Source organism: Pedobacter sp. JCM 36344 (assembly GCF_046546555.1).
In the GTDB taxonomy this organism is placed as follows: Bacteria; Bacteroidota; Bacteroidia; order Sphingobacteriales; family Sphingobacteriaceae; genus Pedobacter.
This window is the reverse complement of sequence record NZ_JBKHKK010000003.1, coordinates 1-115,343: the sequence shown is the minus strand read 5'-3', so window position 1 is coordinate 115,343 and position 115,343 is coordinate 1. Positions and strand designations below refer to the sequence as shown.

Genomic DNA, 115,343 nt, shown 5'->3' with positions numbered 1-115,343 from the left:
CATAACCTGAACGCCTTCAAAGCAACCTTTAGGAGGCTGTTTAATGTGTTTATCGCAGAGTCGGCGATCGAGGGCCGTAAAATACTCGAAACTCAGAACATTCAGATTGTCATTACAGATCAGCGCATGCCTGTAACTACTGGTATAGAATTTCTAGAGTCTATCATTCCTGATTTCCCTGAACCTATACGAATTCTTCTCACAGGATATGCGGATATAAATGCAGTAATAGACGCTATAAATAGGGGTCAGGTCTACAAATACATTCAAAAGCCCTGGATGGATGAGGATCTTCGGATCAACATTGAAAAAGCCTTTGAAATTTATTCTTTGAGGAAAGAAAATAAAGAGCTTACCGAACGCTTACTGCTGGCGAACAACCATTTAGAATCTCTTTTGAAACAAGATACACCCGACGAGTAATTTTACCGTATATAGTACGATGGTATGAAGAAGTGGGGATTGCTTTTCTTGTTATTTTGTAGCTATGCCTTTACTAATTGCGCGACGGGACAGAATATATCCAATGAGGGAACTGATTTTTGGGCCGTCTTCCCAACTCATGATCCATCGGGTAGCCAATTGGCAAAGATTAGGCTTTATATCACTTCAAAATCTTCATCAGAAGTAAGCGTTTTTGTAGGGAATACGCGGATTTTGACGCAGTCAGTTCAGCCTAACGTTGCAGTCCCAATTGATGTCCCAAGAAATGCCGCGTACATCAATGCTGTAGAAGGCAACACGCTACTCCCTGGAAGGGGAATTCATATTGTGGTTACAGAAGGTATGCCCAAGGTCGCTGTTTACGCCCACATCTACGCGGGATTTCGGTCTGCCGCCACCCTGATATTGCCTGTTGAATCTTTAGGGCAGAACTATTATTCAATGAATTATACGCAGTCACAGAACACGAATTCAACGAATAAGAATTTTATAGTACTTGCTGCTACAGAAGACAATACTCGTTTGTTGATACACATAAAGGGAAGCTCTCAAAAAATCTCCATCTACCTCCCAAAAGCTGGAGACATCTATGAATATTTGCCCAACGGTTTAGAGGATCTGACTGGTACTTTTGTTGAAATTGATAAAGCATATACTAATAACTGCGATAAACGGTTTGCGATGTTTTCCGGTAGTACCTCTGTAAGGATAGGAGGAGCGTGCGCACGGTCTCTCGATCCGCTCTACCAGCAACTTTACCCTACAACAAGTTGGGGAAAAACTTATGGCGTAATACCATTTATCGGAAGATATTATGGTCTTCGCATTGTAGCGGAGCAGGATGGCACGATTGTTAATTTCAACAACCAATCCATTACGCTAAACAAAGGTGATTTTTACAATACAGATGAATTTCTTAGTACGCCGATGTTCGTAAAAGCCAATAAGAATGTAAGCGTTGCACAGTATGCCTTGTCTCAAGATTGCGGAAACGTCTTCGGAACCCCATTAGGTGATCCAGACATGGTGATACTCAATCCAATCGAGTTCAATATAAAATCAGTGACTTTGTTCTCCTCTGGCTTGGAGAGAATAAGCGAAAAATTCCTCAATGTTTTCATAAAAACAGCTGCAGCTAAGTCATTTCGAATTGATGGTCGAGCAGTTGCTGGATGGCAGCAAATGCCTTCAGATCCCGAATATTCTTATATACAATTTCAGGTAATAGACAGCACATTCAAAATAACCGCAAATGACGGTTTTAACGCTATGGCGTATGGCTTTGGCCCAACGGAATCTTACGCCTATTCGGCGGGTACAAACCTTGCCGCTAACAATTCCTTGCTAATTAACAATGCGACTACAAAGATCGATGCACCCAATGCCTGTGTTAATCAAGAGTCTAGCTTTAAGATTACCCTTGATTACAAAGCAATTAATATCAAATGGAAACTGGATGATCTGCCTGCAAGGGATTATACACCAGTACCAATTGAAGTGCCAACTTCCAGAGGAAAAAGCTATCTCTACGAATACGATCAAAAATTCACTTTTACAGAAATAAAGAAGCATCAAATGGTAGTCAATGTTCTGAAACCTGATGATGGTAATTGTTTCTCAGGAGCTATCGATTACGAATTCAGCTTCGATGTATACCCGCTTCCGATAGCTAAATTTATCGTAGATACCAATCCCTGTCCGGATACCGACATTCAGTTCATGGATAATAATAGTAATTCGCAGATTCCTGAAAAGCCGGTAAATAAATGGCTTTGGGATTTCGGGGATGGGGGAACTTCAACCGAACAGAACCCTGTACATGTTTACAACAAATCGGGGGTATTTAAACTAAAGTACTTTGCGGGGGTTGATGATGGGTGTCTCTCAGATGTTCTTGAGCAAACAATAACTGTAAAACCTAAAATGACCCCAAAGTTTACCGTGAGTCAAACTGGGTGTGTTAACACACCTCTAATCTTCACTAATAACTCAAAGATAGAAGCTGGGTCAATCCAAGAATACCATTGGGACTTTGGTGATGGAGAAATTTCTCTGCTGACGAACCCAACTCACCTTTATAAAACTTTCGGAACTTTTATTGTAAAAATGTATACCGTTTCGAATTTAGCTTGTAAAAGCTTGGTATTCTTGGACACAATCATTGTAAACAAGACTCCATTACCAAATTTTAAACTTCCTGACGCCTGTATAGATGATAAGGCCGTTTTTCAAAATATAAGCACAGATGCAGATAGCAGCTCTGGGCCACTAACTTATCTTTGGGATTTTGGCGACAGCACCGTACCCACCGCAAGCAACAGATCAACCGAAATAAACGGATCGCATCAATATAATACAGTAGGGACCTACACCGTAATCTTAACCGCTACCAATGTCAACGGTTGTTCATTTGTTAAAGAACAAGTCTTTACAGTTAACGGTTCCGTAATCACACCAAAACTTATAGTCAAGAATGAGGGGAATCTGTGTAGTAATCAGGAAATTGTAGTCATCAATTCCTCAACTGTAAATTCTGGAAAAATTACCAGACTGGAGTTTTACATGGGTGCAGATGGAGCTCCAACAGGCATTCCAGACATTATTGATACGAGTCCTAACATTACAAAAGAATACTCAACTTATAAATACCCTGCATTCGTTTCCACAACAACACGAACATTTACTATTAGAATGATTGCCTATTCTGGGACCGAGTGTTTTGCACAAATAACTAAAACCATCACCGTAAAACCTTCACCTGCAGTCGTATTTGATGCAGTTTCAGCAATATGCTTTAATGCGGGCCTGACGAAAATTACTCAGGCAAGAGAAACTTTGGGTGTCGCAGGTGTCGGACAGTTTTCAGGTAAGGGAATAACATCTGATGGTTTGTTTGATCCTGCTTTGGCTGGGGTAGGAACCCATCAGATCACTTATACCTTTAGTGGGCAAAACGCTTGTTCGGAGTCCATTACGCAAAATGTAGTCGTATATCCTTCGCCTACTGTAAATCTCGATAAAGAGATATTTATTCTGATAGGTGGGCAAAAAAAGGTGGAGGCTACAGCAACTGGTAATGGCCTAACTTACAAGTGGACACCAGCTTTAGGTCTTGACCGTGATGATATTTTAAACCCAACAATGCAAGGTGATGATGATCGTTTATATACACTTACTGCGACATCTGATCAAGGCTGTTCTACCACTCAAACCATAATGCTTAACATACTGAGGGTAGTAAAGCCGTACAGTGCTTTTAGCCCAAATGGTGATACGATAAATGATACTTGGGGCATAAAATACATCGACTCCTATCCAGATGTTGAAGTGGAAATTTTTAATCGTTACGGGCAGAAGGTGTTCTATAGTAGGGGCTACAAAACTCCGTTCGACGGAAATTTCAATAATCAACAGTTACCTGTCGGAGTTTATTACTATATTATCAATCCAAATATAGGAACGAGAAAAATTACTGGTTCTCTAACCATTATAAGATAAGTGAAACTACGGGCATCGATATTTACAATCTTGGTACTGCTGTCTGCGGGTTCTTCTGCCCAGCAAAGACCTCAGTATACACAGTATATTTTCAACAACTATCTCCTGAATCCAGCCCTCAGCGGCATGGAAAACTACACAGATCTTCGCTTTGGGTATAGGAAACAATGGACCGGCATTCAAGATGCTCCACAAACCTCCTTTGTTTCGGCAAATTTTAGTCTCGGAGATCAATATTTATGGAGGAATGCACTGTCACTTCCTGACAAAGGTGATGATCCCATGAGCAGGAACTATATGCAAAATTATACTTCTTCACCATCACATCATGGTTTAGGGGTAATTGCAGTGTTGGATGATGTTGGTCCGCTTTCAAGATTGGATGCAAGCCTAACTTATGCATACCACTTGCAGCTTAACAATTCGCTAAATTTTTCTGTAGGAATAGCCGCAGGGATTTCAAGGATCGGGTTAGACAGAAGTCAATTAAGTTTCGAAAGTGGGGGAGATGATCCGGCGATTTCTAGAACAATTATTGGTCAGGTGAAGCCTGATCTAGGGCTCGGGGTATGGTTATATGGAGCCAACTTTTTTGCTGGAGCCTCAGTTCAGCAGATCCTGCCACAAAAATTAGTGTTCACAGCTAGTCCAACCGAGTTTAGCACGGGAAAAGAAGTTCCCCATCTATTTCTTACCGCTGGATATCGGTTTTTCGTTGCTGAAGACATAGCTATGACCCCGTCCGTTATGGTCAAGCAGGTGAATCCGACCCCAGTTTCCATAGACGCTAACTTAAAAGTTGCATTTAGAGACAGATTTTGGTTAGGTGGCAGCTACCGTAAAAGTGATTCGTTTTCAGCTATTGCGGGGGTTAACATCAATAAGACATTCAATTTAACTTACTCTTACGATTTTACTACATCACAACTTAACACCGTTAGCAACGGCAGTCACGAAATCGTTCTAGGCATACAGTTAAATAATGTATATGAGGTGATGAGCAGCATGAAAATGTGGTAGCTTATTTAGAAGGCAGGAAGTTTTATTACAACTCTTTACGCAAACGTGCAACAGGAATATTCATTTGTTCCCTATACTTGGCAACGGTCCTTCTAGCGATGTTATAACCCCTTTCCTTAAGGATATCAGTTAGCTTTTCATCAGCCAAAGGTTTACGTTTGTCTTCGCTTCCAATGCAATCTTCCAGAATTTTTTTAACCTCCTTGTTGGATACCTCTTCACCACTTTCAGTTTGAATTGCCTCAGAGAAGAAAGATTTCAATAAGAAGGTTCCGAATTCAGTTTGTACGTACTTAGAGTTTGCAACCCTGGAAACCGTAGAGATATCCATATCAATCTTATCAGCAATATCTTTTAAGATCATTGGGCGCATTTTGCGTTCATCACCTGTAAGCAAATACTCGTATTGGTATTGCATGATCGCATTCATTGTTTTAAGCAATGTCTGCTGTCTCTGTTTGATAGCATCGATAAACCATTTCGCGGAGTCTAATTTTTGCTTTACAAACTGTACTGCCTCTTTTAGTTTTTTGTCTTTTGTAGCAGCTTTATCGTAGTGATCAAACATATCAATGTAAGACCTGCTTACCCGCAACTCTGGTGCATTTTTGGAGTTAAGTGTAAGAATAAGTACCCCATCATTGTTCGAAACATGAAAGTCTGGTATGATCTGTAGCTGTTTAGTCGTTACTTGATTAGAATCTCCTGGTTTAGGGTTCAATCTCAAAATTTCTCCGATGATTTCCTTGAGATCCTCGCTATTTAATCCTAAAGACCGTTCTAATTTATCGTAATGCTTACGGGTGAACTCATCTAAATGATGCTCAACAATTTCAATGGCTTTTTGGATAGTCAGGTTATTTGGATCTTTTCTCTTTAATTGAAGTGTTAAGCATTCTTGTAAATCTCTTGCAGCAATCCCCGGAGGGTCGAAGCTTTGAATTACCTTTAACATTTCCAAAACATCTTCTTCTTCAACCATCACATTTTGAGAAAATGCAAGGTCGTCGATCATAGAGGTGATTGGTCTGCGCAGATAACCATCATCATCTAAACTGCCTATGATTTGTTTGCCAATAATGAAATCAGGATTTGACAGTGGTACAAGGTCTAATTGTTCTTGCAGACTTTCAAAAAAAGTACTCTCGATGGCTATTGGAGTTTCCTTTTTTTCTTCATCATCATCACTATTATTATACGATGTGCTGTAATCGTTAGTATTGTCATCCTGCAAATAGTCGTCTACATTAAACTCATCCGTATTTTCCTCTTTGCTGCCGGAATCATGGTCTTCAGGTGTATCGTTTAAATCGTCATATTCGCTTTTCGGCTCTTCCGCAATCATAAGGCTGGGATCTTCTAGCGCTGGATTTTCTTCTAATTCTTCTTTAATACGAGTATCTAGTGCAACAGTGGGTACCTGCAACAATTTGATGAATTGAATTTGCTGCGGAGATAACTTTTGAAGTAATTTTTGTTGTAGATGTTGTTTAAGCATAAGAAGATTAATCGGTATTAATATACCAGTTTCAAAAATAGGCATTTTCAAGAACATAAAGCAATTTCGTATGTATTATGTTATTGTCGGATAAAGACTAGTTTGAGTGAAAGACTTGTCTGGGTTGGGTTATCATCAGGGTCGGGTTGTGGTTTGGGCGAAACCGCCATGTTTTCGCCATGAGCTCGGGGTGAGGCCGCCTTTTGCCTAGAGAAAAGGCGGCATAACCGCGGCCTCACTGCGGCCGGAGGGCGGCTTCATCCAAACCACAACCCGACTGATCTCAAACTTAAGTATACGGTAAGTTGAACTAAATCGGGAGTCGCCTCATAAACATTTCAAACACGAAATTAAAATATTCTAAAGTAGTGAATCCTTTTTTAACTACAGCTAATAACTTTTTTTCACAAAAAATACTAAATATTTATACTACAAAACCTATATACTTTATATATTTGCTTCGTGAAGATAGTTAAATCCATCCATTATTTCATGTTCACTTACTTAGGGGAACATGAAAATCAGGAACTGTTTCAAACAATACTTCGAGCTTCACCAGTCGCCTGGAAGAGGAGCTTTTTTATACATAATACCAAACTTAGATGCAAAGCTTTAGAACAGAGTTAGAGAATCCTATTGTCGAAAAAGACATCATTGATCTTGAGAAAAAGATCAGGTTATTTCGCGAGGGTAATATTCATGATGAGAAATTTAGAAGCCTTAGATTAGCCCGTGGTATATATGGCCAACGCCAGCCTGGGGTCCAAATGGTACGTATTAAGCTCCCATTTGGTAAAGTAACGTTTAAGCAACTGCTTCGCATTGCAGACGTTTCTGATGAATATGCGAGTGGAAATCTTCACCTAACAACAAGACAGGATATTCAAATTCATTACGTGAGTCTGGATAGGACGCCTCAACTTTGGGAAGATTTGGAACGCGATGACATTACGTTGAGAGAAGCTTGCGGAAACACTGTTCGGAATGTTACTTCTTCACCAGATTCGGGTATCAATCCGAATGAAGTATTCGATGTTTCGCCATATGCACATGCTTTCTTTAGCTATTTCTTGAGAAATCCGATTTGTCAGGAAATGGGCAGGAAGATCAAATTTTCCTTCTCTTCTGATGAAAGAGATACTGCTTACAGTTATATTCATGACCTTGGTTTTATCCCAAAGATCAATGAACAGGGTGAGCGTGGTTTCAAGGTAATGATCGCTGGTGGATTGGGTGCACAGCCTTTTCTGGCGGCTCCAATCTTTGATTTCCTTCATGAAGATCAAATCATCCCGTATGCCGAATCGCTCTTAAGAGTGTTCGACCGTTACGGCGAAAGAACCAATAGAAATAAAGCAAGATTAAAATATTTAGTACAGAAATTAGGTCTTGACGAAGTGTTGAGATTGGTGGAGGAAGAAAGGATCGCCAATAAATCGAAGTCGTTTAAGATTGATAGAAATACTGTTCCTGCGCCTAAATTGCCTGAAGCGATAACGCTTCCAGTTTTGGATGAGGTGATCCATTCTTTGGATTATAAGCATTGGCGTGCTACGAACGCAGTTCCTCAAAAGCAGGAAGGTTTCTTTGGCGTTTACATCAAGGTATCCAAAGGCGACATTAAAACGGAGCTTGCCCGTGAGCTGGTAAAAGCAATCAGACCATTTGCTGCTGATGAAATTCGCATTACGCAGAATCAAGGCCTGCTATTGAAATTTGTTCGGGAAGATGCTTTGCCATCGTTATACGCAGTTTTGAAACCATTGGGGTTTGCGGTGCCAGGGTTTGATAGTATTGCAGATGTGACCACTTGTCCGGGTACAGATACGTGTAACCTTGGGATCTCGAACAGCATGACGCTTTCTGTAGCATTAGAGGAGGTGATCTATGAAGAATATCCGGAGTTGATCTACGATAAAGACCTGAAAATTAAGATTAGTGGCTGTATGAATTCATGTGGACAACATGGATTGGCTCATATTGGCTTCCACGGTAGTTCTGTGAAAGCAAACGGTAAAGTAGTTCCGGCTGTACAAGTGTTGCTTGGCGGTGGAACGGTTGGAAATGGGGAAGGCAGGGTAGCAGAGCGTGTGATTAAAGCGCCTTCGAAGCGTGCTACTGATATTTTAAGGACATTGCTCAATGATTACGCCGGTGTTGCGGAAGAAAAGGAAAGCTTCCATAGTTATTACGACAGACAAGGAAAGGATTATTTTTATCAATTGTTAAAGCCATTGGCGGATTTAACCAATCTGAAAGATGAGGAATATGTGGATTGGGGACATGAGGAAACTTTTGCAACCGCAATCGGGGTAGGTGAGTGTGCTGGTGTAGTAATCGATTTAGTGGCCACTTTATTACTGGAAGGGTTTGAGAAACTGGAATGGGCAGAGGCTTCGTACGAAGCAGGCGCATGGTCGGACGCCATTTATCACAGTTACGCCGTATTTGTGAGCAGTGCGAAGGCGATGCTATTGGATAAAGGGGTGAGCAGCAGCACTCAAATCGGTGTGATCCGTGAGTTTGATATCAATTATGTTGAGACTGGCGAATTCACTTTGCCGGGCACTTTCAACGAAGTGGTATTACAGATCAATAAAAATGAGCCGACTGAAGAATTTGCTACGGCTTATTTAGGGCAGGTAAGAGATTTTATCGCCCAGATCAAAACAAAAAAGGCGCTTTAACGGAATAGGGAGAAGATTAACATGAGTACAAAAAATATAAATAACAAGGAGCCAAGGATTACCTTAGTTGGTGCTGGTCCGGGTGATCCTGAGTTGATCACCATGAGGGGGGCAAATGCCTTGAAGACCGCTGATGTTGTGCTTTACGATGCCCTTGTAAATGATGGGGTATTGGATTACGCAAATCCTGACGCGATAAAAGTTTACGTTGGTAAGCGGTCTGGAGAGCATTCGTTCGGACAGGAAGCCATAAATAAATTGATGGTAGACTATGCCTTGAATTTCGGCCATGTGGTTCGCTTAAAAGGCGGAGATCCGTTTGTATTCGGAAGGGGATACGAGGAATTGGATTTCGCTGCCGGTTATAGCATACCTGTTACGGTTGTTCCTGGGTTATCAAGTTCGATTTCTGTACCTGGTTTACAACAAATACCGGTTACCCACAGGGGATTGAGTGAAAGTTTTTGGGTAGTTACGGGTACAACTGCTAGCGGACAAATCTCTAACGACTTGTATGAAGCTGCTCGCTCAAAGGCCACTGTAGTGGTGCTTATGGGTTTGGGTAAGCTGAAAGAGATCGTAAAGTTGTTCCAGAATGAAGGAAAAGGATTACTTCCGGTAGCTGCGATTCAAAGCGGTTCAACTGAAAGCGAGAAACTTGGGATAGGTTTGGTGGATACTATTGTTGAGGTGGTTGCGGAAAAAGGAATTCAAGCACCGGCCTTACTGATATTTGGAGAAGTGGTTTCTTTACATCCATCTTTCCAACCTATCAAGGACTTTTATCAGTCATTGAAAGAAGAGATTTAGTATCAATGATAGGCAATCAATTATTTCCTGTCTTCATAAAGCTTGATACCATTCATACTTTGCTCATTGGGGCAGGGCCAATTGGTTTAGAGAAGTTAACGGCTATATTGGACAATAGTCCGAATGCCCGGGTGACTGTAGTAGCCTTAGAGATTTGTTCTGAGTTGACAGAAATGGCTGCTGATTTTGAACATGTTAATCTGGTACAGAAGGGTTTCGAACCTGCTGATCTGGATGGTATTGACCTAATAGTTGCTGCAACCAATAATGCTATTCTAAATGAAGAAGTGAGGGTATTGGCGCAGTCGCGCCACTTGCTGGCTAACTTTGCCGATAAGCCTGAATTGTGTGATTTTTACCTTGGAGCTGTAGTAAGAAAAGGTGATTTAAAGATCGCTATATCTACCAATGGTAAATCGCCAACGATTGCAAAGCGGTTAAAGGAAGTTTTGAACGATAGTTTGCCGAACGAGCTGAATGACACCCTGCAGCAAATGCAGGCGCTTAGAAATACACTGAATGGCGATTTTGCTGCTAAAGTGAAGAGGTTGAACGAAGTTACTGCCACTTTGGTGGAAGATGCCTCTTTGGAAGAAACGTCTGTTGAAGCGGGTGTTGAAGTTCTGAAAAGTGACGCTAAATCGGTTTTTACAGACACTCGGGTGAGCTTGAAATGGCTGATCTGGCTGGCGATTGTGTTTTCTTTTGCTATCGTGATCACTGCATTTTGGAATAAGGAACCCCAGTTTCAAGCTTTTGTAGCCAATATAAATCCTATATTTTACTGGTTTTTGCTTGGAGGCTTCATCTTCTCGATGATTGATGGGGCAATTGGAATGTCGTACGGCGTGACGTCGACCTCGTTTTCATTGGCTATGGGTGTGCCGCCGGCTTCGGCGAGTATGGGTGTCCATTTATCAGAGATTTTAAGTAACGGTATTGCGGGTTGGATGCATTACCGTTTTGGCAATATAAACTGGAAGCTTTTTAAGCTTTTGCTGATTCCGGGGATCCTGGGAGCTGTTTCTGGAGCCTATTTACTCTCCTCGTTAGAGCATTATAGCAATTATACCAAGCCTTTTGTATCGTTATATACCCTGATTTTGGGAGGTGTAATTCTATCAAAAGCAATAAAAATAAATGTTAAAGGACGGCATAAAGGTGGGAAGATCAAGAAGATCTCTTTGCTGGGTGCTTTTGGTGGTTTCATTGACGCCGTTGGTGGCGGAGGATGGGGCTCTATTGTACTTTCCAGTTTGATTGCAGGCGGCCGGAGCCCTCGATTTTCTTTAGGTACTGTAAAGATCACCAGGTTTTTCATCGCTTTGATGAGTTCACTTACTTTTATCACCATGCTAAACGGAAAGCATTGGGAAGCGGTAGCAGGACTAGTAATTGGGAGCGCTCTGGCATCTCCGATTGCGGCGAAAGTGTCTAATAAAATTTCTGCGAAAGCGATCATGTTCTCTGTTGGTATCATCGTAATTTTAGTCAGCTTACGCAGCATCATAAACTTTATACTTAAATTGGTCTGATCATGAGGGAGCATTTTACGGCTATTGCAGAAAAGATAAAAAATCTTGATCCGGTGGAGGCATTAAGATATTTTGCGGAACATTATGCGGGAAAGATCGTTTTCTCCACTAGTTTTGGCTGGGAAGATCAAGTGATCACACATATGATTTTTGCGAATGATATTCCGATAAAAGTTTTTACCCTGGAAACAGGGAGGTTATTTCCAGAAACTTACTACGTTTGGAATAGAACCCTGGATATTTATAAAAAGCCCATCGTTGCTTATCATCCTAACGCAGAATTGCTGCAAGATATGGTAAGTGCCAAGGGACCAAATAGCTTTTATGAGTCGGTAGACAATAGAAAGCACTGCTGTTACATCCGTAAAATGGAGCCTTTGAAACGGGCTTTAACGGGTAATACTTTATGGGTTACTGGCATCAGGTCTGAGCAATCTCTCAACAGGCATGACATGTCAAACTTGGAATGGGATGAGCAAAACCAGATGATAAAGTTTCATCCGATCTTTGATTGGTCGTTGGATGATTTGAAGGAATATATTAAGATAAACAATATAGTTTACAATACTTTGCACGATAAGGGATTTCCAAGTATAGGATGCGCGCCTTGTACCAGAGCTGTTGCTCCAGGAGAAGACTTTAGGGCCGGAAGGTGGTGGTGGGAAGACCAATCTAAGAAAGAATGTGGCTTACATGCCACAACGTAATTGCGAAAATGAAACATGAGTAAGTATAATTTAGATTATTTAGATGAATTAGAGGCCGAGGCTATTCACATTTTACGTGAAGTGGCGGGGCAATTTGAGAAACCTGCACTGCTATTTTCTGGTGGTAAAGATTCTATTACCCTGGTTAGGTTAGCTGAAAAAGCATTCAGACCGGGTAAGTTCCCTTTCCCATTGGTACACATTGACACTGGTCACAACTTTGAAGAAACGATTACGTATAGAGATGAGATGATTGAGCGAATTGGTGAGAAACTCATCATTGGTCACGTTCAAGAGTCTATTGATCAGGGAAAAGTGGTGGAGCAGACGGGAAAAAATGCGAGTAGAAATGCGTTGCAGACGGTTACTTTATTGGATACCATCGCCTTGCATGGTTTTGATGCCTGTATTGGTGGTGCCCGAAGAGATGAAGAAAAAGCTAGGGCTAAAGAAAGGATCTTTTCGGTGCGTGATGAGTTTGGTCAGTGGGATCCAAAAAGGCAACGTCCTGAGCTTTGGAACATTTACAATGGCAAGATCCATAAGGGAGAAAATGTACGTGTTTTCCCCATTAGCAACTGGACTGAGCTGGATGTTTGGAACTATATAAAGAGAGAGAAAATTGAGTTGCCTAGTATTTATTTCGCGCATGACAGAGATGTGATTACTCGAAATGGACAGCTGATGGCTGCTTCTCCATTCTTAAATATGGATTCTGATGATGTAGTAGAACATAAAAGAGTGCGATTCCGTACAGTCGGCGATATGAGCTGTACTGCTGCGGTAGCATCTGATGCTGATCAGTTGGATGACATCATCGCCGAGATTAGTGCTTCAAAAATAAGTGAACGTGGTGCCCGCATGGACGATAAAGTATCTGAAGCTGCTATGGAAGACCGCAAAAAAGGAGGATATTTTTAATGAATTTATTAAAGTTTTTTACAGCCGGCAGTGTTGATGACGGAAAAAGCACATTGATTGGCAGGCTTTTATATGATACAGATTCTATACTTGCAGACCAGCTGGAAGCTTTGCAGCAGTCTAACAGGAAGAATGACGATGGCACGATTGACCTCGCTATTTTAACAGACGGATTGAGGGCTGAGCGGGAGCAGGGAATCACGATTGATGTGGCTTACAAATACTTTCAAACTGCTAAGCGTAAGTTCATTATCGCCGATACGCCGGGTCATATTCAATATACCCGTAACATGGTTACGGGTGCGTCGACCGCTAAACTAGCGATCATTTTGATTGATTCGAGAAATGGCGTTGTAGAGCAGACAATCAGACATTCTTATCTGGTTTCGTTGTTGGGAATAGAGCACGTGGTGGTTTGTTTGAATAAGATGGATATGGTGGAGTATAGCGAAACTGTGTTCAATACCATCGTTGAAAGGTATAAAAAACTAGCTGTGGATTTAGGGTTAAAGGATGTTTCGTTCATTCCTGTTAGTGCTTTGAAAGGCGACAATGTGGTGAATGAGTCTGAGAATATGCCTTGGTATCAGGGAGCAAGTCTGCTTCATTTCCTGGAGACGGTAGATGTGGAAGTTGGTCCGGAATATAACCTGGCCCGCATGCCAGTGCAATGGGTGGTTAGGCCGCAAACAGATGAGTTACACGATTACAGGGGATATGCAGGTCGCGTGTTAAGCGGTGCTTTTAGCGTAAACGATAAGGTGACTGTGTTGCCATCAGGCAATACTTCAGTTATTGAACGCATCGAGATATTTGATCAAAGACCAGTGGAAGCCGTTGCGGGTCAGTCGGTAACCCTTCATTTGCGTGACAACATCGATATTAGCAGGGGTGATGTGCTTGTGAATTCAGATCACTTGCCGCAAAATTCACAATTAATAGAAGCAGATGTATGCTGGATGGATGCGCGACCACTTGATGAAAGCATCACTTATTTGCTTCAGCACAACAGTAAAATAACAAAATGTAAGATCCGTGAGATTGTTTATAAGGTTGACATTAACACGTTAGAGAAAGAGGATGCTTATGATTTTAAGCTGAATGATATAGGCAGGGTGATCATCAAGACAGCAGATTCACTACCGTTTGATTTTTATACAGATAACAAAGCGAATGGTGCCGCTATTTTGATCGATAATCGCACAAACTTAACAGCAGCAGCCTTGATGTTTAGGGCAGTGGCGGATTAGTTGGTTAGGCTCATTTTTTGCAAACTCTGCGAACAAGCAGAACACAGCAGTGGATCTTCCACTGCTGTGTTCTTTTTTAATAGGTCGTGTCTTTTTTATATTTGGTATTTATATACAAACCCAACCAAAGGATTGATTAATTAGCATCTTATAAGTCTAAACAAACTCTAAATTATGGAAAACAAAGATTACATTACTGTTGGAGCTATACTTGCGACACTTATTGCGTCAGGAATTGGTGCATTCTTAGGTTTTATCTATCAAAAAATATCAGAAAATAAAAGAGATAAAAAGAATATTTTAGCCATTCTTATGGCTTACCGTGGTATTAAGGCATATGAAGATGATTTTGTAAAAGCTCTTAATATGATTGATGTTTATTTTTACGACTCATCATCTGTTAGGAAACTTTGCCATCAGTATTTTGACAGTCTTGATGTTCCAATTTTTGCGACTGGTCAACATGAACGTATTCTTCGTGCATTAATCCTTGCCATGGCAAAAGACTGCGGTTATAGCGGGATTGTAGAAAGCGATATAGCACACTATTACTTGCCCGAAGCATATATCCAACGATATGGAGGCAAACCCGATAAAACCGAGCCTTAACAGTTTTTTCTTTCTTTTTAAGAATATGAAAGTTTTTGTATTTCAGGGCGACATTAGCAAGCGTGCCAAAATCTTTTTTTAAGGTTTTCATAAGTTAGAAGATGCCACCTTGCACACTGTATCTGGTTACGGAGGTAGTTATGTCTTTACAACTCCTTAGAATAAGATATGAGGACGATATTTAACATATTTAGAGCAATTGCGTACGTAATTGTTTGCTCCTTATCTGTGGCAGTCATATTTTTGGTTTTTGGTTGGGTGATGGGAAAAATACTTAATGGATTAGGTTACTTAAACTTGAAACTGAATGTATTTCTATTTTGGTTCTTATTTATAATGGTCGGTACAATAATCATAAAAATGATGATCTCGATATTTAGTTCGTTATCGACACTATTAACGGCATTGATAACGTTTATTTGTCCTTACGAAGGTTTTGCTGTGTGGGTTTGCCCAATAGTATCTGTAATAAACCTGATAGGATTTTTATACTATTTTTGGACAATGAATACTATAGATTCTTTTATGATTGGATTAACATTTACGATTATAACATTCCTATCTATAATGTTGACATATGATATTGTAAATACAACCATTAATGTTTTCAGAATCAAAAAAAGGGACAATGGAATACTAGATATTGACTAGGTTTTAGGCTTTCCCTTCTTTATAGCTTTATTTAATTTAGCATCGAATTCGGAATCACCGCTACTTTCCTTTTTAGGAGGAAGGGTACCAAGATTGGTTAAAGGCGGTATAAGAGGATTTTTATTACCAATATCTTTTATCAAATTTTTAGATTTAAGTGCTTTAACTGATATTTTATCAAAATCAGATTCAAAGTTTTTATCCTGAATTATTCTGAATTTTTCGAATTGTTTCTCTGCAAAAATCTTTGCAACCTTAGCAGTGATAGACCCAGAGTTTCTTAGTAAGTCATATTCATTGAATTTCAAGAATGCATCCATTTTATCAATCCAATCACTCATTTTCATTGTTTTGTTTCTGTTAGCTTGCAACTCAGCATAGTCTAAATACATATTTACTACAGCATTTAGCTCGGATAGCTCTTCTTTTGTTAAGTAGTTCTTAGCTATTGAAATATCAGACCTAGATATTTTACCGCTAGGAGCATTTTTCCATGTACTTAATCCCATCGTTGGGTGTAGGTAATTAGCTCTTGATTTTACTATTTCTCCTGCTGTCTTATGAGTTATTGCATACTCTAATTTATTCTGAACAGTTGCAAAGAAAGTTTGTGATATAGGTGAATTTGCATCATAATCAATACTACACTGTGCGTATATGTCGGTAATCTTTTGGTAAAAGCGCCTTTCAGATGCCCTTATTTCTCGAATTCGTTCTAATAATTCTTGAAAATAATCAACTCCAAATATTTTAGTTCCTTGTTTTAACCTTTCGTCATCCAAAGTAAATCCTTTGATTAAATATTCGTTTAAAATATTGGTTGCCCACTTTCTAAATTGAGTTGCCTGAAAAGAATTTATTCTATATCCAACAGATATTATAGCGTCTAAATTGTAAAATCTTGTTTTATATTTCTTTCCATCATTGGCAGTATGTAAAATTTCTTTACATACTGAACTTTCAAGCAACTCACTGTCATTGAATATGTTATTAAGATGGATAGTGATATTTTCTCTTACTGTCCCAAAAATATCACTCATTCCTTTTTGGGAAGCCCAAACTGTCATACCGTCTGAAATCACCTGAACTTTTACTTTACCTTCGTTAGAAGTGTAGAATAAAAAATCAGAATTGGTTGTTAATTCTTCACTCATGCTATTAAGTCTTTATATTTCAATCTACAAACCATTCTATCTACAATTACTTCCATTTGATTTTGCACACCTAAATTACAATAGTTGTAACGGAACGCAAATTCATAGAAGTATTTTTGAAGATGTTTACGTGTTGGTCTAACATAGGTAGCATGAACTGAAAGTTTACACTGTGTCCAAAACCCTTCCAATGCGTTGCTTGTATATCCACCTTCATTTACATACTGTTTACTAGCATGGTCAACTCCAGGTCGTTTTTATTAGGGCGTTCTACCATTTCGTATTCTTGTTCTTGCAGCATACCCATAACAGGTGTTTTGTCTTTAAAGCTACGTCTTTGTGATTACTTTACTTTCTTATTAGCATGACGGTTTTTATTCTTACCGCCAACAAAAGTTTCATCAAGTTGGATATTTCCCTCAAATGGCTCTTCATCTTCATTACCAAGCGCCCATCTAACACGTTGTAAAACAAACCATGCTGTTTTTTGAGTTACACCAATATCTTTTGCTAACTGAACAGAACTAATGCCTTTTTTATGCATTACTAAATACATAGCTAAAAGCCATTTGATAGTTGATAGTTTACTACCTTCCATGAATGTATCTGTCTTAGCAGTGAATAGCGTTTTACATTTCTTACACTTGTAACGAATACCATCAGCAAATACATAAGATTGGTTATGACCACAATTATCATGAGGACAAATTATCTCGCCTGTATCCCATCTTTGGGATGCTAAGTATTGATGGCAGGAACGCTCGTCAGGGAATTCTTTTACTAAATCTAAAATTGTTTTGTAGCTTGTATCGGACATATGATTATCGATTAACTACGGAAAATGTAGTTAATATTGGTTAAAATAATATATAAAAGTTGAAATAAATACTAATCAGGTTAGTTTGTACAATTAAATCCTTTGGTTAGCTTTATATATAAATACCTTATTTTTTTGCTTTCCTCTGGAGTGTAAGGGTTTTTCGCTAAGGAGGATTCCGTATTCCTTGTTGGTAACTACGACATAGTTTTTTCCTTCCTTGTAAGAGATGAAAGCAGTATAATCTGGGAACTGATATTCGAGATGCTGAAGCATGAGCACAAACATATTGTCAACCAACTCAGGTGGCGTGTTGAGTTCATAGCAGTATTTTGCTTCTAGCTTCTCCGGATTTCTCACCTGGAGCATAAGATAGTCGTCAGGTATAGTTGAGCCTGCTCCATATGCAATAGCGTAAAGTTATTAATCTTTATACCACTCAAAATAATCAACATATCATTACATAAATTTTGTTCCAGTCTCTTCACGAAGCCTAATGGGCCAACCCATCCCTTAAAACAATTTTAAATTATTTGTTATACTTATTTGCTTTCTATGTGTTATTACTTAATTTGAGTAACTCTTAGAACCTTTAAACTAATCGATACTACAGAATGGAAATTATACACCTGAGTGCAGAATGTTATCCTATTGCTAAAGTAGGGGGTCTGGGAGATGTGGTTGGGGCATTACCAAAATATCAAAATAAGATCGGACATATGGCCAAGGTGGTTATGCCCGCTTACGAAACCAAGTTTTTAAGAGAAAATGAGTTCGAAGTGGTATATGACGGCTGGGGAAAACTGGGTTTCCAAAATTTCCCTGTCAGAATATTTAGAGAGAAAACAAATAAACTGGGCTTTGATCTTTTTCTGGTGCACATTGCAGGCTTGATGGATCGACCTAACGTGTATGGTTACCCGGATGATACCGAGCGGTTCCTCGCTTTCCAAATCGCAGTTCTGGACTGGATTGCGCAATGGGAACACCGTCCGGATGTGATCCATTGTCATGATCACCATACTGGTTTGGTGCCTTTCATGACATCATATTGTAATCAATATCGCCACCTGCGACAAATTCCGACAGTTTTGACAATTCACAATGCACAATATCAGGGACAGTTTGGCTGGGATAAACTGAATTATCTCCCAGCCTTTGATGTGTGGAAAACGGCAATGTTGGATTGGAAAGGCTCAATCAATCCTTTGGCTTCGGCTATAAAATGTGCTTGGAGGGTAACTACCGTGTCACCTAGTTATTTAGATGAGATCAGCCATAAAGCAAATGGATTAGAGGCGCTTTTTGCGCGGGAACGCGGTAAATCAGTTGGAATTTTAAACGGGATCGACAACGAGGTTTGGGATCCTTCGGCTGATGCGATGCTGGAAAAACAATTTGATTTAAGAACGGTGGATAATGGAAAAAGAGCAAACAAAGAGGCCTTATGTCGTGTTTTTAATCTAGATGCGAGTAAACCATTGTTCACTTTTATAGGTAGACTTGTTGGAGAAAAAGGTGCTGATCTGTTACCTGAAATATTTTACAATGCGTTGCTGCAGTTTAAGGGCCGAATTAACGTGCTTGTTTTGGGGTCGGGAGATCCTAATGTGGAAAACTGGTTAAATGGGCTGAAGGAGGCATTCCCTGGGAACTATAATGCTTACATCGGTTATAATGAGAAGTTGTCCCATCAGATTTATGCTGGGGCGGATTTTCTCCTGATGCCAAGCAGGGTAGAGCCATGCGGATTGAACCAGATGTATGCGTTGAGATATGGAACAGTTCCGATTGTGAGACGAATTGGGGGATTGAAAGATACAGTGATTGATATAGGAGATGGTGGATTTGGCATTTGTCATGATCAAACCAATGTTTGGGATGTTGGACGCGCGATCAGTAGAGCTATGGAATTATACTCAGACAAGAAAAAAGTAAAAGAAATCCGTAAGTTTATGATGAACATCGATCATTCTTGGGATAAAGCGGCTCAAGAGTATATAAATCTATACCAAATATAAACAATAAATAAAGTATGACTGAAAAAGTATTAGGTGTAATTCTTGGCGGTGGTCAAGGTTCCAGGCTAGCTCCACTTACACAAACGAGATCAAAACCAGCAGTTCCAATTGCAGGGAAGTACCGGTTGGTTGATATTCCAATTTCTAACTGTTTAAACTCAGGCATACATCGTATGTTCGTTCTGACCCAGTTTAACTCGGCCTCATTAAATAAGCACATTAAAAATACCTATCATTTTAGTCATTTCAGTGATGCTTTTGTCGATATTCTTGCGGCGGAGCAGACTCCTGAAAACCCTACATGGTTTCAGGGAACGGCAGATGCGGTAAGGCAGACAATGCATCACCTGTTGAACCATGAATTCGAATATGTGTTGATCCTTTCAGGCGATCAATTGTATCAAATGGACTTCAAAGAGATGGTAAATGCACACATTGAAGCCGGGGTACAGGTGACGTTAGCGACAATTCCCGTAAATGCTAAAGATGCACCAGACTTCGGGATCCTTAAGGCCAATGAAGACAATATCATTACCTCGTTTATTGAAAAGCCTAAGACCAACTTAGAAGACTGGACATCAGATACCGGCCCGGAAATGCACGCTGAGGGTCGTGATTACCTTGCTTCAATGGGAATATACATTTTCAATAAGGATCTGTTGGTAAAAATCTTTGCGGAAAACGCGGACGAGAAGGATTTTGGTAAAGAGATTATCCCAAGAATGCTGACCGAATATGATGTTTTGAGCTTCCAATATGAAGGCTATTGGACAGATATAGGTAATATATCTTCGTTTTTTGAGGCCAATCTTGGCTTAACAGATGATATTCCAAAATTTAATTTATTTGACCATAACCATAGTATTTTTACGCGTGCCCGCATGTTACCTCCATCGAAGATTCTTGGAACAACGCTGGATAAGACTATTATTGCGGAAGGCTGTATTTTACAAGCTGAAAGTATTAAGCATGCTGTTATAGGAATTAGGTCGCGAATTGGAGTAGGAACCCATATTCAAAGTTGCTACATCATGGGTAGTGATAAATATCAGACTCTTGAGGAAATTCAGGAAGATAAAGACAATGTTAAACCAATGATTGGAATTGGGGATAATTGCACAATTATCAATGCTATTGTGGACAAAAACAGTCGTATTGGTAACGATGTTACTATTAAGGGTGGTAATCATTTAGAAGATGGTGACTTCGATCTGTATACAGTGAAGGACGGAATCGTTGTTGTTAAAAAAGGTGCGGTGATACCAGATGGCACGCAAGTATAGCCTTTACGGAAGCAACTTCTAAGCTTCCATGATGCATCTTTATAATGTTTCGGGTAATGGTTAAGCCAATATCCGAAACATTTTTTCTAGTTGCAAAAAATGCAACAGCAATAATTTCATTGCGAGCCTTCCCAGATATTTGTTGTGAATATCTAAATAACTTATATTTGGTAAATTAGTAAGCAAATGACTACCACTGCATTAAGCCGCATTGTTCCATTTTATATATATGCAGTAGTTTTTTCTTCCCTGAGTATTGTTATTGGGCTAATATGGGATATCTCCTGGCATACGAGTATTGGTCGAGATGGGTTGTTTTCTCCGCCGCACCTATTAATCTACCTTGGCGCGGTAACAGCAGGATTATTTTCAGGTTATCATGTCCTTCGCCTCACTTTTTCAGGGAGGGAAGCAGAAAGGGACGTTTCGATACGGTTTTGGGGCATATTTTACGGCTCTTTAGGAGCTTTGTTTTGCATCTGGGGCGCATTTACAATGATCACTTCAGCCCCGTTCGATGATTGGTGGCACAACACTTTTGGACTTGATGTTCAGATACTTTCGCCCCCTCACACCGTACTTTTGCTTGGTATGGTAACCGTTCAGTTTGGTGCCATGGTAAGTGTACTCGCCTATCAGAACCGACTTGCAACATCGTCATATGCGGTTATAAAGACATTAAAGTGGAGTTTTACTTTATCATCAGGTTTTATGCTCGTGATGATATACACCATCGCTTCTCAATATCTTGGTCGTCATGCAATGCATAGTTCATTTTTTTATATCGTTAGCGGACTGCTTTTTCCGCTACCGCTGGTTGCAGTTTCAGTAGCCTCACCCGGCCGTTGGGCAGCTACACAGACTGCTATTGTTTATATGATAGTGATGGCCTCACTTGTTTGGATTTTGCCACTGTTTGCCGCTGAACCGCGTTTAGGCCCAGTGCTAAACCACATCACGCACTATCAAAGCTTTGATTTTCCATTACTACTCATTTTCCCCGCAATAGCAATAGACTGGCTTAATGAGAGGATGCAACATAAAAAAGCTTTTTTCAAAGCACTTTTTCTAGGGCCCTTGCTTGTAATAGTTATGCTGGCGATACAGTGGTCAATGGGAAGCTTTCTAATGTCGCCTTACGCCCGCAACTGGGCTTTTGGCACTACATCCTGGTACTTCGGCTCTGACCCAAATTGGGAATACCGATATGCATTTGCTCCCTGGAATGAAGAACCTTTGCCAGTATTCATTAAAGGTATATTTGTCGCTTTTCTGATCGCATCAGCATCAGCATGGCTGGGATTGATCTGGGGTAAATGGATGAAATCTGTTAAACGCTAAATGATGAAAAGATTAATTACAATTTTAGCTTTTTTGATATTATCGGTCTGCAGTTATGCACATGTTGGTAGCCCTGGAGTGACCTTCGAGGGTAATGCCGGGCCTTATAAAATGCTTGTCAATATCACGCCACCAGACGTAATACCTGGCACGGCCTCCGTTTCCATCTATTTAGAAAATGCCACACAGGGTGTCCAGATCAATGCTAAACCAGTTTATTGGTTTACAGGGCTCGACGGAACACCTCGTGCTGATTTAGCTACGCCATCTTCAACAGAGCCGGGGAGGTTTGATCTAAACATTTGGCTGATGAGTTCCGGGGCTTCAAGCATTGATATTACTATAGATGGTCCTCTAGGAAAGGGAACTGTAGTGATCCCTGTTATGGCGCTTTCCACAGCTAAGCGCAGTATGCCCGCCGGTTTAGGATGGGGACTATTTATGATGGCTGTATTCTTGGTGGTGCTTATGGTTACGATCATTATGTCCAGTGTGAGCGATAGCCAGCTCAATCCGTCAGAAAAGTTATCACCCGAATTGCGTAGAAAAAGAACAATCGGTGGCTTTGTCACTTTTGCGATTTTAGTACTGATACTATGGGCCGGAAAGTCCTGGTGGAATGCAGCCGCTGATGACTATAATCGGTATTTATACCAGCCATTGCAGGCAACAACAAAAGTAAATGCACAAACAGGCCTGCTCACCCTGGTAATAGACTCAATGGCACTGAAGCGGCTTGAACAGCGTAACGGTAGGAACATTAGTCGGAAAATGAATTACTTGGTGCCCGATCATGGAAAGCTTATGCATATGTTTTTAATCAGAGCCGGTAGCCTCGATGCATTTGCTCACCTACATCCGCGCCGAATCGATTCTGTAACCTTTACAGCAGTTGCGCCAAAGTTACCATCCGGCACATATTGGGTCTATGCCGATATCACCCGATTAAGTGGATTTTCCGAAACCATCGTTGATACGCTAGAAATTCCGCAAGCTACAATCAGTATGGCAAATAACCCTGTAATAGCTCTTGCCCCAGACAAAGATGATACCTTCTTTACGACAAATCCTATTGCGGGAAAAAGTACAATCGGTAATCTAGTACCAACTGTGATGTGCGGTTTGCCTGGTTTAGCGTCAAAACTTTCAGATGGTTCTACCGCAATTTGGATACAAACTCCCGGGCTGAAACTTAAAGCAGGAGAATTGACCACGTTAAAGTTTGAAATACTTGATGCAAATGAAAAACCAGCTAAGCTAGAACCCTATTTAGGGATGCCTGCACATGCAGTCATTCTAAAGGATGACGGCAGCGTATACATCCATTTGCATCCTACGGGCAGCTTTTCCATGGGGTCACAAAAGGCACTGTTAGACAGGATTGCTTTTCGGCAGTCGCTGGAAAAATACTTACCACCGCCTATTGTTTTTGCCGATAGTGTGAACAGGTTGGTTGCGAGTTTGGAAGCAATGGACGAAAATGAACGAAATGTAATTTTAATGGCGGGGATGAAACACGACAGTATAGAATCTGGTACTCATCACATGGAGGAGATCAGCTTTCCCTATACTTTTCCGCAGCCTGGAAATTACCGTATATGGATTCAAATAAAGCGTAATAGTAAAATATTAAATTGTGCTTTTGATGCAGTAGTTAAGTAAAATATAAAAATTTCGCTGTCATTTTACGGTACTCCATGAAATTAATTATACTTAAAAACTAAAGAGAAGGTAGTTTTCTCATAGGGTATGGAAGAAACTTCCAAACTGCCATAATGCATCTTCATGATATTTCTGGTAATCGTTAATCCAATACCCGAACCATTTTTTCTTGTTGTGAAGAACGGCACAAAGATCTTCTCAACAAGATCTGATGTTACGCCCTTACCATTATCAGTTACTTCTAGATACAGTTTATTGATTTCTAAACGATAAGCGATTTCTATCGTACCCTGCTGGACATCTTGTAAAGCATAAATGCTGTTGGTAACCAAGTTAATCAACGCCTGTTCAATAAGCTTCAAATCAATGTTAATGCTTATTTTTGATGAGGTCTGTTCAATCTTTAATGTGATGTTTTTTTCTTTTGCAAAGGGCTGCATTAGAATTTTAATGTGTTTAAGAATCTCGCCAATAGTGTGGTAAGCTAATACAGGTGTGGGAAGCTCGGCTATTAAACGGTAGTCTTTCACGAAATCTAATAATCCCTCAGACCGGCGCCTAATCGTTTGAATTGCGGGTTTTAGATCTTCGAGTTCTTCAGGAGTCAATACCGATTTATCCTGAATCATCGTGTTTACTGTGTCTGATAGCGAACTAATAGGCGTGATGGAATTTAAAATCTCATGGGAGATTACGCCGATCAACCTATTCCATGCTTCAGATTCTTTTTGCTCAATTTCATCTTTAATATTTTGGAAGGAAATGATGGTATAATTGTTTTGGTAGAGGTTTAAGGGAATTATTTCTGTCGAGAGTTGTATTAATTTGTCTTGAATTTTAATCTCTATAAATTTCTTACCTCCTGTTTTAATGCCTTCAATTTCATCGGAAAACTGAGGAAGGTGCTGAACCATCCGGTGCCAATATTTATATGCAGGGACATTTAGTAGGGAGACTGCAGCCTGATTGATCAGCACAATTTCTTTTTTTTCGGCTTCTTCGGTAGTTTCCTTAATCACAATTACGCCTACGGGTACCTGCTCCAGGATTGTTTTGAGCAGTAGAAACATAGAATCTTTTTCCAGTTGGATATTTTTATGAATTTGGATGATGTCATTGAATGATTCATATAGTTCCGGGAAGCTTCCGTTAGTTACTTTATTGCGAAAATTTAGTGAGCTGTCGCGGGTTTTCACTGCAAGAATAAATCTTTTAATGTCCTCTCTGATCTGATTGATGTAGTGATAAAGGCTAATTAAGGCTGCAAGTAAAATGATTGCAACACCAATGATTGTAAAAAATAGGTTGGTGCGTTCAATAAGGTTGTACAAGAGAATTGCCAGCAGATTGATAATCAGCAGACGAAATAATAGGCGATAGGTAAATCTTTGGTAGAACATTATAATTCGAATTTCTCTATTCTGCGGTAAAGCGCCGCACGTGTTAGACCAAGGTCTGCCGCTGCTCTTGAAATATTTCCTTTATGTTTATCAATTGCCTTCTGCACCATGAGCTTTTCCATTTCTTCCAACCCCAGGTTATTAGAAGAAATCACATTAGTGCCAAACTTTTTCGGACTGAGCTGAAGATCGTCAATTGTTATCTCAGTACCATCAGACATGATTACAGCACGTTCAATTACGTGTTGGAGTTCTCTTATATTTCCGGGCCAATGGTATGTTAGTAATGCAGCTTTAGCTTTTTCATTAATATTTAAAAAGCTTTTATGGTATTTGTTACTGAATGAATTTAAGAAATGAGTGGCTAGCAAAATGATATCCTCGCCACGGTTACACAGACTTGGAAGCATAAGTTCCACTGTATTGATCCTAAATAGTAAATCTTGCCGGAAAGTGCCCTTTGCTACCATTTCATTTAAAGGCATGTTGGTAGCAGTGATTAGCCGGACATTGATTTTACGTTCTTTACTTTCCCCGAGTCTGTTGATTGTTCTGTTTTGGATCACACTCAGAAGTTTGGATTGAAGCGAAAGAGATAAGTTACCAATCTCATCTAAGAATATCGTGCCTCCTTCTGCCATTTCGAACCTGCCTGGCTTATCTTCTTTAGCATCTGTAAATGCGCCCTTCGCGTAACCAAATAACTCACTCTCGAAAAGATTCTCGTTAAGCGAGCCAAGATCAACATGCATAAATACCTGATTTCTGCGTGGAGAAAGTTTATGCAGCTCATAAGCGAAAACTTGTTTACCTGTGCCGTTTTCTCCAAGAATGAGCACATTTGCATCGGTCGGACCAACTTTAACCAGTATATTTTGGAGGTGCTTGATAGGCTTCGATGTTCCGATAATGTTTTCAAACTGACGGTTGAGATCCTTCTGCAGCGATGAATGGATCTTTTCCAGCTTATTGACTTTCTTGTTTGACTGACGAAGCCTTGAAGCGGAAGAAAGCGTAGCAAAAAGCTTATCATTTTCCCAGGGCTTAAGGATAAAATCCGTAGCGCCTTTCTTTATTGCCTGAACAGCAAGCTCAACATTTCCATAGGAAGTCATTAGAATTACCACGTAATCATTATCAATTGACAAGATGTGATCTAGCCAATAAAGTCCCTCCCTGCCATCACTGACACCTTTTTGGTAATTCATATCCAAAAGAATAATATCAATTTCATTACGACTAAGCAGTACATTAATTTCTTTTGGCGACTTACAAGTGATTACCTGAGAGAAATGTTGCTTTAGATAAAGCTTTGCACTTAAGAGAATATCTTCATCGTCGTCAATAACTAGAACTGTTGCACCTATCATGGTTGTATAGTGTGTGAGTGTGGTATTTTATTCTCTACGTTTTCAAAAATAGTAAAAGTGTTCGTTGATGCACATGAACTGTTCGTTTTTGAACAGCTAAACTTGAACAGCAATTGTATATGTTTGTTTTACAGTATGTTACATCGGTAGTCTGCGTTGGCATACTGTTGGCTTATGCCGAATTGTATTTCAAAAGAGAAATGGATAAGAAAATTGAACGTAAGAGATTTAATAGAAAGGTGATATTAATCATTGTGGGTGTAATACTTTTTGTGGGTCTGGTTGGTTATGGATACAGCATATCTTTAAATAAGGTTTATAAAGCAGATGCGGATAAGGTGACTATAAATCCTGTTGTGTACGGAGATTTTGAGGATGTAGTATTATTAAATGCGAGTGTAGTGCCGCTGACTTCTGTGATCATAAGTTCACCTGAGGGCGGAACGGTTGCAGATATTTTTACAGAGAATGGAGCCAATGTAGTCAAAGGAACGCCGTTACTTAGAATTACTAATCCTAATGCTTTATCAAGCTATACCTCAAGCGAAACCGGTATTACTGAACAGATCAATCAGCTCAGAAAATTGAGATTAGACTTGGAGCAAAATCAACGGATAATGAGCCAGGACATGATGGAGGTTGAAAATAGCTTAAGAACTGCGAACAGAAAATACAAGGTAGATAGTACGCTATTCTCGAAAAAGGTGATTACTACCCAAGAATTTGCAGCTTCAAGTCAGGATTATGAGTATTACCAGGGTCGGAAAAAAATCTTGAAAGAGGCTATTAAGCAGGAGAACCAAAGCAGGATTATGCAGTTGAAGCAGATTGATATTTCAATTGGCAGGATGAATGAGAGCATGGAAACGATTAGGCAAAATATCGAAAACATGACAATTAAGGCCCCTGTTGCCGGTCGGTTGTCGTCATATGATCCCATTATTGGTAAGTCTTATAATGTAAACGAGATGTTGGGAAAGATTGACGTAATGCAAGGTTATAAGCTTCAAGCTGGTGTTGATGAATATTATATCAATAGGGTGAAGGAAGGTCAGACAGCGAACTGTGAGTTCAATGGTAAGACTTATAAACTAACAGTAAAGAAGGTCATTCCTGAAGTTACTTCAGGGCAGTTTCAGATAGAGCTAACCTTTGAAGGGCAATCGCCAGTCGAATTGAGAAGAGGATTATCGTTGCAGGTGAAATTGACATTGTCTGATAACAGCAAATCGTTATTAGTTAGTCAAGGTCAATTCTTCCAAAGCACTGGGGGCTCATGGGTGTTCGTACTTAAAGATGGTAAGGCTTTGAAGAGAAATGTAAAGATTGGGCGTAAGAACTACTTGTATTATGAGATCTTGGATGGACTGCAGAAAGGGGAACAAGTGATTACCTCTTCTTACGATCAGTTTAACCAGTATGATATTATTGAAATAAAAAATTAGGCATAACTAAAGATATAACCATGATAAAGATTGAAAATCTGGAAAAAGTTTACAAGACAGAAGAAATAGAAACCACGGCTTTAAACGGTATTAATCTACATGTGGCTCCAGGGGAATTTGTTTCTATAATGGGTCCATCAGGTTGCGGGAAGTCAACGTTACTCAACGTGATGGGGTTATTGGATAAGCCTGAAAGTGGAAGTTATAAATTCTTGGAAACCGAGTTATTAAAGCTTAACGACAGAGAGCGTGCTAATTTCAGAAAGCAGAATATGGGATTTGTATTTCAGAACTTCAACTTGATTGACGAGCTTACGGTATTCGAGAACATTGAATTGCCATTGATTTACAACAAAGTTCCTTCTGCAGAAAGGAAAAGATTAGTCAATGAGATTATTGAAAGGATGAACATTGTGAATAGGAGCGGCCATTTTCCTCAGCAATTGTCGGGCGGCCAGCAGCAACGTGTTGCCGTAGCACGTGCACTGGTTACCAAGCCAAAGTTGGTTTTGGCAGATGAGCCTACGGGAAATCTGGACAGTTCGCATGGTAATGAGGTAATGGAATTACTTTGCGAGTTGAATGAGACAGGAACAACTATAGTCATGGTTACGCACTCATCGCATGATGCAAGTTTCTCAAACCGGATCATTAACTTGAAAGATGGACATGTGATCTCGGAAAAGATAAACAAGAGCCGTACTGAAGAACTGATATAACATTTTAGCTTATCCAACCTGATGTTTAGACTCAATTTAAAAATAGCCTTAAGAAACCTTTGGAAGAATAAAGGATTCACCCTCATTAATGTGGGTGGATTGGCAATTGGTTTAGCCAGCTGCATGATTTTACTGCTATATGTTGCTTATGAATGGAGTTATGATAAGCAGTTTAAAAATTACAATACCACTTATGTTGCCTACACTAATATGGCCGCAAATGGTAAAATAAATAGTTGGGCTTGGACACCAGGCTTGTTAGCTCCAGAGCTCAAAGAAAAATATTCTGGTGTGGTAGATGCAGCAAGATCATCCTATCCTTACCAACAACTAATAAGTTATAAGGATATAAAGATAAAGAATAGAGGGATATTCGCTGATCCTGCATTTATTAGAATATTCGATTATGATTTTTTAAGAGGCTCGGCAAGCCAATCTATGCAAAAAGTTAATACTGTAATCCTGACTAAGAGCTTGGCATTTAAACTATTTGGTGATGAAAATCCGATAAATAAGGTTGTAAAGTTGGATAATAAAGACGGTTTGACGGTAGAGGGAGTGATAGCTGATTTGCCTGATAACAGCAGTTTAAAATTCGATTATATAATGCCATGGAAATTATTCGAAAAAAGGGAAAAGTGGATCAAAGAGCAAGGCTGGACAAGTAACTTTTGTTTAACAGTGGTTCAGTTGCAAAGAAGCGAAATATTAGATCAAACTAGTGCAGCAATTAAGGGGCTGTATCAGCGAAATGAAAAAGGCACATCCAACGAATTACTTTTGCATCCTCTCTCGAAATGGCATTTGTATAATGAATTTGAAAACGGAAAATCGGTGGGAGGAAAAATAGATCAATTGCAGATCTTTCTAATTCTGGCTTTTTGCATCTTATTAATTGCTTGTGTAAATTTTATGAATCTATCTACTGCCCGATCACAAAAGAGGGCCAAGGAAGTTGGCGTTCGTAAAGCAATTGGCTCGACAAGAAAATCACTGATATCGCAGTTTATGCTCGAAAGTACTCTATTGGCAATGATTGGTACTGTTGTAGCGTTTATTCTTGTTGAAATCTGGCTTCCTTATTTTAATGTTCTACTAAATATCAATTTGACAATTCAATATAGTGATTGGAGAAATTGGTTGGCTCTTGTTGGTTTAGTGTTATTTACTGGCATACTAGCAGGAAGTTATCCTGCATTCTACCTATCCACCTTTGAACCAATTCAAGTGCTGAAAGGTTTTAGTATTAAATCGGGTTCTTCTTTATCGATAAGAAAATTTCTGGTTGTGTTTCAATTTGTATTTGCAGTATGCCTGATTATTTGTACTGGAGTAATTTATCAGCAACTCAGTTACATAAAGAATAAATCTGTCGGTTACAATAAGGGTAATTTGATACAGCTGGCGGCTGTAGGTAACTTAAAAACTAGTCAAAAATTAGATTTGCTTAAGAGTCAATTGATCAAATCGGGTGCTGCAAAAAGTGTATCCTTACTGAGTATGAATATTGATGAAGGCGGCAACAATACTTCAGATATAAGTTGGCAAGGAAAAAATTCCAAAGAGTCGGTATTGTTTAACCAAAGAGGGATAGGTGATGAATTCGTAGAAACCATAGGCTCTTCGATGATAGCAGGAAGAGCATTTGCTGCTGAATTTCCTGGTGATTCAAATAAGGTTGTGTTAAATGAGGCGGCAATTAAGATCATGGCACTAAAGAATCCAGTAGGAAAAGTGATTAATTACGGTGAAAATAGATGTACGATCATTGGCGTAATGAAAGATTTTACTGCGGAATCTCCTTATCAGAAAGTAGCTCCGACTATTTTCAATCGAATTTACAAGGATGATGGTGGGGTTGTTTTGATAAGATTAAACGAAACACAAGACATTAGCAGTTCACTTAATAAAATTGATGCAATTGTGAAAGATCTAAATCCGGATTATCCGGTAGATAGAAAATTTGTAAGCGATTCTTTTGAAGAGAAATTCCGGTCAGAAAAGCTATTGGGCACCCTTTCAAACTGGTTTGGGGGTTTCGCCATATTTATTTCTGCACTAGGTTTACTGGGCTTAGCACTTTTCATGGCTGAGCAGCGTAAAAAGGAAATCAGCATAAGGAAAGTATTAGGCGCAAGTACAAGAAATATTCTAACCCTTTTAAATAAAGACTTTATCAAGTTAGTGGCTATAGCAAATGTTATTGCTTTCCCTTTGGCTTATATAGCTAGTAACAGGTGGCTTTCTGCTTTCGAGTACAGGGTCTCCATTTCTGCTTTGCCTTTTATAACGGCTGTTGGTCTTTCAGTTCTAATTGCCATTCTTACAGTGAGTATTCAGTCGATAAAAGTGGCGAAAGCAAATCCGGTTGATGCATTAAAATACGAATAAACCCAACGATATGTTCAAACTCAACTTTAAAATTGCCATACGCAATCTTTGGAAAAACAAGGGCATCACTGCGATCAACATTGGAGGCTTAGCAGTGGCATTGGCGGCCTTTATTTTGGTGATGATTTATGCGACTTACGAAACCACGTATGATAAGGAAAATCCCAATTATGAGAATATTTACATAGTTGGCAGAACCTTACCTAAATTCAGTACAAACTTTACGCCGCCACCCCTTGGAAAAGCTATTAAAGCTAATTTCCCTGAAGTGGAAGCAGTTGGGATGACCAAAAAAGGAGGATTTGAATTTCCGATCAACAACAAGCAGAACACTGCTTTTACTACCAACTATCTCATCATGGATTATGAGGCCGCGAAGCTTTTTAACCTTAAACCCGAAGGTGGTTTAGTGAAGCCTGAGGGTGACGAGAAGCATTTATTTTATGTTAACAAGGAAACTATGCAAACATTGTTTCCAGATAAAAAAGATGCAAAACCTGAACTCGTGACAATTGGTGGTAAAACCGTTGGCTTAACTGGCGAGGTTGGCGTGATCACAGGTAACCCACATTCGAATATTACATTTAACGCGCTCTCAGTGAGAAGGGAGCTGGGTAAAGGAGAGAATTATGGTTACAATAATTACAACACGTATATTCTAGTCAAAGCCGGAACAGATATTGATGCACTCGAACATAAAATAAACGACCTCTATAAAAGAGAGCAGATCAAAGATGGGGAAGATGTGCAATCAGCCCGTTTTAAAGGATCCAGTGTTTTTCTGGATCCGTTAAAGAACCTGCACTTGAAACCAAAAGCAGCCAATGACTCCAGTTATAAAGTCATTGTTGCACTCTCCATACTTGCTGTAATGATATTGGTGATCGCCTGCATCAATTTCACCAATCTAAGCATTGCGCAAGCTACAAAGCGGGCAAAAGAGGTAGGCATAAAAAAAGTTCTGGGCGTTTACAGGTATCAACTTACCATCCAGTTCCTCCTGGAGATTTTGCTACAATGTATAGTGGCCACTGTATTTGCGCTCGTAGTTGCCGAGCTATTGCTACCGAATTTTAATAACCTATTTAATGTTCCTTTGAAAATTTGGAATGGGGAAAGTAGGCTAGTTTTTCAACTTCCGCTAATTCTGCTTGCTATTACAATTATCGCGGGGGCTTATCCAGCCGTTGTTTTGTCAGGGTTCAAGCCTGCTATGGTATTAAAAGGCAATTTTCAAACTGGCAGGAGTACCTCTTGGCTTAGAAGTGCATTACTTGTAGTTCAATTCAGTGTTGCGGTTGTCTTTATTATCGGATTGCTGATCATCACCAGTCAGCTGAAATATATGCGTACGCAAGACATAGGTTTTAATCCTAATCAGGTGGTTTACATCAAGAATCTAACCTATTTCACAGACCCTAAGGTTTTTGAGCCGGTAAGGGAAAGAATCATGAAAGTTCCGGGTGTTCAATCTGTAACTGTAGCTAGTGGTATTCCTGACGGATCTGAGAATGGTACAATCGGCTATACCGCTAATGGCGTGGAGGCATCTATTGATTTCCTGGATGTGGATTTTGATTACTTTGAAACGCTAGATATTAAACTCGCTGAAGGAAGGTTTTTTGACAGCAAATTCAAAACAGATACGGCGAATTCTGTAGTCCTGAATGAATCTGCAGTAGCAAAATATGGTCTTAAGAACCCTGTTGGACAAACAATCAAGGGTTGCGATATGGACTACAAGATTGTTGGTGTTGTAAAGGATTTTAAAACACAGGGTTTCGAGGTACCTGTTCAACCAACCCTATATGCCATTAAAAATCCTTGTGGCAACATGAAACTAGAACTAATGGTTAAAATTGATAGGGCACATACGTCTGACGCTATTAAAGCCTTGAAAACAAATTGGGCTGATATCAATACAAAGGACGGTGAGAATTTTAGATACTATTTTCTCAATGACTTGTATGGTAAGCTTTTTCAAAAACAGGAGCAGTTGCAATCAGTATTTTTTGCTGCGGCATTGCTAACTATTCTTATTGCTCTTTTGGGTCTTTTTGCTTTTGCAAAGTATATGACTAATACCCGAATGAAAGAGATTGCTTTACGTAAAATATTAGGAGCGAGTGATTTACAAGTGTTAAAGTTATTAAACACGTCATTCTTCAAGGTAGTGCTTATTGCTAATCTGGTGTCATGGCCGCTGGCATATGTAATTACCCAAAAATGGTTAGAGACCTTTGCTTACCGGGTTGATATGTCTGTACTTCCGTTTTTGCTTAGTGCGCTTGCAACAATTTTACTGACTATTATAACCGTGAGTGTGCAGGCAGCTGGCGCTGTAAAAGCAAATCCTGTAGATGCGCTTAAATATGAATGACTAAGTTTAATTAGAAGAAAATGTTTAAACTGAACTTAAAAATCGCACTGCGTAACCTTTGGAAGTACAAAGGATATACGATAATTAATGTACTTGGCCTTTCTGTAGGGTTGGCGGGCTGCTTGATGATTTTCATATTTATAAATTACCAGCTGGGTTTTGATAAAGGCTACGTGAATAGCGACAGGATATATAGAGCTGTTCCAAGCTTTCAATACCCAGATGGGGAGTTTTATACGAATGGAGTTCCCCGACCATTTGTTCCTGCTTTAAGACAAGATTTTAGTCAGTTTGAAAAGGTGGCCGGCGTAAGAGCGAGTGCTGGTATCATAAAATCGGTAGGTGATGGAACGAAGGCTGAAGTTAAAAAGAGTGAAAGGGTCTATTACGCGGAGCCAGCGCTATTTGAAATATTTAAAATTAAATGGCTTGCGGGAGTACCTGCAACTGCTTTGAAGGAACCTTATACAATAACGCTATCTAGAAAAACAGCTGAAACCTATTTTGGTAATTGGAAGCACGCAGTTGGTAAAAGCTTAATGTTTAACAATAAAGAAACGTTCAGGGTCACCGGAGTCTTTGAAGATTTTCCTGAAAATACAAGTTTTCCCTTTACGCTGGTGATGTCTTACGAAAGTGAGAAGGATCGGAGGAATGATGGATGGGGCTCGGTCTCATCCAGCCAGGAATGTTATATGTTACTGAAAAGAGGTGTCGACATTAAAAGCCTTGATGGTATAATGGCCTCCTTTGTTAAGAAATATTATACAAGTAAGGCTCCCGGTAAAGAAAATCACCTATTTCAGTCTTTAAAAGATGTGCACTACGATGAGCGTTTTAGCAATTTTGGGGGCAATGTTACACCAAGGTCTGAGCTTGTAGGACTCTTTGTTATTGGCTTATTTCTCTTAATTACTGCTTGTATTAATTTTATTAATCTAGCTACCGCACAGGCAGTAAACAGATCGAAAGAAGTAGGCGTTCGCAAAGTTATGGGTAGCATGCGTAAGCAATTGATCTGGCAGTTTCTAAGTGAAACCACGTTGATCACAGTAGTGGCACTTTTATTTGCCTGTGTAATTACCGAGCTGAGCTTACCTGGGATGGAATCATTGTTTGGCGAAGGTATAACATTCAGTCTATTCGGACATGCCGAAGTCTACATCTTCATGATTTTGCTAATCATCATCGTAAGTTTCCTTGCAGGATTTTACCCCGCTATGGTGATGTCTGGATTGAGCCCTGCATTGGCCATTAAAAATAAAATTAGCTCTACGACTGCTGGAGGTGTGGGCTTAAGAAAAATACTCGTTGTAGTTCAATTTGCAATCACTGCGATTCTCATTATCGGAACTTTGGTTGTGATGAACCAGATGAGCTTCTTGAGGAGCAAATCACTTGGCTTTGACAGTACCAGCATCGCTGTTTTACAGATGCCTTCTGATAGTCTTAGCCAAATGAAATTTAATACTCTAAAAGAAATCTTACTTAAAAATAATAGTATAAAAAGTGTTAGTTATTGTTTTACCCCACCATCATCATCAAACAATCACGAAACTAGTTTTTCCTATAACAGCAGTAAGGACGCAGATTTTCAAGTCAGCATTAAGGTTGCAGATGAAGATTTCTTCAAAACCTTTTCACTTGGATTGGTCGCCGGTAGGCAGCTTTCAACGAGTGATACTGTAAAGGAATTTGTAGTTAACGAGACATTGCTAAAGAAATTGAATGTGCTGCATCCGGAAGATGCTTTAGGCAAGATCCTTTCTTTGAATGGCCATTCTCTTCCTATTGTGGGCGTAGTTAGAGACTTCAATAATGTTTCGTTGCATGAACGAATCTCTCCAATTGCAATCTATTCACAGAAGGAAAGATACAGTCAATTAGCTATCAAAATCGAGTCAAATCAGATGTTGCCGACGATGAAAATGGTGGAACGTGAATGGAATAAGATGTTCCCTGATTATGTATATTCTTCCAATTTTATGGATGAGCAGATCAACAGTTATTATCAGTCAGAGCGGGTGATGGGAACCCTGTTTAAAGTATTCGCAGGGGTAGTAATTTTTATTTCTTTTATAGGGTTATTCGGGCTTATATCATTTGTAGCTACTCAGCGAACGAAAGAGATCGCTATAAGAAAGGTTTTAGGTGCTAGTACTTTGGAACTTGTTAAAATGTTAAATAGCTCTTTCCTATGGATGGTACTTATCGCCAACTTAATCGCCTGGCCGATTACCTATATTTTTGTATCTAAATGGCTTGAAGGATTTGCCTACCGTGCACCTTTGAACATTTGGCCATTTGTATTGGCTACCTTCTTGTCTGTGATCATCACATTGATTACAGTGAGTTTAAGGTCGTACCTGGCAGCAAGCGGCAATACTATAAATGCATTAAAATACGAATAAGATCATGATAGATTTACAGAACATAGAAAAGTATTACTCAAACAAAGGCGTTAAGAGTTACATATTGCGCCATGTGACAACCAGCATCCAAGAGGGTGAATTTGTATCCATTATGGGGCCATCTGGTGCGGGTAAGTCAACGTTACTCAATATACTAGGTATGCTGGAAGAGCCAACTTACGGCGTATACAACTTCATGGGAGAAGATGTTACTTCATTAAACGAGCGGAAAAGAATTGAACTCTACCGCAACCATATCGGTTTTGTTTTTCAGGCCTATCATCTTATTGATGAGATGACAGTTGCGGAGAATATTGAAGCTCCTCTATTATATAAAAAAATAGGCAGTTCTGAGCGCAAAAGCAGGGTCGCAGATATGCTCGGCCGCTTTAATATGGTGGGCAAAAGGGACTTATTTCCTAATCAGTTATCGGGAGGACAACAGCAATTGGTAGGAATAGCGAGAGCTTTAGCTGCTCAACCATCCGTTATATTGGCAGACGAGCCGACCGGTAACCTTCAATCAGCCCAAGCGTTGCAGATTATGGAACTATTTAAGAAACTCAATCAGGAAAAGGGTATAGCAATTATCCAAGTGACCCACTCTGAGGTAAATGCACAATATGGAACGCGAATTCTTCATTTGCTGGATGGTGTGATTAAAGAAGATATCAAAACTGCATCCTAGCATATGTTTAGGCTGAACTTTAAAATCGCTTTACGTAGCCTCATGAGATATAGATCGATCTCATTAATTAATGTCGTGGGATTAGCAATAGGCATTTCATCCTGCTTGTTGCTTTTATTATATATCTCGTATGAGAGTAGTTACGATAAGCAATTTAAAGATTCAGAAAAGCTATATCAAGGGATGATAAATCTGTATGACGTTGATGGTAGCATCTTAAGAACAATTGATCAAACTCAAAATGTACTTGCCGGCACATTAAAATCAGAGTTTCCAGAGGTAGTAGAGAGTGCCAGGCTTACAGATATTTATCCACGATTAATTCAAGCCGGAAATAATAGTCTGAAGCTAGAAAGCCGATATGCAGATCCAGAAGTCTTAAATATTTTTGATTACACTTTTCTAAGCGGCAATCCTGGTAAGGCGTTGGTTGATCCAAATTCAGTTGTGCTGACTGAAAGTGCTGCCAGAAAATTGTTCGGAAGCACACAGGTACTAAACAGGACGGTTCGGTTTGAAGACCAAGCCATTTTAAAGGTTAGCGGTGTGATAAAAGACCTTCCTGCCAACATCACTTATAATTTCCAGGCTTTAACCACTTGGAAATTATTTGAGAACCTTAATGAATGGCCGAAGGCACCAGCATGGGGTAACCATAATTATTACACGCTAGTCAAAGTAAAGGCAAACTCTAATATTGCCACACTCAATGACAAACTGAAAGGGTTGATACAGAGAAATCTCAAGGGAGCAAAAGAAGATATCTTTCTATACCCACTGACCGATATTCACTTGCATGGAAGCTTTGTTGGCGGACAGCCTAGCGGCGGCAGAATTCAACAAGTCCATTTGTTCATAGGTTTGTCCATTGGTATCTTGATGATTGCATGCATTAACTTCATAAACCTTTCAACAACGAATGCACAGAAAAGAGCTAAAGAAATTGGGGTAAAGAAAACCATTGGAGCATCCAGGTTTTCTTTGATATTACAGTTTGGCCTTGAATCATTGCTGCTAACCGCACTCAGTATTTTACTGAGTGTTGTCATAGTCGAATTTAGTCTACCTTGGTTCAATTCACTTTTAGGAATCCAAATAGTAATTGACTATGTGAATCCTACAACCTGGCTGCTTTTATTCGGAGTATTGATTTTTACTGGTGTTATTGCAGGAAGCTATCCTGCATTTTATCTTTCTGGACTTAGTACTATAAAGTCATTAAAAAGTGCACTCAATGCAAGGAAAGGATTGAGCTTAAGCCTTCGACAAGCGCTTGTAGTTGGGCAATTCGTGTTTGCGTTTGTCCTTATAATCGCCACTGCCACCATTTACAAGCAAATACAATATTTGAAAAACAAACCTCTGGGTTATAAGTCTTCCGGACTAATCGAAGTGCCACATGAAGGTCTTCTGTATTTAAAGTATGATCTGCTAAAGTCAAAACTACTAAAAAGTGGGGCTATTTTAAATATGACTCAATCGTCCAGCGGTATCACAGACAGGAAAAGCACTATTCGAGGTTTAGCATGGGAAGGGATGTCTGCCACTGATAAGAATATTGACTTTGATCAGATCTATACTTTGGATGGTTTTACAGAAACCATGGGTATCAAAATATTGGCTGGACGAGACTTTAGTCGCCAATTTGCTTCAGATAGTGTGGGTCTGTTGCTAAGTGAAAAAGCAGCACTGGTGATGAGATTAAAAGAACCGGTTGGTTCAAGAATTCTGTATCAAGGAAAACAGTGCACTGTAATCGGAGTATTTAAAAACATTGTATGGGGTAATCCCGGAGTGGTAGAAGCACCAATGGTAATAGCTTATGAAGATTATAGCGATGTGATCACGATGCGGCTGAACCCTAAAATGAGTTTGAGTAAAAGTGTCGTTATGGTTTCAAAGGTTCTAAAGGAGCTTAATCCGAATTTTCCTGCGCAAATCAAGTTTATAGATACATTGAACGAGCTTAAGTTGATGGATGAAACAATTTTAGGCATGCTGGCCAATCTATTTGGAGGCCTTTCTGTCTTTATTTCTTGCATGGGCTTATTTGCCTTATCCGCTTTCAGTGCTGAGCAAAGGAAAAAGGAAATAAGCATTAGAAAGGTCTTAGGAGCTACTATCTCTCAACTTATGTCGCTACTTTCCTCTGGTTTTTTAAAGTTAGTGCTTATAGGTATTGTGATTGCAGTACCAATTGCTTTTGTGGTTATGAACAAATGGTTGGAAAACTTCGACGTAAGAACACCACTTTCAATCTGGCTATTTTTACTTAGCGCGTTTTTAACTGTCTTTATTGCTTTGATTACAGTAAGCTGGCAAACTTACAAGGCGGCAGTTTCAAACCCGATTAACGCATTGAAGTATGAATAAGCTGTTTATCTTTGCAACATGCAGCGAACCTTTACCGATCAGCTTTCTCGCGAAGTCACTTTTGCCTATCCACCAAAGCGCATTGTCTCGCTGGTTCCGTCTCAAACTGAATTGTTGTTTGATCTTGGATTGGATGCTGAGGTAGTAGGACTTACTAAGTTTTGTATTCATCCCATAGATAAGTTTGCACGATGTATAAAAGTTGGTGGCACTAAAAAACTTAATATTGACCTGATTAAGGAACTTCAACCTGACTTAATCATCGGGAACAAAGAAGAAAACAGTCAAAGCGATATCGAAGAGCTGTGTGCGCTGTTTCCCGTTTGGATGAGCAATATCTACACATTAGAAGATGCTAAACGAACTATCTTTCAAATAGGTGCATTGGTAGATCGTGAACCTGAGGCCTCCTACCTTATGCACCTTATAACCACAGGTTTTTCAGATCTTCAGACACTGGCGCTGGAGCGGGGAATCAACAAGAAGGTGGCTTATTTAATCTGGAAAAACCCTTACCTGGTGGCCGGCATGGATACTTTTATCAGTGATATTCTTGCCCTGAATGGGATGACAAATGTGGTAAAATTGAGCCGGTACCCAGAATTAGACGTTAATGATCTAGTGTCCCTCAACCCTGATCTAGTATTCTTATCATCTGAACCTTATCCTTTTGTACGTAAGCATGTTCAGGAAATTCAAACATTCTTACCTAACTCGAAAGTCATGCTTGTTGATGGAGAAATGTTTTCCTGGTATGGTAGTAGATTGGTAAAAGCAGTTCAATATTTTTTCGAGTTTCAAAAGGAGATAGCGGCCAAATAAATTCAAAGGGATTTCACCGACGAATTTTCTGCATTTACCGAGTAAAAGCCGCCTGATACCAGTTGAGCATTGATGTGCATGTGTTTTTCTAATAATTTTGAAGAAAAGAAGTCATGGAAACTCTAAACAGAAAAAACAACCGCAACTTTAACATTGGTATTTTATTTATCATTATCGGAGGAATATTTATAGTTAGAAACCTAGGGATATTAGTTCCATTTTGGATCCTCAGCTGGAAATCTTTCTTACTAATTGTGGGTTTATTGATTGGATATAATAGAAACTTTAGGCCAGGTGGATGGATTGTAATGGTCATTATTGGTTCCATGTTGACCTTGAAAAGTATCGTGCTTTTTTCATTGGGCGATTTTGCACTCCCAATCATTCTAATTGGATTAGGCTTATACGTTATACTTAAACCAAAACACAACCCTGATTTCTGTACTGGTCACTTTAGAAAAGACAAGTTGAACTTTGACCAATCTTCGCCAGAGGCAAAATAATTCTTAATTTAGTGACTTATGGAAAATAAGGCCATCGCACGCACGCTTCGTTTGTTAGCTCAGTTAATGGAGCTTCATAATGAAAATCCCTTTAAGATTAAATCGGTAACGAACGCCGCGTTCAAGGTTGACAAGCTCCCTTTTGCAGTTAAGGACAAGACCCTTGAGGAGATTGGACAAATGGATGGACTAGGTAAAAGCATTTCTGGAAAGGTTTGGGAATTGCTACAGACAGGTACAATGGCTGACTTACAGGCAATCCTCGCCAACACTCCCGAAGGGATTGTAGAAATGCTAGGAATAAAAGGGATAGGGCCAAAGAAGATTGCTGTAATCTGGAAGGATCTTGCAATCGAAAACATAGGAGAACTTTACTATGCCTGTAATGAAAACAGGCTCATTGAAGCTAAAGGATTTGGTTTAAAGACTCAAGAAGAGATTCGTAAAATCATTGAATTTAAGATGGCTGCTGAGGGTAAATTCCTTTATGCGCAAGCGGAGCCAATTGTCAGTAAACTATTTGAAGACCTCTCAGTCTGGCTTAATGATGTGGAAGGTGAAGCTTTACTTGGAGTGGCCGGAGCATACAGAAGATGTGTTGAAATCATTGAAGAAATAAAACTTGTTTTAGGTGCTGAAGACCTGGATGAGATCGCGTTTAAACTTCCCAGCTTTGAACCATTGCAGTTTGAGGCGATCAGCCCCATGCTACATGAAGCCAAAACACCATTCGGATTAAAAATATTACTGCATCTGGTACCTAAGAGTGGATTTTATCTCCGCTATTTTGAGTTAACGGGGAACCCAGGACATGTGGAAGAAGTGATGTCGTTGGCTGGAGAAGGCCATTATGATACTGAACATGCTATTTACGAAAAGGCAGGTTTAGCCTTTATCGAACCTGAACTAAGGGAGTGTCTTGATGAGATTGTTTTAGCAAAGTCAAACACTTTACCAACTTTGATAGCATATGGCGATCTCAAGGGAAGCTTACATAACCACTCGACTTGGAGCGACGGAGTCAATACGCTAGAAGAGATGGCATTGTATTGCAAAGATCATTTACAGCTCGAATATCTCGGAATGTGCGATCATTCTAAATCAGCATTTTATGCAAATGGTTTGAATGAGCAAAGAATTTACGCCCAGCATATAGAAATTGATGCCTTAAACGAACGACTAGCACCTTTTAAGATTTTCAAGGGAATTGAGAGCGATATTTTGTATGATGGCTCACTGGATTATCCTGAAGATGTTTTAAAGACCTTTGATTTTGTGGTGGCTTCTGTGCACAGCATCCTTCGGATGGATGAGGAAAAGGCAACATCCAGACTGGTTACTGCAATCGAAAACCCTTATACAACCATATTAGGTCATCCTACCGGCAGACTATTATTAAGCCGCAAAGGTTACCCGATAGATTATAAAAAAGTAATTGATGCTTGTGCTGCGAATAATGTTGTGATTGAAATCAACGCGAATCCCTTGCGACTAGACTTAGATTGGCGCTGGCATCGGTATGCATTAGAAAGGGGCGTACTACTTTCTATAAATCCGGATGCGCACAGAACTGAGGGTTTCCACGATGTGAGATATGGTGTTCTAATAGGCAGAAAAGGTGGGTTACAAGCCACTCAGTGTCTGAATGCTTTCAGCCTACAACATATTACGCATTATTTCAACAATAAAAAATAGTATCCTTACCTTTGATTCATGATTAGTCAACTTTGCAATAAGATATTTCAAGAAGTCATAAATGACTATCATGTACAAAACGATATTGAGAACTTGGCGACTAATCCCTATGGGATCGGTACACTTGCGCATCTGCTGTATCTGAAATGCTGGATTGATACGGTACAATGGCATATGGAAGATGTGGTTAGAAATCCATCTATTGATCCTGTCGCTGGTCTTCAATGGAAGCGCCGTATTGATGCCTCTAATCAGGAACGCACAGATGTTGTGGAATATATTGATAGCTATTTTCTGAAGGAGTTCAAAGGTAGACAGCCGAAGGCTGAGGCAAAAATTAACTCTGAAAGTCCGGCATGGGTGGTGGACAGGCTTTCCATTCTGGCGCTGAAAATATACCATATGAATGAAGAGACTCTACGTTCTAATGCCTCTGAAGGACACAGAATAAGCTGTGGAGACAAATTGGCAATCTTGCTTAATCAAAGAATCGATCTGTCCTTAAGTCTGGATGAATTAATTCAGGATATTGAAAACGGTGATAAGTACATGAAAGTCTACAAGCAAATGAAGATGTACAACGATCCCAATCTGAATCCTGTTCTTTACAATCCTAAGTAACTAATGGCTGAACGGGCTAAGATACTGGTTATTCGTTTCTCCGCAATGGGAGATGTGGCAATGACAGTCCCGGTTATTAAGGAGTTTTCCGCAGCTTATCCATTGGAAGAACTTTTAGTAATAAGCAGGGCTACTTTTGAGCCCTTTTTCGATGGTATACCTAACTTGCAATTCCTTTCATTTGAACCGAAAAGAAAGCATAAAGGCTTCTTTGGCCTTATAAAGTTATTTTTTGAACTAAAAAAGTGCAAAGTCACTAAAGTTGCGGATTTGCACAACAATTTAAGGAGTAAAGTATTGTGTCTGTTTTTTTTCTTCGGCGGAATTAGCACGGTATCTGTAGATAAAGGAAGGTCAGAAAAAATGCGTCTAACCAGAAAGAGAAATAAAGAACTCAAACCATTAAAGCTTACAGTTTCCAGATATGCAGAGGTATTTGAGAAACTAAGCTATCCCTTGACATTAACAAATAACCTTAGCCCTGTAAACAATCAAAAGCCAGGTAACGAGCAGTGGATCGGAGTCAGTCCATTTGCCCAACACTTGCAAAAGGTTTATCCGGTTCACAAGATGGAAAGGGTTTTGCTAGAACTTGCGAAAAAAGGTTTTAAACTTTTCATCTTCGGTGGTTCTTCGGAGGAAGCATTAGTTGCTGTTGATTGGGAATCGAAACATCAGAATATAACGTCACTAGTTAAAAAGATGACATTGGGTGAAGAAATGGACTTTATTGCTAAACTTGATTTGATGCTAAGCATGGACTCTTCGGGAATGCATCTGGCATCGTTGAAAAATGTGCCGGTAGTCTCAGTATGGGGTGCAACACATCCTTATGTGGGTTTTTTGGGTTATGGCCAATCTATAAACGATGCTGTTCAGCTGGATTTATATTGCCGCCCTTGCTCAGTTTATGGTAACGTTCCATGCTATCGTGGAGATTTCGCTTGTATGAACAATTTGCCAGAGCAGAATGTTATTGATAAAGTAATTGATAAACTTCGTGATCATGAAACAGCTATTATTAGTTAGACATGGAAAATCTGAATGGGGCAATGCGCACCTTCAGGATTTTGACAGACCTCTAAACCCAAGGGGCCATAGGGATGCCCCTGAAATGGCACTTAGATTAGTTCAAAAGGATCTTGTGCCAGAGGTACTGATCAGTAGTCCGGCACTAAGAGCTTTTACAACTGCGAGCCATTTCGAACAGGCTTGGTATCGCCCTGTGGAAAAAATCAAACAAGACAGTTCAATTTATGAAGCTGAAACTCCCGCATTGTTGAAGGTTGTGAATAATATTGATAATAAATACAAAAGAGCTGCATTATTTGGTCACAACCCAGGTTTTACAGATTTCGCGAACTACTTGAGTAATGCGAATATCTATAATCTACCCACTTGCGGCGTTGTATTAATCGAGTTTCCAGTAAACGACTGGAAAGAAATCAGTCATGGATCAGGAACACTTATAGATATCGATTATCCAAAAAGTCCTGATGGTGATTAAAATTGCAGGTGTTTCACTGTGAGGCCGTTATTGATCAGTTGCTTCAACGAATCAATTCCAATCTTCAAATGCGTTTCTACATAAGTGGTGGTTACTGAGCTATCGCTTTCAGCTGTTTTTACACCTTCAGGAATCATAGGTTGGTCTGATACCAATAACAAAGCACCTGTTGGGATTTTGTTAGCAAAACCAGTGGTAAATATAGTTGCTGTTTCCATGTCCACAGCCATTGCCCTTAGAGTTTTTAAATACTTCTTGAAGTGTTTGTCGTGCTCCCAAACTCTGCGATTGGTGGTGTAACAGGTACCCGTCCAGTAATCTCTCGAGTGATCTCTGATTGTTGTTGATATTGCTTTTTGCAATGCAAAAGAGGGTAGGGCAGGCACTTCAGCAGGAAGGTAATCGTTGGACGTTCCCTCACCTCTAATCGCTGCGATCGGCAAGATTAAATCTCCTAGCTGATTCTTCTTTTTTAAACCTCCACATTTCCCAAGGAATAATACTGCTTTCGGACTAATTGCTGTCAGCAAATCCATCATGGTCGCCGCCAGAGGGCTACCCATTCCGAAGTTAATAATCGTGATTCCGTTGGCAGTAACACTTTGCATGGGCTTATCGAGACCCATTATTGGGGCATCATCGTTCCATTCAGAAAACATTTGAAGGTATTTACTGAAGTTGGTTAACAGAATGTAGTCACCAAACTGGTCGAGCGGTCTGCCTGTATAACGTGGCAACCAATTTTTTACGATGTCTGCTTTACTTTTCAAACCTGCTTTAATTGCAGAATTTACCTCTTTTACTTTTTTTGCCTTTGCTGGGATGTTTTCATTTTTTTTTACATCTTTTTCTTCGTTCATATATAATTGTTTTTGTTAGTATTCTATTGCTTGTGATCGTCATGTTGTTTTGAAAATAGTTCTGCTGAATTTATTTCAGCATCTCGGTCATGTTAGGTCTTTTCTACTCCGAGGTCCTGAAATAAATTCAGGAGAATGCGCATTTTATAATGACACGCCGTTAAAAAAGACTTTAGCGCCTAAACTTTAAAACATTACTTAAAAAAAATCCCCGGCGGAACCGGGGATCAAATATTTAAGCAGCTTTTAACTTTTTAAAGTCGGCTTTTTCAAATTTCTCCACCGCATAATCTAATGAGATGTGCAGCTCCTTGACATCTGGATCTGATGGGATATCAAACATCGCGTCAAGCATAATAGCTTCACAAATTGACCTGAGTCCCCTTGCGCCAAGCTTGTACTCCATTGCCTTATCAACGATAAAATCTATTACATCATCATCAAATGCCAATTCTACATTCTCATACTCAAATAACTTTACATATTGGCGGAACAACGAGTTCTTCGGTTCTGTAAGTATATTTCTCAATGCTTCTTTGTCTAAAGGATTTAAATGCGTCAGCACAGGAACCCTTCCGATCAACTCAGGAATTAAACCAAATGATTTTAAATCTTGAGGAGTGATATACTTGTAAAGGTTCTTCAAATCAAGATCAACATCGTCTTTTTTAACTTTGTAACCTACCGCTTGCGTGCGCAATCTGTTTGCAATCTTACGTTCAATGCCATCAAAAGCTCCGCCGCAAATAAACAAGATATTATTAGTGTTTACTGGAATCATCTTTTGATCAGGATGCTTCCGTCCACCCTGAGGAGGTACATTTACCACTGTTCCCTCAAGAATTTTTAATAATGCCTGCTGTACGCCTTCACCTGATACATCTCTTGTGATAGAAGGATTGTCGCTTTTTCGGGCTACTTTATCTACTTCATCAATATAAACGATGCCACGTTCCGCAGAAGCGACATCGTAGTCAGCGGCTTGCAGTAAACGTGTTAAAATACTTTCTACATCTTCACCAACGTATCCTGCTTCTGTTAATACGGTGGCATCACAGATACAGAATGGTACATGAAGGATCTTGGCGATTGTCTTGGCCAGCAAAGTCTTGCCTGTACCTGTTTCACCAACAAGCATGATGTTTGATTTTTCTATCTCTACTTCATCGCCTTTGTCAATTTTTTGGCTTAATCTTTTGTAATGGTTATATACCGCTACAGAAAGAACTTTTTTCGCATCGTCCTGACCAATAACGTATTGATCAATGTGTGCCTTGATCTCATGTGGTTTCAGTAAAGTAACCGAAGAGTCAAGACCCTTTGATTTTTTGCTTCCCAATTCCTGAACAAGCAGCTGGTTGGCCTGGGTAACGCACTTATCGCAGATAAATGCATCCAAACCTTCAATAAGCATTAATGTGTCTTGCTTACCTGATCCGCAAAAAGAGCAACGGGATTCTTTATTTTGTTTAGCCATTATTAATCTTTCTTACTCGCACTCAACACTTCATCAATCATTCCGAATTCTTTAGCCTCGTCAGCCTTCATCCAGTAATCCCTGTCAGAGGCCTTTTCTACCCATTCGTAACTCTTTCCTGAGTGATTGGAAATGATGTCGTATAATTCTTTCTTCAATTTAAGCATTTCTCGCAAGTTGATCTCCATGTCTGAAGCAACTCCTTGGGCACCACCTGAAGGTTGGTGAATCATTACGCGGGAATGAGGTAATGCAGCACGTTTTCCTTTAGCTCCTGCAACTAGAAGTACTGCACCCATAGATGCTGCCATACCAGTACAGATTGTAGCTACATCAGGTGCAATGTATTGCATGGTGTCATAGATTCCCAAGCCTGCATAAACAGAGCCACCTGGTGAGTTGATGTAAATCTGGATGTCTCTATTGTTATCTGTCGATTGTAAAAACAACAATTGTGCCTGTATGATGTTTGCGTTCCCATCATAAATCGCATCACCTAAGAAGATGATACGATCCATCATTAAACGGGAGAATACATCCATCTGCGCAACATTCAGCTGCCGTTCCTCAATAATATAAGGAGTCATGCTTTTTGGAGAATTGTTAGTAGCACCAATATAACGGTCAACATTTAGACCATTAATACGATGATGTTTAACTGCGTATTTTCTGAATTCGTCTTTATCTATATTCATAATAATAAAATTATCTATCTAGTATTTAACTGTGATCACCAAAATAGTTAAACTAAAGTGGTAATTTATTGTGGCATTGTAAAATTTGTTTATTTTATATAAGCAAGGCGGCCTTAATAAAGCCGCCTCATTCAAAAATCCATCAAATCGTATTGAAGATCAGCTTATTTCAATGCTATAAATTTGTTGTAAGGTATATCTTGTTGGTCTAAAGTAGCCACAGATTTGATGTATTCGAATACTTTTAGTGCTTTTACCTCATCAAATATGCGTGTTGCATTGTCTTTCTCTTTCAAGAAAGTCGCAGTATACTGTGCCAGTTGGTCTTCCGGCATAGGAGCAGGGCTGTACATTCTAAATTGAGCGTCCAAACGTTGCTTAGCAGTAGCAAAAACATCCTCATATTTAATCTCAATGTTGTTGTCTTGGATCAGTTTATTCTCAATTAATGTCCACTTCAAGTTTTTAGCAAAATCATCATATCCCTCAGCCAACTCTTCGACAGTCAATTTTTCGTTAGTAGCTTTTAACCACTTATGTAAAAACTCATCCGGAAGCTCAATTTGCACACTCTCGATCAGCTGCTTGTAGATGTCGTTCTGCAATTTGCGATCTGCATCCTGCTGGAACATTCCTTCCACTTCTTCAGTGATCTTAGTCGTAAATCCAGCTTCGTCAGTCACTGTACCTTCGCCAAATAATTTATCAAAGAACTCCTGGTTTAAATCAGACTCTTCTAAACGATTTACGTTTTTGATCACCATCGTAAACTTGGAATCGAGCGCTGCAGCATCCTCTTCGCTAATGTTTAACAATTTGGCAATCACCACTTCGTTTTTATCAAAAGCTTTTGAAACATCCAGCTCAACTACATCATCTTTTTTTAAACCGATTAAAGACTTTTCAATTTTTTTATCCATAACCTGATCTAAGCGAATAGAGCCGGTACTAATTATGCCATCTTCAAAAACTGAACCATCGGGCGAAAGTTGTGTTAATTCGGCATAAAGTACATCATCATCTGCCGAAACTTCAGGGTTTGTCATTTTGCCATAACTTCGGCGGATATTTTTGATGCGTGATGCAAGCGTTTCTTCGTCAGCTTTAACTTTATATTCAGTGAATTTATCTTTTGATGTGATGTTGACGTCTATAGCAGGAGCGAGACCTAATTCGTAATCAAATTCGAACTCGTCTGTATTGTCCCATTTGAATTTCTTTGTATCGTCCATTACTGGAAGCGGCTGACCAAGGATTTCTACTTTATTATCAGTTAAATATTTATTCAGCGTCTCGCTTAATAAATTATTGATCTCTTCAACAAGTATACTTTTGCCATACATTTTTTTGATGTGAGCCATGGGGACCATTCCTTTACGAAAACCAGGAAGGTTAGCTTTTTTAGCTTGCTCTTTTATAGATTTATCAACTTTTTCAGTGTAATCCTCAGGCGCTATTTTAATTTTTACAACTGCATTTAAGTCATTAATTTTTTCCTGTGTAATGTTCATTTTTCTGAATCAATGTTTTTATAATCGTCTATATATAAAAATTCCCCCGTTTTGCGGGGGAATTTTTGTGCGGATGAAGGGACTCGAACCCCCACGCCGTGAAGCGCCAGATCCTAAGTCTGGTGCGGCTACCAATTACGCCACATCCGCAGTTAGGATTGAATTAAGATTGCAAAGATAGAGATTGTTTTTAATTAGCAAAGCGCTAACAAAATTAATTTTAGAAGTTTCCTCTAACCTGCTGAAATACAGGTTAAGATTTTTTGCAATGCCTGAACTAATCCCCAAATTATTGAACCTTGATCTCGAAAGGCATTCTCGTCTGTACACCTGACTTCACAATAGCCGATTTTATTTGCTCATATAAATAAAAATGAGCGCCTAATTCCTGCTTTGCATAATACATCCTAATTTTATCAGAACTGTTATCGATAAACGATTGAAGAGGATCAAGGATCTCAGGATATTCGACCACCTTATAATCTTTAAGTTTTCCTTTTTTTGCAGCAGCAATGATCGCATCATTAAAACTTCCGGTTCTATCTGCCAAGCCTATTCTGACAGCATCGGTTCCTACCCAAACTCTACCACCTGCAATGCTATCTATGTATGCTTTCGATTTCTTTCTGCCATCAGCCACTCTGGTAATAAATCCATCATAAACCCTGTTGACATCGGTTTGAATGATCAATCGCTCACCAGGAGTTAGCGGACGATTAGTACTCATAATGTCTGCGTACTTACCAGTTTTAACTCCATCAAAGGTTATTCCTAGTTTTTCGTTATACAATTTTTGGAAGTTGGGGATCACGCCAAATACCCCAATAGAGCCTGTAATAGTATTAGGCTGGACAAAAATAGAGTCAGCCGCACAACCGATATAGTATCCGCCAGATGCTGCAACATCGCCAAAGGAAGCAATAACAGGTTTTACTTGTTTAGTTAACACAATTTCTCTCCAAATAACATCAGAAGCCAGTGCGCTACCACCAGGAGAGTTTACCCGCAACACGATTCCTTTTATCGTAGAATCCATCCTTGCTTTTCTGATAGTTCTCGAAATCCTTTCAGAACCAATTTGGGCATCTGACCCTTCGCCACCAATGATGTCGCCGTTTGCGTAGATAACTGCAATCCTATTTTTGCCGCCGTCGCTTTTCTTATTAGCAACATTTTTTGCGTAGTCGTTTATCGTTATTGAAGAAATATTGTTTTTCGATTTCTTGCCACTCAATGTCTTCAATTCTTCCAGAATTTGATCTTTATACCTTAAACCATCGACGAGCTTCCTATCGACCGCATCCTGCGGCTTTTGAATTTTATAATCGTCGGCTATGGCATGAAGTTCTGGTACACTGATTTTTCTGGTTACAGATATCCCTTGTAAAAAGGTTTGATATAATCCGCCCAGATAAGCGGTAACCTGCTCACGGTTTTTATCACTCATTTTATCCGTAAAGAAAGGCTCCACGGCACTCTTGTAATTTCCTACTCGGATGATTTGTGCCTCTATGCCCAGTTTGTCGAGTGCGCCTTTAAAGAACATCACTTGAGAATTTAGCCCCTTAAATTCCAGAGCACCTTCAGGGTTCAAGTACACTTTATCTGCTGCAGATGCCAGGTAGTAGGCGCCTTGAGTATACACTTCGCTGTAAGCGATGATCTTTTTACCACTCTTTCTAAAGTCTAGTAGCGCATCACGCACTTCAATCATGGTGGCATAACCAGCATTAGGCGAACTTACATTCAAATAAATACATTTAATGTCGTCATCTGTTTTAGCACTTTCCAGGGCTTTAATCAAATCGTTAAAACCGATGCTCTTTGCGCCACCGCCACCAACAAGCGGAAGGTTAGCAAAAGTGTCATCTGGAGTACGTTCCACAATAGCCTGATCCAGGTTCATAAATAACACAGAATTTTTCCTCACAGGAACCGTTTTATTGGTCTCCATGGAAGAGACTAAACCGACGATAAGCAAAATTGAAACGAAGATGATAAGGAACAAAGAAATAACGACGCCTACGACAGTTGCAAAAACGTACTTGAAAAATTCTCTCATTTGAAGGTTAAAGATTTAATTTGTAAATATAAATAAAATAGCCACGGGCTTTTATGGTATTGGATCACAATAAGGTTTATTTGTTACTTGGCAGCAATATGGGGGCCAGACTTCAACTAATTAACGAGGCTATCAAAAATATCAATTCTAAAATAGGTGAAATCGAAGAAAGGTCTTCTGTATATGAAACAGCTCCCTGGGGTAAAACGGATCAAGCAGGCTTCCTAAATATAGCTATAGCTATAAATACTTTATTTACACCTCTGGAGGTATTAAATAAAGCGCTGGAAATTGAAACACAGCTTGGGCGAATCCGCGAAGAAAAATGGGGAGCCAGACTCATTGATATCGACATCATTTTCTATGGTAACGATATTGTTAACATTCCTAATCAGCTAGAAATTCCCCATCATGAAATGCACAACAGGAAATTTGTCCTTGAACCATTGGTTGAGATTACGCCCGACCTTCAGCATCCGGTATTTAAAAAGTCAATTTCCGCCCTTTTAAATGAGCTCAACGATCAGCTGGACGTTACTAAAATATAAAGATTTGCCAGATTGGATATAAAAACATTTTTATCTAAGTTTGTTGAACAATGATTAACGCAAACAAAAATAGTGAGCCTTTAGATCTTTCTTATCTCAAAGAGATGTCTGGTGATAGTCCAGAGTTTATTATTGAAATGATTGACCTTTTTAAATCCCAAACTCCAATCTATTTATCGGAGCTTCAAGATGCAATTGTCCAGAAAGATTGGGATAAAGTCGCAGCTACTGCTCATAAGATGAAGCCAACATTTACTTACGTTGGTAGAGAAGATGTGAAGGAACATCTACAGGAGATGGAGCAAGGGGCGCGTGATAAGTCAGATATGCATCAGTTGGCAAATGCCTTCGAGGAGGTACGCCTTTTCATTAGTACCCTGTACGCTCAATTGGATGAGGCTAAAGCCAATCTTCAAAAACAACTTTAAGCTTTGATTTTCTTAAAATGTACTATTGAGAATCCTATGTACAATAGGATTATAAAGGGCACCGCAACAAATTTTAATACTATTGCCAGCGTTACTGAGGAGATCAGAAACAGGTATTTGTATTTATTATGACCCCAACTCAGGTTGCTTAGCTTCATGGAAAAAATTCGTATTTCACTAATCAATAACCAACTTAAGATTACCGTCAAAGCAATCAGAAATAGGGTTGATCCAATGATCTGAGGATAATCCTTTTGAATAAAGGGAAGCGATACAATCAATAAGGTATTCATTGGCGTGTTCAACCCGATGAAATTCTCCGTCTGCCGGGTATCCACATTAAACTTAGCTAATCTTAATGCTGAAAAAATAGTGATCACAAATCCTAAGTAGGGTAGCCATGGAGAGCTGAAATCACTAACCATCAAAAGCTTAAACATAACCACTCCAGGCAAAAACCCAAAGCTGACCATATCTGCCAATGAATCCAGTTCCTTGCCAATAGAAGATTTTACGTTTAGTGCACGAGCAACGAGACCGTCGAAGAAATCGAAAGTTCCTGAAAGCAAAACAAAGTAAGCAGCAACGTCTAGCGCTCCAGTAAAAGCGTAAACCACCCCAATGCAGCCTGAGAAAAGATTGGCGCAGGTAATTGCATTGGGAATGTGCTTTTTTATCATTGTATGAAAAAATAAAATTAGCTATTCATGGAAATAAGAAACTCCTCATTGGATTTTGTTCCTTTGATCTGAGCCTGAACAAATTCCATTGCTTCCTGAGCGTTCATATCTGCCAAGTGGTTACGTAATATCCAAACTCTTTGCAGCGTATCTCTGTCATGCAATAGGTCATCTCTTCTGGTACTTGAAGCAGTGATGTCAATTGCAGGGAAGATTCGTTTATTAGATAATTTACGATCTAACTGAAGTTCCATATTACCTGTACCCTTGAATTCTTCAAAGATCACCTCGTCCATTTTCGAACCTGTATCAGTTAAGGCAGTTGCAAGGATAGTTAATGAACCACCTTTTTCAATATTACGTGCCGCACCAAAGAAACGCTTTGGCTTATGCAAGGCATTTGCATCTACACCACCTGATAAAATCTTACCTGAAGCGGGAGCAGTGGTATTATAAGCTCTAGCTAGTCTTGTTATGGAATCCAATAGGATCACTACATCATGTCCGCATTCTACCAATCTCTTTGCTTTTTCCAATACGATGTTTGCGATTTTAACATGGCGCTCAGCAGGCTCGTCAAAAGTAGAAGCGATAACTTCCGCCCTAACGCTTCTGGCCATATCAGTCACCTCTTCCGGTCGTTCATCAATTAATAAGATGATCAGATATACTTCAGGATGATTTTTAGCAATCGCATTTGCTACCTCTTTCAGTAGGTTTGTCTTACCAGTTTTAGGTTGTGCAACGATCAAACCACGCTGACCTTTACCTATCGGAGTAAACAAGTCTATGATTCTGGTTGAATAATTATTGGTTTCTGTAAAAAGATTTAATCTTTCGGTAGGGAATAATGGAGTAAGGTAATCGAAGGGAACCCTATCTCTTACATCAGCAGGAAGGCGACCATTGATCGTTTCTACCCTTACCAATGGGAAGTATTTCTCGCCCTCTTTCGGTGGACGAATGCTTCCTTTAACTGTATCGCCTGTTTTTAAACCAAATAGTTTAATTTGTGACTGTGACACGTAAATATCATCTGGTGAAGACAAGTAATTGTAATCGGCAGATCTTAAAAAACCATATCCATCAGGCATGATCTCCAAAACACCTTCATTAGTGATGGTATTGTCGAAATCCAGATTGGAATAACTGTTCTCATTTTGTTTCTGTGAAGAAACATTACCAATGTTTTGACCTTTTTGTCTGTTATCCTCTCTTAAAGCTTTGTTTTTCTTTTCAAAGGCAGGAACAGTGATTGTAACATTTGGAGCAGCTATGTCTGTAGTTGGAGTTATATCAGGCGCTGCCTGGGTAGGTACCTCCGGGGAAACAGCCGATTCTTCTTTGTCTTCCAAGACAGCTACCTCCTCAGGTTTCCCTTCAGATATTCCAACGGGATCAAATAAAGAAGCTCTACTGAAAGGCTTTACTGCGTTTTTCTCTTCTTCCTCTTTAGGAATTCTGATTCTTTTTCTTGTACTTTTTTCTGCTGTAGGCTCTTTTACAGTTTTAACTTTCAGCGGTTTTGCAGCGGTAACGGCAACAACTTGAGTTTTAGTATTTGCGGTGACCTCAATAGGTCCGTCCTGGTCTGTAATCTGAGCTATGATTTCAACAAGTTCAGCTTTGCGTAACTCGTCTGCATTTAAGATACCTTGTGATTTTGCTAGCTCACGCAATTCTGCTGTAAGCTTTTCATTTAATTCTGTTTTATTAAACATTATATGATATTCGGTGTTGAGAATTTTTTATAAAATATTTATCAGTCAAAGCAAGAAATTCGGCTATAATTAACAATGGGAAACAAAATTTTGCGAATATTTTCTGGAATGGTCAGATAAACTTTAAGGAATTATCTTGCAATTGTATGTAATTGTAAACAAAAATACAAGAAATATTTAAAATTGTTTGAAAGATTTTATTCTAAAACTAAACGTGCCGAACAGAAACTAAGGTTAAAATTAACATCTTTGTGCTCACATTTCGCACTATAATGAATAAGAAGCAGTTATTTGAGCACATTAAAACCAAAAAATCTTTTTTGTGTATAGGTCTTGATCCAGTTTTAGAAAGCATTCCCAAACACTTATCAAAATACGATAATCCTATTCTTGAGTTCAACAAACAAATTATAGATGCCACAAAAGACTTATGTGTAGCCTACAAACCCAACACCGCTTTCTTTGAATCTATGGGATTGAAAGGTTGGGAGACTTTAATCGAAACCTGGAAGTACATACCTAATGATATTTTCACAATTGCCGACGCAAAGAGAGGTGATATTGGCAATACTTCCGCTATGTATGCTAATGCTTTTTTTAATGAAGCCCAATCGGGAATGGGTTTTGATGCCATCACCGTAGCTCCATATATGGGCAAAGATTCCGTGGGGCCTTTTTTAAATCACAAAGATAAATGGGTGATCCTACTGGCACTTACTTCTAACATAGGCCATAATGATTTCCAGCTTACCGAAAGTCAGAATGGCAAACTCTATGAACATGTTATCCGTACCTCCTCGCAATGGGCAGACAGCGAGCAACTCATGTATGTGGTAGGCGCTACAAAAGCTGAAGAGTTTCAAAGCATTAGGACGTTGGCCCCTGATAATTTCTTATTGGTGCCGGGAGTGGGTGCGCAGGGTGGAAGTTTAGCTGATGTTTGTCAGTTTGGTTTAAATAAGGAATGTGGCTTGTTAGTCAACTCGTCAAGAGGAATTATATATGCATCAAATGGCGAGGATTTTGCTGAAAAAGCAAGGGAAGAAGCTTTAAAGTTGCAGCAGGAAATGGAGCAGATCCTATCCGCTGCCAACATCATATGAAAGAAAAAGCAGATCTTCGTTTAGTCCTGGCCTTAGTGGGCGTAGCTCTGATTTGGGGTACTACTTACCTGGGTATCCGGGTAGCTGTTGAAACCATACCACCCTGGTTCGTTACCACTATGAGGCAAGGCGTAGCCTCTTTGATTTTATTTATCATACTGTGGCGTAAAAAGGAATTTAAATGGCACAGCTGGCCTTATCTCCGCAGACAGGTCCTCGTTTCTATGCTTATGATTGTAATCGGGAATGGTATGACCACTGTAGCCGAACAAAGTATTCCAAGCGGACTTACCTCTCTTTTAAATGCATTGAGCCCATTGCTGGTATTTATTGGAAGTGTAATAATTGGCCTGCAAAAACCAAGTTTAAAAGGTGTCGTCGGCGTAATTATAGGCTTCCTTGGGGTGGCTTTTATCTTTAGAGATGGTATCTCTGATTTGATGGATCCTAATTATCGCTTTGGTATAATTTGCATATGCACAGCCTTAACTGGCTGGTCCGTGGGAACGATATACACCAAAAAAAATTCTTATAAAACGAGCAATATTTTTCTGGATCTTTTCTATCAATTCTCGTTCTCCGCCGTTGTGCAACTCGTATTGGCCCTGATCATACATCGTAATGCTGATCCTTCTACTTGGACCCTGCAAAGCCTTTCCGCTGTCGTTTACCTAGCGATATTTGGTTCCGTCGTAGCTTTTTTCTGTTATCATTATGCTTTAAAGCGTGTGACGGCTACGGAAGTATCAGTGTTATCTTATTTCAATACGGTCATCGCGCTTTTCTTAGGTTGGCTTATTTTAAACGAAAAAATCACTTTTGATATTTTAATTGCAACGTTGTTGATCATCCTGGGTGTCTTTATCACCAACTATAAAAAGGAACCTAAGGCAGCGAACCTGGTATAATTTCGATAAATAATTAGAGGTTGGTCAGATGGAAATATCTGAGAACTTCCTATTTTTTATCTGGCGATACCGGCTGCTCAACAGCGCGCATCAAGTTTGCGTAGGCGGAGAAGTGCTGGAAATTATTCAGCCAGGCATTTTAAATACGCATGCCGGACCGGATTTCACTGAAGCTAAGCTGTTAATTGATGGAAGAAAGTGGGCAGGGAATGTAGAGATACACAATAAATCATCCGATTGGCAATTGCACAAACATCAGAATGACGAGGCCTACGAATCGGTTATATTACATGTTGTATATGAGAATGATGTTGCGATCACAAACAAAAGCGGGCAACGTATTCCGACTTTAATCATCAAAGGTGTATTCTCAGAATTGCTATTCGATAACTATGTAAAAATGCTTGACTGCAAAGAAAGTTTTCCATGCAGACCACAAATGAAAGAAATTGAGCCAATCGTACTGAATACTTTTCTTTCCAGGGTAATTGTTGAGCGCTTAGAACAAAAAATAACTGAAGTCCTTGCAAAAGTAAAAGATCTCAAAGGCAACTGGTACGATACCTTTTATTTTTACCTTGCCCGAAACTTTGGATTCAAAGTAAATGCTTTACCATTTGAACTGCTCGCCAATGCCTTGCCCCTACAGCTACTCAATAGACATTGGGACAATCCCATTCAAGTTGAAGCTTTGATATTCGGGCAGGCGGGCTTCCTCGAACATACCAAACTTGATGGTGAATACGCCCATTTGCTAAAAGCCGAATACAAATTCTTAAAGCTTAAATATAATCTAAACTCAATAGACGTTTCGGTCTGGAGGTTTTTACGGATGAGACCGGCTAGTTTTCCAACGGTTAGGCTCGCACAATTCTCTGCACTTCATGCCCAGTCAAATCAACTTTTCGCAAAGATACTTAAGGCTCCTGATCTAAAGGCTATCTCAGCCTTATTTATCAACCTCAATGTCAGTCCCTATTGGCAGACACACTACCATTTTAAGAAACCAGTCGCAGAGATGCAGGTGCAGTTAGGAAAGAAGTCAATAGAAAACATTTTAATCAATACTGTGTGTGTTTTTCTTTTCGCTTATGGAAAATACACCGCTCAGCAACATCTCATAGACAGGGCATTGAATTTCCTGGAGAAGATTCCGGCAGAGCATAATACAATTGTAAATCAATATCTTGACGCTGGACTAAAAATTGATAGTGCATTGATGTCGCAATCCCTGCTTCAATTAAATAAATATTACTGTACTCAGAAAAAATGTTTAAATTGTGGTATCGGAATTAAAATATTAAGAAAATAACATGTTCCAGAAGATCGTTACCTATTTTGAAAAACAGAGTTTTGGGGTTTGTACGCAGCTCGCGGAACGAATGAATATGTCGATCAGTAAGATTAGACTCTTCTTTATTTACTCCTCATTTTTAGCCGTCGGATTTCCAATTATCTTCTATGTTTTGGCAGCCCTAGTGCTTGATGTTCGGCGCTACGTCAAAAAAAATCGTGTCCGCATCTGGGACGTTTAGTGCATATCTGACAACAGTTTTTAGTTGAAATGGAGTTTCCTCAGCTTTGTCTCGGCTGAGTGTTTCCTACCTGAAAGGACGTAGGAAACACACTTCAAACGCCTAATTGAGACGTTTCTAAAACTCTTCAGGGTTAACCCCATATCAACCAGATCTCCGTTTCACTTAGCGATCAAATCAATCGATTTTACGTTATATTCGAATAAGCATCTCTTCCTGCTGAAATAATTTACAGTCGCGATAAATGCTTCCACACTTTTATTTAAGTTTGTTGATTCAATAATATTAGTAACGAAAATGTCGGTAAGGGGAAATCAGTTCAAGTCCAATTCTTTTAAAAATGAGTCATCAGACAAGGCTAATCCCCGTTCTTTTACTGCCAGGCCAGCGAAAGAAAAGTTGGACTTTATGCCCCGTCTGGATTTCCAGAATGGGAGAGCTATTAAGATCATCGGCCTGGGTTTTATCGTTTTCGCACTTTATTTTCTAATCGCTTTCACCTCCTACTTGTTCACCTGGCAAGAAGATTATAGCTACGTAATCAAAGCGAACGGTGGATGGGGTAACCTCTTTAAATCTTTTGAGGAGTTGCAGCAGGTCAACATCCCACCGGTAGTACAGAACTGGCTTGGGAAATTTGGTGCGCTTCTTTCCCATCAATTTATCTACGAATGGTTTGGTATTGCATCGTTTCTTTTCATATTCATATTCTTTGTGATCGGTTACCGTTTATTGTTCAAGGTAAAAATCGTTTCTATTGAAAAGGCACTGGGTTATAGTCTGTTTTTTCTGTTGTTTATTTCATTTGCGTTGGGTTTTGGACATTCATTCTTAGGTGATACCCCACACTTTTTAGAGGGCGAGTTCGGATATTGGAGTAATAAGCTTTTAGTGGCGCAAATTGGAAGGGCTGGAGTAGGTGGTTTAATTACTTTTCTTGCGCTAACCATTCTAATCATCGCTTACAACATTGATTTTAAATTTCCTGAGCGTCAAAATGACAATGTTATTGTACCTGAAGTTCCTGAAAACATTAAACTCGTGTCTGAAACACGATCTGAGCCTGTTGAATTTACAGTAAATGACAAGTTGGGGAGAGTAAGAAAGCAGGAGCAGAATGTGGTTATCACCCCTTCAAGATTTGAAGAAAAGATAGAAGATGAAGTCATAATTCCAACTTTCACTCCCGCGGTTAACGTGATGCACACGCCGATTGTCTTAATGCCCAAAATTGATAACCCGTCAACAAAGCCTGAACCTGAGCTGACGATTGAAAAGTCGCATGAACTTACCATTGAGAAAACTGAAGAAGATAAGAAATCTGAGGAGCTGGTTGAACAATATGGAGCTTATGATCCAACACTGGATTTGGCTAGCTATAAATATCCCCACCTCGACCTTTTGGAAAACTATGGATCGAACAAGATCTCTGTTGATGCAGACGAGTTGGAGGCAAATAAGAATAAGATTGTAGAGACCTTAAATCACTACAACATTGAGATTGATAAGATTAAGGCTACGATCGGTCCAACAGTCACCCTTTATGAGATTATACCAGCACCGGGCGTTAGAATCTCTAAGATAAAGAATTTGGAAGACGACATCGCCTTAAGTTTAGCTGCTTTAGGCATCCGGATCATTGCACCAATGCCTGGAAAGGGAACTATTGGTATTGAGGTACCTAACCTGCATCCGGAGATGGTTTCTATGCGCAGCATTTTAGCGACAGAAAAGTTTCAAAGTACTACAATGGATCTGCCGATTGCTTTAGGAAAGACAATTTCTAATGAAGTTTACATCGCAGATTTAGCAAAGATGCCCCATTTGTTGGTAGCAGGAGCAACCGGACAAGGTAAATCTGTAGGTATAAACGCAATTCTTGTTTCCTTACTTTATAAAAAGCACCCCGCGCAACTGAAATTTGTGTTGGTAGATCCAAAGAAGGTGGAGTTGACGCTATTCAATAAGATTGAGCGTCACTTTCTGGCCAAACTACCAGGTGAAGCCGATGCAATTATTACAGACACTAAAAAAGTTATCAATACACTAAACTCTTTATGTATCGAAATGGATCAGCGTTACGATCTATTGAAAGATGCACAAGTAAGAAATCTGAAAGAATACAATGATAAGTTCATCAGAAGAAAGCTTAATCCAAACAATTCCCATAGGTTCCTGCCATACATCGTATTGATTGTGGATGAGTTTGCAGATTTGATGATGACAGCTGGTAAAGAGGTGGAAGCACCAATTGCAAGGCTGGCACAACTGGCAAGGGCAGTAGGGATTCACCTGGTTCTGGCAACACAAAGACCATCAGTAAACATCATTACGGGAACGATCAAAGCTAACTTCCCAGCAAGACTTGCCTTTAGAGTACTCTCGAAGATTGACTCCAGAACGATTTTAGATAGCGGTGGTGCCGACCAATTGATTGGACGGGGTGATATGCTACTCTCAACCGGAAATGACCTGATCAGGTTACAATGCGCTTTTGTCGATACGCCGGAGGTCGATCGGATCTCAGAATTTATTGGTACTCAAAGAGGATATCCAGAAGCTTACCAATTGCCGGAATATATTGACGAAGCGGCAGAGTCTGCGAAACTTGACTTTGATCCAAATGATAGAGATTCAATGTTTGAAGATGCTGCGCGTTTGATCGTAATGCATCAGCAGGGATCTACTTCTTTGATCCAAAGAAAGCTGAAGTTAGGATACAATAGAGCGGGCAGGATAATTGATCAATTAGAGTCTGCCGGCGTCGTGGGTCCATTTGAAGGAAGTAAGGCAAGGGAAGTTCTAATTCCTGATGATTATGCTTTGGAACAGTTCTTGAATAAGCTGAACAACAAATCATCATAACAACACACAATATGAGAAAGATTACGGCACTTTTGCTACTTACCATAGGTATGGGATTAGGTTTACATGCGCAGACGGATGCAAAAGCGAAAGCCATTCTTGCTGAAGTTAGCAAGAAATATAGGTCATACAACATCATTAAAACAGATTTTAGCTTTACATTAGAAAATCCTCAAGCGAAGATTAAGGAAACCCAACAGGGAAGTCTGATCGCTAAATCTGATGCGAATAAATATAAAGTGACCATGACGGATCAGGAGTTGTATAGCGATGGGAAAAGTCAGTGGACATATTTGAAAGAGAATAAAGAAGTTCAAATTACAGATGTAGACAATAATGCGGATGGTGTGAATCCGGCTAAAATCTTTACGGTCTATGAAAAAGGCTATAAATACCTATTCATAGGTGAAAAGAAAGTCGGTGCAAAGACGCTACAAACTATTGACTTGAGTCCACTAGATATTAAGAAATCAATTTTTAAGATTCGCCTGACTATAGATAAAGTTGCCAAACAGATCACTAATGTAGTGATCTTCGACAAAAGCGGAAATAAGTATACCTACGCAATTAGAACCTTTACACCGAATGTTAAGATTGCCGAGAGCGCTTTCGTCTTTAACGCCAAGAAATATCCTGGTGTTGAGGTTGTGGATTTAAGGTAACATGGTTACATTTGGGTCTTAACGAATCCAGTTTGAAAATAACTTTTTTAGGTACTGGTACTTCCCAGGGCATTCCTGTTATTACGTGTAACTGCGAAGTTTGCCAGTCAGACGATCATAGAAACAACAGGCTTCGCGTTTCCGTATTAATTGAAACGGGAGATAAGACAATTGTTATCGACAGTGGACCTGATTTCAGGTACCAGATGTTGCGGGCGAAAGTTAAGGATCTTGATGCGATTTTATTTACCCACGAGCATAAAGATCATGTGGCGGGTCTTGATGACATTCGCCCCTTCAATTATTTGTTGCACAAGAACATTGATATTTATGCAACGGATCGGGTGCAAGATGCTTTGAAAAGAGAGTTTTCCTACATCTTCTCTGATGTAAAATACCCTGGATTGCCTCAAATCGAACTTCATACCATAGATCAGGAACCTTTTTTTATTGGGGAGACTGAAATCATCCCATTAGCGATCATGCATTATAAGCTGCCGATATTGGGATTCAGGATTGGTAATTTTACTTATATTACTGATGCAAAGACAATTTCGGAAGAGACTATTGCGAAAGTTCGGGGTACAAAGATCCTAGTGGTGAACGCTTTACAGAGGCAGACGCACATCTCACATTTCACATTAGAGGAGGCAGTTGAGTTTGGAAAGAAGATAGGCGCAGAGCAAACTTACTTCACACACATCAGCCATAATCTCGGTTTACATCAGGAGGTGGAAAAAGAATTACCTGAAGGAATGAAATTAGCCTATGATGGCTTAACATTATTCTCTGAATAAATATATATTTGCAACTCTTATACCCGGGTGGCGAAATTGGTAGACGCGCCAGCTTGAGGGGCTGGTGCTGGCAACGGCGTGGCAGTTCGAATCTGCTCTCGGGTACACTTTGAGATAGCTAACAAATCATTTGTTAGCTATTTGTGTTTAAAGATCGCTTAATTATATGTTAGAAGTCGGTGAATTTTTCATGCTGCGTTCCTCGAGAACTAACACGGTAACTGATGGAGATAATGGCATCTGAAGAGTAAAACTTTATTTTCCTAGTTCCTTCTTTTTGGACTGTCAAGAATTCCTTGACCGTTGTGAATTCAGATATATTTGTTTTAAGAGAAAATTGGATAACTTTAGGAGAAAAGAAATAATAATATTTAATTGTATGCTTCAGACGCTTGGGTATGATAAATGATGAAGAGCGCAGGCTTGCGGAGGTAAGTAAATACCTTGAACTGGATTTTAACAGGTCATCCGAATTTCAGGATATAGTTGAGCTTGCAGCTAAGCTTTGTGACAAGCCTCTTGCCATGATTACATTTTTAGGGGAAGAGTTTAACTGGCTAAAAGTAAAGTATGGGACCGATGTCGAGGTGATGCCAAGGGAAACCTCTTTTTGCCAATATGCGATTGCACAAGACAATTTGTTGATTGTAGGTGACGCATCAAAAGATCTAAGATTTATAGATAACAGTCTAGTACACGAAAACCCCAAACTGAGGTTCTACGCAGGTGCACCTCTAATTCTTAAAAATGGGCTTAAATTGGGTACGCTATGTCTTTTCGACCTTAAGTCTAACGACCTTACTGAAATGCAGCAGAATGTATTGTCGATGCTTTCCAGACAAGTAACATTCTTGATGGAACTGGAAATGGGCAAGAAACTGCTTCAGCAACAGATCGACGTCGCAGAGGCAAGAAACGAGTCCCTCATTAAAATTGCCCAGCTCCAATCTCATCAGATCAGGCAACCTCTAACCACTATAATGGGATTGGTAGATTTAGTTACGTACGACAAAGAGCTCATAGATGATGAATGGCTTTCGATGTTTAAAAATGCGACAAATAACTTTAATCAAACTATTGTTAGTATCGTAGCGGAGTCTGTTGCAAACAAAGACTTAAGGGTGATTCGCTTCAATAAGATGGTGCAGGAAATTGATGATTACGCTTTCCTGCTGCTCGATGAAACGGGTAATGTAGAGAACTGGAACAAAGGTGCAGAAAAGATAAAAGGATACAGTTCTCAAGAAGTACTTGGCAGGAATTTTAGGATTTTTTATACTGATGAACAGATAAATGCGGGAAGTCCAGAGAAATTAATCAGTGAAGCTGGAAAGACTGGGGTAGCTAGAGATGAAGGCTGGAGGGTAAGAAAAGATGGTAAGAGGTTTTGGGGAAGTATTGTAATCACAGCAATATATAGCCAAGAAGGAAAGGTAATCGGTTTTACAAAAGTTACAAGAGACCTTACCGATATAGAAGATGCCAAGGATGCACAAAAGGTATCAGTGGATATGTTTAATCTGATGATGCAGCAAACCGATAAAAGTAAAAGGGTTGGGGGCTGGGAATTGAATCTTAAGAACAATGAGTTATCATGGACATCAGTTACAAAAGAAATCCATGGGGTTGATGAAGAATATATTCCGCAGCTGAGCACTGCAATTAACTTCTATAAGGAAGGAAAAAGTAGGGTGATTATCACTAAAGCAATTGAAATTGCTGTATCAAATGGAACACCTTGGGAGCTGGAACTAGAGTTAGTCACTGCAGGTAACGAGCAGAAATGGGTACATACACTGGGAAAGTCAAACTACAAAGATGGCGTGTGTACAAAAGTTTATGGAACGTTCAGGGATATTACCACAGAGACTACGGAGAGAATGGGATCTTCGCTTCCTGCTTAGATATACACATAAACCTTTTACAGTAGCACAAATTTTAGTGGGGCAACTTCTCTCTTATTAAGCCGTATACCCAGGTCCCTGCTATGGCACTCAACAACGTAATAATAATTACCGTTGCACCAGTACCTATCTGAGCAAAGAGAGGCCCCGGACAAGCGCCCGTAACTGCCCAGCCCAATCCAAATATTAAGCCGCCATAAATTTGGCCCTTATTAAATTTTTTAGCGTGGAATTCAATTGTCTCGCCGTAAATGGTTTTAATATTAAACTTTTTAATCAGCCAAACCGATATCATGCCAACTACAACAGCACTGCCAATAATGCCGTACATGTGGAAGGACTGTAGCCTAAACATCTCCTGAATACGAAACCAGCTTACTACCTCCGATTTTACAAATATTATACCGAAAAGGACCCCGACAGCAAGGTATTTAAGGTTGTGGTACCATTTATGGTTTAGCTGGCTTTCGTTTACGCAAACGGAATCTAATGAGCGTAATTCAAGATCTGTATTTATATATTGTTCCATTTTGACTATAGTGTTAAAATATGAGGAAGAATTAGATTGGCCATAATAAACCCTCCAATCATAAAACAAATTGTAGCTACCAATGAAGGCCATTGTAAATTCGACAAGCCCATTATGGCATGACCACTGGTGCAGCCTCCGGCATAACGAGTGCCAAAACCCACAAGAAATCCGCCTACAACCATAATCATAAATCCGCGAAGCGTAAATAATGAAGACCAATTCATTACATCAGTTGGAATAAGGTTGTCGTAATTGCTTATGCCGTATCCCGCTAACTCAACGGCTAGTTTTGGATTCACTATAACAGGATTTGGGTTAGATAGTAGGCTAATTGCTATAGCACCACCAAAAAAAATACCTAAAACAAAGAATAGATTCCAAGCTTCTTTTTTCCAATCATATTTGAAAAAGGAGAGGTTAGCAGGGATACATGCTGCACAGATATGTCGTAATGAAGAGCTGATGCCAAAAGATTTGTTTCCTAGAATTAGTAGTGCAGGCACCGTAAGTCCAATCAATGGGCCAGCCACGTACCAAGGCCAGGGTTGTTTTAAAAGTTCAATCATTGTTGTTGCAGATCTATATAGTTATTGCAAATATATTTTGTCTTTGTAAAAGTATTAATTATGAAGACAAATTACTGATCGGACCATCCTTCTCCAACCATTCTTTCATTCCACCGGAGTAGTTTTTAACGTTTTCAAAGCCATTTCTTCTTAAAATAGAATAGGCAATAGTTGCACGATCACCAGCCTGACAATGTATAACGACTTGTTTGTCTTTACTAATTTTATCCAAATTAGCATTCAATGTGCCGACAAAAACATGCTCGGCGCCTTCAATATGGCCGGCATTAAACTCTATTGATCCACGTACATCTATAATTTGCGCATCTTCTTTTCCTATATAGGTTTTAAAAGTGTCGATGTTGACTAGATCTCCGGTATTTAATTCCAGATCTAAATTAGTAACATCAGTGATATAGCCATAAATATTATCTAAACCAATTCGCATTAGCTTCCTGGTTATCTCTTCCATTTCGCCTGTTTCAGCAACAATGATAAACTGTTCCTGATAGTTTAAAATCCATCCTGCCCAAGTAGAAAGGCTATTATTATGTTGAATATTGATGCTTCCTGGAATGAAGCCTTTTGCAAACTCAACTTTGTTTCTGGTGTCAATAACTTTGATGCCATCCTGATAGGCATGCAGAAACTGCGCTTTACTTAACTGTTGATGTTGAGGGATTTCTACTAGCAATGGACGGTTAACTTTGTTCAAGTGTTTCATCATAGCGAAATACTTTGGCGGCTCTGGTTGTCCCTCAAGCAGATAATCTACAAATCCTTTTTCATCGTTATTGTACTGAAATGCCCAATTTCTGATTTTTTCGTAACCCACTGTAGAGCTGGGAACCGCACCCAGCGATTTTCCACACGCAGAACCAGCTCCATGACCTGGCCAAACTTGGAGAAACGATGGAAGTTCTGCAAAACGTTGTATTGATTCATACATGTCTTTAGCGCCTATCTCTTGTGTACCAATCATCCCGGCTGCCTTTTCTAGTAAATCTGGTCGGCCAATATCTCCAACAAAAACAAAATCTCCTGTAAAAATCATTATAGGCTCGTTGGTAGCCGGATGATCAGTTAACAAAAAACTGATGCTTTCTGGCGTATGTCCTGGTGTATGCAATACTTCTAAACTAAGGTTTCCCACTTTAATTTTATCGCCGTTTTTCAACCCGTTATGAGGAAATTGATATTGCCAATCTTTGCCACCTTCATCGGACAGGTACAACTGCGCTCCAGTTACTGTTGCTAATTCTCTAGAACCACTCAGGAAATCCGCATGGATATGGGTTTCGGTAATATGGGTAATTTTGAGGTTGTTTTGTGTCGCAATTTTAAGGTACACATCCATATCGCGTTGTGCATCAATTACAATGGCCTCGCCTGTTGCCTGGCAACCAATTAAATAACTTGCTTGAGCTAAGCTCTTGTCGTAAACATGTTGAAAAAACATAATCCTTTATTTTAATTTTTGGTACTACAAAGTTGCGTTGATTTATTTTCCTGTTCAGTGACTTTGGTTACATAAGAAAAATTTATTTTAATAAGGTTTCTTTGATGATGATATAGATGCCCATAGCTAGCACGAACCAACCGAAAGCTGGTTTAAGTTTTTTGCTATCGATTTTAGTAGATATAAAACTGCCGATGAATATACCAACAATGGCAATGCTGGTTACCGTGAATAAAAATGACCAGTGAATTGAAGCATGCCCAACTGAAAAGGCAAAACCTGCAAGTGAGTTTACCGCTATGATTACCAGAGATGTTCCGATAGCTACTTTCATAGGTAATTTCAGTAAATTTACTAATGCTGGAATAATTAAAAAACCACCGCCAGCCCCAATTAATCCAGTCACAATCCCCGTTATTACCCCTTGAATTACTACTAAAAAGTTGTTTATAGGTTTGGTCTGATCGCCTTCCTTCTTCTTATCTTTTTTTATCATGCTGTAGGATGCTAAAACCATCAATACCGCAAAGAAAATGAGTAGTAAGGTGCTTTTGGTGATGATGAGCCTGCCTAAACTAGCTATGTGTTCAGGAATCGCTGGAAGAAAGTAAGTCCTGGTCAAAAAAACAGCAACTATCGATGGAACTCCAAAGACCATTGCGGTTTTAAAGTTGATAAGATCTTTTTTAAAGTATGATATAGAACCTGCCAAACTTGTGGAACCTACTATAAAAAGGGAATAGGTAGTAGCTAGCACGGTATCTACAGTAAAGAGATATACCAAAACAGGTACCGTAAGGATGCTGCCGCCACCACCAATCAAGCCAAGAGAAATGCCAATAAGAATAGATGCGAAATAGCCTGTAATGTCCATTTATTTTTTAATCGATAAGTCAAAGCTATATCAATTAAACGTTGCCTACAGTAACTTTGGTTACACAAGGGAAATCTTATTTCGCCCAAGTTGCACTGTGCCGCTGTCTTCCAGCTGTTTTAAAAGCCTGGAGACCACTACGCGTGCAGTGCCAAGTTCATTAGCTAGTTGTTCGTGGGTTATCGTGATCGTTTTTGAACCCGTTAATGCTGATTTATTTTTAAGAAATGTCACCAAGCGTTCGTCAACTTTCTTAAATGCGATGGCATTTACAATCTCCAATAATTCTTCGAAACGTTTATGGTAAAGGCGGAAAATATAGTCGAGCCATTGGGGATACTCTTTGATAAACAGAGAAACTTTATCCATTGGTAGAAACAGGATTTCGGCATCTTCTTCGACTTCGGCCTTCACCTTACTGGTTTCATTGTGTAATCCGCCGAGGAAAGACATGATACAGCTTTCGCCGGCTTTGATGTAATAAAGCAAAATTTCTCTGCCATCTTCTTCTGTGCGGATCACCTTCATAACGCCCTTAATAACGATAGGAATGGAACGAATATTAGAATTCTCGTTCAATATAATACTTCCAGCATCAAAGTGTTTCTTAGTGCTGTACTGATATAGCTTTTTTATGAGTTCGGGCGATGACTTAAACTCTGGGATCTGTTCTAAATTATCCATGCAGTAAAAGTATTGATTTGATAGCGGTTCTTTTGCCTATCCAAACCCAATTGAAGCAATAAAATTGCGTATGGAATAGGCGATCCAATATTCTGCTTTAATTATAAGTTTGAGTTTATAACTCCATGGCCATTACCTTGCGTTTTTAGCAATAAAACTGACACTACAGCGTATCTGCAAAATATTCTGTTAATTTGCTCCACAATACAATCACAATGTTTGATGAACTAAATAAGTATAAAAACAACGGTCATTTTTTCTTTGAACCGGATAATGAGCTCGCAGAGGTCTCCAATGTTCCTAAAGATTTTCTGGGCATTTATGTAATATACGCCCTTGAGCGGGGAAGGGTCAATCTAGTTTATGTCGGAGTCAAATTACCTATAGGCCAATGGGCGCCCAAGATGCTTCTGGAAGACATAGAAGCACTGGATGTTTATTGGTATTTTACGAAAGATAAGAGTAATGATGATGCGCCCAATGATGTTAAGGCGGAAATATTAGCAGTATATAAATCTGTTTACGGCATAAAGCCCCGATGGAATTAGCCTATTTTATGTAAACGGAAATAGCAGGGCGAACGTAAATAGTTCCAAAATCTCGACCTGCGACTAAGCTCAGAAGGAGCTCGTTAGGGGCTGCGTGCATGCTTGTAAGCATCAGGGTACCCTTTACCCTTACAAACCCCCTCTCAGGCCGCACTATGTCCTAGATCACCCCAACAAAGGCTACGCCAGTAAAACGCCTATTAACTGTTTTAATGATACAGGTCACCCAAAATCCCAACGTTTATCAATCGGGGAGGGAAATAATAAATCGAGCTTGCAGCATATTTCATCACTAAAATTTGCCATGGAAAAATGACTAAGATGCCGATTTTTAAAGTAAAATTCTTCAGGTTATTATTGTGCTTAACAACCATTTCATGGCCTATTTATGGCTTTAATGTAGCGTCAACCAATTTGTCCAATTTGAGCAGTCCTGTTAAATGGGCTTTAAGTAAGCAATGTATGCTCAAGGTAAATGGGAGTACAAACATCAACAAGTTCAGTTGCGTAATCCCCGAATATGAACTACCTGATACGCTCACCATTGGTAAAGAAACTAACCGACAACGTGTGAAAATCAGCGGTTCAATGGTTCTTGGTGTACAGAAGTTTGATTGTAAAAACCCAATGATGACCAGTGACCTACGGAAAATACTGAAGGCCAAATCATTCCCTAGGCTCATTATCACCTTTGAAGACCTCAGTAGTTATCCCGACCCGGCAAATCCGGGTGTTGCAATCAAAGGCTTCGTGACTATAGAGCTTGCAGGTGCAGTGAAACGCTTCGAAGTAGATTACCAATATGTAATGGCTGCGGAGAAACGCCTCCGAATGACTGGAACCAAAACACTGCATTTCTCCGACTTTAATATAGTCCCTCCAAAAAGGCTGGGAGGGATGATTAAAACCAATAACGAATTGAACGTAGAATTTATGCTCAATATTAAAATCTTAAACTAGCTATGATGAAGAAAATTATCTTTACCGGATTGCTTGCCGGAGTTGTATTGTCAATCCTGAGTTACGGAAGTCTGTATTTTGGAATCAAGTTCTTTCCCAGCTTCTTTGTTGATTACAACAATCCCCTGTTTGATTCGCATGGAGACAGGGATATCCTATTTTACACCCACGCTTTTGTGATCAGCTTCGCGCTATCATGGTTTTGGGACCGTTTTAAAAGACTATTTCACGGATCAATTCTATGGAGGGGATTGGAGTTTGGATTTGTCTATGCCATGGTATCCCTGCTTCCCGTTATGTGGATCACTTTTAGCGCTATGGATGTGACAGCATTCATGGTAATGAGCTGGTTTTTATACGGCTTTGCACAGTCGGTCATTGCCGGAATCTTGTTCGCAAAGTTCAATCCTTAGGCATTAGTGTCTTCATAGCTTATAATTATTAAAATTATAAGGTTAATGGAAGTTAATGTGACGAGAATCACCTTTTGTTATGTTTGGTATGCTGTTCTGGCCATCAGCTTTGATCTACTTTTGATTAAACAAATTAATTATATTATTATGAAAACAATACTACGCTTCACCATATTAAGGTCTCCATTTAAATACATGGCGCTCTTGATCTTTATGGGATTGGCTTCCGGCCAAGACCTTAAAGCACAGTCAAACTACAAGCTAAACGCTGCTAAAGAAAACCTGATTCGGGTTTCTGGTAAATCCAATGTTCACGACTGGGAAATGACCGCGAATAACCCGACATGTGAGGCCGATTTTGGTTCACTTGCAGGAAATGAAAATGTGCCAAAGACTTTGTCTTCCTTAAGCTTCAGTGTCAATGCAAAAAGTCTTAAAAGCGAACACAGTTCTATGGACACGCGTACTTACAAAGTGATCAAAGCAGATGAGCACCCGAAAATTAGTTTTAAGTTAAGTAATGCTGTAATTACTCCGATATCAAAAGGTAAGTTCAGTGTAAAAGCAACAGGAACACTTAGCATTGCCGGTGTATCTAAAATGATAACCATGCAGGTGAATAGTACGGTTAATCCTGATCAAAGCATCACCTGTACAGGAACACAAAGAGTCAAGCTAACCGACTATAGTATTCAACCTCCAAGTTTTATGCTTGGTGCAATGAAAGTAGGAGATGAGCTTAGTATTAACTACAACCTAACTTTTAAAAATTAACAACCCAATTATATTCAAATCATGAAATTCTCAACATTGGCAGTCATTGCCTTTAGTATCGTACCCTTTACTTCTTTTGCTCAGTTCCAAAAGATCGACAATTTAAGACCTTATGACAAAACAGGGATCAATGTATTCGAAGATCCAAAAGACTCTTCTACAACTTTCGATGGCTTAAAACTTAAGTTTGGTGCCGGGTTTACACAACAGTTTCAAAACTTAAAGCATAAAAATCCAGGTGCTTTAAATAACAACATCGGCTCATTTAATCCTGCTGTACCAGGGAATAGGCTGAAAATAATTACCCCTGGATTTCAAACAGCACAGGCCAACTTATATATGGATGTTCAATTGGCAGATGGGATCAGGTTAAATATTACCAGCTATCTTTCTACCAAACACCACAACGAAACTTGGGTTAAAGGTGGGTACATTCAGTTCGATAAACTTCCTTTCAATGGCAAGATCTGGGATGACATCATGGAGATCGCAACAATAAAAATCGGACACTTTGAGGTAGATTATGGAGACGAGCATTTCCGCAGAAGTGACGGTGGTAGTACCATCTACAATCCATTTATGGAAGGTAACATCGTTGATGAGTTTGCAACAGAAATTGGCGGACAAGTTATGCTAAGAAAAAATGGTTTCTTTGGATTGCTAGGAGCAACAAATGGCATGATAAAAGGTAATGTCGATTCCCTGTATGCTGCATCAAACCCTGATGGCGACTACAAAAAAGCGCCCTCTATATTATTAAAGGGTGGTTTTGATAAACAAGTTATGGATGATGTACGCCTTAGAGTAAGTGCTTCTTATTACGGCAATCAAAGCTCTGGGGGCAATACAATATTTGGCGGCGACCGTTCTGGATCTAACTATCAGTATGTAATGGAGCTTAATTCTGCTAACCCAAGTAGTACAAGCGGTGCCGGAACACCATTAGCTTTCTCTGGTCGTTTCAATCCAGGTTTTAGCAAAAAAGTTAATACTGTTATGCTTAATGGCTTCTTAAAGTTTAAAGGACTGGAATTATTCGGGACTTTTGAAGCAGCTTCAGGAAGAACATCCAAAGAAACAGACACCCGGAAGATGAATCAGTTTGCAGCAGATGCAGTTTACCGCTTCGGGAAAAATGAAAACTTGTTCATTGGCGCTAAATACAATACTGTGAAAGCACGCTTGGCAAATACAGCTGTGATTAATTATGCAGATGACGTAAAGATTAATCGCGTTGCAGCAGCAGCAGGCTGGTTTTTAACCAAAAACGTGTTATTAAAAGGAGAATATGTGGTGCAAAAATATGAAGATTTCCCTACTCAGGATTACCGCGCCGGAGGTAAATTCAATGGTTATGTAATAGAAGCGGTAGTTGGTTTCTAATTCCAAAAATTATGATAACTAAAATAATGAAAGCAGCGGTTGTCCATCAGTTTGGACAGCCCTTGTAAATTGAAGAAGTTAAGGTTAGAGAACCTGGCGAAAATGAAATTTTAGTTAAAGTTATCGCCTGTGGCGTTTGTCATACAGATTTGCATGCATAAGCTTCGCAGAATATGTTATTGCAGATTCCAGATACGTGGCACGATTCCCTCAAATATCGATTTTACCGCAATGGCACTAATTATTTGTGCCGGAGTAACGGTGTATAAAGGGTTGAAAGGAACAGAAGCAAAACCTGGAGAATGGGTAGTTATTTCCGGAATTGGTGGTTTAGGCCACTTGGCTGTTCAGTATGCAAAGGCAATGGGACTACATGTTGCAGCTATAGATATTTCGGATGACAAACTCCAGCTGGCAAAGGATTTAGGTGCAGATCTAACCGCTAGTTACAGCACCCTCTACAATCGCCTTTAACCAAGGAATGAGCGCGTTAAGGCGTAAAGGAGTTCTTTCACTAAACGGCTTACCTCCTGGTACTTTTGATCTGTCTATCTTTAATACTGTGATTAATGGCATCACAATTAGGGGCTCCATTGTAGGTACACGAAAAGATATGGAAGAAGCTATTTCGTTTGCATTGGAAGGGAAGGTGAAAGCGACCGTAAAAGCAGCTAAACTAGAAGACATCAATACGGTGTTTGAGGACATGAAAAAGGGCGATATTAGTGGTAGGATCGTTTTAGAGATCGCAAAGCCTTGATTTGCTTTTTCTAAACAATCATTAAATGGGAGGTATTGAAAATTGCTAACTTAGCTGCTTTAATACCTCCCATTTAATGAGTTTAACACATACTGTCAAAGCCTTTAATGATCTTTCTGGTCAGGAACTTTACGATATACTTCGCCTACGCAGCGAGGTATTTGTTATTGAACAAAGCTGCGTTTTTCTGGATCAGGATGATAAAGACCAACATTGTTTTCATCTTTCTTTATTCTCTGAGGGGCATTTGGCTGCTTATAGCCGACTTCTACCTGCAGGAGTTTCCTATGAGGAGGTGTCGATTGGCAGGGTGCTTACCTCGCCAGCTTTTCGAGGTACGGGTTTAGGCAGAGTGTTGATGGAACTTTCCATTGAGAATTGTGAATTAATATTCGGCAAGGGGCCAATTCGTATTGGCGCCCAAACTTATGCACTGCCCTTTTATACTTCTCTAGGATTTGTCAAGCATGGAGAAGTTTATGATGAAGATGGTATTGAGCACGTTGAAATGATAAGGTTATGATCTTAACTTACCTGAGATAGCTAATTAACTATTGTTCACAAATCTTTGGTATAACGTGATGCCGCCATCTACGTATATGGTTGCACCCACCATGAAATCGCTTTTATCTTATGCCCATTGAGGGTCACAGTTTTAGTGAATTTATTCATAGAAGTATAGTGGTTATAACAAGAAAGGTTGCAGACCGTGGGTTAAGTTGATAGCATACGGACTTTAGTGTAGGCCATGCAAAACTTCAAAACCGCCGTAACTGGCCATTTCAGCTGAATGATGCACGGTTAAATTCAATTTTAACCTTTCAATCAATTCTTTTGCAAAAGTAATACTGCGGTGCAAGTCTCCTGTTCCCCTGATCTCAATCCCTCTTGCAAGAACCTTAAACTTGTGAGGCTCAAATTTTTGAATGAATTTCTGAAGGTCTGTGTTGATATGAATGTCTGTTTTTGGCATTTGGTTAAAGGTTTTATTTTTACATGAAAGACAATAATGAGCTTAAATGTTTGCTTTATATTTGGCACATCTCCTGCTTTATTCATTCTTTACGAATTTTTAGATCTTAAACGTCTGTTTATCAATGTATAACATGTTTGTCAGACATTTATAATAAAAACATCCTATTGAATTTTGTCATTTGTTTAAAGCTTGAAATTTTATAAAAAAGGGTAGTTTTGTGTACGCTATTTAGTCCCGAAATCATAATTTAAAAGCAGATGAGCACAGCTCCGGTCGTCCTTTTTGTATATAATCGTCTCGATCATACCCGTCAGACAATTCAAGCCCTTCAAAAAAACATTCTTGCCGAAGAAAGTGATTTGTACATCTATGCCGATGGTGCTAAAAATGTAGCTGCCGAAGTCCCGGTAAATGTGCTTCGGGAATACTTAAAAACTATTAATGGTTTCAAAAGTGTAACCATCAGATTGCGTAAAAACAATATAGGGCTCAATGAGAACATAATTAGGGGTGTAACAGAAGTAATCAATGCTTGTGGGAAAGCCATTGTCTTAGAAGACGATCTGGTTACTTCAAAATGGTTTCTTAAATATATGAATGATGCATTAGATTTATATATCGATCAGCAGGAAGTTGCTTGTATTCATGGCTATCTCCTTCCAGTGCAGCAAAAGCTTAAAGAGGCATTCTTTTTAAAAGGTGCCGACTGTTGGGGCTGGGGCACTTGGAAACGTGCTTGGGATCTGTTTGAGCCAGATGGCTCTATATTGTTAAGTAAAATTGAAAAAGGAGAACTTCAAGACGAGTTTGATTTCGGCGGCACATATCCTTACACCCAGGCGCTAAGGGTGTTGGGCGCGGATGGAGCCGCTTGCTGGGACATCCGTTGGTATGCTTCAGCTTTTCTAGAAAACAAACTTACCCTGTATCCTGGCACCTCGTTAGTCAATAACATTGGTCACGACAATAGCGGCACCAACTGTGGGGATACGCAGAGTTACGAAGTAGTTTTAGCGGAAAAACAGCTTAATGTGGAGGTGGTAATTTTACATGATAAACTGGCTTACAATGCCTTCGCAGATTTTTTTAGAACACTACCAGTTTTGCAGCTTCGTCGGAAGAGTTGGATTTCTAAATCCTTCAAATACATTAAATCATTAGTAGTAAATCAATGATTGCTTCTCAACTACCTGTCAAGCCATTGTTTAAATGAGACTGCTTTTTCCCGGCTGATTAGGATTTCCGCCTTCGGATATTTGTTAATTGCTACTTTGAGCTTTCCATTGAAATAATTGTGGATGTCTTTTATAATTCCTAAAGAGATAATGTGTTGTCTGTTGGCCCTAAAAAATAAGGATGGATCCAGTTGTTCCTCTAATTCATCCATGGTTTGTGTAGTAGCATAAACTTGCCGGTCTCCCGCAACTAAATGTGTTACTTTAAACTCAGAGTAGATATAGTCCAATTCTTCAACACCAACAGATTTGTACCCATCATTTAAGGGAATCAGAAATCTGGAGCGGTAACTTGCGCCTTGTTTTTTGATGATATCGATAAGGTCCGCTATTGCCGGATCTGGTTGATGGTTGGATATCAATTGCTTAAATTTCAATAGCGCTGCCTCAAGTTCTGGTTTATGAATAGGCTTTAACAGATAATCTATGCTGTTGACTTTGAAGGCCCGGATAGCATATTCATCATAGGCAGTAGTAAAGATTACAGGCGCTGTTACCGGGCAAGAGCTGAAAATTTCAAAACACAGTCCGTCAGCCAACCTTACGTCCATCAAAATCAAGTCTGGAGATGGTTGCGCATTAAACCAGTCAATACTATCAGCTACGCTCTCCAGAATATCACAAACTATATATTCAGAGTCAATTTCTTTTACCATCGCCTGTAAGCGGTTGGCATTGTGCCGTTCATCCTCAATGATCAATATATTCATCTGTTAATTAGTAATATCCATCAGTGGGAGCTTCACCCGGAATAGCTTATTTTCTTCTGTAATGTCTGGTAGTCGATCCGAAAGTAACTTGTAACGTCCTTTTATATTCTTTATGCCCGTTCCTGTGGAAGGTATGTTATAATTAAGTGGCTGTAGTGTATTTGTTACTAACAAGTCCTCGTTTTCGTCAGCTCTTATAGTGATTAACAGGGGCTTTGAACGTGAAGCTGTGTTGTGTTTGATAGCATTTTCTATAAGCAATTGCAAGGTGATAGGGGGAATGCCTTTTTTTAGTACAGCATCAGGAAGATCCGAATCCATCTTTATATTGTCTCCCAGCCGAATTTTGATCAGATAGTAGTAAGCATTGGCAAAGTTGAGCTCCTCTTCTACCGAAATAATATTCTTATTCACGTTTATTATCATATATCGGTACACTCGGGAAAGTTTCTCTAAAAAATGTTGTGCAAGGTTCTGGTCTTCAGTGATCAGCGCCGAGAGCGTACTAAAATTATTGAACATAAAATGCGGGTCAAGCTGCATTTTTAGCGACTCAAGCTCTGCCTCTAGTGCTATGCGTTTAAATTCGGCAGCTTTTAGATTAAGGGTTGAGCTTTCCAATAAAGCTACTTTCCATTGTTGTAGAAAGAAGTTTCCTGTATAGATGAGACTGATTAGTATGGATAATAACACACTGACCACAAAGGTTTGACGAAGTGCAATTGAGTTTATTTCACTAAACTTTCTTCCATCACCAAGTAGCGTGATAGTGGTGTTCATATAAAGATAGAGGAAAACGATTGTTGTCAGGATTTGTATACAGAATTGCAGGAGAAACCTTGCCATAGGAAATTCCTGCCATCGCATTTTTCTATCGAGAAACCTGGCAACCGCCAAACTAATCTCCGTTAAGCCGATACAGTAGATCAAGACGAATATTAGTTCTCTAAAGATTTCAGTACTTGTTCTGTTAAAAAAGATGGACCAGGAGCGGTACGGATCGATTAAGACAGATAAAATATAGAATGTAACAAACACCACAGGTATAATAATGAACCTGAAGTACTTATAAAAGTCTTTCGCCTGCCTGTTTAACTTCATAATAAGAATTGATATACAAGATTAGTAAAACTTTAGTCAGATTTCTCGTGATTATTGACCGAAGGTGAGTAATCTAATACTAAACCGTGTAATTTCGGAACTCAAGCAACATAATCATTTGCTTGAGTATGCTTTTTGTATTGCTTCAGTTATGAATTTCCTATGTTCGGTCAACTTTCCTTAGTTAAAATCTCCATTCCATATACTTTTGCTTTTTCTAATTCTCCATGTCATATAACTATGAATATCTATAATTTAAAAGTCTTAATCCTCGCTTGTGCAAGCATCCTTATTCCAGGGATGGCATTTGCACAAGTAGATAGCGCTGGGACGATCCTTAAAAAGGCAACATTGCAAGATGTCATAAGCTATGCCTTAAAAAATAAGCCACTAGTACAACAGTCTCTTATTGATGAAGAGATTGGTGAACGTGATATAAAATCTGCCCTTTCGGGCTGGCTTCCTCAAGTTAACGGAAACGGTTCGCTTAACCACAATTTAAAACAGCAAACACAGATCCTTACTACAAATGGAGAAACTTCCTTCCTAACATTTGGTGGAAAAAACACCTCTTCGGTTTTGTTACAGGCAGATCAACAGATCTTAAATGCAGGTTTAATCCAAGCTTCAAAGACCGCTAAATATTTTAGACAACAATACAAGCAAAGCACGGAAAACAATAAAATTAATACCGTAGTGGACGTTAGTAAAGCTTTTTATGATATCCTGACGGGCAAAGAACAATTGAATATCATCAACGAAAATATTGCCCGTTTGGAAAAGCAGTACAAAGATGCGAATGCGCAATACGAGGCGGGACTTGTAGATAAAACAGACTTTCAACGGGCGCAGATTAGCCTTAGTAACGCTAAAGCTGATCTAAAAAGAACCCAGGAATTGTTAAAATCTAAGTATGCTTATCTAAGAGAACTGATTGGATATACTGCCAATAAGGAATTTGACCTGGCCTATAGCGAAGGAGAGTTGGAGAAAAATATGCTCATAGACACTAACCAGGTTGTAAACTATTCTGGGCGTGTTGAATATCGTTTGCTTCAAACTCAACGTGAACTTCAACGCATCAACACAAATTACAACAAGCTCAGTTACCTGCCTTCCTTGGCTGGTTTCTATAACTACGGATGGAACTTCCAGAGTCAGCAGTTCAATGATCTTTACGACAGGGTTTTCCCAAGTTCGGTTGTTGGACTTAAGTTAAGCATTCCGATCTTTCAGGGAGGAAAACGCACACAGGAGATCAAAAAATCACAATTGCAGGAAAAGCGAATTGATCTTGATCTTGTGAATACCACAAATCAAATCAATACCCAATATGAATCGGCCATGGCAATTTATAAGGCCAATTTGAACGACTTAACTACTTCGAAAGCAAATGTCGAAATCTCAAGACAAGTTTATAATACCATAAAGCTTCAGTATGACGAGGGGATAAAAACATATTTGGATCTGATGACCTCAGAAACAGACCTCCGCACTGCTCAACTTAACTATTTAAACGCTTTGTATAGTCTACTTTCATCGAAACTGGACGTACAACAAGCATTAGGCACAATAACAATCAATTAATATGCATCAAATGAATACGATTAACAACATAAAACTGGGCATCATCGTTCTTAGTTCCATAGTCCTCGCATCTTGTGGTGGAGGTGACAAATCTGCTCAACCACAGGGACCGCCACCAGCAACTCCAGTAACAACAGTTACGGTGACAGAAGAGGAAGTAGTGACTACGGACACTTATCCTGGAGTAGTGATAGCGCTAAATGAAGTGGAATTACGTCCGCAGGTAGGCGGTTATGTGACTGCTATTTTTGTTAAAGATGGTCAGAAAGTAGTTAAGGGCCAAAAGCTTTATGAGATAGATAGAACTAAGTATATAGCTGCTTACAATGCTGCCAAGGCGGATGTTGCCGTCTCTAAGTCAAACCGTGATAAAGCTCAAAAAGATGCAGACAGGTACACGAGATTGGCCGAACAGGATGCTGTAGCTAAGCAACGTGTTGATTATGCGCTAACAGACTTAGCAAATGCAGAATCACAGGTAGCTGCCGCTCAGGCGCAGCTTTCGTCTATAGCAAATGATTTAGAGCGTGCTACAATAGTTTCACCACTAACAGGAACGATTGGTATTTCGCAGGTAAAACTTGGTGCTTTGGCATCACCGGGCACAACACTGTTAAACACAGTGTCTACATTTAACCCTATAGCCGTAGATATTTCAGTAAACCAGGCCGAGATCCCTCGATTTACACAGCTTCAAAGAATACCGTCAGCAGTTAAAGATTCGCTTTTTAGCATTCAATTACAGGATGGCAGCATTTTCAAAGGGCAGGGTCGCATTGTAGCTATAGATCGCGCTGTAGATCCTCAAACGGGAACAATAAAGGTTAGGATAAGCTATCCAAACGCCCAAGGTAGACTTATTTCCGGTATGACAGTAAATTTGAAAGCACTTAACGTAGCTTCAGAACGCCAACTTGTTATTCCATACAAAGCTCTTCAGGAGCAGTTGGGAATATTCAATGTCTACGTAGTAGGTGACAGCAGCAAGGCAGAACCAAGAAATGTGAAATTAGGTAAGCAATTTGGTCAGAGTGTGGTGATTAGTAGTGGTCTTAAGCAAGGAGAAGTGATCGTTGTTGAAGGGGTGCAGAATGTAAAACCGGGCGCTAAGGTGCAGGCTGGAACAATAGGCCAAGCGAATGGACAACAAGCTGCAGCTTCAGTTAAGAAATAATTCAAAATCTAAGAAAAACATATGATTTCAGAAGTTTTTATAAAGCGACCGACCACGGCAATTGTAATCTCGATCTTACTTGTATTGATAGGTACGATTGTACTTACTACGTTGCCGATCAGTCAGTACCCAAACATTGCACCTCCGACAGTAACGGTTAGCGGTACCTATACAGGAGCTGATGCACAAACTGTAGAGCAGACAGTAACTACCCCTATAGAAAATCAGATCAACGGTACGCCAGGAATGAAGTATCTGTCATCAAACAGTACATCTGATGGTCGTTCAGCCATTACGGTAACATTTGATGTAGGTACAAATATTGACATCGCGGCACTTGATGTACAAAATAGGGTGGGTATCGCGGAACCTGCATTACCTGAAGCTGTTAGAAGATTGGGTATTACCACTAAAAAGGCCAATAATGATATCCTTATGGTACTTGGTTTGTATTCCCCAAATGGAACCTACGACCAAAAATTCATATCAAATTACGTTAACTTATACGTCAAAGACGCCTTGTTAAGAATTCCTGGAGTTGGTGATGTTCAAGCATTTGGTCAGCCCTTCAGCATGAGGGTTTGGCTTGACGCTAATAAGCTTTCCCGTTTAAATATATCACCAGCTGAGGTTTCTGCTGCAATCGCAGAGCAGAACTCTAGGATACCGGGTGGTACAGTTGGTGGGCCTCCTCAGAATTCTAATCAGACTTTTGAGTTTTCAGTGATTCTTGACGGAGATTTAAATACTAAGGAACAATTTGAAAATATCGTTGTAAAATCGGGTGAAGGCGGTTCTGCGGTTTATCTTAAAGACATTGCGAGGGTGGAACTTGGAGAATTCAGTTATTCTACACGGGCGAGGATTAATGGTAAGGTTGCTTCAATGATGGCCGTCAACCAGACACCTGGCGGTAATGCAGTTGCCACTGCAGATGGGATTGAAAAGGAGTTGAAAGCACTTAAAAAGTCCTTTCCAAAGGACCTGGATTATGTAATTGGATATGAAACTGTTTCGATTGTTAAAGTTTCAATCGATGGGGTGGTAAATACCTTAATTGAAGCGTTGATTTTGGTCACCCTCGTGGTGTTCTTCTTCCTGCAAAGCTGGAGAGCAACCCTGATACCTGTTCTTGCGATACCGGTATCCATCATAGGTACATTTATTCTCTTTACCGTACTTGGATTCTCAATCAATGTACTAACCATGTTTGGATTTGTACTTGCGATCGGTATTGTGGTGGATGATGCGATCGTTGTGGTGGAGGCTGTACAGCATTACATGGATCATGATGGGCTATCTGCTCCAGATGCGACTCGTAGGGCGATGAAAGATATCACTGCGCCAGTTATCGCGATTGCGTTGATTCTTGCCGCCGTATTTATTCCGGTAGGATTTATCCCCGGCATGGTTGGGCAACTTTATCAGCAGTTTGCGATAACAATTGCTGTATCTGTATTGCTTTCGGCCTTTATCGCTTTGTCGCTTACGCCGGCGTTATGTTCATTGCTTTTGAAGCCAATGAACTTGAATGAGAACTCCAGAGGGTTAAACAAGTTCTTTTACAAGTTCAACAGCTGGTTTGGAAAAGTAACCAATAAGTACTCAAATGGTGTAAAATGGGCGTTGAAAAAAGCGCCGTTGGTAATTGTAATCCTCGTTTGTCTTTATATAGGGACTGTTGGATTGTTTGTCAAGAAACCAGGTGGATTTATTCCAAGTGAGGATGCTGGTATTTTCTTAATGGGGGTATCACTGCCGGAGGGTGCTTCAGCGGCCAGAACAGATGCTTTTATCAAAAGGATCACCGAAACGATTAAGAAAAAATTCCCAGAGGTTAAAAACATAACTTCCATAGGAGGTATCAATATCTTGAATAGGTCATTTAAATCCAATGCAGCTACGTTTTTTGTTCAGCTAAAAAGTTGGGATGATCGTGAGGGAGACGTTGCATCCACGATAGTCGGGGTGACCAAAGAGTTTGCAGGTGACAAAGACGGAAGCGTTATTGTTGTGGCGCCGCCTCCCATTCCAGGACTTGGAATTAGTGGAGGTTTCTCTCTTCAGATCCAGGAGAAGCAAGCTGGAGATATCAAGCAATTTGAGGCCAATGTTGGAAAATTCCTCATGGCCGCGAACCAAAGACCTGAAATTGGGATGGCTTATACGCTGTTTAACTCGAGAACACCAAATTACCAGGTTCATGTTGACCGTGATCAGGCTAAAAAAATGGGTGTTTCAATCGGCGCCGTTTACAGTACAATCTCTGCCTATCTTGGTAGCAGCTACATTAACGACTTTACGAAATACGGACGGAACTTTAGGGTCGTAACTCAGGCAGATACAAATTTCCGAAAAGGAATCGAAGACTTGAGCAGACTTTATGTCAAGAATAACGCGGGAAGTTCTGTACCTCTAAGTTCCATTGTCACTTATGATGTGGTAGAAAAGCCGTCGATCATCAATCACTTTAATTTATTCAGATCTATAGAGATTACCGGATCTGCTAAGCCAGGATCTAGTTCTGGGGATGCTTTAAAGGCGCTGGAGGAAGTTGCATCCAAAACATTACCATCGAATTATAGCTATAGTTTTTCCGGGCTAAGTCTGGAAGAAAAGGAGGCAGGTAGCAGTACCACTTTAATCTTTGCTTTAATTATTGTATTTGTATTCCTATTGTTGGCATCCTTGTACGAAAGCTGGTCTGTACCGTTCTCTATTTTGCTTTCTGTTCCTTTAGGATTATTTGGAGCGATTCTGGCGCTGACTTTCCTCCCAAAACTGGACAATAATATTTACGCTCAGGTTGGTTTGATTACATTGATCGGGCTGTCTGCAAAGAACGCGATTCTGATTGTGGAGTTTGCGAAAGAACGTGTTGATTGGGGAATGGAATTGATTGTTGCTACAATCGAAGCTGTTAAGCTACGTTTGAGACCAATCATTATGACTTCATTAGCCTTTATTCTGGGCGTGATTCCTTTAATTATTTCCCATGGTGCAGGAGCTGTTTCCAGAAAAACTATTGGATGGACGGTTGCGGCAGGGATGTTATCGGCCACGGTCTTGGCGCTTTTTATTGTTCCTGTGCTGTTCGTATTGATCACAAAACTAGCTTATGGTAAAAAGAAGCTTGCTGAGCTTGAGGCCTCTTATAAGCCTGAAGAGCATAAGGATACGCTCCATGCGGATTGATAACTGGAATAAATGATATGCTAAATTGGACGCTAGAGTTTTCTAGTGTCCAATTTCCTTTGATACCTGTAAAAGATCTATTCCTGCAATAAAAATGAATATATCCTATAGGACATTTTGTAGTTTGAGTACCATTAGCTGACCGCTAATCTCTCCAGGCTTAATAATAGAAGCGTCTACAATAAGATTTTTGCCTGCAGACTTAATTTTTAATTTCCTATCTACTCCAAGAATTGTAGCCTCCGCACCGCGTTTTAATTTAAGATCCTTTATCGTAAGTTGTGATGAGTAATTTGGGAAAATGCAGTAAAGATCTTTTCCTTTAACTGTGAAGAATGCTTCCACATGCGCCTGGTCAGCTGTAGGTACAACCATTTTCGCAATGTCATATCCAGCCATGTAAGATTCCCCTTTTTTCTCCGGCATTTTACCTTCACTCCACTGGTAAGACTTTGAATATGCGCCGGTTCCGTAAATCGCTTCTCCGTTCACGTTTAACCAAGTGCCTATATCTGTAAGCCGTTGCTGCATAATCACAGGAATGCGACCATCTGCGGTCGGGCCAATATCTAATAACAAGTTACCTCCGCGGGAAACAATATCTACAAGCATTAATATTAGATCATGACTTGTTCTGTAGTCTTCAAGTTTCTCGTTTCTGTTGTAGCCGTAAGAATGACCTATACCGCGACTTTCTTCCCAGATTACATTTGGATCCATACCACTACCATATTCCGATGTTGTGTATGTTGAGCTAGTGTTTTTGCCCCTTGTATTCTTGCCCCAACGATCGTTCACGACTACAGATTTGGCGACAGGTGATTCGTTATACAGCCAAGCCAATAGTTCTGGACTTCTCCATTCTTCATCAGTCAAATCCCACTCTCCATCTGAGAATATGACGGCTGGTTTATACTTATTAACGAGATCCTTGAACTGCGGAAACATATGTTCTGTTATGTACCTCTTTTTATCACTTTTCCAAAGTGGATTGTACCATTCGTATAAAGAATAATAAAAGCCCATTTTTAATCCAGCATTATTAACAGAGGCAGTAAGTTCTCCAAGTAAGTCTCTTTTGGGAGAGCCAGTAACGGCATTCCAAGGTCTTCCCCAGCTTTTGTCTGCCTCCTTGCTATCCCATAATGCATAGCCCTCATGATGCTTTGAAGTTAGGACAACATATTTAGCTCCTGATTTTTTGAAGAGTTCTGCCCAATCTTTTGGATCGTAAAGTTCTGCTTTGAAAGATTTTTCGAACTCTGGATACATAAAATCGGCTCCATAGTTTTTGTTGTGAAAGCTATCGAAGTCTTTTTGCTTTTCAGTCAACCGCTGCCAATACCATTCGGAATAACTGTCGCCACTATTTTCTATTACGGGCGCATAGGAGGGGACAGCATAAACGCCCCAGTGAATGAAGATTCCGAATTTATCCTGGTGAAACCATTCCGGAATTTTCCTTTGATTCAGTGAGTTCCAGTTGGCCTCATACTTTTGTGCTACAGCAACATTGGCGAGTAGGATATAGAATAATAGTAGTAAATATTTTCTCATGCTGATACCAATTTACAATTAAATCTCTTTTCTTAACTTAGATTTTATGATTATTAAAAAAATAATACTACACTTTCTTTTATGCTTATTCGGATTGCAACAGATAACTGCCCAAGTCCAGGCAAAAGTATTTACTGCAGACATCATTGTTTATGGTGGTACATCCGCTGCGGTTACTGCCTGTGTTCAGGCAACTAAAATGGGTAAAACCGTAATCATGGTCTCTCCAGATCAGCATTTAGGTGGTTTGTCTTCTGGTGGCCTCGGTTTTACAGACACTGGTAATAAAGAAGTGATCGGAGGCTTAGCCAGAGAGTTTTATCACCGGATATTTCTTCACTACCAAGCAGATTCCGCCTGGAAGTGGCAGAAGAAAGAAGAGTATGGAAACAAGGGACAGGGAACTCCAGCGATCGACGGAGCCGACCGTACCATGTGGATCTTCGAACCTCACGTGGCAGAACAAGTGATGGAATCATTTGTGAAAGAAAATGCGTTAGTTGTTCATCGCAACGAGTGGTTAGAAAGGAAACGTGGGGTCATAAAGAAGCGCGGCAAAATAATTTCTATCAAAACCGTGAGTGGGAAATTATATAAAGGAAAAGTTTTTATCGATGCTACTTATGAGGGAGATTTGATGGCTGCCGCAGGTGTCAGTTACCATGTTGGTAGAGAAGCAAATTCCATTTACGGCGAGACATGGAATGGAGTGCAAAATAATGTTTTTCAGCATGGTCATAACTTTGCAAAGCCCATTGATCCATATATAGTTCCAGGGCAAATAAGTAGTGGCCTTTTACCCGGTGTTGCATCTTCCACTCCAGGAGTGAGAGGACAAGGGGATGATAAGTTGCAGGCATACTGCTTTAGGATGTGTCTCACCAATAACCCTGACAATAGAATTACTTTTCCGAAACCGGACAGGTATAATCCTATGGATTATGAGTTATTGGTCAGGGTATTTGAGAGCGGATGGAAAGAGTTGTTTGATAAATATGATCCTGTCCCTAATAGAAAGACAGACACCAATAACCACGGACCTTTTAGTACAGATTTTATAGGTATGAATTACGGATATCCGGAGGCTTCCTATGCCGAAAGAAAGAAAATAATTAAGGATCATGAAAATTACCAGAAAGGTTTAATGTATTTCATGGCGCAAGACCCGAGGGTTCCAAAGGTTTTCCAGGATAAGTTAAATACCTGGGGTCTATCTAAAGATGAGTTCCAAGATAATGACAACTGGCCACATCAATTATACATCAGAGAAGCCAGACGAATGGTAAGTAGTCTGGTAATGACTGAAAATGAAGTTCTTGGGAAGCGGGAAGTGCCAAAACCAATAGGTATGGGTTCTTATTCTTTAGACTCTCATAATGTTCAGAGGTATGTAACTGATCAGGGCTTCGTGCAGAATGAGGGAGATATTGGGGTTAAGGCTCCTAAACCATATAGTATTGGATATGATGCTATTGTTCCAAAGGAAAATCAGTGTTCAAACCTGCTTGTTCCAGTGTGCCTTTCCAGTTCTCACATCGCTTATGGCTCGGTACGAATGGAACCTGTGTTTATGATACTTGGGGAGTCTGCTGCGACGGCTGCATCAGTTGCTATTGATCGAGGTATTACCGTTCAAAGAGTGCCATATGATAATTTGGCGGAACTGCTTTTAGCTCAGAAGCAGCGATTAAATTAGTTTTTCGAATTGATGTAAATTAGCTGGTGAATGGCTTTTTATATTAAATAGTTATCGAAAAGATAACACTATGTTCATTAGATGATGAAGAAATTTGGTTCAAATGATAGATATTGATAAGATAAAGATCAATTTATGAGGTTTTGTTCTTGTATACTATCTAATTGTTGTTAAAATGGCAGATATCTCTATAATATAAATAATATTTTCTTAAATGCCTAAATATTTTTTCGAAAATGGCGCTTTGTTCTCTAGTATTCAATTGTGGCTGCTATAAAGTTTAATTATACAAACTCGATTGTTGTGTTTAATAATTAATAGCTAAATTATCATGGAATTGCAATATCGGGTAGATTTGATTAAAATTACTTAGTGTAAATTTTACACTATGAGATATTATTTTTACATTTGTAGAGTCAAGCAGCAATGCTAGCATCATAGAAAGAAAATACAGGTAACTTGCAAATTACCTTAAAGAAAAAGATCCCGTTCATACAGGGTTTATATTTGGTTAGAAAGAGGTAGTGCTTGGATGAGACTACCTCTTTTATTTTTAGTACTATTTTTTGTCATCCAATGTGTTTCAAATCGTCTACTCAGTTTCGTAACTAGTAGGTAACAACTAGGTAACTGAGAGCATACTCCTTGGGCAAGACACCCCTTTTACCCTCTAAGATACCTTTCAGGCCCCTTTCAGGCTGCAACTACCCAAGAACTTGTACTATTCTGTCCGCAATTAGCAATTTAATGCTAGAAATGACGCTTTCAATACAATAAATAGACTAGTTTGGTTGGGTATTTGAAAACAACCAATTGCGGAATATAACTATGCAGAGATTTAAGTTTATTGCTCCATTTATTCGCGAAAACGCGAAGATGATTTCTAGTTATGTTTTCACCTTATTTTTTGTTGGAGTTGCCATTTGGTTTGTAAAACATGAAGGTGCTGAACTCAATCAGGTACGGCCCTTACTCGCTACAGCAAGCCCAATATGGTTGTTGTTGGGGATCACGATTAGTATAGCATATGTCTTTGTTCATGGTTTAATGTACCGGTCTGCCTTCGCTTCTATTGCGAGTAGAATTTCTGTACTAGACGGAACTGTACTTTATCTAAAAAGGAATTTTGTTAGCGTTTTTTTACCTGCCGGAGGTGTTTCCTCACTGGCATTCTTCAGTGGAGATATCGAAAAAAAGGGAGTTAGCAAATCACAGATTAATTTTGCCTCCTCTATCTATGGTTTTATAGGCATTCTTTCAGTGGTGATGATAGCAATTCCAGTCTTTATATACGGAATAATAGAAGGCAGCATTGGAAATGGAGAATGGTTTGGCTTACTAGCCGTAGTATTATTAATTGGAACTTTATTCGGCATATACAATTCGGTAATTAAAAAGGGTAAGATTTATCTTCTAATGCTCAAGTACATTCCTGTAATCGAAGTTTATGCCGCGGAATTTCGGGAGAGCAGAATTGAGCGTAAACATTTCCTTACAACCTTAGGGTATAGCTTTTTAATTGAGGTTATAGGAATTGTACACATCTATATCGCAATGCTAACACTACACTTGAATCCCTCATGGATGATTGCAATTGTAAGCTACATTGTCGCAGTTATTTTCCTGATTATCTCTCCTTTCCTTCGGGGCCTCGGTGCAGTTGAGGCATCAATGTCATTCATCCTTATCAAGTTAGGTTATCCTCCTGCATTTGCTGTATCCATAACATTGATCTTCCGACTAATGGAATTTTGGACGCCAATGGCCTTAGGAGGATTAGCTTTTCTCGTTAAGGTAAACAGGTTATTGATGCGGATTATTCCAGCCTTATTAATGCTTTGCCTGGGTGTGATTAACATCATATCGGTGCTAACTCCTGCTATCAGGGAGCGTCTGGTATTTTTGGAAGACTTTCTTCCACTTGAAGCAATTACCGCTTCAAACTACTTTGTTTTGGTTGCTGGTCTTTTCCTTCTGGTCACCGCTGCTTTCATGTTAAAAGGGCTAAAGATGGCTTGGTATTTTGCGGTTGCACTTTGCCTCCTTTCTTTAGTAGGCCATCTGACGAAGGCTATTGATTATGAGGAAGCGTTATTTTCTGTTCTTGTTCTCACGATCTTGTTTAGTTCGAAAAAACAGTACTACATTAAACACAACTCGAAATTGAGATCTTTTGGTATTCAAACAACGCTTCTAAGTGTTATTGCCGTTTTTGTTTATGGATGCCTCGGTTTTTATTATCTGGACAGCAGGCACTTTAATATTGATTTTAATTGGCTGCAGTCCATCAAATATACTTTTCAGAACTTTCTAATGGTGGGAAACGCAGATCTGGTCCCAAATGATGCCTTTGCGAGAGGCTTTCTCTACTCGATAAATATCAGCGGCTTGCTTTCGTTGTCATTTTTAGTCTATACACTAATCAGACCTTTCGTAAGTAGTAGCCAGACAACTGAGGAAGAATTGGAAAATGTGAATGCACTTCTAATAAAATATGGAGATTCATCACTCGATTATTTTAAAGCGTACAACGATAAATTGGTTTATCAGGATGAGGCCATCGAAGGTATGATCGCCTACCGTATCGCAGGTAATTTTGCAGTTGCACTGGAGGGGCCGCTTTCGTCTCCGGATGACAAGGCTGCTCTTATAAAGTCTTTCGATAAATTTTGTTATGAAAGTGGTATGAAAAGCATCTACTACAGAATATCACAGGAAAGGATGGAAAGTTATATCTCCTTGGGTAAGAAAAAGTTATTTCTTGGACAAGAAGGAGTAGTTGATCTTAAAACCTTTTCTTTAGAGGGCGGGAGCAGGAAGTCAATTCGTAATGCGTTAAAAAAGGTCTCAGATCAGGGCTTTGTTACTAAGATTTATAAATCGCCTGTGTCTGATGGAATCATGCAGAAGTTGAAATCGGTATCCGATGATTGGTTGCGGGATACAGGAAGGGAAGAAATTGTATTTTCTCAGGGTACCTTTATTTGGGAAGAGCTTAAACAACAAACAATCATCACCGTTGAGAATAGCGAAGAAAAAATAGTTGCTTTTTTAAACGTGATACCCAGCTATGTTAATGGTGAAAGTACTTATGATTTGATTAGAAAAACTGAGGATGCGCCGAATGGAGTAATTGATTTTATCATGGTTGCTTTGTTTACTTATGCTAAAGCCGAAGGTTTTAGCAGTCTAAACCTGGGCTTTGCTCCATTATCAGGATTGATTACTCCTCATAATTTCCCTGAACGATCTATAAAATTCGCTTATGAAAAGATTAGAAGCTTTTCTCATTACAAGGGCCTAAGGGCAGCGAAAGAAAAATTTTCACCTGTATGGTACAACAAATATCTGATATACGACCACGATTATGACTTACTCCAGATTCCCAACGTATTGTCTAAGGTTATTAAGCCCTAGAATGCCTTATAAATTCTTGTTTACCAGTATTTTGTTTTTAGGTTTTTGTCTTACGGGCTTCTGCCAGCGAATAGATTCTGTAAGCTATGGTAAGTTCGGAAAGATCGTAGTTTATCATCCCGAGGGCATACCCTCCTCTGTAGCCATGTTTGTGTCAGGAGATGGGGGCTGGAAGACTGGAGTAGTTGACATGGCTAAAAGTCTTGTGACTCAGGGTGCATTGGTTCTTGGAATAGATGCTAGGCATTACGGGTATTATTTGTCTAAAGTAAAGACAGAATGTTTATACCCTGCGGCCGACTTCGAGGAGCTGAGCATTGACATTCAGAAGAAATATAACTTGACTACTTATCACAAACCGATATTAGTTGGCTATTCTTACGGTGCAGTTTTAGCGTATGCAATGCTGGTGCAGGCACCGGCTAATACTTTTAAAGGAGTTTTGGCTCTTGGCTTTTGTCCGGATATAAACATTGTTAAGCCCTTTTGCCAGGGGAATGGACTGACTCAGCATGTTCTGAAGCCCAACAAGTCTTACTATATAGAAGCTTGTAAATCATTAACTGCACCCTTTATTGTTTTAAATGGATTGAAGGATTTGACTTGTCCGTACGTGGCAACTGCTGCTTTTCTTAAAGATATGCCAAAAGCGGAGCTTGTAAAGCTGGATAAGGTAGGTCATGGATTTGCAGTGGAGAGTAACTGGCTACCAGAATTCAGCAGTGCCTATGCGCGGATTGTAGGAGAAGACAGCCAGGTTTCGAAAACATTGGCCGAGCCATTACCTTTAACCATAGTTTCATCTGTAAAAAGGACTGCTTTACCATTTGTTTTTATGATTTCCGGAGATGGAGGTTGGACAAGTTTTGACCAGTCATTGGCGGAGGCCCTGGCTGCCAAAGGATTATATGTGGTAGGATTGGATGCTCAAAAGTATTTTTGGAAAGCGAAAACTCCGTCAATCGCAGCTGGAGAAGTGGCGGAAGTGATATTAAAGTATCAGAAGCAGTTTGGAAAGGAACAATTTGTTTTGGCGGGATATTCTTTCGGTGCTTCGGTGATACCATTTCTTGCAACAAGACTACCTGTGGAATTGAAAAAAAATCTCAAGGGCCTGATATCATTGGCTCCCGAGGACTATGCTGATTTCGAGATTCATATCACAGATATGCTTAACCTTGGGCTCTCGAAAGGAAAGTATAATGTGATTGCTGAACTGAAAAAGGTTGTTGAAATTAAACCAGTGTGTATTTTTGGAAGGGATGAAGATGAAGAGTTGAGGCAGAGTTTTTTAAAGAGTGGGATCACGACAGTAATTATCCCCGGAAATCATCATTTTAATAAAGATTATAAAGGCATTGCTACCTTGATAGTGAAGAACATTCTATGAAAGATTTTATTTATCTTTCATCAATTGCTACCTTTAATTGCATAAACATCCGCTATGAAATATTTTTCGATTGTATTGTTGCTTGTTGCCTTTGCGCTAACAGGTTCAGCTCAGAATAAGGATGCCATTTTAGGCAAATGGGTTAACTCAACAGGAGAGGCCCATATTGACGTTACTAAAAGATCAGATAAGTACTTTGGAAAAATTGTTTGGTTGAAAGATCCAAAAGATGAGAAAGGAAATGTAAAAACAGATTATAAGAACCCTAATACCAGTTTAAGGTCGAAACAGATTGTGGGACTGGAAATCCTTAAGAACTTTGTTTTTGAGGATGGAAAATGGACAGATGGTAGCATTTATGATCCAAAGTCAGGTAAGCTTTATAGTTGCAATATGACTTTGAAAGCAAATGGTGATCTAAATATGAGGGGCTATATCGGCGTCGCATTGCTTGGAAGAACTGAAGTTTGGAAACGTGTTAAATAGCATGAAAAAGCTGATATTTTTATTCCTTTATTTTCCATGTACTGTGTTTGGACAATCGTATAATTTTGTTCAGCAAACCAGTGGAACCGCTACAAGCATCAGGGGAATGTCTATCGTTTCCGATCAGGTTGCCTGGGTGAGTGGCAGCAATGGTACCGTTGGTAAAACTGTGGATGGGGGCTTGTCCTGGCAATGGATTAAGCCTGTGGGCTATGACAAGCTTGATTTTCGAGATATTGAAGCTTTTGATACCAACAAGGCAATCATTGTGAATGCGGGTTCGCCGGCATACATATTGTTGACTAATGATGGGGGCAGAACCTGGAAGCAAACCTATAAAAATAGTGATTCTGCAATATTTCTTGATGGCATGGATTTTTGGGATGCCAAGCGTGGGATTATCTTTGGTGACCCTATTAAGAACCGGATGCAACTGCTTAGGACAATTGACGGGGGACTTTCATGGCAAGACATTTCTTCCAAATTGAAGTGGAATATACTTACAGGAGAAGCGGGATTTGCAGCAAGTGGCACAACCATCAGAACAATGGATAATGGCAAGGTTTGGATTGTTACAGGCGGGGCAGCTTCTAATTTATATTATTCCCACAACTACGGTGATAAATGGGGCTTTTACGAATGTCCCATCATTCAAGGTGAAAGCAGTACAGGACCTTTCTCTATCGCATTTTATGATAAGAAAATAGGAGTAGTGGTCGGGGGTAATTATTTGAAAGACAATGAGAATAGTAATAATATCTTACTCACAAATAACTCCGGAAAAACCTGGACGAAACCACTTAAACCAGTAGATGGTTATCGATCCTGCGTTGTTTATATCAATGATAAGACAATGATCGCTACTGGCTCTTCGGGAACTGACGTGTCAACGGATGCTGGCCTGAGCTGGTATAACATCTCTAAGTTAAATTTAAACGTGATTCAGAAATCAAAAACAGGCAAACTTATCCTGGTAGCCGGAAACAAAGGCCAGATTTACAAACTAGTTAGCAATTAATGGCACTTAAACTAAATGCGATTCACCACGTCGCAATTATTTGTACAAACTACGACGTTTCAAAGCAATTCTATACTGATGTTTTAGGCCTCCAGATCATTCGAGAAGTATACAGAATTGAAAGGGACTCTTATAAGTTAGATCTTGCGTTAAACAACCGATACGTACTTGAGTTGTTTTCGTTTCCTAATCCAGCGCAAAGACCTTCCAGACCAGAGGCAGCGGGCTTGAGACATCTTGCTTTCGAAGTAGAAAACCTAGATGAAGTCGTAGTTGAGCTGGAAAGGAATGGTGTAACTGTTGAATCAATTCGTATGGACGAATTTACAGGTAAACGGTTTACCTTCATAGCAGATCCGGATGGTTTGCCATTGGAATTCTACGAAAAATAATAAATCGTGGTCGAGATATCGATGAAATAGACTATAGATCTTCCCCTCCGGTAAGAAGGTCTTCGATTTCATTTCCAATTTCATCAACGGTGGCTTCATTAAGAATTAGATAAATTCTGCCTGAATTTACATCATGTTGGTAAAGCGGAAGGTCGTCTGCTTCGAGTTCTTCTGATGGGATTGATTCCCAACAGTCTATATCATATTTTACTGCACCTAGAATCGCCCCATAATAGATGACCTTATATTGGTATTCATCAATGGGAAAGATGGTCAGAGTTACCTGGTTAGCTCCATAACCGATTTTTATATTGAAAGGTTTCATTAGATTTATAACCGCTTAGTTTATTAATTGTTTTAATCTATGTTTTTGGCTCAACTACCTAAACTTATATATTTGTGTGAGCGTCCATGATGCCCCCTTATCTCCTGTATAAAATAAAAAGATTTCTATTCTTCACCCCAATGTGTTCTGCAGCTGTATCTGCTCAAGAGAGAAAAGCGCCTGCAATTCTTCTGGTTACCCATGATCGATCGTTGCACCAGTTTATAAATATGCTATAGAAACTCCGGACAGAGTGCCTTCGCGCGACTAGCACGAAACAAACGATGCGCATAAGATGAACTTTACTGCCAGAAGTGTAATTGGCAGATTTTACATTAGAATGCTTTCAGGCAAACTGAGGAAGTAGAAACTTGACATTTTTAGCTGATTGTGTTCATACAATCAGCCACTAAAACTGAATGTTGTTAAACCACTTTTTGTAAATAGTCTGGTAAACACCATTTTCTTTTAAGAGACTTAGCACTTCGTTAAACTGCTCTTTAAGTTGAATATCACCTTTTTTAATGGCAATGGCATATTGTGAGTCTGTACCGGGAAGGTACAGACCAATTTTAAGTTTTTTGTTTTTCTGAAGGAAACCACCTGCGATAGGGGAGTCGTCTATTAGCAAGTCGATCTTGCCAGCCTGCAGCTTCCTATATAGATCTTTATTTGTTTCTGCATGAACCATATTGTTTGCTGGGAAATTGGCATGAACATATCGTTCTGCTTCAGTCGCCTCCCTAATACCAATCGTTTTATTTTTAAGATCATTTAGCCCCCTTAGATTATCTTCCTGGTTGATCACTGCACAAAGTCGGAAATGCAGGTAGGGATTTGTGAATTCAAGAATATGCCTGCGAGAAGGGGTAACTGTTACCGCGGAGCATATGATATCCAACTCTCCTTTGAACAATTGCTCTAAAATTGTAGACCATAACGACACCTGATATTCTATTTCTAACCCTAAATGATCTGTGATTGCCTTTAAAAGGTCAACTTCAAAGCCTTCAAAGTTTTCTGAATTGTAATCAGAGTGCATCGGAAATGGAGCGGCAGAGTCTAGTCCGACTTTTAACACCTTTTTTTGGGTCATTTGAGGAAAAATCAATTAAGTGGTTCCTAATTACAGCTAATTTAAAGCTTTTATTATAGAAATGCGTCAAATATAGGTCTTAATGGCTTTAAATTTATTCACAAGTGATAGATTCATTGCTTTTATATTATTATAACTACAACCTCTGAATAAGCTAATGATCCAAGAGGCGAATTGTTTGATTATGTACAAACCAAAGCTGCCAATACTAGTTTTGTTCGTTCATTGGCAAAACAACTCGGCTCAAAAGCTATTTGCGTAAATGGCCTAGCGCCGGGACCAATCTGGACTCCTCTGCAGGTAAGCGGAGGTCCAACAATGTAGAAATTAAAGACTTTTAGTGGCGCTACCCTCAATGGGCAGATCCGGTCATCCTTAGTTATAGCGGAAGGCTAAACCAGAAGGTACTTCCTTTTCCAAGCTCGCTATCAACGCCAATTTTGCCACTATGTCGTTTCACAATTTCAGCACATATATACAAACCGAGGCCTAATCCAGAATACGAGGTTCCTTTCCGGTCGATCCTATAATACCTTTCAAAGATAAATGGGATTTGGGAACTATCGATTCCTGCGCCTGTATCCTTAACCGATATTTTTGCCATGTTTGAAACGCGTTCAACCTTTAAGACAATCTGATTTGACTCGGGCGCATATTTAATAGCGTTGTTAACAAAATTGATTACCACCTGTTCAATGCGAGGCTGATCTGCTGTTACCATAATCTCCCTGTCTCCTTCCAATACCAACTCCTGTTTTCCCTCAATTCTAACATGGTCGCAACATTCAGCCAGAATATTATATAAATTACATCCTGAGCTATTTAACCTAAGCGCCCCGTCATTAAGGCTATTAACGTTTAACAAGTCATCAATGAGTAGGCTCATTTTTTCCATGCTCCTGGTAGATTGCTCGATAAGTTTAACATGCAGCGGAGAAGTTGGTTTGTCTTTAATTCTGTTTAAAAGTTGCAATGATGCCTTCAATGTCGTGATCGGTGTTTTAAGCTCATGACTCGCGATTGAAAGAAAATCATCTTTGCGTTGTTCAAAAGCTTTAGTTTCTGTGATGTCGCTCACTACGCAAACCATTCTGTCGGCCTCACCAGTTTCATTGTACCTTGCTTTGCCATGCTCGCTTATCCAGTGAGTGGAGCCATTTGGCCATTTAACCTGATACTGGGTTAGATACACAGATCTATTGGCTATAGCGTAACTCACCATAGTACGAACATCATGTCTGTATTCGGGTAACATGGATTCAAATAGATCAGGGTAGTTAAATAGGTCATCGGGACCTCGTCCATAAAGCTTTTTGAATTGCGCGTTACTGCTCATTATTTCTGTGGCCAAATCTACTTCTGTGGCGCCTAATGCGCCGGCTTCCATAGCAATGAGTAATCTATGATTGGTTTCATCCATCCGATTATTCATGTCTTGCAGATCTTTAAAAAGCAGTGCTGTAGGTTGAATAAAGCCGGTTTCTACATTGGCTTTATAGATAAGGAAAAAGGCAATCAGCTTAAAATAATGTCCAATAGCGTTTGCTGAACCATAATTCGATGCATATAGGGTAAAACAGAATTCACTTAAGATGGTAAATAATACAGAAAATATTAGGTAGCGGTAAACGTTACCACTAAACCTTGAGCGATTGATATATAATAGATATCCAGCTATCAACAACAGAAAAATGATCACATACTCTGCGTAGATCTTAAAGATGGTTTGTCCGACGCCTTCGACAAAGCATATTGGAAAGATTTGCCATCTCAATATCGATAAGATTAAGGCCAGGCTAATTAAAAAGTACCCTACAAAGATCAAATCCGCATTGGGTTTGCGAACTCTGTTCATTGCATAAAAGCCAACTAAAAGTGTAGCGGCTTCCGTAAAGCGTGTAGCTACCCAGAATTGATTGGCGTAAAACGTCGTTCCAGACATTATATTCATACCTTTAAAGGATAGCGTGTGCAGAAGATCGAGAATTCCAATAAAGATATAGGAGATACCCACAAAATACAGATACCTGTTGTCCATTATCTTACGGGAATTCCAGGTGACGATAAAAACAGCGAAAGCTATAATGATGGAAAATAACTCAATGACAGTGTGAAACAATAGATAGCTCTCCTTTAAACAAAAGAAAAGTGCTACGACTACTGAACTGACAAGAAAAATGGTCCGATAATTATTTCTCAGAAAACTTGAAATGGAAATAGACAAACAGGTCATGATAAGTTTGTTCCAAATATAAAACATTATCGAATTTCTAAATCACAATCCTTATTTAATCTTCTAAATTTATGGAATCTATTAAGCTGGTGATTAATATATTAGCAGAATCGGCTGAAATGCATAGAAATACATCTTAGGAAACCAAACAATATGAATTGGAACAGTCATTTGCTTGATCAACTTGCACAGGTAGCAGACATTAGCAACAGAAAAGAGAAGCAAAAAGTCGCAGAGAAAATTTCGCGTCGTGTCAGGGACGGAGACGTCATTGGCGTGGGCTCGGGATCAACATCTTTACTGGCGGTCCATTCGATCGCCAAAAGAGTGGCCGAAGAAAACATGAATGTAAAAGTGATTCCAACATCATTGGAAATGAATTTAGCTTGTCAGCATTTCAATTTGTCGGTTACTGATCTTATATTGCATAGGCCAGACTGGTGCTTCGATGGTGCTGATGAAGTCGATATAGATCGTAACTTAAACAAGGGTCGGGGAGGAGCGCTTTTTAAAGAGAAGCTGGTAATGAGCAGTTGTGAGGAGCGATATATCCTGATAGACTCAAGTAAAATGGTGAAAGTTTTGGGAACTAATTTCCCGATCCCTGTAGAAATAAATCCGTTGGCATTAAGCTATGTGGAATCAGGGCTGATAAAGCTGGGTTCAACTGAGGTAAAACTAAGACTGGCAGGAGGAAAAGACGGCCCTGTTTTTACGGAAAATGCCTGCTTAATTCTAGATGTTTATTTTAAAGATGTTTATAGAGATCTTGAAAGGGACATTAAGTGCATCACAGGTGTATTGGAAAGCGGCCTATTTCAATATTACAATCCAATCTTGATAACGTCCTGAATGTGATCAGCAAGTGGTAAAGTGAACCAAAAATTACTGCCATTATTTAGCTCACTTTTGGCTCCAATTTGTCCCTTGTGTTTTTTAATGATTTCTTCACAAATGTAAAGTCCCAATCCGAGACCTGTATAAAGCGAACTGGCATTGCTGACCTGGTAATAACGATCAAAAAGGTAGCGAATCTTTTCTGCAGGAATACCCGGTCCCCTATCAACGACACATACCTTCACGTAACCATCTATTTTCTTAATGTTTATTAAAATTTCTTTTGCATCTGGAGCATATTTAATTGCATTCGTAATGAAGTTTACTAGCACTTGTTCTATTCTAATCGTATCCGCAACGACATCTATGTTCCTTTCGCCGTCAATCACTATAGTATGTGCAGCTAGATCCAATTCTCCCACACAGCAGGTAATGAGGTCGAATATGTTGAACTGCTGTCGGCTGATGTTAAGTTGACCTTGGTTGGCCATACTCGCGTTGAGTAGGTCTTCAATTAGAATATTAACTCTAGCCAAGCTTTTGCTCGCTTGGGCAATAAGTTTAAAGGAGAGTTCAGAAGGAGCATTTGCCTTAATCTTGTCAAGCATTTGCAGCGAACCCTTCAAACTGGTAATGGGCGTTTTAATTTCGTGACTAGCAATACTTATAAAGTCGTCCTTGTATTGCTGTAGCAACCGAAGTTCCTGAATATCGGTAGCTGTTCCAACCCAAAGTTGGATGTCACTTTTCTCGGCCTTTACAGGCATTAGTCGGACTAAGTGCCACCTGAATATACCATCATAGCGTTTTATCCTCATCTGAAATTCTCCACCATCCTTTCCATGTAAAATGGAACTGAAACTGGTTAACCCAAGTTCCAAATCATCGGGATGGATCACTACTTCAAAGGCCTGCATATTCTTAGATGCACTATCCAGACCAGTGTAGTCATACCAACGCTGATTGTAATAATCTACCTTTCCATTCACATTGCTTGTCCATGCCATTTGCGGAATGGTTTCCATCATGCTTCTAAACCTGTTTTCACTTTCATGAAGTGCTAGAGTTCGGTTGACTACTCTGGTTTCTAACTCCTCGTTAAGGTCTAGAAGCTCAATATTTAACCTTTTCAATTCTTCGGCAATCACTAGTTTTTCCTGTCTCAATTGCGCATCGTCAATAGCCCTGCAGATCTTAGTAGGTAGCGTAAATAGATTTGCTTTTGATACATAGTCAGTCACCCCTGACTTGATCAGCTCTACTGCATTTTCTTCGCCTATAACGCCAGAGATAATGATAAAAGGAGTTAATACATGGTTGATTTGCTTGATTTGAAAAGCAGTTACTGCATCAAAAGAAGGAAGGGAGTAGTCGGACAGTATTAGATCCGGGTTATAACTTCCCAAGGCCTGTTCATAGCCTTTTCTTGTTTGAACAATGTTATGAACAAAATCAAGTCCTGACTTTTTAAGCTCGCGACAAAGTAGGTCAGCATCGCTTTGGTTATCTTCAACAATAAGAATCTTAAGTGGTTCTCTCATGAATAACTAGAGTGCCGGCTGGCTAAGGTCAATCCAATACAGCCCAATTTGTTTAACTGCTTGAAAGAAATTATCGCTATCTACAGGTTTAACGATGTAACTGTTGGCACCCATAGCAAAGCATTGTTCAATATCCGGCCCCTCATTTGAAGAAGTCAACATCACTACTGGAAGTGACTTTAGGTTTGGGTCGGCCTTAATCTTTTCCAACACCTGCAGGCCGGAGACTTTTGGCATTTTAAGATCAAGCAGTACCAGTTTTGGGAATTCCAAGGGATTCCTACCTATGTAGTTGCCACGACAGAATAGAAAATCCAATGCTTCTGCTCCATTAACAACATGGTGAAGCTTGTTATTGAATCCACTTTTATTCAGTGCGCGAATAGTTAGTGCAGCATCATCCTGACTGTCTTCAACAAATAAAATTTCAACGTTATGGTAGCTCATGATTATTCTATATTAGGGTTTGTTCTATACTGGGTAAACTAAAATAAAAGCAGGATCCATGGTCTAATTCCGATTCTGCCCATGCCAAACCATTGTGACGCTGTACAATCTTTTGTACAATGGCGAGGCCTATGCCAGTACCTTCAAATTCCTCCTGAGAATGAAGACGTTGAAAAACGCCAAAAAGTTTGTCATAGTATTGCATGTCAAAACCAGCTCCTTTATCTTTTACAAAATAAACTATCATATCGTTTTTCTGATAGGCGCCTATCTCTACAATGGTCTCCGGTTTATGTCTGGAATATTTAATGGCATTAGAAATTAGGTTTATCCAAACCTGTTTGATAAGTGACTTATCACCCATGGCAGGAGGTAGGATATTTACTACGTAATTAGGGACGTTTTCGTCCTCTTCGGTTATCTCATCCTGAACTATTTTCAGAAGTTCATTCATATCAATAGCCGAAAAGCTTACCTGCTTCCTTCCCAGTTTGGAAAATGCAAGTAGGTCATCAATTAGCTCGCCCATTTTTTTAGAATTACGTGTGATGGCTTGGAAGACCTTAAGACCTTCCGCATCAAAATTATCGATATAGTCTTCGGCGAGGATATTTGTATAACCATGAATCGCACGGATGGGTGCCCGTAGATCATGTGATACGGAGTAAGAGAATGATTCCAATTCCTTATTAACAACTTCAAGCTCCTTATTCGCAATTTCCAATTGTGAAGTTCGCTCTTTTACTTTCCTCTCTAGCTCGTCATTCAGTTTACGGATATCATCTTCCGCACTTTTGAGCTCCCGATTAGCAATAATAAGTTCTTCGGCACGCTTTTCCTTTTCTTTGTTTTGAAAAGCTAGCTCTTTGTTTGCTATGATAAGCTCCTGTGCTCTAGTTTCTTTTTCTTTGTTCTGGAATGCTAATTCTTTATTCGCGATAAGTAATTCAGCAGCGCGCTTCTCTCTTTGAAGGTTCTGTAAGGCGATTTCCTTATTGGCGAGGAAGAGTTCGTCGTTTTCTTTGTTATTCATTCTTACAGTAAAATATACCCGAGGACTTAGTAAGAACACCAGGAGTGGTTAGGGGAGTCGCACTTCCGTAGTGCTAAAGTTTAAAGCTAAGCTATTAATTTATCAAACCCGCAGAATTTCAAATAAAATCCTCCTACGGTGCTGGTTGATTTCGCCACTAAAAGGCAATTGATACTGAACAATTCCAACCACAAAAAACATTGAGCCAAATTGAATCTTGAAATTGATAAAATATTAAGTGAAAACCTTCCGGCTGTGCCATTTCCTTTACATAACTATGTATTTCTTCCAAAAAATATTTACTGGCATTTGGATTGTAACAAATTAGAGCTATGGAAAAGCATTTTTATAAAAATGAAAAAATGATAAAACCTAATGCGATGTATGACTACCTTATAGTTGGAAGTGGTCTGTTCGGCTGTGTTTTTGCCCATGAAGCAACCAAGCGTGGTAAGCGTTGTCTAGTAATTGACAAACGGGAACATGCCGGAGGGAATGTCCATTGCGATGAGATAGAAGGAATTAACGTTCATAAGTATGGGGCTCATATTTTTCACACCAACGACCGCGAAATCTGGGACTATGTTAATTCATTTGTTGAATTTAACCGATACACGAACAGCCCCCTGGCAAATTTTGAGGGGCAGCTATACAACCTACCATTCAACATGAATACTTTTTATCAACTTTGGAAGGTCAAAACACCAGAAGAAGCCAAAGCAAAAATCCAGTCACAAATAGACCAGAATAAAAGCGGTGTTCCAGCAAACCTGGAAGAGCAGGCAATATCTCTGATCGGCACAGACATTTATTATAAACTGATAAAGGGATATACAGAGAAGCAATGGGGAAGAGCGGCTATCGACTTACCTGCATTTATCATCAAACGTTTGCCTGTTCGTTATACGTATGACAACAATTATTTCGATGATAGGTATCAGGGAATCCCGATAGGCGGATATAATAAGCTTACCAATGGTTTGTTAGCGGGTATAGAGGTGAAACTTGGGGTCGACTATTTTGAAGATCGGGAACCCTTGGACAGTTTAGCCAATCAAATAGTATTTACTGGTAATATTGATCAATACTATAACTACCAATTTGGAAAGCTTGAATATCGAAGCCTAAGGTTTGAGCATACCATCTACGATCAACAAAACTACCAGGGTAATGCAGTCATCAACTACACAGAGCAGCATATCCCATACACGAGAACCATTGAACATAAGCATTTTGAATTTGGGAAACAGGACAAGACAGTTGTCACTAAAGAGTTTCCAGAAGAATGGACTCCTGAAAAGGAGCCCTATTATCCTGTGAATGACGCAAGAAATACTGAACTCTATTTAAAGTATAAGGAGCTATTAGAACAGGAAAACAATGTCATATTTGGAGGCCGTCTTGCGGAATATAAATATTACGATATGCATCAAATTATCGGTTCAGCTTTGAAGAAGGTTAAAACTCATTTTTCAGAATAATTTTTCTATTGGCCTGCAGACGGACTAACACCTTGCAAATCATCACCTCTTCCAACATTGCTTAAATTCAATGTTTTCGCAATTGCGACAGCCTTGTCATAATGGCTTTGGATTACCGATAAAGTTTTAGTAGCGAAAGCTTGTACATCAACATTGGCAATAGTTTTACCTGCGCTAAAGATTTTTATAGCCTCCGCGTGATCTGAAAGCATCATAGTAATATATTGCTGGTCGAATTTATTGTCGTTTAATTTTTTTAAATCCATGAGATGTTGCGCTTGTTCGTCAGGTAGGGATTTAGGGATAGCGATGGACAGCTTGCTTGCAAGGATAGCAACTTCCTGATTTGCTTTATCATGATCCTTTCGCATTAGCATAGCAAATTCTTTAACTGCAGGATTTTTAGATTGCGAGGCCGCCGCGGTTGCCGTCTCTATTTCCATTAATCCTCCAACTGCTGCAGCATTCAAAAATATCGTTTCATTATTTGCGTCCAATTCATGAGAGTGATCAGTGCTGTTGGCTATCGTAGAATCTCTAATTGAATCTAACGCTGTTGTATCAGCCTTTCTGTTTTTAGTTTCACTATTTGAGCAGGACTGAAACATAACAGCTGCAATAAATATAGCAGGGAATTTGAAGCTTGTTTTCATGGTTTGTTGTTTATTATTTAACAGTTAGCAGGTGGATTAGTTTGTGTGTAACTTAAAATTAATTAACTACCCATTTACCTTCTCATTTTTCCTGTTTTAAAGCTCCATAATTAATCCCTTATCTTACGTCGATGCGTAGGGGCTGCCCTTTAAGGCTCATTTAGCTTTTTTTGCAAGTACTCCTCGATTTTTTATCCGATGTGGTTAACCAAATCAGGGTTAAATATGACCTCTGTACGGAAATTATTATGCCCAGGTTTATATTAACAGTCCAGATTGAGGGATAGATTAAATTTGCTATCTGGTTCCAAAGTTTCATATGTTGTCTTTTAAAAACCTTAGCTACAATAATCTCGAGGTCGTCATGGCTTTTCGAAAAAATTCTAAGTTGTCTTCTGTTTGGGCCGACAAAATAAGCCTTGTGTATTATGCCCAGTCTCAGTACTTTTCCTCGACCGACGCAAATACTGAAACGCCGAGAGCGACAGTTCTTTCGATACGTAAACCAATGCCAATTAATCTTAAAGATAATTGGCCAAACAAATGTTCATTTAGAATCCAACATTTTTTGATTTAGTAAAAAAAGAGAAGTGTTTTTGACTGTAAAAATGTTCGACTAGTCAGACAAAGCTTAGACAAGCTCGGCCATTTACACTGAAAATTAGATAGTCATTAATAGGAGCTGTACCTTTTTATAATACTTAAAAATTAACTCTGTGAAGTGGAATCTCCAACTTAGCGGATTAGCCGCTTCTCCAATTCGCTCCAGTTCATCGGTGATATGAAACAGTTCAGCCATGCAATATACTAGGAACGCAAACAGACTTCGGCTATGAACTTATCAATTGTAATGAGATCTAGGTAAGGTAATTTAATTTGTAAAAATTCCCAGCTGTGAAGTGGGCAGAAAAGTTCTTTGACGTATTGTACTACAAGGTAGTAATGTCTTAATTAAAAGAACGCCTAAGTGCTAACGGTGAAAAACTAGTCTTTGGCTTGAACAATTTGTTGAAAGATTGGGGATACTCGAAACCAAGCTGATAAGCAATCTCACTCACTGAGAGCGTGGTGGTTGCAAGTCTTTCCTTTGCTTTTTAGATTTTTCTTCCTTAAAATGATTACTCAATATTTCTTCCAACTTTTTTAACAAACCGTTACTTACCGCCTTTCGGGTGATAAACTGTCTTTTACAGAACCGATTACTGTAGTTCAATAACAGTTCGATCTGAGAAACAATTACGTCTTGGCTGAAGTCATCTATTTTACTGTTCAGTTCTTCTTCTATATTTTTAAAGATGGTAATGATAATCTCCTTTTCTTTTTCAGATAATGCAGTGCTTTATTGGCAGCGTAAGAAAAGAAACCATATTGATTGATTCCCTTTGGTAAGGGGTAGGAGAGAAAGAAGTCTGGGCGGATCAATAAAGTGTATAGCGTAAGCACCCGGCTCTATGATCGTAACCTAGGTTCCGAAATCCTCAACTTCCAGGGCTAAACTTTCGTGAATAGCCTCGAATGCCCATTTTGATGAACAGTAGTAGTTAATTACTGGCAGCGCAACGTGTCCAAGGTTACTTGATGTACCCAGGATATGGCCGTATCCTTGTGCTATTAGCAACGTAAAGCTGCCTAAATTACCGACACGAGGCCTAATACATTGGTAACATATAGCGTTTTATCTTGTGAATACTTCCTTCTCCAATGGTTCAGGCAAGCGAGTAACCTACGTTATTTAATACAATATCAAGCCTACCAGAATGACTCTGTGCCTGATTTACTGGTTTGATCACTTGATCTGGATTCATCACGTCGAGTTCCAAGGTAAGCAAATTGAAGCCATATTTCCCCTCAAGATCCGCTATGCTGGATAAACTACGAGCCGTCGCCGCTAATATTTATCTCCGCGCTTTAACGCGGCTTCTGCCAAGATCTGTCCAAAGCCTCGCGAAGCACTAGTAATGACCCATACTTTATTAGAACCGACGGCATTTAGTGACGCGCTAGGCGCTGAGTTTTCTTGATGTACGATAATTTATGTCTTTGTTTATGGTTACAAAGCTCCGCTATCATGCCTTCGAATAAGTAGCCGTAATTCGGGAATTAGTATTTAAAATCAGATTATCCAACAAGTCGTATTCCAGAAAATTGCCACTGTTGTGAGGGATGAAAGAAGTTTCGGTATGTCTTTCTGCTGTGTCCATCAGGGGTAGCCTCAGATGCTCCACGAAGAACCATCTGACTTACCATGAACTTACCATTGTATTCTCCAATAGCTCCTTCTTCAATTACAAACCCAGGATATGGCAAATATGCGCTGCTTGTCCATTCCCAGCGTTCACCCCAATTTAAGTGATCTGACGCAACTTCCCATTCTGCCTCCGTTGGAAGTCTCTTTCCACTCCAGGATGCAAAGGCAAATGCTTCATAAAAATTAACATGGCAAACAGGGGCGTTCATTTCAATTTCACAAAGCCCTTCAGCTTTATAATACATCCATTTACCATTGATATTATGCCAGTAAAGGGGACTGATTTTATCATTTTTTTTGACCCAGTCCCAACCCTCCGCATGCCAATAACGGAAATCGGAGTAGCCTCCAGCAGTTATAAAAGCCAAATATTCAGCGTTTGTAACTAAGTTGTTTGAAATCAGATATTTATCAAGGTAGGTCTTATGTCGACCAAGCTCATTGTCGAAACAGAAGCCAAAGCCGTTGTAACCGATCTCATAAATGCCAGCTTCAAATCTAATATCACCAGTATTTACAGAATTATGGACACTGCTACGAATCGCTTTGTAGGTTGGAAATAATGGGTTATGCCCTAAAATATACTTGATATCAGATGCAAGTAATTCCTGGTGCTGCTGTTCATGCTGCAGTCCGAGTTCTAGCAATTTGGCGACCTCGGTATCGGAATCCAGCTTTTCCAAAAAGCTCAACATTTGCTCGTCTACGTATTTTCGATATTTGAAAACCTCAGATACCGTTGGTCTGCTCAGATTTCCTCTGTCGGTACGAACTACCCTTGCGCCAATGGTCTCGTAGTAGCTATTAAAAACGTAATTATATTGAGGATCAAATTCCTTATAATCTTTTTGCTTAGCTTTAAGAATAAAGGTTTCAAAAAACCAGGTGGTATGGCCAAGATGCCATTTAGGCGGACTAACATCAGCGACTGGCTGTATTACGTAATCTTCCACTTCTAAAGTTGCACAAATAGCGACGGAATGCTCCCGTACTTTTTTATATTTCTTTTTGAGGTTATTCATAATGTAGTTTACCGTCTAAGAGACTAACCAGACTGAGTCAGAAAACCATCCCTTTGGATCTAAAATGTGTTGACCAGCACTAAATCCAGCCTTAAGTGCCAATTCTTCAGTTTCCTTTAGAGAGAACTTTCTCGACACTTCCATAAAGATACATTCATCTTTTTCAAACTCGAAGTGCTCTCCGTCCAGTAAAACAGACTGCTTTTTTAAGCTAACTAAATGACTCCTGCATTCACCTGTTTTGGGATCATAGCATTGATAATGCTCAAAAGCGTTGAGATAGAAGTTTGCATCGAGTTCAATGTTGATACGGGAGAGTAGGTTGAGATTAAATGCTGATGTAACACCTTGACTATCGTTATAAGCATTTAAAATAACCTGCGGATGTTTTTTTAAATCGAACCCTATGATCAACTTATCGCCGGTATGAAGGTGCTTGTAAAGTAACTTACAAAATTCTTCCGCCGCCTTAACCTCCATGTTTCCTATATTACCTCCAAGTAGTAGCACGACTTTCCGTCTAGTTGATTTTTTGACGGCTATTGACAGCATTTCAATATAGTCTCCTTCTAAACAACTCATATCTATTTCAGGAAGCTTTCTCTTTATGCCGTCTTCCAGAACACTTAAGATATTCCCGGAGATGTCAATAGGAAGGTAGCTGAATTCAAAAGCATTACGCATCAGATGGTCTAAAAGATGAATTGATTTTGTTCCATCTCCCGCACCAAGCTCGATCAAATCAAACGGTTCGGATCCAATTGCATCAGCAATATCATTTGTTTTATTACTAAAGATGTCCATTTCACAACGGGTGAGGTAATATTCAGGAAGCGTCGTAATCTGCTGGAAAAGCTCATCTCCTTGTTTGTCATAGAAATACTTTGACTGAAGTTCTTTTGGTTTCTGAGAGAGCCCTGTTTTAACGTCATTTAAAAAATTACAAAGATCAGTAGATTGAATTTCTGCGTCCAAAAGATCTTGATTGTCTAATATTTTCATTAACAGCTATGAGTTTTAGTGCTTACCATTTTTTAATGCCTACAAATGCTTCTATTCCTTTTAACAGCTACAATTCATTTTTTGTTTCATTTCCAGTTCTGAAAAATCTTTGACTTTTCGGAGAATAAAGGAAAAGTGAAATCTAAATATGCAAGTAATATTTATCGCTGTGGATACCTGCATTCTCCCGGGGATCAAACTTGTCTAATAAAAGGAATTTTCTAAATTTAACTATATCCTCCTTATAAATTATAACTGACCTCAATATTTTCAAGATCCAGGGCATGGTTTAGGCCAGATAACTTTGAGCAGCAACTGCTTAATTAGAAATGTAGTGATCGGAAAAAACTTATGAGAAGTTTATCCCGAGGCTATTTCATTGAAGTTTTTTACGGAGTATCATAAGGCAATTTGATCGGTTTGTGTTGGATAGAGGCTTCATTTCATACGTCGAAATGGGAATCCCAACGCGTGTTATTGGGTCTATACAGGATATTTCGGAACGTGTTGAAACTAAAAAAATCTTGGAAACCCAAAATAGACGGCTTCGAGAAATCTTCTGGACACAATCTCATAAAGGACGAAGCCTCTTAGCCAATATTATTGGTCTGGTCATTCTGATTTCTAGTCACGAAAATAATACCACAGCTATAAATGAAGTGTTACCTCTGATATAGGAGTCTGCGAAAGAATTGGATTCAGTGCTAAAGAGGATGCTAAAAAAAAATCGAATAGGTACATATTTGATTTTTTATTCACCTATACTTGGGGTTGTTTTAAGTGATTTTTAACTTAGAGCTACCAAACTACTTTCAATGGATTACGCACACGAAACCCAAGTCTGTAAAAATTGTAATCACAGTTTTTTGAAGTCTTATCGTAACCGCTGCGGACAGTCTGGTGCCCATCAGATCACTTTAGTGCATGTTGGTCACGATTTAATGCATGCCTTTCTACATGCCGATAAAGGAATCTTTTCTTTTATGCTGAGAATTGTGACTGAACCTGGCGTAATGGCAAATGAATTTACACATGGTAAAAGAAAGACCTTCACTCCATAACAATACCTAATTCTGAGCTTCGGAATTATTGTAGTTTTAATGGTAAAGTCTGGGTTTCATGAAAACATGGCGAAGATGAACGAGGGAAACTATTCAAAGCTTTCAGCGGAAGCCCAAAACGCAGTAAACCAGTTCAGCCATTTGATTAAGAGATATAACAATTTGATCGCATATCTTTCTTTACCAATCTTTCCGCTTGGTGTAGTGGCTGCAGGATTTATGCCGTACTTTATTATCATTGAGCTTTTGTAAATCCTGCATTTTTAATTTCGCGTATTTTCTTTGATCAGGGTACACAATGGCTGTCGGGACTTTAAGTTTATTAGCCGCTTTAGTTTGAAACGAACTTCAGCCCGATGATTGAACCCACTAGTGTGGAAATAAATACTAATCTCCAGAACGTTGCTGGCTCATTAAAGACCGTAATTCCTATTAGCACTGTACCAACAGCACCGATCCCTGTCCAGACTGCATAAGCGGTGCCAATTGGTAACGTTTGAGTAGCCTTCCAAAGTAACGTCATACTTGCGAGTAGCGCCATAGCGAATAGGGTAAACCACCAATATTTTGCAGTTCCTGTCGCATCCTTCATTTTTCCTAAACAAAAGGTAAATGTTACCTCGAACAGACCACCTATTACTAATAAAATCCAGCTCATAGTTTTGATTTTTACCGCAAATAACAGCAAATTAAATTTATTAAGCACAGCGATGTTAAAACTAAAGGATCTGGTTGGCATCGGTACAGATTCAACGGCCTTAGGAATTAAAAGCGTTTTCATTGAAGGTTTGGTCGCTGCTCGTTCTATTACCGGATCTGTTTTTACTGTAACAAGAAAAGACGTATTTGGAATGGAGTTATATATAGATTGTGATTATTAGTAGTATTGCGTTGTGGAACCGGCAAAAAAAATAAAATACGATAAGAGGACTGGTCTTGTAAAAGCTGAAAGTTATTGTGCTTACCAGGAACGGTCTCAGCAGGAGGTGAGAAGTAAGCTTTACGATTGGGGGCTTTGGCCTAATGAGGTTGAAGAAGTCATTTCTGAGCTCATCGGGAATAATTTTTTAAATGAAGAGCGGTTCGCAAGGGCGTATGTGTCTGGGAAGTTCAGCATCAAGCATTGGGGTAAGATCAAAATAAAGCAGGGGCTAAAGCTTAAGAAGATTACAGATAAGATGATTTCTGTTGCGTTAAACACGATTGATTATGACGATTACCTTGAAACCATCCTGAAGACAGCAGAGAAAAAGCTACCTTTTATAAAAGAAAGTGATCCCTATAAAAGGAAATATAAGCTGGTGACTTATCTGATGGGTAAAGGTTTTGAAAGTGATTTAATTATAGAGGTGCTGAAATCCAATAACTTACCCTGATAGGCAATTTTTTTATTAAAAATAACTTGACAACAATATAAATCTGGTTATATTTGCATTCCCAAACCGAAAGACAAGGATTGTAAAACAAGCCTTTCGAGAAGCCGGGAACATTGGATGATGTTAAATTAAACCATGCGAAAGTAGCTCAGTTGGTAGAGCACGACCTTGCCAAGGTCGGGGTCGCGAGTTCGAATCTCGTCTTTCGCTCTTGATGTCTTCACCTATCATGAAGACATTTATTTTAAAAAGTTAACAACTGCTCAGATGGTGGAACTGGTAGACACGCAGGACTTAAAATCCTGTGACCTTAAAAGTCGTGCGGGTTCGATTCCCGCTCTGAGTACAAAAACCTCGCAAGTACCGATATACTTACGAGGTTTTTTTAATAATATTTATATACGATATTATTAAAAAAACGGATCAATGCCAAATGTTGTGGATCAGGGATTAAAAATTTAGCTTTGCGGTTTTTGCAGATTCACATTTATGGCCTCCGATACCGCATCGCTACTGAAACTATTTTTACCTGATTTTATCCTAGAGTATTTTGAATTTAAAGGTGTCATCGTGGATGATGAAACTTTTAACATCGAGCTTGAAGAAATTAATAGTCCACCATCCGAATGGGAAGGGATCAAAGTATTGTCCAAAGGCTTTTTTTCTGAGATCGTAATCCAGGATTTCCCCATTCGTGGACACAAAGTATTTCTTCATATTAGACGTCGCAGATGGCTTAATACGGAGACCTCAAAGGTAATTTACCGAAATTGGACTTTAGTAGAAAAGGGAACTCTAATGACAGGGGAATTAGCGGCTTTTTTAAAAGAGATCAATCGATACAGCCCCGAATAGTGTTGGTTCCATAAGTTCTTTCTATGGCGTAAAAGCCAAAAGCCTCCTTCGTCAGTACCGTGATTACCTTAGTGACTTTAAGAAATAGGATCAGAAGCCCCATGCAAAGAAATGGTTGTTATACCCTGACAACCTTGGCGAAAAACTTTCTATTGATGAGACCAGCCTTTCCCATGGTGAACTGTATACGATCGTCACCAACAAAACAGCAAAAGGTAAAAAAGGGGCTATTGTTGCCATTGTAGCGGCTACTAAAGCTAAAACAGTCATTGCTGTGCTACATAGGATTCCAGAAAGAGCAAGAAAAAAAGTCAAAGAAATCACTCTTGATATGGCAGGTAATATGGAGCTGATCTGCAAACGGTGTTTTCCTGAGGCAACCAGGGTAACTGATAGGTTCCATGTACAAAAACTCGCTACTGAGGCTTTGCAAGAGATGCGTATAAAGCATAGATGGGCAGCATTGGATGCAGAAAATGAAGCCATTGAACAATCCCGTAAAAATGGGACTTCCTTTCAACAAGAGACGCTTGAAAACGGCGATACCATAAAGCAATTGCTAGCCCGGAGCAGGTATGTATTATATAAAAACTCTTCCAACTGGACAGAAAGCCAGAAAACCCGTGCTGAGTTATTGTTTGAAAGGTATCCTGACCTGAAGACTGCATATGGCCTTAGCATGAGTCTTAGCCAGATTTTTAATAATACAAAAGATAAGATCTTTGGTCTGGCTAATCTTGCCAGATGGCATGAAAAGGTAAGGCAGACTGGATTTAAGGCATTCAACACCACTTCGAGGTCAATCCAAAATCACTATGAAACTATACTGAACTACTTTGACAACAGATCTACAAATGCATCAGCGGAATCTTTTAACGCAAAAACAAAGGCTTTCCGAACTCTGTTTAGGGGCGTTAAAAACGTCGAATTTTTCCTTTACAGGTTGACTCAACTTTATGCCTAAAAACAACGAAAACCATCCCTGCTCCACAACATTTGGCATTGATCCAAAAAAACCTGAAAATTGGGGATCAATAAGTGCAATTATTGGTTCTTTTAATTTGATTAGTGCACTTTAGTAGCCGCATCATAGGTACAGCAGAAGTTTTTACCGCCTATCTTGAGTAGATCATAGCCATTGAAATCAACTTTTAACATGGCATTCACTAATGTATAATTAATTCAAATTGCTGTTTCTGCCAATTATTATTCTTGACTTCGCTAAACGAAACTGGTATCATTTACAATTGTATTTGCGTTAGCAAAGCCAAAAATTTGACATGCCACCTATGAGTGAGTGTCAACGAATGATGATTTGCAACTACTGTTTTAAGCCCTTTTATGCCAATATTTTACATGGACAACCAACAATAAAAGCCCGATTAAAAAATAAACAACTTAATAACTTTAGGGGGCTCCGTAAAATCCAAGTCCCGCCTTAAATATATTGAGGTTAAGCATACAGCTAACACAATGATGAAAATAATTTTATAAAGGATCTTTTCCATGCCGTAACATTTATAAAACATAAAAAAATAAACAGGTAAGATCAGGCCAAATAGCCAAATCTTATACAGAATGAAATATTCCAGGTAACTTACCAGATGTTGTAACTGCTATTGTCAATGGTGGGAAATGCAGAATAATATCAGCCAGATAACTATAGAGGCTTAAAAAGCTTGCTCCTATGTAAACAGCAATCAGGTACTTGGCTACAATTTTCATTTCATAAGAATTAGTGCACCGTCAAGCTTTATGTTTAAATAGTTCCCTGCCGCGCACGACGACTTTCAAGCGTTGTCTTTTTAATGAAATGTGAGTATTTACCCTGTCATTCTCTTCGTGATAAAATTTGTATGCATTGATAATGTCTTTATAACTGATCACACCAGTTACCTTATTTTGTGCTACAACCGGCAATACTTCAACACTTTTCTCTGCCATTAACTTCACCGCCTTTCGTAAATTATCATTGCATTTTACTGACTGATTAGACGATTGCAGGATACTTTTCAAAGGGGCCGTACCATCCATGTCATGTTTATTAATATCTGCAGCACTTACGATCCCCGAATAATTTCCCTGATCATCAGCCACGATAAAATACTGCGTCTCGTTATTTTCAGATTTTATAATATCCCTTACCTCGCGGATCTCCAACCCGGGATTGAAAATAAGGCCGTTCGCATTACTGATTTCCGCTACTGTTAATTTACCCAGTACATCAGGTTCAAATGAATCGGGTGTCGAAACGCCACGACGAGCAATTTTCTCCGTCATTATCGTATTTTCCATTAAAAAGAAAGATACCAGGTAAGAAGCGGTACATGCGCCCAAAAGCGGCAGTAACGCATGGAATTGCCCGGTTGATTCCAAAGCGAAGGTTATACTGGTCAGATAGGCCCTGGACGCCCCTGCGAACATAGCCGACATACCGATCAGGGCTGCCATAGGTACACTGATATCGGCGTTGGGGAAAATATAAAGAATGATCGCCCCGGTCAGTGCCCCGCCTGCACCGCCAATTGTTAGTAGAGGCGCCAAGGTCCCACCTGAAGTACCGCTGCCTAAAGCAATAGCCCATGACAAAAATTTAAAAAAGAATAACCGCAGTAATAGAATGATGGCAACTGACCCGGATAAAACACTGATGATGTTGTCATATCCTACGCCCAGTGTATGCGGCGCAAAATAGCCAATAAGGCCCACTGCCAGCCCACCTAAAGCGGGCCACCACATCCAATGGACAGGAAGCTGTTCAAAAGCGTCCTCAATGAAATAAACTATCTTGGTGACGCCAATAGAAAGAAATCCTATAAACAGACCTATGCCGCTGTAAATGGCTAGCGCGCCATTAGTTGGTGTCTCTAAATTGGGCATCGGAAATACCGGCCCCGCTTCAAATAATAAATGATGCCCCGCGGCACCTGTGATGCAAGCCAGCGCAACCGGAAGTATTGATCTCGGGGAAAACTCGAAAAGCAATAGTTCTATCGCTAAGAAAACGGCGGCTATCGGTGTCCCAAAAATGGCTGACATACCCGCAGTTGCCCCGGCAGCCAAGATGATCTTCCGTTCATTGGATGTGATCTTAAATAATTGCCCGAGCGTTGACCCAAGTGCCCCGCCTGTAGCTATAATAGGGCCTTCAGCGCCAAAGGGCCCACCTGTGCCTATAGCGATTGCCGAAGATATGGGCTTTAATAAGGTGATGGAAGGTTTTATCCGGCTTTGATTGGTTAAAATCTGCTCCATGGCTTCTGGAATACCATGACCCCTTATCGCTTTTGAACCATAAAGCGCCATAAGCCCAACCAATACCCCGCCTATAGCGGGTACGATTATAACCCATAAACCCAAATGGTTGCCCGCCGGGCTATGGTAAGCTATAGCCAGGGTTCCAAAAAAGGAAAGATTGGTAACAATATTGATCAGCGTGATCAGAAATTTGGCGACTAAACTAATAGCCGCCGCTACTAGGATAGATAAGGCGGATATGCGCAATAACCTGCTTTTAGAAAAATTTGTGTTCGAACCCGGTGAATCTGTGTTTATGCCGGACAATAACAGAGAAATAGGAATACCACCTTCTTGGTGTTGATTTTTCATGATTTGTAATATCGGATGCAACGCGAAAATATTTCGGGGCAAAAGTAGGAATTATTTTAACCGATACAATTAAAATAGCTCAATTTATATTGCGTGTGCAATTTTAATTTAATAAATAAACATTATTATTGTACAATTAGCTTGCATGTGAAATTAACAGATAGCAGATCTGCTCAACTAATAATTACTGGTAGGGAAAGGATTTATTATTATTTTAGCAATTAGTTATTAAGCCTCACAATGAATTGAATGGAAAAAACTAAATATAAATGTGACCTTGATACCTGTTTTTTGTGTACAAACTGTGTTAGTGACTGGAAGCCTGCTATCGAATCGAATAAGAAAAATTATAGGGTCAAAAAAGGCCAGAATATTTTTAAAGAAGGGGACCCGGTAACGGGAATATACTTTGTATATGAAGGGATTGTCAAGGTTCACAAAAAATGGGATAATGAAAAAGAGTTAATTATCAGGTTTGCAAAAAAGGGCGACATTTTAGGTCATCTTGGCTTAGAGGGTAATTTTATTTATCCTGTGTCGGCAACAGCCCTGGATAAAGTAACCGTATGCTTCCTGCCGATGGACTTCTTTCAATCCTCATTAAATATTAACAATGGGTTTGCCATCAAGCTAATGCGTTTTTTTGCAGGTGAACTTCAAAATTCAGAAAAACAGATGCGTAATCTGGCTCATATGCCGGTAAAAGGACGTGTTGCACAGGCTGTTATTACTTTAAAAACCCAATTTGGCATAAAAGGGGATGGGGTTATTAATATAGAAGTATCGAAGCAAGACCTTGCTTCTTTTTCAGGTGCTGCTTATGAATCTTTGTTTCGTACCATTAATGATCTGGTGGCAGATAACATCATATTAGTAGCAGGGAAAAGCATATCCATAAAAGATGAAGTTAAACTGTTGCAATTGATTCAAAAAAATGAATATTAACTACATCCCATGCCATTAGGGAAAGGTAATATTATAATAACGTTTATCTATAAAGGCGATAGTTACATCATCCATACTTATGCTAATGAATATTCTAATCTGATGACCCTGATTTCTGACCGTTTGGCCATTCCTGGTTTTGGTTTATGCTGCGGTATGGGAAGCTGTGGAACCTGTATAGTGGAGATAGGCAGCCAATACACTTCTATAACGAAACCTGTTTTATCGTGCGATATTCGAGTGAATAACGAGCTATCAAATAAGCATGTCACAATCGCCGATCAGCCTTATTAAAAACGTCCGGATATTCTTCCCGTTATGTATCTGATTTAAGTCGTTGAAAGCCCAAAAAGCCTGATATCATTCACAAAATGTTTGGATATTTGTGTCGTTAGGAGTACAACGACAACTAAATGAACTTGTAAATCAAATGTTTACAACTTTTTGTTTTCTACCTCATGGCTGTGCACATTCGCACGAAAGACGGAATTATATCCTCAATTACCAAATAAAATTGGAACGCAAGTTTAGCAAATCAATCTTATGTGATGGAACTTATTGTCGGAAACCAATCAGATTCGAAATTCGTTGGTGTTCTTCAAAGATCTAGAGTATTCAATTAGTAATGGATCGATGCCAAATGTTGTGGAGCAGGGATGTTTTTTGTTGTTTTTAGGCATAAAGTTGTGTTAACCTGTAAAGG

The 115,343-nt window shown here is 39.4% G+C and carries 101 protein-coding genes, 4 tRNA genes and 2 pseudogenes (1 of these 107 running past the window's edge); 67 read left to right on the top strand and 40 right to left on the bottom strand.

The genetic code is table 11. The annotated features are described in order from the left end of the window. The 3 genes in view from ACHFIZ_RS04045 to ACHFIZ_RS04035 are tightly spaced (at most 24 nt apart) and all read left to right on the top strand, a layout consistent with a single transcriptional unit that may run on beyond the window. Positions 1 to 423 carry the 3' portion of a response regulator gene (locus ACHFIZ_RS04045; protein WP_410883110.1) on the top strand. It extends 48 nt beyond the left edge of the window, so 423 of the gene's 471 nt are visible here — the last part of the coding sequence; its start codon lies beyond the left edge, outside the window; it ends in the stop codon at positions 421 to 423. A gap of 24 nt (positions 424 to 447) precedes the next feature. Next, the gene (locus ACHFIZ_RS04040) at positions 448 to 3,942 is read left to right on the top strand and encodes a PKD domain-containing protein (protein WP_410883108.1); all 3,495 of its coding nucleotides are present in this window, start codon (positions 448 to 450) and stop codon (positions 3,940 to 3,942) included. Then, the gene (locus ACHFIZ_RS04035) at positions 3,943 to 4,962 is read left to right on the top strand and encodes a type IX secretion system membrane protein PorP/SprF (protein ID WP_410883106.1); all 1,020 of its coding nucleotides are present in this window, start codon (positions 3,943 to 3,945) and stop codon (positions 4,960 to 4,962) included. A gap of 25 nt (positions 4,963 to 4,987) precedes the next feature. Here ACHFIZ_RS04035 and rpoN read toward each other — a convergent pair whose 3' ends face one another. Beyond that, positions 4,988 to 6,460 (bottom strand): RNA polymerase factor sigma-54, encoded by a 1,473-nt coding sequence (gene rpoN, locus ACHFIZ_RS04030; RefSeq protein WP_410883104.1) that lies wholly within the window; start codon positions 6,458 to 6,460, stop codon positions 4,988 to 4,990. Positions 6,461 to 7,062: 602 nt separating this feature from the next. Between rpoN and ACHFIZ_RS04025 the strand changes: the two genes are divergently transcribed. The 7 genes from ACHFIZ_RS04025 (at position 7,063) to ACHFIZ_RS03995 (ending at position 14,979) form a co-directional block, all read left to right on the top strand. After that, the gene (locus ACHFIZ_RS04025) at positions 7,063 to 9,147 is read left to right on the top strand and encodes a nitrite reductase (RefSeq protein ID WP_410883102.1); all 2,085 of its coding nucleotides are present in this window, start codon (positions 7,063 to 7,065) and stop codon (positions 9,145 to 9,147) included. A gap of 21 nt (positions 9,148 to 9,168) precedes the next feature. Then, positions 9,169 to 9,957, top strand: a complete 789-nt coding sequence (gene cobA / locus ACHFIZ_RS04020; RefSeq protein WP_410883101.1) for a uroporphyrinogen-III C-methyltransferase — start codon at positions 9,169 to 9,171, stop codon at positions 9,955 to 9,957. Positions 9,958 to 9,962: 5 nt separating this feature from the next. Then, entirely contained in the window at positions 9,963 to 11,492 is a 1,530-nt protein-coding gene (locus ACHFIZ_RS04015; protein ID WP_410883099.1) for a TSUP family transporter, read from the top strand. Positions 11,493 to 11,494: 2 nt separating this feature from the next. Further along, the gene (locus ACHFIZ_RS04010; protein WP_410883097.1) at positions 11,495 to 12,199 is read left to right on the top strand and encodes a phosphoadenylyl-sulfate reductase; all 705 of its coding nucleotides are present in this window, start codon (positions 11,495 to 11,497) and stop codon (positions 12,197 to 12,199) included. A 15-nt stretch (positions 12,200 to 12,214) separates the two neighbouring features. Beyond that, a complete protein-coding gene (gene cysD / locus ACHFIZ_RS04005) occupies positions 12,215 to 13,120 on the top strand; it encodes a sulfate adenylyltransferase subunit CysD (RefSeq protein WP_410883095.1) in 906 nt (301 codons plus the stop codon). Then, complete coding sequence (locus ACHFIZ_RS04000; RefSeq protein WP_410883093.1) at positions 13,120 to 14,370, top strand: sulfate adenylyltransferase subunit 1; 1,251 nt, start codon at positions 13,120 to 13,122, stop codon at positions 14,368 to 14,370. Before cysD ends, ACHFIZ_RS04000 begins: the two co-directional genes overlap by 1 nt. A gap of 174 nt (positions 14,371 to 14,544) precedes the next feature. Next, a complete protein-coding gene (locus tag ACHFIZ_RS03995; RefSeq protein WP_410883091.1) occupies positions 14,545 to 14,979 on the top strand; it encodes a DUF6680 family protein in 435 nt (144 codons plus the stop codon). Positions 14,980 to 15,626: 647 nt separating this feature from the next. Here ACHFIZ_RS03995 and ACHFIZ_RS03990 read toward each other — a convergent pair. The 4 genes and pseudogenes from ACHFIZ_RS03990 to ACHFIZ_RS03975 form a co-directional block, all read right to left on the bottom strand. Further along, a complete protein-coding gene (locus ACHFIZ_RS03990; RefSeq protein WP_410883089.1) occupies positions 15,627 to 16,784 on the bottom strand; it encodes a virulence RhuM family protein in 1,158 nt (385 codons plus the stop codon). Further along, positions 16,781 to 17,017, bottom strand: a pseudogene (locus ACHFIZ_RS03985) (transposase); the annotation flags it as partial. The gene ACHFIZ_RS03990 and the pseudogene ACHFIZ_RS03985, both read right to left, overlap by 4 nt. A 110-nt stretch (positions 17,018 to 17,127) precedes the next feature. After that, positions 17,128 to 17,601 (bottom strand): transposase, encoded by a 474-nt coding sequence (locus tag ACHFIZ_RS03980; RefSeq protein WP_410883087.1) that lies wholly within the window; start codon positions 17,599 to 17,601, stop codon positions 17,128 to 17,130. Positions 17,602 to 17,694: 93 nt separating this feature from the next. Further along, positions 17,695 to 17,970, bottom strand: a complete 276-nt coding sequence (locus ACHFIZ_RS03975; protein WP_410883085.1) for a hypothetical protein — start codon at positions 17,968 to 17,970, stop codon at positions 17,695 to 17,697. 245 nt (positions 17,971 to 18,215) lie between these two features. On the opposite strand from ACHFIZ_RS03975, the gene ACHFIZ_RS03970 reads away from it, so the two are divergent. The 4 genes from ACHFIZ_RS03970 to ACHFIZ_RS03955 all read left to right on the top strand — a co-directional run bounded on the left by ACHFIZ_RS03970 (position 18,216) and on the right by ACHFIZ_RS03955 (position 23,908). Further along, complete coding sequence (locus ACHFIZ_RS03970; RefSeq protein ID WP_410883083.1) at positions 18,216 to 19,622, top strand: glycogen synthase; 1,407 nt, start codon at positions 18,216 to 18,218, stop codon at positions 19,620 to 19,622. Between the two features lie 14 nt (positions 19,623 to 19,636). Beyond that, positions 19,637 to 20,905: a glucose-1-phosphate adenylyltransferase gene (locus ACHFIZ_RS03965; RefSeq protein WP_410883081.1), complete on the top strand. Its 1,269-nt coding sequence runs from the start codon at positions 19,637 to 19,639 to the stop codon at positions 20,903 to 20,905. Positions 20,906 to 21,091: 186 nt separating this feature from the next. After that, positions 21,092 to 22,246 carry a hypothetical protein gene (locus ACHFIZ_RS03960; RefSeq protein WP_410883080.1) on the top strand — a complete coding sequence of 385 codons (1,155 nt, stop codon included), beginning with the start codon at positions 21,092 to 21,094 and terminating at the stop codon, positions 22,244 to 22,246. After that, on the top strand, positions 22,247 to 23,908 hold the full coding sequence (locus ACHFIZ_RS03955; RefSeq protein WP_410883078.1) for a hypothetical protein: 1,662 nt from the start codon (positions 22,247 to 22,249) through the stop codon (positions 23,906 to 23,908). 41 nt (positions 23,909 to 23,949) lie between these two features. On the opposite strand, the gene ACHFIZ_RS03950 is transcribed toward ACHFIZ_RS03955, so the two are convergent. Further along, positions 23,950 to 25,308 (bottom strand): sensor histidine kinase, encoded by a 1,359-nt coding sequence (locus ACHFIZ_RS03950; RefSeq protein WP_410883076.1) that lies wholly within the window; start codon positions 25,306 to 25,308, stop codon positions 23,950 to 23,952. After that, positions 25,308 to 26,678, bottom strand: coding sequence for a sigma-54-dependent transcriptional regulator (locus ACHFIZ_RS03945; protein ID WP_410883074.1), 1,371 nt, complete (start codon positions 26,676 to 26,678; stop codon positions 25,308 to 25,310). The genes ACHFIZ_RS03950 and ACHFIZ_RS03945 overlap by 1 nt, the downstream gene beginning before the upstream one ends. A gap of 119 nt (positions 26,679 to 26,797) precedes the next feature. Between ACHFIZ_RS03945 and ACHFIZ_RS03940 the strand changes: the two genes are divergently transcribed. From ACHFIZ_RS03940 to ACHFIZ_RS03880, 13 genes are all read left to right on the top strand, one after another. Then, on the top strand, positions 26,798 to 28,123 hold the full coding sequence (locus tag ACHFIZ_RS03940; RefSeq protein WP_410883072.1) for an efflux RND transporter periplasmic adaptor subunit: 1,326 nt from the start codon (positions 26,798 to 26,800) through the stop codon (positions 28,121 to 28,123). Between the two features lie 20 nt (positions 28,124 to 28,143). Continuing rightward, complete coding sequence (locus ACHFIZ_RS03935; RefSeq protein WP_410883070.1) at positions 28,144 to 28,842, top strand: ABC transporter ATP-binding protein; 699 nt, start codon at positions 28,144 to 28,146, stop codon at positions 28,840 to 28,842. A 21-nt stretch (positions 28,843 to 28,863) separates the two neighbouring features. Continuing rightward, a complete protein-coding gene (locus ACHFIZ_RS03930; RefSeq protein ID WP_410883068.1) occupies positions 28,864 to 31,233 on the top strand; it encodes an ABC transporter permease in 2,370 nt (789 codons plus the stop codon). Positions 31,234 to 31,243: 10 nt separating this feature from the next. Then, positions 31,244 to 33,613 carry an ABC transporter permease gene (locus ACHFIZ_RS03925; protein ID WP_410883066.1) on the top strand — a complete coding sequence of 790 codons (2,370 nt, stop codon included), beginning with the start codon at positions 31,244 to 31,246 and terminating at the stop codon, positions 33,611 to 33,613. Positions 33,614 to 33,633: 20 nt separating this feature from the next. Further along, positions 33,634 to 36,024, top strand: a complete 2,391-nt coding sequence (locus tag ACHFIZ_RS03920; RefSeq protein ID WP_410883064.1) for an ABC transporter permease — start codon at positions 33,634 to 33,636, stop codon at positions 36,022 to 36,024. A gap of 4 nt (positions 36,025 to 36,028) precedes the next feature. Then, positions 36,029 to 36,712, top strand: a complete 684-nt coding sequence (locus ACHFIZ_RS03915; RefSeq protein ID WP_410883062.1) for an ABC transporter ATP-binding protein — start codon at positions 36,029 to 36,031, stop codon at positions 36,710 to 36,712. A 42-nt stretch (positions 36,713 to 36,754) separates the two neighbouring features. Next, positions 36,755 to 39,085, top strand: coding sequence for an ABC transporter permease (locus tag ACHFIZ_RS03910; protein ID WP_410883060.1), 2,331 nt, complete (start codon positions 36,755 to 36,757; stop codon positions 39,083 to 39,085). Positions 39,086 to 39,103: 18 nt separating this feature from the next. Beyond that, positions 39,104 to 39,907 (top strand): ABC transporter substrate-binding protein, encoded by an 804-nt coding sequence (locus ACHFIZ_RS03905; RefSeq protein ID WP_410883058.1) that lies wholly within the window; start codon positions 39,104 to 39,106, stop codon positions 39,905 to 39,907. Between the two features lie 113 nt (positions 39,908 to 40,020). Next, positions 40,021 to 40,410, top strand: coding sequence for a LiaF transmembrane domain-containing protein (locus ACHFIZ_RS03900; protein ID WP_410883056.1), 390 nt, complete (start codon positions 40,021 to 40,023; stop codon positions 40,408 to 40,410). 18 nt (positions 40,411 to 40,428) lie between these two features. After that, positions 40,429 to 42,105: a DNA polymerase/3'-5' exonuclease PolX gene (locus ACHFIZ_RS03895; RefSeq protein ID WP_410883054.1), complete on the top strand. Its 1,677-nt coding sequence runs from the start codon at positions 40,429 to 40,431 to the stop codon at positions 42,103 to 42,105. An 18-nt stretch (positions 42,106 to 42,123) separates the two neighbouring features. Then, entirely contained in the window at positions 42,124 to 42,726 is a 603-nt protein-coding gene (locus ACHFIZ_RS03890; RefSeq protein WP_410883052.1) for a DUF4254 domain-containing protein, read from the top strand. Between the two features lie 3 nt (positions 42,727 to 42,729). Beyond that, positions 42,730 to 43,755 (top strand): glycosyltransferase family 9 protein, encoded by a 1,026-nt coding sequence (locus tag ACHFIZ_RS03885; protein WP_410883050.1) that lies wholly within the window; start codon positions 42,730 to 42,732, stop codon positions 43,753 to 43,755. Further along, positions 43,733 to 44,233 (top strand): SixA phosphatase family protein, encoded by a 501-nt coding sequence (locus ACHFIZ_RS03880; RefSeq protein ID WP_410883048.1) that lies wholly within the window; start codon positions 43,733 to 43,735, stop codon positions 44,231 to 44,233. Before ACHFIZ_RS03885 ends, ACHFIZ_RS03880 begins: the two co-directional genes overlap by 23 nt. Here the strand turns inward: ACHFIZ_RS03880 and ACHFIZ_RS03875 are convergent. The 6 genes from ACHFIZ_RS03875 to sppA form a co-directional block, all read right to left on the bottom strand. Then, complete coding sequence (locus tag ACHFIZ_RS03875) at positions 44,230 to 45,093, bottom strand: AMP nucleosidase (RefSeq protein ID WP_410883046.1); 864 nt, start codon at positions 45,091 to 45,093, stop codon at positions 44,230 to 44,232. The genes ACHFIZ_RS03880 and ACHFIZ_RS03875 overlap by 4 nt on opposite strands. A 235-nt stretch (positions 45,094 to 45,328) precedes the next feature. Next, positions 45,329 to 46,570, bottom strand: coding sequence for an ATP-dependent Clp protease ATP-binding subunit ClpX (clpX, locus tag ACHFIZ_RS03870; RefSeq protein WP_410883045.1), 1,242 nt, complete (start codon positions 46,568 to 46,570; stop codon positions 45,329 to 45,331). Positions 46,571 to 46,572: 2 nt separating this feature from the next. Then, the gene (gene clpP / locus ACHFIZ_RS03865) at positions 46,573 to 47,265 is read right to left on the bottom strand and encodes an ATP-dependent Clp endopeptidase proteolytic subunit ClpP (RefSeq protein ID WP_410883043.1); all 693 of its coding nucleotides are present in this window, start codon (positions 47,263 to 47,265) and stop codon (positions 46,573 to 46,575) included. 164 nt (positions 47,266 to 47,429) lie between these two features. Beyond that, complete coding sequence (tig, locus tag ACHFIZ_RS03860; RefSeq protein ID WP_410883041.1) at positions 47,430 to 48,776, bottom strand: trigger factor; 1,347 nt, start codon at positions 48,774 to 48,776, stop codon at positions 47,430 to 47,432. A 68-nt stretch (positions 48,777 to 48,844) separates the two neighbouring features. Further along, a tRNA-Leu gene (locus ACHFIZ_RS03855) sits at positions 48,845 to 48,926 on the bottom strand. A 139-nt stretch (positions 48,927 to 49,065) separates the two neighbouring features. Further along, entirely contained in the window at positions 49,066 to 50,838 is a 1,773-nt protein-coding gene (gene sppA, locus ACHFIZ_RS03850; protein WP_410883039.1) for a signal peptide peptidase SppA, read from the bottom strand. Between the two features lie 53 nt (positions 50,839 to 50,891). Between sppA and folK the strand changes: the two genes are divergently transcribed. Both folK and ACHFIZ_RS03840 read left to right on the top strand, forming a co-directional pair. Further along, positions 50,892 to 51,386 carry a 2-amino-4-hydroxy-6-hydroxymethyldihydropteridine diphosphokinase gene (folK, locus tag ACHFIZ_RS03845; protein ID WP_410883037.1) on the top strand — a complete coding sequence of 165 codons (495 nt, stop codon included), beginning with the start codon at positions 50,892 to 50,894 and terminating at the stop codon, positions 51,384 to 51,386. A gap of 50 nt (positions 51,387 to 51,436) precedes the next feature. Further along, complete coding sequence (locus tag ACHFIZ_RS03840; protein WP_410883035.1) at positions 51,437 to 51,814, top strand: Hpt domain-containing protein; 378 nt, start codon at positions 51,437 to 51,439, stop codon at positions 51,812 to 51,814. Here ACHFIZ_RS03840 and pssA read toward each other — a convergent pair. Both pssA and rho read right to left on the bottom strand, forming a co-directional pair. Then, positions 51,811 to 52,494 (bottom strand): CDP-diacylglycerol--serine O-phosphatidyltransferase, encoded by a 684-nt coding sequence (pssA, locus tag ACHFIZ_RS03835; RefSeq protein WP_410883033.1) that lies wholly within the window; start codon positions 52,492 to 52,494, stop codon positions 51,811 to 51,813. The genes ACHFIZ_RS03840 and pssA overlap by 4 nt on opposite strands. Before the next feature lie 17 nt (positions 52,495 to 52,511). Beyond that, a complete protein-coding gene (gene rho / locus ACHFIZ_RS03830; protein WP_410883032.1) occupies positions 52,512 to 54,215 on the bottom strand; it encodes a transcription termination factor Rho in 1,704 nt (567 codons plus the stop codon). Positions 54,216 to 54,487: 272 nt separating this feature from the next. Here rho and pyrF point away from each other — a divergent pair, with 272 nt between their 5' ends. The 9 genes from pyrF (at position 54,488) to ACHFIZ_RS03785 (ending at position 63,989) form a co-directional block, all read left to right on the top strand. Beyond that, positions 54,488 to 55,318 (top strand): orotidine-5'-phosphate decarboxylase, encoded by an 831-nt coding sequence (gene pyrF / locus ACHFIZ_RS03825; RefSeq protein ID WP_410883030.1) that lies wholly within the window; start codon positions 54,488 to 54,490, stop codon positions 55,316 to 55,318. Then, positions 55,315 to 56,226, top strand: coding sequence for a DMT family transporter (locus tag ACHFIZ_RS03820; RefSeq protein WP_410883029.1), 912 nt, complete (start codon positions 55,315 to 55,317; stop codon positions 56,224 to 56,226). Before pyrF ends, ACHFIZ_RS03820 begins: the two co-directional genes overlap by 4 nt. A 28-nt stretch (positions 56,227 to 56,254) precedes the next feature. Then, a complete protein-coding gene (locus ACHFIZ_RS03815) occupies positions 56,255 to 57,538 on the top strand; it encodes a DUF2851 family protein (protein WP_410883027.1) in 1,284 nt (427 codons plus the stop codon). 1 nt (position 57,539) lies between these two features. Beyond that, entirely contained in the window at positions 57,540 to 57,761 is a 222-nt protein-coding gene (locus ACHFIZ_RS03810) for a PspC domain-containing protein (RefSeq protein WP_410883025.1), read from the top strand. A gap of 297 nt (positions 57,762 to 58,058) precedes the next feature. Continuing rightward, positions 58,059 to 60,626 (top strand): DNA translocase FtsK 4TM domain-containing protein, encoded by a 2,568-nt coding sequence (locus ACHFIZ_RS03805; protein ID WP_410883023.1) that lies wholly within the window; start codon positions 58,059 to 58,061, stop codon positions 60,624 to 60,626. An 11-nt stretch (positions 60,627 to 60,637) separates the two neighbouring features. Then, entirely contained in the window at positions 60,638 to 61,288 is a 651-nt protein-coding gene (locus tag ACHFIZ_RS03800) for a LolA family protein (RefSeq protein ID WP_410883021.1), read from the top strand. Between the two features lie 32 nt (positions 61,289 to 61,320). Next, the gene (locus ACHFIZ_RS03795) at positions 61,321 to 62,085 is read left to right on the top strand and encodes an MBL fold metallo-hydrolase (RefSeq protein ID WP_410883019.1); all 765 of its coding nucleotides are present in this window, start codon (positions 61,321 to 61,323) and stop codon (positions 62,083 to 62,085) included. Positions 62,086 to 62,106: 21 nt separating this feature from the next. Further along, positions 62,107 to 62,190 (top strand) — tRNA-Leu (locus ACHFIZ_RS03790). 293 nt (positions 62,191 to 62,483) lie between these two features. Beyond that, positions 62,484 to 63,989, top strand: a complete 1,506-nt coding sequence (locus ACHFIZ_RS03785) for a PAS domain-containing protein (protein ID WP_410883017.1) — start codon at positions 62,484 to 62,486, stop codon at positions 63,987 to 63,989. A gap of 34 nt (positions 63,990 to 64,023) precedes the next feature. On the opposite strand, the gene ACHFIZ_RS03780 is transcribed toward ACHFIZ_RS03785, so the two are convergent. The 5 genes from ACHFIZ_RS03780 to ACHFIZ_RS03760 form a co-directional block, all read right to left on the bottom strand. After that, the gene (locus ACHFIZ_RS03780; RefSeq protein ID WP_410883015.1) at positions 64,024 to 64,518 is read right to left on the bottom strand and encodes a DUF6691 family protein; all 495 of its coding nucleotides are present in this window, start codon (positions 64,516 to 64,518) and stop codon (positions 64,024 to 64,026) included. A 5-nt stretch (positions 64,519 to 64,523) separates the two neighbouring features. Continuing rightward, positions 64,524 to 65,087: a YeeE/YedE family protein gene (locus ACHFIZ_RS03775; RefSeq protein WP_410883013.1), complete on the bottom strand. Its 564-nt coding sequence runs from the start codon at positions 65,085 to 65,087 to the stop codon at positions 64,524 to 64,526. 58 nt (positions 65,088 to 65,145) lie between these two features. Further along, the gene (locus tag ACHFIZ_RS03770) at positions 65,146 to 66,546 is read right to left on the bottom strand and encodes a rhodanese-like domain-containing protein (protein ID WP_410883011.1); all 1,401 of its coding nucleotides are present in this window, start codon (positions 66,544 to 66,546) and stop codon (positions 65,146 to 65,148) included. A gap of 82 nt (positions 66,547 to 66,628) precedes the next feature. Then, positions 66,629 to 67,420, bottom strand: coding sequence for a sulfite exporter TauE/SafE family protein (locus tag ACHFIZ_RS03765; protein ID WP_410883009.1), 792 nt, complete (start codon positions 67,418 to 67,420; stop codon positions 66,629 to 66,631). Positions 67,421 to 67,480: 60 nt separating this feature from the next. After that, positions 67,481 to 68,104 (bottom strand): Crp/Fnr family transcriptional regulator, encoded by a 624-nt coding sequence (locus ACHFIZ_RS03760; RefSeq protein ID WP_410883007.1) that lies wholly within the window; start codon positions 68,102 to 68,104, stop codon positions 67,481 to 67,483. A gap of 215 nt (positions 68,105 to 68,319) precedes the next feature. Here ACHFIZ_RS03760 and ACHFIZ_RS03755 point away from each other — a divergent pair, with 215 nt between their 5' ends. The 8 genes from ACHFIZ_RS03755 (at position 68,320) to ACHFIZ_RS03720 (ending at position 73,465) form a co-directional block, all read left to right on the top strand. After that, positions 68,320 to 68,652, top strand: coding sequence for a hypothetical protein (locus tag ACHFIZ_RS03755; RefSeq protein WP_410883005.1), 333 nt, complete (start codon positions 68,320 to 68,322; stop codon positions 68,650 to 68,652). Positions 68,653 to 69,114: 462 nt separating this feature from the next. After that, entirely contained in the window at positions 69,115 to 69,612 is a 498-nt protein-coding gene (locus tag ACHFIZ_RS03750; protein WP_410883003.1) for a YceI family protein, read from the top strand. Positions 69,613 to 69,614: 2 nt separating this feature from the next. After that, positions 69,615 to 70,025: a hypothetical protein gene (locus tag ACHFIZ_RS03745; protein WP_410883001.1), complete on the top strand. Its 411-nt coding sequence runs from the start codon at positions 69,615 to 69,617 to the stop codon at positions 70,023 to 70,025. A 147-nt stretch (positions 70,026 to 70,172) separates the two neighbouring features. Next, a complete protein-coding gene (locus ACHFIZ_RS03740; RefSeq protein WP_410882999.1) occupies positions 70,173 to 70,799 on the top strand; it encodes a YceI family protein in 627 nt (208 codons plus the stop codon). 21 nt (positions 70,800 to 70,820) lie between these two features. Next, positions 70,821 to 72,182 (top strand): hypothetical protein, encoded by a 1,362-nt coding sequence (locus ACHFIZ_RS03735; RefSeq protein WP_410882997.1) that lies wholly within the window; start codon positions 70,821 to 70,823, stop codon positions 72,180 to 72,182. Between the two features lie 231 nt (positions 72,183 to 72,413). Next, positions 72,414 to 72,656, top strand: a complete 243-nt coding sequence (locus ACHFIZ_RS03730; protein ID WP_410882996.1) for a zinc-binding dehydrogenase — start codon at positions 72,414 to 72,416, stop codon at positions 72,654 to 72,656. 7 nt (positions 72,657 to 72,663) lie between these two features. Beyond that, entirely contained in the window at positions 72,664 to 72,942 is a 279-nt protein-coding gene (locus ACHFIZ_RS03725; protein ID WP_410882994.1) for a hypothetical protein, read from the top strand. A gap of 76 nt (positions 72,943 to 73,018) precedes the next feature. Then, the gene (locus tag ACHFIZ_RS03720; protein WP_410882992.1) at positions 73,019 to 73,465 is read left to right on the top strand and encodes a GNAT family N-acetyltransferase; all 447 of its coding nucleotides are present in this window, start codon (positions 73,019 to 73,021) and stop codon (positions 73,463 to 73,465) included. 213 nt (positions 73,466 to 73,678) lie between these two features. Here ACHFIZ_RS03720 and ACHFIZ_RS03715 read toward each other — a convergent pair whose 3' ends face one another. Then, a complete protein-coding gene (locus ACHFIZ_RS03715; protein ID WP_410882990.1) occupies positions 73,679 to 73,915 on the bottom strand; it encodes a hypothetical protein in 237 nt (78 codons plus the stop codon). Between the two features lie 260 nt (positions 73,916 to 74,175). Here ACHFIZ_RS03715 and ACHFIZ_RS03710 point away from each other — a divergent pair, with 260 nt between their 5' ends. Further along, complete coding sequence (locus ACHFIZ_RS03710; protein ID WP_410882988.1) at positions 74,176 to 75,093, top strand: glycosyltransferase family 2 protein; 918 nt, start codon at positions 74,176 to 74,178, stop codon at positions 75,091 to 75,093. Between the two features lie 11 nt (positions 75,094 to 75,104). Here ACHFIZ_RS03710 and ACHFIZ_RS03705 read toward each other — a convergent pair whose 3' ends face one another. Both ACHFIZ_RS03705 and ACHFIZ_RS03700 read right to left on the bottom strand, forming a co-directional pair. Continuing rightward, a complete protein-coding gene (locus ACHFIZ_RS03705) occupies positions 75,105 to 75,863 on the bottom strand; it encodes a LytR/AlgR family response regulator transcription factor (RefSeq protein ID WP_410882986.1) in 759 nt (252 codons plus the stop codon). Between the two features lie 3 nt (positions 75,864 to 75,866). Beyond that, on the bottom strand, positions 75,867 to 76,964 hold the full coding sequence (locus ACHFIZ_RS03700; protein ID WP_410882984.1) for a sensor histidine kinase: 1,098 nt from the start codon (positions 76,962 to 76,964) through the stop codon (positions 75,867 to 75,869). 240 nt (positions 76,965 to 77,204) lie between these two features. Between ACHFIZ_RS03700 and ACHFIZ_RS03695 the strand changes: the two genes are divergently transcribed. The 3 genes from ACHFIZ_RS03695 to ACHFIZ_RS03685 are packed head-to-tail and all read left to right on the top strand — an operon-like array spanning position 77,205 to position 82,920. Then, the gene (locus ACHFIZ_RS03695; RefSeq protein WP_410882982.1) at positions 77,205 to 78,551 is read left to right on the top strand and encodes a TolC family protein; all 1,347 of its coding nucleotides are present in this window, start codon (positions 77,205 to 77,207) and stop codon (positions 78,549 to 78,551) included. 10 nt (positions 78,552 to 78,561) lie between these two features. Continuing rightward, positions 78,562 to 79,725, top strand: coding sequence for an efflux RND transporter periplasmic adaptor subunit (locus ACHFIZ_RS03690; protein WP_410882980.1), 1,164 nt, complete (start codon positions 78,562 to 78,564; stop codon positions 79,723 to 79,725). 21 nt (positions 79,726 to 79,746) lie between these two features. Beyond that, complete coding sequence (locus ACHFIZ_RS03685) at positions 79,747 to 82,920, top strand: efflux RND transporter permease subunit (protein ID WP_410882978.1); 3,174 nt, start codon at positions 79,747 to 79,749, stop codon at positions 82,918 to 82,920. Between the two features lie 105 nt (positions 82,921 to 83,025). Here the strand turns inward: ACHFIZ_RS03685 and ACHFIZ_RS03680 are convergent, their stop codons facing one another. Further along, on the bottom strand, positions 83,026 to 84,477 hold the full coding sequence (locus ACHFIZ_RS03680; RefSeq protein WP_410882976.1) for an alpha-L-fucosidase: 1,452 nt from the start codon (positions 84,475 to 84,477) through the stop codon (positions 83,026 to 83,028). A gap of 46 nt (positions 84,478 to 84,523) precedes the next feature. Here ACHFIZ_RS03680 and ACHFIZ_RS03675 point away from each other — a divergent pair, with 46 nt between their 5' ends. The 6 genes from ACHFIZ_RS03675 to ACHFIZ_RS03650 all read left to right on the top strand — a co-directional run bounded on the left by ACHFIZ_RS03675 (position 84,524) and on the right by ACHFIZ_RS03650 (position 92,876). After that, positions 84,524 to 86,173: an FAD-dependent oxidoreductase gene (locus ACHFIZ_RS03675; protein WP_410882974.1), complete on the top strand. Its 1,650-nt coding sequence runs from the start codon at positions 84,524 to 84,526 to the stop codon at positions 86,171 to 86,173. An 828-nt stretch (positions 86,174 to 87,001) separates the two neighbouring features. Next, on the top strand, positions 87,002 to 89,590 hold the full coding sequence (locus ACHFIZ_RS03670; protein WP_410882972.1) for a phosphatidylglycerol lysyltransferase domain-containing protein: 2,589 nt from the start codon (positions 87,002 to 87,004) through the stop codon (positions 89,588 to 89,590). A gap of 1 nt (position 89,591) precedes the next feature. After that, positions 89,592 to 90,980 carry an AcvB/VirJ family lysyl-phosphatidylglycerol hydrolase gene (locus ACHFIZ_RS03665; protein WP_410882970.1) on the top strand — a complete coding sequence of 463 codons (1,389 nt, stop codon included), beginning with the start codon at positions 89,592 to 89,594 and terminating at the stop codon, positions 90,978 to 90,980. A 54-nt stretch (positions 90,981 to 91,034) separates the two neighbouring features. Beyond that, on the top strand, positions 91,035 to 91,466 hold the full coding sequence (locus tag ACHFIZ_RS03660) for a DUF2147 domain-containing protein (protein ID WP_410882968.1): 432 nt from the start codon (positions 91,035 to 91,037) through the stop codon (positions 91,464 to 91,466). A 1-nt stretch (position 91,467) separates the two neighbouring features. Continuing rightward, the gene (locus tag ACHFIZ_RS03655; protein WP_410882966.1) at positions 91,468 to 92,484 is read left to right on the top strand and encodes a WD40/YVTN/BNR-like repeat-containing protein; all 1,017 of its coding nucleotides are present in this window, start codon (positions 91,468 to 91,470) and stop codon (positions 92,482 to 92,484) included. After that, positions 92,484 to 92,876, top strand: coding sequence for a VOC family protein (locus tag ACHFIZ_RS03650; protein ID WP_410882964.1), 393 nt, complete (start codon positions 92,484 to 92,486; stop codon positions 92,874 to 92,876). Before ACHFIZ_RS03655 ends, ACHFIZ_RS03650 begins: the two co-directional genes overlap by 1 nt. Positions 92,877 to 92,907: 31 nt before the next feature. Here the strand turns inward: ACHFIZ_RS03650 and ACHFIZ_RS03645 are convergent, their stop codons facing one another. Continuing rightward, on the bottom strand, positions 92,908 to 93,201 hold the full coding sequence (locus ACHFIZ_RS03645; RefSeq protein ID WP_410882962.1) for a hypothetical protein: 294 nt from the start codon (positions 93,199 to 93,201) through the stop codon (positions 92,908 to 92,910). Positions 93,202 to 93,610: 409 nt separating this feature from the next. Next, positions 93,611 to 94,297, bottom strand: a complete 687-nt coding sequence (locus ACHFIZ_RS03640; protein ID WP_410882960.1) for a substrate-binding periplasmic protein — start codon at positions 94,295 to 94,297, stop codon at positions 93,611 to 93,613. 174 nt (positions 94,298 to 94,471) lie between these two features. On the opposite strand from ACHFIZ_RS03640, the gene ACHFIZ_RS03635 reads away from it, so the two are divergent. Continuing rightward, entirely contained in the window at positions 94,472 to 94,621 is a 150-nt protein-coding gene (locus ACHFIZ_RS03635; protein WP_410882958.1) for an SDR family oxidoreductase, read from the top strand. Between the two features lie 55 nt (positions 94,622 to 94,676). Here ACHFIZ_RS03635 and ACHFIZ_RS03630 read toward each other — a convergent pair whose 3' ends face one another. After that, positions 94,677 to 96,530, bottom strand: a complete 1,854-nt coding sequence (locus ACHFIZ_RS03630) for an MASE3 domain-containing protein (RefSeq protein WP_410883511.1) — start codon at positions 96,528 to 96,530, stop codon at positions 94,677 to 94,679. Between the two features lie 153 nt (positions 96,531 to 96,683). Here ACHFIZ_RS03630 and rpiA point away from each other — a divergent pair, with 153 nt between their 5' ends. Further along, a complete protein-coding gene (rpiA, locus tag ACHFIZ_RS03625) occupies positions 96,684 to 97,382 on the top strand; it encodes a ribose 5-phosphate isomerase A (RefSeq protein ID WP_410882956.1) in 699 nt (232 codons plus the stop codon). On the opposite strand, the gene ACHFIZ_RS03620 is transcribed toward rpiA, so the two are convergent. The 3 genes from ACHFIZ_RS03620 to ACHFIZ_RS03610 are packed head-to-tail and all read right to left on the bottom strand — an operon-like array spanning position 97,355 to position 100,388. Continuing rightward, entirely contained in the window at positions 97,355 to 98,908 is a 1,554-nt protein-coding gene (locus ACHFIZ_RS03620) for an ATP-binding protein (protein ID WP_410882954.1), read from the bottom strand. The genes rpiA and ACHFIZ_RS03620 overlap by 28 nt on opposite strands. Before the next feature lie 6 nt (positions 98,909 to 98,914). Next, a complete protein-coding gene (locus ACHFIZ_RS03615; protein WP_410882952.1) occupies positions 98,915 to 99,355 on the bottom strand; it encodes a response regulator in 441 nt (146 codons plus the stop codon). Positions 99,356 to 99,362: 7 nt separating this feature from the next. After that, the gene (locus ACHFIZ_RS03610) at positions 99,363 to 100,388 is read right to left on the bottom strand and encodes an ATP-binding protein (protein ID WP_410882950.1); all 1,026 of its coding nucleotides are present in this window, start codon (positions 100,386 to 100,388) and stop codon (positions 99,363 to 99,365) included. A 362-nt stretch (positions 100,389 to 100,750) separates the two neighbouring features. Here ACHFIZ_RS03610 and glf point away from each other — a divergent pair, with 362 nt between their 5' ends. Then, the gene (glf, locus tag ACHFIZ_RS03605; protein WP_410882948.1) at positions 100,751 to 101,869 is read left to right on the top strand and encodes a UDP-galactopyranose mutase; all 1,119 of its coding nucleotides are present in this window, start codon (positions 100,751 to 100,753) and stop codon (positions 101,867 to 101,869) included. Positions 101,870 to 101,874: 5 nt separating this feature from the next. On the opposite strand, the gene ACHFIZ_RS03600 is transcribed toward glf, so the two are convergent. The 7 genes and pseudogenes from ACHFIZ_RS03600 to egtD form a co-directional block, all read right to left on the bottom strand. Further along, positions 101,875 to 102,522, bottom strand: a complete 648-nt coding sequence (locus ACHFIZ_RS03600; RefSeq protein ID WP_410882946.1) for a DUF4142 domain-containing protein — start codon at positions 102,520 to 102,522, stop codon at positions 101,875 to 101,877. A 661-nt stretch (positions 102,523 to 103,183) separates the two neighbouring features. After that, on the bottom strand, positions 103,184 to 103,321 hold the full coding sequence (locus tag ACHFIZ_RS03595) for a hypothetical protein (protein ID WP_410882944.1): 138 nt from the start codon (positions 103,319 to 103,321) through the stop codon (positions 103,184 to 103,186). 148 nt (positions 103,322 to 103,469) lie between these two features. Further along, positions 103,470 to 103,953, bottom strand: a pseudogene (locus ACHFIZ_RS03590) (helix-turn-helix domain-containing protein); the annotation flags it as partial. A gap of 31 nt (positions 103,954 to 103,984) precedes the next feature. Continuing rightward, entirely contained in the window at positions 103,985 to 104,140 is a 156-nt protein-coding gene (locus ACHFIZ_RS03585) for an SDR family NAD(P)-dependent oxidoreductase (protein WP_410882942.1), read from the bottom strand. Between the two features lie 88 nt (positions 104,141 to 104,228). Continuing rightward, a complete protein-coding gene (locus ACHFIZ_RS03580) occupies positions 104,229 to 104,342 on the bottom strand; it encodes a hypothetical protein (protein WP_410883509.1) in 114 nt (37 codons plus the stop codon). Between the two features lie 298 nt (positions 104,343 to 104,640). Continuing rightward, a complete protein-coding gene (gene egtB, locus ACHFIZ_RS03575) occupies positions 104,641 to 105,792 on the bottom strand; it encodes an ergothioneine biosynthesis protein EgtB (protein WP_410882941.1) in 1,152 nt (383 codons plus the stop codon). A 15-nt stretch (positions 105,793 to 105,807) separates the two neighbouring features. Beyond that, the gene (gene egtD, locus ACHFIZ_RS03570) at positions 105,808 to 106,794 is read right to left on the bottom strand and encodes an L-histidine N(alpha)-methyltransferase (RefSeq protein ID WP_410882939.1); all 987 of its coding nucleotides are present in this window, start codon (positions 106,792 to 106,794) and stop codon (positions 105,808 to 105,810) included. Between the two features lie 815 nt (positions 106,795 to 107,609). Between egtD and ACHFIZ_RS03565 the strand changes: the two genes are divergently transcribed. Continuing rightward, positions 107,610 to 107,855 carry a hypothetical protein gene (locus ACHFIZ_RS03565; protein ID WP_410882937.1) on the top strand — a complete coding sequence of 82 codons (246 nt, stop codon included), beginning with the start codon at positions 107,610 to 107,612 and terminating at the stop codon, positions 107,853 to 107,855. A 39-nt stretch (positions 107,856 to 107,894) separates the two neighbouring features. After that, the gene (locus ACHFIZ_RS03560) at positions 107,895 to 108,107 is read left to right on the top strand and encodes a hypothetical protein (protein WP_410882935.1); all 213 of its coding nucleotides are present in this window, start codon (positions 107,895 to 107,897) and stop codon (positions 108,105 to 108,107) included. A 79-nt stretch (positions 108,108 to 108,186) separates the two neighbouring features. Here the strand turns inward: ACHFIZ_RS03560 and ACHFIZ_RS03555 are convergent, their stop codons facing one another. Next, a complete protein-coding gene (locus ACHFIZ_RS03555; RefSeq protein WP_410883507.1) occupies positions 108,187 to 108,513 on the bottom strand; it encodes a DMT family transporter in 327 nt (108 codons plus the stop codon). 235 nt (positions 108,514 to 108,748) lie between these two features. Here ACHFIZ_RS03555 and ACHFIZ_RS03550 point away from each other — a divergent pair, with 235 nt between their 5' ends. The 5 genes from ACHFIZ_RS03550 to ACHFIZ_RS03530 all read left to right on the top strand — a co-directional run bounded on the left by ACHFIZ_RS03550 (position 108,749) and on the right by ACHFIZ_RS03530 (position 111,050). Further along, positions 108,749 to 109,231 (top strand): regulatory protein RecX, encoded by a 483-nt coding sequence (locus tag ACHFIZ_RS03550; protein ID WP_410882933.1) that lies wholly within the window; start codon positions 108,749 to 108,751, stop codon positions 109,229 to 109,231. 137 nt (positions 109,232 to 109,368) lie between these two features. Continuing rightward, positions 109,369 to 109,441: transfer RNA gene (locus ACHFIZ_RS03545), tRNA-Gly, on the top strand. 51 nt (positions 109,442 to 109,492) lie between these two features. Further along, positions 109,493 to 109,577: transfer RNA gene (locus ACHFIZ_RS03540), tRNA-Leu, on the top strand. 143 nt (positions 109,578 to 109,720) lie between these two features. Beyond that, complete coding sequence (locus ACHFIZ_RS03535) at positions 109,721 to 110,086, top strand: transposase (protein ID WP_410882931.1); 366 nt, start codon at positions 109,721 to 109,723, stop codon at positions 110,084 to 110,086. A gap of 115 nt (positions 110,087 to 110,201) precedes the next feature. Continuing rightward, positions 110,202 to 111,050 (top strand): ISL3 family transposase, encoded by an 849-nt coding sequence (locus ACHFIZ_RS03530; RefSeq protein ID WP_410882929.1) that lies wholly within the window; start codon positions 110,202 to 110,204, stop codon positions 111,048 to 111,050. A gap of 605 nt (positions 111,051 to 111,655) precedes the next feature. On the opposite strand, the gene ACHFIZ_RS03525 is transcribed toward ACHFIZ_RS03530, so the two are convergent. Both ACHFIZ_RS03525 and ACHFIZ_RS03520 read right to left on the bottom strand, forming a co-directional pair. After that, positions 111,656 to 111,811: a hypothetical protein gene (locus tag ACHFIZ_RS03525; protein ID WP_410882927.1), complete on the bottom strand. Its 156-nt coding sequence runs from the start codon at positions 111,809 to 111,811 to the stop codon at positions 111,656 to 111,658. A gap of 21 nt (positions 111,812 to 111,832) precedes the next feature. Further along, complete coding sequence (locus ACHFIZ_RS03520; RefSeq protein ID WP_410882925.1) at positions 111,833 to 113,695, bottom strand: chloride channel protein; 1,863 nt, start codon at positions 113,693 to 113,695, stop codon at positions 111,833 to 111,835. A gap of 249 nt (positions 113,696 to 113,944) precedes the next feature. On the opposite strand from ACHFIZ_RS03520, the gene ACHFIZ_RS03515 reads away from it, so the two are divergent. Further along, positions 113,945 to 114,640, top strand: a complete 696-nt coding sequence (locus ACHFIZ_RS03515; RefSeq protein ID WP_410882923.1) for a Crp/Fnr family transcriptional regulator — start codon at positions 113,945 to 113,947, stop codon at positions 114,638 to 114,640. Positions 114,641 to 115,343: the final 703 nt, after the last annotated feature.

Excerpts from the sequence above, each read along its gene's own strand:
- ACHFIZ_RS03555 (WP_410883507.1), bottom strand. The coding sequence starts at position 108,513 with ATGAGCTGGATTTTATTAGTAATAGGTGGTCTGTTCGAGGTAACATTT.
- ACHFIZ_RS03655 (WP_410882966.1), top strand. The coding sequence starts at position 91,468 with ATGAAAAAGCTGATATTTTTATTCCTTTATTTTCCATGTACTGTGTTT.
- clpP (WP_410883043.1), bottom strand. The coding sequence starts at position 47,265 with ATGAATATAGATAAAGACGAATTCAGAAAATACGCAGTTAAACATCAT.
- ACHFIZ_RS03990 (WP_410883089.1), bottom strand. The coding sequence starts at position 16,784 with ATGAGTGAAGAATTAACAACCAATTCTGATTTTTTATTCTACACTTCT.
- tig (WP_410883041.1), bottom strand. The coding sequence starts at position 48,776 with ATGAACATTACACAGGAAAAAATTAATGACTTAAATGCAGTTGTAAAA.
- ACHFIZ_RS03720 (WP_410882992.1), top strand. The coding sequence starts at position 73,019 with ATGAGTTTAACACATACTGTCAAAGCCTTTAATGATCTTTCTGGTCAG.
- ACHFIZ_RS03880 (WP_410883048.1), top strand. The coding sequence starts at position 43,733 with ATGAAACAGCTATTATTAGTTAGACATGGAAAATCTGAATGGGGCAAT.
- ACHFIZ_RS03955 (WP_410883078.1), top strand. The coding sequence starts at position 22,247 with ATGATGAAAAGATTAATTACAATTTTAGCTTTTTTGATATTATCGGTC.
- ACHFIZ_RS03700 (WP_410882984.1), bottom strand. The coding sequence starts at position 76,964 with ATGAAGTTAAACAGGCAGGCGAAAGACTTTTATAAGTACTTCAGGTTC.
- ACHFIZ_RS03765 (WP_410883009.1), bottom strand. The coding sequence starts at position 67,420 with ATGGACATTACAGGCTATTTCGCATCTATTCTTATTGGCATTTCTCTT.
- sppA (WP_410883039.1), bottom strand. The coding sequence starts at position 50,838 with ATGAGAGAATTTTTCAAGTACGTTTTTGCAACTGTCGTAGGCGTCGTT.
- pssA (WP_410883033.1), bottom strand. The coding sequence starts at position 52,494 with ATGATAAAAAAGCACATTCCCAATGCAATTACCTGCGCCAATCTTTTC.
- ACHFIZ_RS03725 (WP_410882994.1), top strand. The coding sequence starts at position 72,664 with ATGAGCGCGTTAAGGCGTAAAGGAGTTCTTTCACTAAACGGCTTACCT.
- ACHFIZ_RS03630 (WP_410883511.1), bottom strand. The coding sequence starts at position 96,530 with ATGACCTGTTTGTCTATTTCCATTTCAAGTTTTCTGAGAAATAATTAT.
- ACHFIZ_RS03930 (WP_410883068.1), top strand. The coding sequence starts at position 28,864 with ATGTTTAGACTCAATTTAAAAATAGCCTTAAGAAACCTTTGGAAGAAT.
- ACHFIZ_RS03535 (WP_410882931.1), top strand. The coding sequence starts at position 109,721 with ATGGCCTCCGATACCGCATCGCTACTGAAACTATTTTTACCTGATTTT.
- ACHFIZ_RS03840 (WP_410883035.1), top strand. The coding sequence starts at position 51,437 with ATGATTAACGCAAACAAAAATAGTGAGCCTTTAGATCTTTCTTATCTC.
- ACHFIZ_RS04015 (WP_410883099.1), top strand. The coding sequence starts at position 9,963 with ATGATAGGCAATCAATTATTTCCTGTCTTCATAAAGCTTGATACCATT.
- pyrF (WP_410883030.1), top strand. The coding sequence starts at position 54,488 with ATGAATAAGAAGCAGTTATTTGAGCACATTAAAACCAAAAAATCTTTT.
- ACHFIZ_RS03600 (WP_410882946.1), bottom strand. The coding sequence starts at position 102,522 with ATGAAAACAAGCTTCAAATTCCCTGCTATATTTATTGCAGCTGTTATG.
- ACHFIZ_RS03980 (WP_410883087.1), bottom strand. The coding sequence starts at position 17,601 with ATGTCCGATACAAGCTACAAAACAATTTTAGATTTAGTAAAAGAATTC.
- ACHFIZ_RS03735 (WP_410882997.1), top strand. The coding sequence starts at position 70,821 with ATGAAATTCTCAACATTGGCAGTCATTGCCTTTAGTATCGTACCCTTT.
- ACHFIZ_RS03970 (WP_410883083.1), top strand. The coding sequence starts at position 18,216 with ATGGAAATTATACACCTGAGTGCAGAATGTTATCCTATTGCTAAAGTA.
- ACHFIZ_RS03560 (WP_410882935.1), top strand. The coding sequence starts at position 107,895 with ATGGTAAAGTCTGGGTTTCATGAAAACATGGCGAAGATGAACGAGGGA.
- ACHFIZ_RS03670 (WP_410882972.1), top strand. The coding sequence starts at position 87,002 with ATGCAGAGATTTAAGTTTATTGCTCCATTTATTCGCGAAAACGCGAAG.
- ACHFIZ_RS03905 (WP_410883058.1), top strand. The coding sequence starts at position 39,104 with ATGCAGCGAACCTTTACCGATCAGCTTTCTCGCGAAGTCACTTTTGCC.
- ACHFIZ_RS03910 (WP_410883060.1), top strand. The coding sequence starts at position 36,755 with ATGAGATATAGATCGATCTCATTAATTAATGTCGTGGGATTAGCAATA.
- ACHFIZ_RS03745 (WP_410883001.1), top strand. The coding sequence starts at position 69,615 with ATGATGAAGAAAATTATCTTTACCGGATTGCTTGCCGGAGTTGTATTG.
- ACHFIZ_RS03685 (WP_410882978.1), top strand. The coding sequence starts at position 79,747 with ATGATTTCAGAAGTTTTTATAAAGCGACCGACCACGGCAATTGTAATC.
- ACHFIZ_RS03920 (WP_410883064.1), top strand. The coding sequence starts at position 33,634 with ATGTTTAAACTGAACTTAAAAATCGCACTGCGTAACCTTTGGAAGTAC.
- ACHFIZ_RS03805 (WP_410883023.1), top strand. The coding sequence starts at position 58,059 with ATGTCGGTAAGGGGAAATCAGTTCAAGTCCAATTCTTTTAAAAATGAG.
- ACHFIZ_RS03775 (WP_410883013.1), bottom strand. The coding sequence starts at position 65,087 with ATGATTGAACTTTTAAAACAACCCTGGCCTTGGTACGTGGCTGGCCCA.
- ACHFIZ_RS03890 (WP_410883052.1), top strand. The coding sequence starts at position 42,124 with ATGATTAGTCAACTTTGCAATAAGATATTTCAAGAAGTCATAAATGAC.
- ACHFIZ_RS04010 (WP_410883097.1), top strand. The coding sequence starts at position 11,495 with ATGAGGGAGCATTTTACGGCTATTGCAGAAAAGATAAAAAATCTTGAT.
- ACHFIZ_RS04000 (WP_410883093.1), top strand. The coding sequence starts at position 13,120 with ATGAATTTATTAAAGTTTTTTACAGCCGGCAGTGTTGATGACGGAAAA.
- ACHFIZ_RS03705 (WP_410882986.1), bottom strand. The coding sequence starts at position 75,863 with ATGAATATATTGATCATTGAGGATGAACGGCACAATGCCAACCGCTTA.
- ACHFIZ_RS03660 (WP_410882968.1), top strand. The coding sequence starts at position 91,035 with ATGAAATATTTTTCGATTGTATTGTTGCTTGTTGCCTTTGCGCTAACA.
- ACHFIZ_RS03760 (WP_410883007.1), bottom strand. The coding sequence starts at position 68,104 with ATGGATAATTTAGAACAGATCCCAGAGTTTAAGTCATCGCCCGAACTC.
- cysD (WP_410883095.1), top strand. The coding sequence starts at position 12,215 with ATGAGTAAGTATAATTTAGATTATTTAGATGAATTAGAGGCCGAGGCT.
- rpiA (WP_410882956.1), top strand. The coding sequence starts at position 96,684 with ATGAATTGGAACAGTCATTTGCTTGATCAACTTGCACAGGTAGCAGAC.
- ACHFIZ_RS03960 (WP_410883080.1), top strand. The coding sequence starts at position 21,092 with ATGACTACCACTGCATTAAGCCGCATTGTTCCATTTTATATATATGCA.
- ACHFIZ_RS03900 (WP_410883056.1), top strand. The coding sequence starts at position 40,021 with ATGGAAACTCTAAACAGAAAAAACAACCGCAACTTTAACATTGGTATT.
- folK (WP_410883037.1), top strand. The coding sequence starts at position 50,892 with ATGGTATTGGATCACAATAAGGTTTATTTGTTACTTGGCAGCAATATG.
- ACHFIZ_RS03615 (WP_410882952.1), bottom strand. The coding sequence starts at position 99,355 with ATGAGCTACCATAACGTTGAAATTTTATTTGTTGAAGACAGTCAGGAT.
- ACHFIZ_RS03675 (WP_410882974.1), top strand. The coding sequence starts at position 84,524 with ATGATTATTAAAAAAATAATACTACACTTTCTTTTATGCTTATTCGGA.
- ACHFIZ_RS03710 (WP_410882988.1), top strand. The coding sequence starts at position 74,176 with ATGAGCACAGCTCCGGTCGTCCTTTTTGTATATAATCGTCTCGATCAT.
- ACHFIZ_RS03610 (WP_410882950.1), bottom strand. The coding sequence starts at position 100,388 with ATGAATAACAAAGAAAACGACGAACTCTTCCTCGCCAATAAGGAAATC.
- ACHFIZ_RS03520 (WP_410882925.1), bottom strand. The coding sequence starts at position 113,695 with ATGAAAAATCAACACCAAGAAGGTGGTATTCCTATTTCTCTGTTATTG.
- ACHFIZ_RS03525 (WP_410882927.1), bottom strand. The coding sequence starts at position 111,811 with ATGAAAATTGTAGCCAAGTACCTGATTGCTGTTTACATAGGAGCAAGC.
- ACHFIZ_RS03935 (WP_410883070.1), top strand. The coding sequence starts at position 28,144 with ATGATAAAGATTGAAAATCTGGAAAAAGTTTACAAGACAGAAGAAATA.
- glf (WP_410882948.1), top strand. The coding sequence starts at position 100,751 with ATGATAAAACCTAATGCGATGTATGACTACCTTATAGTTGGAAGTGGT.
- ACHFIZ_RS03515 (WP_410882923.1), top strand. The coding sequence starts at position 113,945 with ATGGAAAAAACTAAATATAAATGTGACCTTGATACCTGTTTTTTGTGT.
- ACHFIZ_RS03925 (WP_410883066.1), top strand. The coding sequence starts at position 31,244 with ATGTTCAAACTCAACTTTAAAATTGCCATACGCAATCTTTGGAAAAAC.
- ACHFIZ_RS03695 (WP_410882982.1), top strand. The coding sequence starts at position 77,205 with ATGAATATCTATAATTTAAAAGTCTTAATCCTCGCTTGTGCAAGCATC.
- ACHFIZ_RS03785 (WP_410883017.1), top strand. The coding sequence starts at position 62,484 with ATGATAAATGATGAAGAGCGCAGGCTTGCGGAGGTAAGTAAATACCTT.
- ACHFIZ_RS03875 (WP_410883046.1), bottom strand. The coding sequence starts at position 45,093 with ATGAACGAAGAAAAAGATGTAAAAAAAAATGAAAACATCCCAGCAAAG.
- ACHFIZ_RS03665 (WP_410882970.1), top strand. The coding sequence starts at position 89,592 with ATGCCTTATAAATTCTTGTTTACCAGTATTTTGTTTTTAGGTTTTTGT.
- egtD (WP_410882939.1), bottom strand. The coding sequence starts at position 106,794 with ATGAAAATATTAGACAATCAAGATCTTTTGGACGCAGAAATTCAATCT.
- ACHFIZ_RS04025 (WP_410883102.1), top strand. The coding sequence starts at position 7,063 with ATGCAAAGCTTTAGAACAGAGTTAGAGAATCCTATTGTCGAAAAAGAC.
- ACHFIZ_RS03730 (WP_410882996.1), top strand. The coding sequence starts at position 72,414 with ATGGCACTAATTATTTGTGCCGGAGTAACGGTGTATAAAGGGTTGAAA.
- ACHFIZ_RS03945 (WP_410883074.1), bottom strand. The coding sequence starts at position 26,678 with ATGATAGGTGCAACAGTTCTAGTTATTGACGACGATGAAGATATTCTC.
- ACHFIZ_RS03620 (WP_410882954.1), bottom strand. The coding sequence starts at position 98,908 with ATGAGAGAACCACTTAAGATTCTTATTGTTGAAGATAACCAAAGCGAT.
- ACHFIZ_RS03885 (WP_410883050.1), top strand. The coding sequence starts at position 42,730 with ATGGCTGAACGGGCTAAGATACTGGTTATTCGTTTCTCCGCAATGGGA.
- ACHFIZ_RS03565 (WP_410882937.1), top strand. The coding sequence starts at position 107,610 with ATGGATTACGCACACGAAACCCAAGTCTGTAAAAATTGTAATCACAGT.
- egtB (WP_410882941.1), bottom strand. The coding sequence starts at position 105,792 with ATGAATAACCTCAAAAAGAAATATAAAAAAGTACGGGAGCATTCCGTC.
- ACHFIZ_RS03895 (WP_410883054.1), top strand. The coding sequence starts at position 40,429 with ATGGAAAATAAGGCCATCGCACGCACGCTTCGTTTGTTAGCTCAGTTA.
- ACHFIZ_RS03770 (WP_410883011.1), bottom strand. The coding sequence starts at position 66,546 with ATGTTTTTTCAACATGTTTACGACAAGAGCTTAGCTCAAGCAAGTTAT.
- ACHFIZ_RS03645 (WP_410882962.1), bottom strand. The coding sequence starts at position 93,201 with ATGAAACCTTTCAATATAAAAATCGGTTATGGAGCTAACCAGGTAACT.
- ACHFIZ_RS03750 (WP_410883003.1), top strand. The coding sequence starts at position 69,115 with ATGCTCAAGGTAAATGGGAGTACAAACATCAACAAGTTCAGTTGCGTA.
- ACHFIZ_RS03950 (WP_410883076.1), bottom strand. The coding sequence starts at position 25,308 with ATGTTCTACCAAAGATTTACCTATCGCCTATTATTTCGTCTGCTGATT.
- ACHFIZ_RS03800 (WP_410883021.1), top strand. The coding sequence starts at position 60,638 with ATGAGAAAGATTACGGCACTTTTGCTACTTACCATAGGTATGGGATTA.
- ACHFIZ_RS03815 (WP_410883027.1), top strand. The coding sequence starts at position 56,255 with ATGGAAATATCTGAGAACTTCCTATTTTTTATCTGGCGATACCGGCTG.
- ACHFIZ_RS03820 (WP_410883029.1), top strand. The coding sequence starts at position 55,315 with ATGAAAGAAAAAGCAGATCTTCGTTTAGTCCTGGCCTTAGTGGGCGTA.
- ACHFIZ_RS03975 (WP_410883085.1), bottom strand. The coding sequence starts at position 17,970 with ATGCTCCAGGTGAGAAATCCGGAGAAGCTAGAAGCAAAATACTGCTAT.
- ACHFIZ_RS03780 (WP_410883015.1), bottom strand. The coding sequence starts at position 64,518 with ATGGAACAATATATAAATACAGATCTTGAATTACGCTCATTAGATTCC.
- rpoN (WP_410883104.1), bottom strand. The coding sequence starts at position 6,460 with ATGCTTAAACAACATCTACAACAAAAATTACTTCAAAAGTTATCTCCG.
- ACHFIZ_RS03680 (WP_410882976.1), bottom strand. The coding sequence starts at position 84,477 with ATGAGAAAATATTTACTACTATTATTCTATATCCTACTCGCCAATGTT.
- clpX (WP_410883045.1), bottom strand. The coding sequence starts at position 46,570 with ATGGCTAAACAAAATAAAGAATCCCGTTGCTCTTTTTGCGGATCAGGT.
- ACHFIZ_RS03715 (WP_410882990.1), bottom strand. The coding sequence starts at position 73,915 with ATGCCAAAAACAGACATTCATATCAACACAGACCTTCAGAAATTCATT.
- ACHFIZ_RS03595 (WP_410882944.1), bottom strand. The coding sequence starts at position 103,321 with ATGGCTGAACTGTTTCATATCACCGATGAACTGGAGCGAATTGGAGAA.
- cobA (WP_410883101.1), top strand. The coding sequence starts at position 9,169 with ATGAGTACAAAAAATATAAATAACAAGGAGCCAAGGATTACCTTAGTT.
- ACHFIZ_RS03915 (WP_410883062.1), top strand. The coding sequence starts at position 36,029 with ATGATAGATTTACAGAACATAGAAAAGTATTACTCAAACAAAGGCGTT.
- ACHFIZ_RS03810 (WP_410883025.1), top strand. The coding sequence starts at position 57,540 with ATGTTCCAGAAGATCGTTACCTATTTTGAAAAACAGAGTTTTGGGGTT.
- ACHFIZ_RS03995 (WP_410883091.1), top strand. The coding sequence starts at position 14,545 with ATGGAAAACAAAGATTACATTACTGTTGGAGCTATACTTGCGACACTT.
- ACHFIZ_RS03640 (WP_410882960.1), bottom strand. The coding sequence starts at position 94,297 with ATGACCCAAAAAAAGGTGTTAAAAGTCGGACTAGACTCTGCCGCTCCA.
- ACHFIZ_RS03755 (WP_410883005.1), top strand. The coding sequence starts at position 68,320 with ATGTTTGATGAACTAAATAAGTATAAAAACAACGGTCATTTTTTCTTT.
- ACHFIZ_RS04040 (WP_410883108.1), top strand. The coding sequence starts at position 448 with ATGAAGAAGTGGGGATTGCTTTTCTTGTTATTTTGTAGCTATGCCTTT.
- ACHFIZ_RS03650 (WP_410882964.1), top strand. The coding sequence starts at position 92,484 with ATGGCACTTAAACTAAATGCGATTCACCACGTCGCAATTATTTGTACA.
- ACHFIZ_RS03690 (WP_410882980.1), top strand. The coding sequence starts at position 78,562 with ATGAATACGATTAACAACATAAAACTGGGCATCATCGTTCTTAGTTCC.
- ACHFIZ_RS03940 (WP_410883072.1), top strand. The coding sequence starts at position 26,798 with ATGTTTGTTTTACAGTATGTTACATCGGTAGTCTGCGTTGGCATACTG.
- ACHFIZ_RS03740 (WP_410882999.1), top strand. The coding sequence starts at position 70,173 with ATGAAAACAATACTACGCTTCACCATATTAAGGTCTCCATTTAAATAC.
- ACHFIZ_RS03965 (WP_410883081.1), top strand. The coding sequence starts at position 19,637 with ATGACTGAAAAAGTATTAGGTGTAATTCTTGGCGGTGGTCAAGGTTCC.
- rho (WP_410883032.1), bottom strand. The coding sequence starts at position 54,215 with ATGTTTAATAAAACAGAATTAAATGAAAAGCTTACAGCAGAATTGCGT.